The organism is Enterobacter sp. N5-15 (genome assembly GCF_057221635.1).
In genome coordinates this window covers 2,921,076-3,034,664 of record NZ_CM170150.1, presented here as the reverse complement: position 1 = coordinate 3,034,664, position 113,589 = coordinate 2,921,076, and the positions used below count along the sequence as shown (strand labels likewise).

The window sequence follows — 113,589 nt, the reverse complement described above, 5'->3', positions numbered from 1 at the left end:
TCGTCGGTAATGCAGGTGGTGGCAGCCTGACTGTCGACCTGTGGCCGCCAATGCAGTCTAACCAGACGCTCATGGGGGTATTTATGGGGCCCCTTTTTGAAAGGCCCAGCGTTCGGACAGGTGTGGACGACATGTTGCAGGCTGTGGTAGCAGGGCGCATCACGGTTGTCATTGACCGCATTTTCCCCCTGGCTAACGCCGCCGGGGCCCATGAATACGCTGAGACAGCGAAACCGCTTGGCCGCATCGTTATGAAGCCTTGAGAGAGGGGGCCTCAACCTGGCCCCGACACAGCTCCTATCTGGAAACCGCCTCGCATTTCGTTTATTCGATTCGCCATAATCCTTTGAACCGCAAAAACAGTTTTCTATTATCTGCCTTCTTAGTTATGCACTTCGTTCCCACCTGCACTGCCCTTCGATGGATAACGGCTTTCTGCCCACTTAATTACGAAAAGGAAATCACCATGAATCTGATGAATAATTGCGCACCTCCCGCCATGAATGTTATATTAAAATATAATATTTGGAGGTGCGCTATGTATACAACTCGTCTTAAAAAGGTCGGTGGGTCCATCATGCTGGCGGTTCCTCCCGCCGTGCTGAAAACGCTGGAACTCTCGACGGACAGTGAAGTCGGCATGACCATTAATAATGGCTGCCTGATTATCGAACCCCAGAAACGGCCTCATTATTCGCTTGAGGAGCTGCTGGCGCAGTGCGATCCGCACGCTGAAATGAGCGAAGAGGATCGGGAATGGATTGATGCGCCTGCGGTGGGCAAGGAGATCCTGTAAATGGAAAGAGGGGAAATTTGGCTTGTTTCACTGGATCCGGTTGCTGGCCACGAGCAAAGTGGAAAACGTCCGGTACTCATCGTGTCGAAGGCATCGTTTAACAAGCTGACCCGGCTACCGGTGGTGGTACCCGTCACCAGCGGCGGAAACTTTGCACGTACAGCAGGTTTCACCGTTTCACTGGAAGGGGCGGGGACAAAAACAACGGGCGTTATTCGCTGCGACCAGCCCAGAACTATTGATATGGCTGCCCGGAACGGCATGCGGCTGGAACGCATACCTGACGTCGTCGTAAATGAGGTGCTTGCCAGGCTGGATGCGATTCTGAGTTAACTTCAGAGAAGCAGAAAAGCAAAAAGCCTGCTTTAAAAGCAGGCTTTTCAAATTTGGCTCCTCTGACTGGGATCGCCTTTGCCATTAACTGGCTGATTGGTAAGCTAAACCTAAAAGGTTGGGTTGTCAAGACCACAAGAATGACCACCTTTAAGCGGCTTACCTACAATAACATATCAGAAGCATCTACCTATTCCAGGCGGAGATATGATTAATGACGAATTCAATCATCTTCGATAGATTCGAGCCTGAGTTATAGCTTCCCTTAAACTCAGAGACGGTATTTTCAAAATAGGCCGCAACATCCATTTTCGTTTTACCGTTTTTCAAGCTGGTCTTATCCGTTGTTACATCGAAAAACGTACTAAGCACTGGTTCGGGTAAGTAGTTTTCTATTGTGTAACCCTGCGTAATCCATGTGGGTAGGTTTTGCCGGATTGCTTCTTTTGCCGTTTTAGCACTTAGTAAAATGGGATTCGCAGGCGTGGTCATATCATAATCATTATCACGGTCAGCGATAAAAATGCAGTTCTTGTTGATCATCAGCGCTTGAATGGTGTTAGCACTTTCCGCCGAGTAGTGTTTTAACATTGCGCCGCCATAGGGAATGAACGCATAGTGAACGTTCTCAATAGGGGTATCAAGGCCGTTTTCCTCACAATACAGTTTCAGCCAGTGCCGGATATAAATGCGATCGCTAACGCCCTCTACCCAGATTACTCCATTGGCTTGAAAAATCTCACTTGGCCGCATCCCCATAGCAGAAAGAAAAGCTGCGGACCGGGTGAAGTCTTTGACTCCATACCCATCAGCCTCGTACAGACTGACTGGAATGTTGTCCCAAATTCCATACTCAAGAAAAACGGTTGAGTGCGTGCTAATAAATAGCTGGAGGCATTTTTTGGCTGTGATTTCTTTTATTCTTTTAACCAGAATACGCTGAAGGTGGGGATGAATATGTACTTCTGGCTCTTCTATAACACAGATTGTGAGTGGGGCCTGCTGAGAAAGCCAGGTCAGAAGCCCGGCGAATGCTTTCCAGCCCGCAGGTATATCCTCGATGGTTATGATATTAGACTGAAGCTCATCATCGTGCAGCCAGACGCTGAGTGCATTCGGGCCGCTATCTGAAACAGAGAAGCAGTGTTCAAGGATATACTCTGAAAAGCTTTGCTGCCCGGGGGGACGTTTGTAGCGAAAGGCGGTCTCTTTTAATCCTGATGCAGCAGTGCCCGGAAGATAGCGTGCATCTTTATTGAGATACATAACGACTTTTTCCAGCGAGAGGCCGGTAATATTATGACCAGAGCGGTAAGCTACATTCTGCTGTAGCGCTTTCATGCATTGCGCATAACCAGAAGGAAATGGCTGTGATGAATGAGAGCTGATGATGTCCTCATGTATCAATTCCCCGGTAGAATGCTTCGCCATCACACCCACATGCGATTTACCGATACCCTGAGAAGTGAATAGGGCAACAAGAATGGTATTATTGTCAAACTCTAACCGAAAAAATCCTGTGGTATCACTTCGCATGTTCTCTCTGCCTAGAGAAACCAATTTGGCGGGATCAGAAATGGTACGTAGGATATCAAGAACCGTTGATTTACCACTTCCGTTGGGGCCTGAAATAATATTGATTTGAGCTGGCTGAAGGATATTCCCATCTGGCAGAGGGGTACGATGCGAGTTGGTGAAGGCTACTTTTCTGAGATTTGCGAATGATAAATAGGTCACCGGCATAGTATTCTTCCTTGAAGGGCAAGTAGTTAATGTGTATGAGGTTTATAATACCTCACTTGAAGTCCTACTGGTCTCTTCTGCTTGTTATGGGCCACGTCGTGTATCAAGAGTCGCGACATGATGGGCATCATGGCAATAATGATTAGCTTTTCAGCGCCTGGGATAGGCTATGTGGTCGTACCTCAACCGCAGATTTGATGCACATGCCAGAATGTGATGCAGTCCTAATAGAAAAACAGATACGCAGGAAATTATAACATGTTGAACAGACGAGTTAGGCAGATTCAGCCCCAAGAGGATAAGGAGAGCCAAACGAAGACGTTTGGTGATTATTCGGAATTTCCTAATATTGTACTGCTTGGCGATCCGGGCGCCGGGAAAACCCATCTTTTCAAACAGTTTGCAGCAAAGAACGGAGCGACCTATTTAAAGGTTCGTCAATTTATCAACGGCGTTCCGTTAGATGGATTTCAAACGCTATTCATCGACGCCTTGGATGAAAAAAGGAGTGGACACAACAGTGATGATGTGGTTGATGACATTGTTCGCAGTCTATTTTCCCTACGACCGCAAAAGGTCAGAATCTCCTGTCGCTCTCAGGACTGGTTGGGTGAGTCAGATCTCTCAGCATTTTTGCCCTATTTTGAGCGGACAGGGGGATATGTCGTTTTACATTTGCAGCAGTTATCAAGGGAAGAGCAGACAGCGATTCTGCATGCTCATGGCATAGAGCATCCCGAAAAGTTTTTGGAGGAAGCAGAAAAACACTCTGCCTATGAGTTTCTTCACAACCCACAGAATTTGCTTATGCTGGCCGAGGTCGTCAAAGAGGGAAACTGGCCTCAGACGAGGTCAGAACTTTTCCACTCAGCGACACAGCTTCTTTTAACTGAACATAGTAAAGAGCATACGCGGCAAAATTCGGGAATTTATACCAGCGACGAGTTAGAGCACCCTGCTGGGTCTATTTGTGCGTTGCGTATACTGAGTGATGTTTCCGGAATTTCTCTGCTTCCGAATGATATCCGACCAGAATATTGTAGCTATAGAACCATACCGTTTTTCTCACATGAAATAATAAGAGCGACGTTATCTCGACGCGTTTTTGCCGCTGGGGATGAACTCGAAACAGTTGATTACAGCCATAGGACAATTGCCGAGTATTTGGCAGCGAAATGGTTAGCGAGTATCGTTGAAAAGGGCTTACCCTTGGGTCGTTTGAGAAGCCTGCTGGGGTTTGAGGGCTATCCGTCTTCAGAATTAAGAGGATTACACGCATGGTTGGCGGTCTTTTTACCACAATACGCCAATGTCTTCATTCAAGCTGATCCTTATGGTGTACTGACTTATGGCGATGCAGCTTCGTTATCCACTGTAGATAAACAAAGTTTACTTGTGGCACTGTCCAAACTTTCGGAAAGCGATCCTTGGTTTAGAAATCACGGCTTTTCTTCTAATTTGAATGGCTTCGTGAGCGAGGAGATGGAAGCACATTTGCGCCTGATTATCCATGATCCAAAATCGCGATTTTCTTTGCGTATGCTTATTCTCGAATCTCTATCTGTTACAACCCCAATATTGTCATTGAATCAGGATTTAATTGATGTTGTTAGATCTGAACGTCATTCATATGCCGAAAAAGAAGAGGCGATAACGGCATTAATACACTCGGGCCTATCAGGTATTAAAGAAGTCGTCGGAATTTATCCTGAATTGAAAGAGATAAATCACGACAATATTCGATTGCGTAACCACATTATTCAGTTGCTTTATAAAGATTATTTTTCCGCGCTAGATGTAGCACAACTCCTGATTGACACTTTAAGTGTTACTGAGGAACGTTTACCGGTAGGGTCTCTATGGGGAATTATAGATATTGTTCCTGCCGTGGATATAATGACAATATTTGAACACCTCTATCAATATCAAAATGAAAATATAGATAACTGGTATTCATCACCAATAAATCGTCATGAAGTTTTGTATTATATTGAAAGTGGTCTGGTGATTATTCTTAATACGAAAGATCAGTATACTGCTGAGCAAATATGGATATGCCTGAGCGTTCATTACTGGTATAAAGAACATTATAGTCGTTTTGACAGTAAAACAGATCGGATTGTCCAGTTGCTAAAAGAACGTGAATGGCAGTATGAAGATATTATAGATGCCGCGGTAGCATCATTCAGTCGTTATAATACAAGGTTTCTTTTTTTACATGAATTCGATCAAAGTACATTTTGGGTCATTCCTCGTGAACTTTTACTGTCCCGATTTATTCATTATTTATCGAGTGATGAAAAGGTTCAGGATAAGATAAGATTTATTTACCGCTTAGCATTTCCTGTTCTTTGGAGCTGTGATGTACCTTCACAAAAGGTTTTTGATTTTCTTATTTCCTATGGCCTTTTTAACAACAAATTATCTTCAGTTTTAGAAGATGCGCTGATCTGTGAAATTGATGATTGGCAGGTAAAAAACAACGTCAACAGACTCGAAAGTGAGAAAGAGAAGAGGGATACAATTAACGCGGATAAATTGGACTTTGAGCTTCATAGAGAACAGATCGTTTCAGGAGTGCATACAGGGTGGCTTAAACATATAGCATATATATACTATGCACGATATACCGATGTAGATAAAAAACAATCTTACTCTGAGCGCCTTTCATCAGCGCTGGGTGATGAAAATGTGATGGATTCTATCTCTGGACTTATGGCGACACTGCAACGACAGGATCTTCCAACGCTTGATGATGTTAATGCCTTTATAATTGAAGGTCATTATTATAAATGGTGGTTTTCCATTCTGGCTGGTGCTGAAGAACTATGGAAGCGTAAGCCTGATATTACTCAATGGCATGAAGGGTTATTAAAAATATTGCTAGCACTGGAGCTTGGGCTAGGAAAGTATATTCAAAATGGTAAAAAAAATGATACTCATATATTTGAGTGGAAAAAACATGTCATAATATATAGAACGGATATTTTTATAGAAACATATCATTATATAATAGATGCCTGTTTTAAAAATAAGTTGCAATGCATTAGCGCACTAAATTATTTAATACGTGATAATTCCCTGTCGGATTCACATATAATCCCTTTATTCATGCATTTTGCTGAAAAATATCCTGATGATGTTAATCATACCGAAAGATTAGTTGAATGGCTGCTGGCACGTCCACAGATACATAGAGAGCTGCTGAAACTATCTCAACTTATGGTTAATCGACGGGGGGTGTTAAAGAAGGTTAACTATCATATTTGGTTAGTATGCTGTTATTTGCTAGAGCCCGAACAGGCTAATGATTTATTTATATCTGAAGCTAAATCAGATCCTGAGATCATTTGGCTTGTGCGTGAGTTAACGGGTAATGCCAGAAGACAGAGAGAAAATAATAGTCAAGAGCTTTCTTTAATTCAATTAGAAACTATCATTAAAGTTTCAGCAACACATTTTCCTAATGCTTATCATCCAGCAGATGGAAGCCATGGTTCAAGAAATAGCTGGGATTATGCAGAATTTATCAGAGCGTTGATTAATGAAATTTCTTCTATTTCTTCCTATACTGCCAGTGAAGTACTTGCGCGTTTATTATTGCTACCTGAATGTGAAAGCTATCGGGACCATCTTTTACATGCCCAAAGCAATCAGAGAATTCGATATAGAGAGTCACAGTTTCATCATGCTGACTGGAAGCTGGCTGTAAGTACATTAGTGAATGAAACGCCTGCCAACGTAATGGATCTTTACTCATTGCTGCTCGATCATATACGGGATATTTCAAACCGAATTGCTTATGAAAATACCGATATTTTCAAACAATTCTGGAATGAAGACAGTTATGGTCGTACCCTAACGCCTAAACCTGAAGAGAGTTGCCGTAATATTTTTCTGGATTTACTCCGTGCCCGGCTTAATCCATTAAAAATAAGCTGTGAACCAGAAGGACATATGGTTTCCGATAAAAGGGCGGATATCATTGTTTCACTACCCGGTATAAAAGTACCTATTGAGATCAAGCGTGATTATCATCGTGATGTCTGGACTGCACTTAACGGACAATTGGATAAGCTTTATACTAAAAACCCCGATGCTGCTGGTTACGGTATCTATCTGGTTTTTTGGTTTGGTTCTGCTCGACCGAATCCTCTGCCACGTTTGACGAAAAACATACCTCAACCTGAAAACGCCAGTGCAATGGAAAATATGCTTAATGAAACTGTGCTGGTTGAAAAAAGAGACCGCTTATCAGCGATAGTGATTGATGTTTCCGGTGAGGTCATACTTCCTGTTGAAGCGCCAAATTCTTCTATATAAGGAAAATTTATTTTGATAACAAAAGAGCTTGTCGATGAAAGCAATTTTATTCGCAAACTGGTTGATATCGGAAGATTTGACGAATCTTATCAACAATCAGTTGCGTTCCTGAACAAACTGGAAGGAATAACAATCAGGAGCGATAATTACTTTATAGTATTGGCGAATATTGCGGGTACTCTTGTTGACATCGGGCAGATGCAAAATAATAAAAGTGCATCAGAGCTTGGTTGCAACCTGATGGAAGATAACAAAGAAGCATTTATCTCAGTGCTGGGAGAGTGCCTTTACTATTATAATTATGGAAATGCGCTATCTAATCTGGTGAGCATTACTAACCCCAATGACCATACATTCAAATCGATAGAAGAATTGGTTTCTTTAAAAAATATCTACTGGCGTTCTTTTAAGCTATCTTCTGAGGAGTTGGAGGAATTTCAGGCTGAACTTTCCGTTAATTTGGCGAATTCGTTAAGAAGTCAATTTAGGCTCAGTGAGTCACTGAGATATTATGATCTTACTAATCTTAAGGGATTAGATATACCACAGGCTTGGGTCAATCGTTCGATGTCACTAATGGTACTCAATCTTATTTCATCTTCATTCTCAATCAAATTATTAAAAGAAGTAAGAGCAGGATATATTAAAGCCTCTGTATCAAAAAATATCCCACCACAATGGGAATCATTTTATTTAGGTCGCATAGCACAGACTAACGATAAGATCGCAGAATATGCAGTTGATGATGAAACGGATGAGCACGATGAAGCACTTACACAACAAGAGTTCGAAGCGTTAAGCCCATACCGACAGTTTTGTCTTAGAAATCATCTGACTTTATCAGAACATGGCCTGTATTGCCCATGTGTGGGAAGTGCTACAGATGACCTTGTTATTTCTTCGGGAGGGGGCGTAACAGGTGATTTTATCATTCCCATGGAGATGATATTAAATCGCCTTAAATCGGAGTTTTCACTCGGACGTCATCTTTATTTTGATTATCTTCATCCACAAAATACGGATTACATAAAGTACGAAAGTCATTTTCTGGAATTGTATAATGACGAAGTTTTAGGTATTGAAATTGAAAAGATCAGGACGGCATTTCGTCTTTGCTTTGGTATTCTCGATAAAATTGCGGTGGCCATATGTGAACTTTATAATCTTTACCCAACAACAAAAAAAGGTACACTTCAGAAGAATATCTATTTCCAGAGTTTCTGGCAGTTAGATGTTGATAACAGAAGACAATTATTTGAAAAGGTGAAATCACCAGGGCTTCTGGCTCTGTACAGTATTGCTACCGATTTGAATAAAGATAAGGGCGGGGAGTTGGCTTTCTATAAAAAATGGCGCAATGGTTTAGAGCATAAGTTTTTAGTTGTACACAAAAGTGATAAGCCTGAGGATATTTACGAATCTTATCAACTAATCGAAGATGTTCTTTTCATAAAAGAAAGTGATTTTATCCGCCATTTCGAACATTTGCTTCAGATAACGCGTTCAGCAATTTTTTCGTTTACTTTTATGGTGAGGCATGAGGGGATGAAAGAGAAGAAAGAGGGTATCCACTATATGACCAGAGAATTACATGCGAAAAAATATTCAGAAGATTGGGAGTAAAGTTACTATATGTGCCGCCTTCGTCGACAGTAACTATTGTGCATATTTATAACAATCTGCGATCTGTATTCCACCACTTCCTATTGCTGTTTTTGACCGAAAGCGGTATCTTTTACCCGTACCTGCAAATTCAGGTGCCGGGATTGGTCTCCCGAATATCATACCTGCGACATATGACGCGTTAGCGTCTTTTTTATGTCGCGCGTTCGGCTATACCTCTATGGTGGGCTGGGCGGGGGCACCGCAAGGTGCGCCGGTGTAGGTATGGCCGGTAAGACCAACTCCGTTCAGTCCACCACCCGGAAGATTGGTCTCTTCGGTGGTGGAATTTAAATTCACATACCGGAGGTTGCCTTATGGCTACTACCCCAATCCAGACACACCCGTTACTTTCCGTTCCCTTCAGCGCCGCCACGGATTTCACCGTACTTGCCGATCACTGCGAAACCTTCGCCGAAACCCTGATTGAAAGCAACGATCCCATACTGAAAATGGCGCTCTGCGGCAGACTCAACGCCTGTCTATCGCTGTTGCAGCCCACGTTGTTGGAGCCTGTTCCTCCCCATCTTATTGAAAGCCTGACCGTTGACACCCTCCCTGCAAATTCCCCCCGTTTCGAGCCTGAATGCACAGAGCTTTGCCGCTATTGCCTCGCCCTGACGCAGATGCTGTCATGGCAAGGCTTTTACTCTGAAATGGAGAAACACCTTAGCGGCCTGCTGTATGAACTGATCAACTATTTCGCTGCGGAAATGAAAGCCCCGCGCTGGCTCCGCACTGCCGACGGCGTGAAGTTTATCGACGAGGTGGCCGCATGATGCTCCAGGACTGGCATCCTGCCGACATTATCGCCGGACTGAAAAAACGTGGCACTTCTCTGTCAGCACTTTCACGTCAGGCAGGACTGGCGTCTTCCACGCTGGCTAATGCGCTTACCCGCCGCTGGCCCAAAGGTGAAAGGTTAATTGCTGAAGCGTTAGGCATCGCGCCTGAGCAAATCTGGCCTTCGCGCTATCGCAAATCAGAATATCGATAAGGCAAACAGCTCCTCCCGATCTTCTGCCTGCCTTTGCAGGCGGGAGATCGAGAAAACGCCAGTGACGTGCGACAACTCAGCATTTTATCAAATCAACGGGAAATGTTTTTCAGACAAAAACAGTTTCCTCTTTTTGCGCCAGTTACATTCGTATAATTTTCCTCACGCAACGAATGGCCCTCCGGGCTGCCCTTACGCTTCACGACCTGCAAGAAGCGGCCTGATTTCAGGCTGGTCGTCCCGTTACCGACAATACCTTTGAAAATGTCGGGCTGCGTTGCAGCTAAGGTCACTCTTCACACTGCGTCAATGCCTGAACCGGTTTTTCGGTACAGGTCGTAAAAAGGTGATTGCCATGCATGTTATTCACCGAAAAAACCGAATGCGTCTTCAGCTTTGCAGTAATGACGCATGAATCCCTCGTTCCATCGCTTCATTATTACCCTTATAGCTTTACATCTATATAGCATTTAACCTATATTAATTTGGAGGTCCCGTGTGGACGATTAAAACAACGGATACGTTTGATCGCTGGTTTGCCTCGCTCAACGATACCTACAGGGTCAGCGTGCTTGCAGCGCTGCTGGTCCTGCGGGAAAAGGGGCCGAGTTTGTCCAGACCTTATGCCGATACGGTCAGAGGTTCCCGTTACAGCAACATGAAGGAGTTGCGTATTCAGAGTCGGGGCGATCCGATAAGGGCGTTTTTCGCTTTTGATCCGACCCGTACTGGCATTGTGCTTTGTGCTGGAAATAAGGTTGGCAATGAAAAACGTTTTTACGATGAGATGCTCCCGGTCGCAGACCGGGAATTCACGAACTGGCTGAACACATTAAAAGAGAAGGAGTAACGCGATGGGCAGAACGCTGGAACAGCTTATTGCGGATGAAAAACCTGAAGTTGTGGCCGAAGCTCAGGCGATGGCGACGGATATCCTGCTCAACATTCACCTTGCCGAACTGCGTGAGAAAGTACAGAAAACGCAGGTAGAAATGGCTCAGGCGCTGGGTATCAGACAGCCTACCGTTGCAGGCATGGAAAAACCGGGCCGCGACCTGAAACTTTCCACACTTAAACGTTATGTTGAAGCAACCGGTGGCAAGCTACGCCTTGATGTTGAACTGCCGGATGGTTCTCACTACGGATTTGTACTGTAAACACTGACGCTCCCTAACTGGAGCGTCAGTCCCCCTGCGGCCTGCAAAGACGTCCGGCTTTGCTGCCGCGTGACCGTAAAACTGCACCAGCCTGCGATTTTAAAAATACTGCACCAGTCCAGTGCGTCACTTTAACCGCGCAGAGCGGGAAAGTGACGCACGCGGCCTTTTCGACCTGCACCAGAAAACTCAACTGCGCCAGCTCACGGCTGGATCCTGACACCGCCTTTTCAGGCCATTTGACCAATAAGGAGAGCATGAACCGATACCGGACGGGGATCAGGACGATCCGGGGGATGACCCGCTAAGGCGGGCGGCTGCTCAGAGAGCACAACCGAAGCCCCACCACACCTCAACGGCGACCGCCCCGGCGCTCAGGTATCGTTCGCAGCCCCGACAATAAAACAGGGGCTATCGGCCTACGCGCCGGGGAAAGCTGTATCAGTGTTGGGTTTCTGGGATGAGTTTGCGGCAATCATGAAAAGGGGAAAATATGGGAATACTGGAGCAGGAAATGAAGCGTCTTGCACAGCAGGCTGGCGGCAGCCATAAAACCGTTCACGACCGCATTAAGCTGGCGCAGCGGTTTTGTGAGCGTCTGGTGCTGGCGCAGAATGTGCAGATCCGCCGGGTGGAGCAGCTTAAGGCGCGGCATATTGAAGGCTATGTCCGTGAACGGCTGGCGCAGGGCATCATAAAGCGTTCCCTGCAAAACGAGATGGCGGCGGTGCGCTGCATTCTGAAACAGGCCGGGCGTGACAGGCTGGCGCAGAGTGAGCGGCTGAACAACCGTTCTCTGGGATTGTCCGGCGCATCCCGTAACGGTACGAAGCTGGCTATCACGCCGGAGCACTATCGTGACGTGCTGGAGACGGCCCGCGTAAAAGATCCGGGGCTGGCGGCAGCACTGGAACTCTCAAGGCTGATGGGATTACGTTCGCAGGAGGCGGTGCAGAGCGTACAGTCTCTGAAAACGTGGCGGCAGGCGCTGGAGCGTGGCGATACCCGGTTAACCGTAGTTTTCGGCACCAAAGGCGGACGGCCTCGCGAGACGATTATTCTTGATGCTGGCGCAATCAAAAAAGCGCTGGATAATGCGCTGGCTGTGGCAGAAGATCGCCACGGCAGGCTGATAGATAAGCCGGATCTGAAAACCGCCATGAAATACTGGCACAGTCAGGCGTTACGTCTCGGGTTAACGGGCGCATACTCTCCGCACTCGTTGCGCTATGCGTGGGCGCAGGATGCGATCCGTCATTATCTGGCGCAGGGATTCAGTGAAAAAGAAGCGCTGGCGATGACGGCGATGGATTTGGGGCATGGCGATGGGCGCGGACGGTACGTGGCGCAGGTGTACGGGCGAAAGGATGATGCCGATTGATAGCGTCAGACTTGCAATATGGTGTTATTCATCGGTTTTCACCCCAAATTATTTGTCCCCAAATAATTTGGGGTAGTTTCCTATTAATCTCGGGGTATTAATCGGTTTTCATACAAAAAATTTTGGGGGCAAAATTTTTTGTATGCTTTCCTCTTAATAACAATCCTTCTGAACGGTATGGCCTATTAATATGCTTCTGGTGCAGCATTACGGTATTTTTGCTGGTGATTGTGCCAGCAAAAGGAAAAGGGCCTGATAAAGGTAAAGGGCGACTAAGAGTAACAGCGCCAGACCGTAAAAGGCCAAAGGGCTTAAAAGGCTAAAGCTGGCGCAGATCGATATTTACGGAGATATCTGGTGCAGTCCTGCCGTATACAGGCGACGACAGGCTGGTGCAGATAAACCGTGACATTGAACTGGTGCAGTTATGACGTATCGGCAAATCAGTCTCTGGCGCTAATTGTCTGGCAGCTTTCGCCTGAAATTATTCACTGTGAATAATGTCCATTTTTTGCCTATTGATTCATAATATATTGATAGGTTTTCGTACAAAATTATTCTACGTCGAATAATTTTGTACGCTTTCCGATTAATAACCCAAAAATTGAAGATAAATCCTTTCAATGCAAAAAGCAGATCCGAATTCAATCAGGATCTGCTTTTTCATTTTTAACACATTATACTGCTACTGGCTCAGGCTGCCTTATGCCGCCGCGCATAAATATACGGGGCAACGTATCCTTCACGGCTCACGTCCAAGTAATCCGACCACCATTGCATCATAGCTTTACGGGCGTCGAGATGTTCAGCCCGGTGGATATATGCCGCACGCACGCTGTTGCGCTCCTGATGGCTCATCTGCCGTTCCACTGCATCCCGCGACCAGAGTTCAGATTCAACCAGTGTGCTACAGGCCATTGCTCGGAAGCCATGTCCGCAGACATCGGTTTTGGTATCATAGCCCATCAGACGTAACGCCCGGTTGATGGTGTTTTCACTCATCGGCTTATACGGGTTATGGTCGCCGGGAAACACCAGATCCAGATGACCGGAGATTTCCTTTATCTGCTTTAGAATGGCGATCGCCTGATGAGATAGCGGGACAATATGCGGGGTACGCATTTTCGCGCCACGACCAGAGAAACGGATTTTCTCAATCGTTTCCCGTGTGGCGGGGATGGTCCAGATTTTGTTTCTGAAATCAATCTCGCTCCAGCGGGCGAAGCGCAATTCACTGGAGCGAATAAACAGATGGAGTGTCAGCACCACCGCCAGCCTTGTAAGCTGCCGTCCCTGCTGATAATCGCCAATGCGTTCAAACAATTCGGGCAACCGCTCCAGCGGCAGGGCGGGATAGTGATTTTTAACCGGCGGTGTTGTGACGCCTTCCAGATGCTGCGCCGGGTTGCTTTCGGTCAGTCCCTGCTGAACGGCGTAACGCATGATGTTGCAGAGTTGCTGCCGGGTACGAGACGCGACTTCCAGAAAGCCTTTATCCTCAATAACTCTCAGCAGCGCCGTGAAATGCTGCGTTTTTAGCGTGGTGACGGGCAGATGACCGATTGCCGGAAAGATATGATTTTTCATGCTGGCAAGGATGCGCTCTGCATAGTCAGCCGACCACTTTTTATTGGTTTTGTGCCATGCCACCGCAACGGCCTCAAAGCATTTTTCCGGTGACGCGGCGGCTTTTTCAGTCATGCGTTGTTGCGCGGGATTGATATTCTGCGCCAGCAGTTTACGTATGCCGTCGCGCTGCTGACGGGCGTCGGAAAGCGAGACCTGCGGATATGCGCCTAAGGCAATTCGGGATTCTTTTCGGTTGAAGCGATATTTGAGATACCAGAGGCGTGAACCGCCCGGATTGACAAGCAGATACAGACCCTGAGAATCGGTCAGTTTAAAGGGTTTATCAGAAGGCTTGATACTACGGATTTTCGCGTCGGACAGGGACATATGGTGGTCACTCCATTATCGAACTGAAATGACCCCAAATCAGACCACCAATTTCGCCGGATGCACAGGGAAAACCAGATACGCATCGGGAAAGATTTTCATGCTAACTTATTGAAACCTAATTGAATAGGGACTTATAAGCACGCCTAAAAACAGGGATTTGGCTCCTCTGACTGGACTCGAACCAGTGACATACGGATTAACAGTCCGCCGTTCTACCGACTGAACTACAGAGGAATCGTGTGAACGGGGCGAATATTATCGACCTGCGTTCACCTTGTCAAAGGGGGAAATTAAACTTTTCGTTCGTTTGCCGACAATTTCAGCAAATCGCTGATTTTATGGCAAATTTGCGTTGAAATTACACAGCAAAAAGCGCCGCCCGCAGGCGGCGCGCAGGATCAGAACAGTACGGAGTAGTTCAGACCAAAGGTACGTCCACGGCCTTTATAGGTATACAGGCCCGGTGCACCGTAGGTTGGGCTATACAGCCCCGGCGCGCGCTGGCCCCAGGCGGTGGTGTAGTCTTTGTCCAGCAGGTTTTCCACGCTGAAGCTGACCTTACCCACCGGCAGGGCGTAGCTGCCCAGGAAGTCGACCGTGTTATAGCCATCGATCTTCTTGCCGTCGGAGTCTGACACGTCAAAGGTCTGCGTGCTCTGCACGCGCAGGGTCCAGTCGCCCGGCGCCCAGTTGACCCATGCGCTGGCTTTCGACGGGCTGGCGCTGTCGACCGTCAGCTTCTCCCATTTCCCGTTTTCGCGGGTTTCAGACTTGATTGCGTTGAAGTTCGCACCGGTGCTCCAGTCGCTGTCGGTGAAGAAATAGTCCACCTGACCTTCCACCCCGTAGATACGACGCTTGTCGTCTTCCAGGTTGATGGTCATATCCGTCTTGTTAATGGTGATGGTTTTATCCGAGAGCGAGTAATACGCCGCGACCTGCGTGCGCAGGTTATCGCCGGTGTAGCGCCAGCCCAGCTCATAAGCGTTGACCTTGATGCCGTCCAGCGTCGAGTCGTTCACGTTGACGCTGTTCAGCAGGCGGTAGTGACCGTTGCTGAGCTGATAGGTGCCCGAGCCGTAGTACTTCGCCAGGTCCGGAATTTCGAAGCCCTGGGAGAAGTTAAACCACACCTGCTGCTGTTCGGTCAGGCGCCCGAGGATCCCGGCGTTAAACAGGAAGTTGTTGTAATCGGTTTTCCCGCCCGGCACCGCGTCTGCGGAGGTGGCTTTCCCGGTGGCGATGGCCTGCTGCTGGGTGTAACCGACAAAGTCGTCCACCTTGTTTTCGGTGTACTGATAACGCACGCCGCCGCTCAGGGTGATGGCGTCAATGTCGTAGCTGGCCTGCAGGAACGGGGCGAGGTTGGTGATGCTGTAGCCCGGGTAACGGCCCACGTTGTAGGCGTTATCCAGCTCCATGCCGCCGCTCGCCGCGGCCTTGCTCAGGTTGAAGAACTGCTGGTTGGCATCAAAGGTTTCGTGGTCGGCATCCACACCCCAGGTCAGCGTTAAATCGTCCACCGGCTTGCTGTTCAGCGTCAGCTTGCCGCCGTAAAAATCGGTTTTCTGCTGGGACGCGCCGATGCTGCTCACCACGCCTTTGGTCAGGGTAGGGAACGGATAATAGGTCAGGCTCTCGTCGCGATAGTAAATCTGTGCGACCAGATCCTGGCCCCAGAAGTCGGTATTGGAGTACTGCAGGTTAATCAGATGGCGCTCTGTACCCGGTACGCGGTCAGAATCAAGATTACCTTTGTTGTAGGCGGTCGCATCCCCCGTTACCGCCGAGAAGTTCTTCCCGAGATACAGCCCATGCTTGCCGTCGGACTCGCTCTTGTAGTACTGCGTCGTCAGCTGCAGCTGCTGACGATCGTCGATGTTGATGGTGCCCGTGCCCATCACATCAATACGGTCGGAATACTGGAGGCCGGTCTGGGTGTTATCGATAATCACCTCGTCGCCGTTGCCGTCATACCAGCCGCCGTAGCGCTGATACGACACCGACAGACGACCGGAGGCCTTGTCATTGCCGCCGCTTACGGCTGCCGACACGTTCTCATCGTGATCGTTGTGGCTGTTAAATCCGCTCTTTGTCCCTGTCTGGAACTCAACTTCGGTTTCCGGCTGGCCTTTTTTGGTGACGATGTTCACCAGGCCGCCGGTGCTGCCGCCGCCGTAGAGTGAGGTGGCGCCGGAGATGACTTCGATACGGTCAATGTTGAACGGATCGATAGAGTCCAGCTGGCGGCTGTCGCTGCGGGACGAGTTCAGGCGAACGCCGTCCACCATCACCATCATGGAGCGGCCGCGCAGGTTCATGCCGTAGTTGGTACGCCCCTGGCTGCTGACGTCCATGCCCGGGATCAGCTGCGCCAGCACTTCTTTAATCTCTTTTCCGCCCTGAACCTGCTGCTCAATTTCAGCCCGCTCAATGACCCAGGTGGTCTGCGCCATCTCCGCCACGCTGCGGTGCGCGCGGCTGGCGGAGACAACGATATTTTCTTCCTTTTGTTCTTCCGCCCACGCAGAGGTAGAAAGCATTGCAAGCAAGCAAGGATTTAAAACCCAAAGATGAGAACGTTTCATTGTTATGTTGATCCTGATTGTGTGTGTCAGTACTCGGTGGTTTTTGCTAACGATTTAAAAACCGGGTTGCTGTCCGGGCTGGCGGTGGTGCGCCAGTGGATAACGCCGGGGGTGGTGGCCAGCTCAAACGGCTCGTCGGCATGCGCGCGATTCAAGATCCGCGCCGCGCGCCAGGCCATCAGGCTGAGCTGGGGTTCGGCAATGCCGAGACGGTGCATCCCGGCATTAACGGCGAACAGGCGGTTGCTCTGCGGGCCGTCCCATTCGAGAGTGAAATCGTTGTTGATGCAGAAGGCTTCGTCCGTATCCAGATGCAGGCGGTGAGACAGCGGCGCGAGGAACGCGGGCTGAACGGCGCGGTAGCCGGTGGCGAAGATCGTCACGTCGCTCTCCAGTTGCTCGCGGCCGCCGTCGAGGTGATGCTGAATGCTCAGACGATGTCCGTTTTCCTGGCGCGTCAGGGACGTCACCGAGCGGGACGGCAGGAGATGCGCCCAGGGTTTTTCACGCAGCACTTCGAAGCGGTGGTACATGGCGCGGTAAATCGCCAGCAGAGACTCGGTGGTGATACCGTCGGACGTCATCTTCTGCTCGTGCAGCATCTGACGACGGGCCTCTTCACCCAGCGTGGAGAAGCTGTCCACGTACTCCGGCGTGAAATACTCGTTGGCAAAGGCGGCTTCATCCAGCGCGTTGTAGTTATTGCGGCGCGATACCCAGTTCAGGCTCAGCGGCTGGCCCCATTCGCCGCGGAAGATATTCAAAAACAGGTCGGCCCCGCTCTGGCCGCCGCCGACGACGGTGACGCGCTTGCCCGCAAGATCCGGCGTGCGCAGCATCATCTCGCTAGCGTGGAAGCAGGTATCGTCCTGAACGGTGACGCAGTCAGGCAGGTTGATCTGTTTGCCAATCCCCACGCAGACGTGGCGCGCCAGGAAGCGGTCGCGCTGGGTCACCACTTCAAACAGGCCGCTTTTCTCATCAAAGCTCACCTGCTGCACCTGCTGGCTGAAGGCGAGGTTGGTGAGGTTTTCCGCCGCCCAGCACAGGTAGTCCGCAAACTCCTCGCGGGAGACGGTGCGCTGCTCGGTGGTCAGGAAGCGGTAGAACTTTTTGCGCTGCACCAGGTAGTTCAGGAAGCTGTGGCGGTTGGTCGGCTCCACGGCGCTGACCAGGTCTTTCAGGAAACTGGTCTGCATGTGGCAGTCCGGCACCATCATTCCCGGGTGCCAGGAAAAGTGCGGCTTGCGCTCAAGGAACAGCGAGCTAAAGCCGTCCAGCCCTTCGGCCAGAGCGGCGATGCTGAGGTTAAACGGGCCAATACCAATGCCGATGAAATCATAGGTTTTCATTGCGCTGACTCCCGGGAGGCGAGAAAAAGAGGGTTATCGAGGTCGGTAACGTAGTTCGGCAGCATGCGGCTGCCGCCGTCGTGTTCGGAGAAGGTCAGTTTGACCGGGTTGAGGATCACGCGAATAATTTGCGGCTTGAACAGGTCGAACGTCGCGAAGCGCTCCGCAAGCTCCGGGTGCGCGGCCATATAGCGATGTAAAACCTGCGCCAGGATCTGGTAGAAACGGGGTTCGCTCACGCCGCATTGCAGGGTGAGGCGCGAGATAAAGCGCAGCACCGTCACAAAGTTGCCGGTTTGCAGGTCGTGAATGATGTAATCCGCGCTGAGGCGCGCCGTGACGGCCTTCACCTGCTCCGGCAGGCTCTGCGCCTGCGGGAAATCCTCATCCACCAGGCGCATATCGCCCTGGAAATCCTTCAGCAGGATGCGCTGCGGGACGTAATCCTTCATCACCAGCGTTACGTTCTGGCCGTGGGCAATCAGCGCCATGCCGTAGCGGCAGAGCAGGTGGTAGAACGGGATCACCGTTGCCTCAAACAGCTTTTCCAGCCACGCGTCGGCGCTTAGCCCCGAGCGTTTAATCCACGCGTCGATCAGCGGGCGCCCGGCGTTATCGGTTTCCATCAGCGCCGCCATCAGCACCGCCTGTTCACCGTCTTCTAAATAACAGGATGGGTTCTCGCGCCAGATCACCCCCAGCATCTCCTGATAGCGGTAGGGCGCTTTCGGCAACGCGGCGTAACCCGGATGCGACAGATAGCCGGCGGCGGGTTCGCCAAGCACCTGAGCGCCAGAGCGGGCAAGCGTAGCGTCGGTGGCAAACTGCTGCTGTAGCCAGCGCGAGGCCAGCGGCCCGGCGGCAATGTACTTGCCCGGAATGCCGCGATAGCAGGAAGTGTTATAGATAGTCAGCGGAAGCTTGATGTCGTAAGGCGCGCGACGGCTGGCGTTGGTGAGCGTGCGCAGAGACTGCTGCGCCAGATACTCATCGCCAAACTCGCCCAGCTCAACCATCTCTCCGCGCGCCAGCTGCGCCAGGAAATGAATGGCAATTTTCTGCTGCCACTGCCACGGGTGCAGCGGCACCGGCAGCCAGCCGTCGTCAAGACCCAGCGCCTGCCAGCGGGCGTCAAAGCGGACGCGCTCGGTGTTGTCCATGGCGCTTGCCAGCAGCGCGTTGATATCGCAATCGACGTCGCTGCTCCAGACCAGATGATCCCTCTGAACGGCAACCCAGTGCAGACGAAAACGTCCGCGATACTCCGGCGCGTACTGACGCAGCGCGTCCAGCCCCCAGCCGCGGCGGCCTTTGTTGAAAATAAACTTCGGGTGACCGCTCATCAGACACTGTAATTCATCCGGGTCGAGGTGGATCAGCGCGTCCGCGTCCAGCGCTTCACGCGCCTGCAGCAGCTGCATGTCGCCGCGCAGCGTGGCGTAGAGATCTTCCATGTGCTCTGCCGTTTGCGCGTCGCTCATCTCCAGCACCGTCGCCAGCTGCAGCAGCGCGCTTTCCGCTTCGACGGCTTCTCCGCTGGCGGCGATCAGGCTATTCGGGTCGATATGCAGCCAGCCCCAGATCCCGCGCGTGGCGCGAAACTGCCAGGACTCGTTGCCCATAGTGATGCGCCAGCCGTCCGACGAAACCGGCTCAGCGCGCAGGGTGCGTTCGTATTCCAGCTCGGCGAGGATCTTCGCCACCATCTCGCGGTTCACTTTCTGCCAGAGCGCGTTCACAGTTCCACCTCGCTGAAGAAGCGGTGACGCTGGCTCATGATGAGGCGCGAGCGCTTGTGCGGGAAGTCGAACTCTTTCGTCGTCTCAAAACCGGCGGAGGCCAGATGGCGGAACAGGCGCTGGTTGTCGAAGCGCGGCTCGGCGACGATGCGCGCGGTGCGCGGTTCATCGAGATACAGATAGTGGCTCAGGCCGCGCAGCCAGCTGCGGATGTACTGCTCGCCGCGCCAGTTCTCTTCGCCCACCAGCATGTGCAGGCCACGGTCAAACGGCTGCCAGCGGTAGTGGCGGCCAATGCGGTCTTCCGCCGCCCAGTAGAGCTCAAAATAGCCGAACGGCTGGTCGTCGAAGCAGCCGATAACCGGGTAGCAGTACGTCGAGTCAAGCTGGCGGCGCAGGTAGCTTTCCTGTTCGGCCTGCGGGCCCGCCATCTCCCAGAAGGCGTTCACGCGCGGGTTGTTCATCCATTGGGTAAAGCGCTCGCCGTCCAGCGCCACGTCGGCCACGCGGAAGCTGAGTGTGCGCTTAATTTGCGGATCGTAACGACGGTACACTTCGCCCTGCGGGCGGTGAGGACGCAGCGGGAAATACAGCTGACGGCTCTCATCAAACTGCATCCCGCCGCTGGCCCGTGATTGTTCCCCTTTCAGCCACAGCGGCAGCTGCCAGAAGGTTTCGCGTGCCAGATAGTCCCCGTGGGCCAGGCTAAATAGCGCCTGCGCCTGGGGTTCATCCTGCCAGGTCGCCCAGGGCAGGGTAATGCCGGTCAGCGCGGGTGCGGCAACAAACAGCTGATCCAGGGCTTCGACCAGCCAGCCGTCCGGGATCCCATTCAGACGCTCCAGCACCGCGCTGCCGTCGAGACCCAACGTCAGCGGCAGCGCGCGATCCGTTGCGGTGCAGCGAAAGCCATAGCCGGAATGGACGATATTCGCGATTGCCATTACGCCTTCTCCTTGTAAAACGGGTTGCTAAAGTCGAAATAGATCACCGCCGGATCGGCGATGGTGTTTTCATTGCGATCGTGCAGGTAGCAGAAGAAGTTGCCTTTGCAGTTCCAGGTCGGGCTGTCGAGCACGTAGTCGAGGCAGCGGGTCTGCTTTGCCGTGCGGCGCAGTTCGGCCAGTGCGTCGCGCACGCGAGACATCAGGCTCTCCTCGCTGTCGAAACCGGCGGCGGCGAGGGCGGCGGTGACGGCAAGGGTAGAGTTCAGCAGCAGGTAATAAGGGAAGTAGCGCAGCAGCTGGCTCTCACCGAAGCGGTTTTCCACCTCCGTTTCGCCCGCCTCTTTCAGCCACGCATCGGCTCCTTCGGTCCACGCGCTGCCCTGGCAGTCGCGGTAGATCAGCCCGACGGGGAAATCCTGCTGCATCTCAACGAGGATATTTTGCTGGTGCGCCAGCAGGACCAGACCGTAGTCCGCCTCGGCGCTGAACAGCGGAAGTAATACGCGGTCGCAATAGGCGTCGAGCCAGCAGCGGGCGGCCTGGGCGAGCGGTAATTCCAGACGCTCGCTCAGACGGCGCACCGCGGAGGCCAGCAGGCTATCACCGCCGTCCGGCGCGGCCTGGGTCAGGCTCACCAGCACGTTGGTTTGTGTTTCGGGGGTATCGAACAGCAGGTTGACGCGCAGGGCCATCAGGCTCTCTTCCTGAACGATGCCGTTTTCGTCACGCAGCCCCGCCCAGCCGTCTTCCTGCATTACGCGCATGGTCGGGTAGCGTGACTGTAATTCTTTCCAACGTTCTGTTTTCGCCAGGCGCGCCAGGCGCATTCCGCGCTTAACCTCTTTGACCGACAGCGTGCGCACGGAGTTGGTCAGGCGCACGCTGAGGGAGAACTTAATCATGTCGCCGTTGGTTTCGCTGTACAGCGAGCGGGACGAGCTGGTGGGCAGCCACTGCGCGCCCGCTTCACCCAGGTCCTGCAATGAACCGTTTTTCGCCAGGCGCTGGCACCAGTCCTGCTCCAGCAGATAGTCGGCCTGCCACGGATGCATCGGCAGCAGCCAGCGGGTGTCGGTGAAGTGGCCGAGCAGCTCAGGCGCGCTCTGGGCCGCGAAGCGCAGCAGACGCTCGCGCAGGGAGACGTTCAGGCTGTCGCCAGCAACGAGCGTGCTCTCAACGGCAAACCAGCGCAGCGGGAAGCGGGAGGCAAAATCGGGCAGATAGCGACGCGCCTCGGTTTCGTTGAACGGCTCGTGCGACTTCGGTGCTGGGTGGAACGCGTGGCCGACCAGCAGCGCCTGTTCCGCCTCGGCAAACGTCAGCGGCTTATCGCGCAGGTTTGCCCAGCCGTGGCGCAGATCGATCGCCTGCCAGGTGTGCGCATGGCTTTCGAGAACGCGCTGCTTAAAACGCGCCAGCGTATCGGCATCCAGCGAGCCTTTTACTGACGGTTTTTCAAGAATTAAATCAACCAGTTGATCAAATGTGACGGCGTCACCGTCATCACTGTTGCTTTGAATAAGCGTTGCCGGGAAACGGTACTGATGATGCTGGGTGGGAGAGAAATAGCGTACCGGAACCCGAAGAGCCTGGGTTTGTGACAGCGGGATATGAATGTCCGGTAACGCATCCGCAGCGGTAGCGGGGAGATAGCGCCAGTCCTTCGTTTCGCGCAACAGGGCGTTTAAAAAACACTGGGCTGCAACGTCTGTACCGGCAGAGCGGGGCAGAGCACGCATAGATGTACCTCATTCCATGATTGATAATAATTCTCGTTATGATATTCATTCTGTTTACAGTCGCAACCATTTTTGCAATATTTGTTTTCATAAACTTCATGATTTCCACACATTTATTGACACTATGTTCACATTCTCATGCGCACAGACTCAGAAATATTGACCGAAAACGTCACCTCTAAAGCCAACTGGCCCCTGGCGCTCTGTGCGGGTTTATTAGGTATCGGGCAAAACGGCCTGCTGGTGATGCTCCCGCAGCTGGTGACCCTGACCGGGCTGTCGCTCTCGGTCTGGGCCGGGCTGCTGATGTTCGGATCCATGCTCTTTTTACCGGCATCGCCCTGGTGGGGACGCCAGAGCGAGCGGCGGGGGTGTAAGGCCGTGATGGTGGCCTCGCTGAGCGGCTATCTGGCCAGTTTCGTCGTCATGGCGCTGGTGGTCTGGGCGATGGCGGCCGGAAGGCTGGATACTTACTGGGGACTGGCGGGGCTGATCCTCTCGCGTCTGCTCTACGGACTGACGGTCTCGGGGCTGGTGCCTGCGGCCCAGACGTGGGCTATTCAGCGTGCGGGGCTGGAGAAGAGAATGGCGGCGCTGGCGACGATAAGCTCCGGCCTCAGCCTCGGACGTCTGCTCGGCCCGCCGCTGGCGGCGCTGATGCTCAGCGTCAATCCGGTGGCGCCACTCTGGCTGATGGCGATCGCGCCGTTAATCGCCCTGCTGCTGGTGCTTCGCGAAGTCGCGGACCCGCCGCTGCCGCCTGTGGCGCACCAGGCGACCCGCCTGCAGGCCTCCATGCTGCCGTTCCTGCTGCTGGCGCTGCTGCTGGCGGCGCTGGTCAGCCTGATGCAGCTTGGGCTGTCACCGCATCTTAGCCCCCTGCTGGAGGGCAATGCCCGGGACATCAGCCATCACGTTGCGCTTCTGCTGAGCCTGGCCGCGCTGGCCACGCTTGCGGCGCAGTTTCTGGTGGTCCGCCCGCAGCATTTCTCCCCGGTGACGTTACTCTGCATCGCGGCGGTGTTAATGGTGGCAGGGCTTGGGCTGATGACCGTCGCGGGTTTAACGCTGTTCTACGTGGGGATTGTTATCACTTCACTCGGGGCGGCGATGGCCACGCCGGGCTACCAGCTGCTGCTGAACGACAGGCTGACCACCGGAAAAGGGGCGGGCGTCATCGCCACCAGCCACACGTTAGGCTACGGCGTCAGCGCGCTGCTGGTGCCCGTGGTGACGCGTTTTTACGGCGAGCAGTCTTTAACGGTGGCCGCATGGGGAATGGCATTGCTGTTTTTAGCGTTGAGCATAGGGGTACGGTCAACCGAGCGTACCCCTGCTGAAAAACCTTAGTGGATCTGGCGGGAGGAATGGCCGCCAGACTCCTCATTTTGCCGCAGACGCTGCAGGGGATCCTGCTGATAAAACTGGCAGAAGCGCTGCCACAGCGCCGGGAAACGGGGCGCGAAGAGCTCGGGGGCGCTGAAGAAATACTCCGAGAGCACCGCAAAGCACTCGGCCGGGTCGGTTGCCGCATAGGCGTCAATGCTGGCCGCGCTTTCGCCGACCAGGTCTATCTCATCCTGGATGTTATCCATCGCCGCGTGCAGATCGTGCTCCCAGCCCGCCACCTCGCGAAGCGGGATCAGCGGTACTCCGCTGGCGCGATCGCCGTTGCGGGTATCCAGCTTGTGCGCCACTTCATGAATAATCAGATTAAAACCGGACGCATCGAACGAGTCCTGAATGTCGAGCCAGTTCAGGATGATCGGCCCCTGCTGCCAGCTTTGTCCGGACTGCACCACGCGCTGGTTGTGCACCAGCCCGATATCGTCCTGCCATTCGTCATCCACCACGAACGGCGCGGGATAGATAAGCACTTCGTGGAAACCGTCCAGCCACTCAATGCCGAGCTCAAGCACCGGCAGACAGAATAGTAGGGCGATGCGCGCGTTTTTCAGGGGATCGAGTTCGAAACCCTGCAGTGGAACCAGGCGTTTTTGCTGTAAAAAACGATCCGCCAGCTGAACCAGTTTCGCTTGTTCATCCGGCTTAAGATTTGCCAGAACAGGGATCGTCAGCGCGTCATCCCATGGCAGCGCCATATCCCGGCCAGCCTCATTCGTTTTCCAGGGCCACTTTATCATCGCTTTGCTCGCAAACTCGTCACATGAACAAAAATGGGAAAGTCAGGTTCGGTTAAGATGCCAGAAAATCGCTCGCTGCGACAATTCCAGCCTGAATAAACTATCATTCGTACGTAGCGGTGGGTAGCGGTTTGCGGGTATCACCTTCATTTTGTGAAGTCTGTCGTAGCCTTAACCCACAGGTTCAGTGAAGAAATCAGTACGGTATTGAAAAATGAGCGATTTCAAAGGTAACAAGCAGGACCTGCCCAGCCGAGCGTGCGCGCACTGCCAGCGGCCCATGACGTGGCGCAAGAAATGGGCGAAATGCTGGGATGAGGTCAAATACTGTTCCGAGCGCTGTCGCAGGAGCCACCGTTGACCGAGCTGCGCCTGATCCTGGGCGATCAGCTTAATCCGCACCACGGCTGGTTTGATGACTGCAATCCGAATGTCATTTACGTGATGCTGGAGCTGCGGGCGGAAACCGCATACGTGCTTCATCACGCCCAGAAAGTGATCGCCATCTTCGCGGCCATGCGCGCGTTTGCCTCTGCGTTAAAGGAAAAGGGGCATCGGGTGAGGTACGTTCGGCTCTCTGACAGCTCAAACCGCGGCGCGCTGGAAGACAATCTAAACGCGCTTGTCGCGCATTACGGCGCGGACAGGGTGCTGTGGCAGGAGCCCGACGAATGGCGTCTTGATGCGCAGCTGCAGGCGTGGGCGAAAACGGCCTCCGTCGAAACGGCCTGCGTCAGCAGCGAGCATTTCTTCACCACCCGTGAACAGGTGAGCACGTTTTTTGCGACGCGTAAAAGCTGGCGAATGGAGTACTTTTACCGGGAAATGCGTCGTCAACACGGCATACTGTTGACCTCAGAAGGCGAGCCGGAAGGGGGAAAATGGAATTTTGATGCTGAAAACCGCAGGCGCTGGTCAGGCGAGCCGCCCGCGCCGGGGGACTCGCGTCCGCTCCATGATAATTCAGCCCTATGGGAGGAGATCCAACGCTGCGGCGTAAACACCTTCGGCGAACCGCAGGCCGGGAAGTTTCGCTGGCCGCTCAACCGTTCGGAAGCCAAAGCCGGGCTGGATGAATTTGTCACTCACGTGCTCCCGCTGTTTGGCGCCTGGCAGGACGCGATGCACGCGGAGGAGCCTTTTCTTTTCCACTCGTTAATTTCATTCGCGCTGAACACCAAAATGCTTAATCCGCGGGAAGTGGTGGCTGCCGCCCAGCAGGCATGGCGTTCGGGCCATGCGCCGCTGCCTGCCGTTGAAGGGTTTATCCGACAAATTCTCGGCTGGCGGGAGTACGTGCGTGGGATTTACTGGTCGCAGATGCCGGGCTATCGGGAGCTGAATGCCTTAGACCAGCACGCCCCGCTGCCGGATTGGTTCTGGACGGGCAAGACGCAGATGCGCTGCCTGGCGCATGCCGTTGGACAGTCGCTCACCGAGGCTTACGCCCACCATATCCAGCGCCTGATGGTCATCGGGAACTTTAGCCTGCTCAGCGGCCTGTCGCCGCAGGCGGTTCATGAATGGTATCTGGGGGTCTACATTGATGCCTTTGAATGGGTGGAGCTGCCCAATACCCTCGGCATGAGCCAGTTTGGCGATGGTGGGTTACTGGCGAGCAAGCCCTACGTCTCGAGCGCGTCATATATTCATAAGATGAGTAATTACTGTCAGGGGTGCCGGTATCAGCACAACCAGCGTACCGGAGAGCTGGCGTGTCCCTTCAATGCTCTTTACTGGGATTTCTTTGCGCGCAATCAGGCGCGTCTGGGTAACAATCCCCGCCTGGGCATCGTCTTTAAACAGCTTGCGGACATGAAGGAAGAGGAGCGACAGGCCATTGCCGATCGCGCCGGGTATGTTCGCCTGCATCTCAACGACCTCTGACGTATTTCAACACCGCGCCGGTTGCGGTGGGTCAATAAGACGCTATTATTTTTGACTTTGCTGCGTATTCCCTGACAGGACATCCAGACGCTATGCCCGTGAATTTTGACCTTAACGATCTTTATGCTTTCAGAGCGTTAGTGGAATACGGTAACTTCCGTGTCGCTGCTGAATCTATCTGCTTATCCCAGTCGGCGCTGAGCCGCAGGATTGAAAAGCTGGAAGCCGCGCTGGGAAACCGGCTTTTTGACCGTACCACCCGCCGCGTGGCCTTAACCTTATACGGGCAAAACTTTGCTGAACGCTCCGCGCAGCTGCTCGACAACGTTGAGTCAATGCTGGCGGATGTTGATAAAGTCAGTGAAGAGCGGACGGGGCTGATCGCGGTTGCCGCGGTGCCGTCCGCCGCCTGTTACTTTATGCCTGATGTGATCCGTCGTTTTCAGTCTCGCTATCCGCGCGTTCGCATTAAGCTCATCGACAGCAGCGCGGGGAACGTGATTGACGCCGTGGCCCGAAGCCAGGCGGATTTTGGCATCTCCTTCGCAGGAAACTTGCCGTCTGACATCGAATTTTTCCCGCTGGTGGAGGATGTCTATGTTGCGGCGTGCCGAAAGGATCACCCGCTGGCGCAGAAGAGTCACCTGACGTGGCAGGCATTTTACCAGCAGGATTACATCTCCCTCGATAAAACGTCAGGTAACCGTAACCTGCTCGATCGGATGCTGGGGGATATCATTCCCGAACGCCCCAGCGTCTGCGAAACGCGCCACGTTACCACGATGCTCGGCATGGTAGAGGCGGGGATCGGCATCGCTGCCGTTCCCGCCATGTCGATGCCGACGTCAGAGCACACGCTGCTGACGCATCTGCCGCTGGTGGCGCCGGAAGTGAAACGCACCGTGGGGCTTATCCGGCGCCGGGGGCGCATCCAGTCCTACATTGCGGCTGAACTGGAAAAGCAGATTACCGAGCAGTATCGCCGGACGTAACGGGGATCATCCCCGTCTCCTGGATGACGGCCCTTGAGGGCGGTGAGGCGAGATAGGTCAGCAGCGCTTTCCCCTCCGCGGGATGTTCGGCATGGCGGGTGACCGCACCCGCGAAGCGCGTGATGTACTGCAGATTATCCGGGATTTTCCCGATAAAGGTGACGCCCTGAACCGGCAGCAGCTCGCTGACCTGCTGGAAGCCCACGGCGTATTTTCCTTTCGCCACTTCTGAGGCGACCGGAATACGCTCGACCATTGTCGCTTTGCCCGCCACGTCCTTTTCAATCCCCAGCTTTTTGAACAACGCCTGGCTGACATACCTGCCGCTGGCGCTGTCAGAGTAGGCGATGGAGCTGGCCTGCAGCAGCGTGTTACGCAAACTCGCCTCGCTGCTGATATCAGGGACATCCGCACCTTTTTTCACCACCATGCCAACGGGAGAGTCCGCGAGTTCAGTTCGCGAACCCGGCTGGGTCTGGCTGGCTTTTTCGAGCTTCTCCAGCGCATCCCCGACCATAATCACCACGTCGGCTTTTTCGCCGCGCGCCAGTCGGTTTGGGATCGCCTGCGGCGTCGCGCCCATTGAGGGGCCGGGGATGATCACGATTTTATCCCCGGTCCGGCGTTCATATTCCGGGGCCAGCTTTTCAAGGGCGGCTTTGAAGCCGCCTGAGATCATGACCTTCACGTCCTGGGCACAGGCATTGACGCTCAGGAGCGTCAGCACCAGCGCGCTGGCGGTATAGCGATAAGTGCGTTTCATACTGCCCCCTGTGACTTGACGGTGTTTTGCAGCGATACCGCGCGGCGGCGGTAGAGGTAGAGCGTGGCCAGCAGGGCACACACGGCAGCGAAGCTCATCCAGTAGCCAGGCGACGCTTTGTCACCGGTGTATTCAATCAGCGCGGTGGACATTACCGGGGTAAAGCCGCCAAAGACCGCCGTTGCCAGGCTGTAAGCCAGAGAGAACCCCGCCACGCGCACTTCAGCAGGCATAATCTCCGTCAGGGCCGGGATCATCGCGCCGTTATACAGGCCGTAGAGGAAGGAGAGCCACAGCAGCACGCTCAGCATCATGGAGAAGCTGGGGGCGCTCGCCAGCAGCGTCAGGGCAGGGTAGCTGGTCGCCAGCGCCAGCAGGGCCATGGCAATCAGCACCGGCTTGCGCCCGAAGCGATCCGACAGCGCGCCGCCCACCGGCAGCCAGATGAAGTTAGAAATCGCCACCAGCAGCGTGACCAGCAGGCTGTCCGAGGCGCTGAGCATCAGCACCTTTTTGCCAAAGGTAGGGGCGTAAACGGTGATCAGGTAGAACGCGGTGGTGGTCATCGCCACCATCAGCATGCCCGCGACCACCACCTGCCAGTTGCCGAGCAGCGTTTTAAAGACCTGACGCATCTCCAGATGATGGCGGCGCGCGCTGAACTCTTCCGTCTCCTCCAGCTTGCGGCGCAGGAAGAAGATAAACGGCACGATTAAGCAGCCGAACAGGAACGGGATGCGCCAGCCCCATTCGCGAATGGCGCTCTCCTCCATCAGGGCATTCAGGGCAAAGCCCATCGCCGCGGCGACCATAATGGCGACCTGCTGGCTGCCGGACTGCCAGCTGGTGTAAAACCCCTTGCGGCCCGGCGTGGCGATTTCAGCCAGGTAGACCGAGACGCCTCCAAGCTCTGCACCGGCGGAAAAGCCCTGCAGCAGACGGCCCGTCAGCACCAGCAGCGGCGCCCACAGACCGATGCTTTGATAAGAGGGGATAAGCACAATCAGGAACGTCCCCGCCGCCATGATGGAAAGCGTGACGATCAGCCCCTTTCTGCGCCCAACCTTGTCGATATACGCGCCAAGCACGATGGCCCCGATGGGCCGCATCAAAAAGCCCGCGCCGAAGACGGCGAAGGTCATCATTAGCGACGCGAATTCACTGCTCGCCGGAAAGAACGTGTGGGCGATGTAGGTGGCATAGAAGCCGAAAAGAAAGAAATCGAACTGTTCGAGAAAGTTGCCGGACGTCACGCGAAGTATCGCGCCCGCCTTAGATCGTACGGTTGCAGGTGAGGTTGAGGAAAACATGGTTATCTCCAGTTTATTGTTGACGTTTTACGCGTCTGTTTCTGAAAACTGGATCAGGACGAGGAAATAGATAAGCGCAAATGCCGCATCGGCTGATGCATTTTTTGCATGAATACCATTCACGGTGTAAATACAATTAATGGCAACAATAACTTAACAAGTCGTTGTCTTTTTATTCACCAATATTCTGTAAGTCTCTGATATTACGATTTTGTGATGTGGCGCAGGGGGGCGCTTCCGAAAGCGCCGGGTAACCGCTTCATTACCCGACGGGTGCAATTTAGCGCAGCGCCCTGGCAATAGCGCTGAACATCAGAGAGGCCTCCAGCGGCTGGGCGCTAAAGGACGGCTCCGCCTGCGGCCAGGTAGACCACTGGACGATAACCAGCTTTTCCTTCTGGTTCACCACGATCATTTGCCCAAAAATGCCCAGCGCCCAGAGTGAACCTTTCAGCGAATCCTGCGCTGCTGGCTCAACGCCGGTGGCGTTGACGGGCACAGCGTTGTTCCACCACTGATAGCCGTACAGCCCGTCTGGATGGGCGTCTGATACCGAGCCTTTTGCCTTTGTCCAGTCTGACGACTGCGGGATCCAGTTATCCGGCAGGATCGTCTTACCGTTCGGCAGCGTACCGTTGTTCAGGATAAATTGCCCGAAGCGACCCCAGTCCTCCAGCGTGGCGTTAAAGCCGTGCGCGCCGACGTCGTGCTGGCCTTTGCTGTAGGCATGCCACACGCCGTCGCTCGCCATGCCGTACGGCTGCCAGATGCTTTTCTCCAGATAGGCTGCGAGCGTCATGCCGGTGGCGCGCTCCAGCACGTCACCCAGCAGCCAGGCGCCGCCCGATGAGTAAGACCAGCTCTCTCCGGCCGGGTGAACCCTGCGTAGTCCCTTCACCAGCTTGCGCACGCAGTCGTAGGTACCCGGCTTCGCCTCGCACTCGGTGAGCTGCGCGAAATCGGAGTTCGGGTTGGTGTAGTCCTCGTTCCACGCCACGCCCGAGGTGTGGGTGATAAGCTGTTTGAGCGTCACGTCGTCCCACGCGGTGCCTTTCAGATCGGGTTCATACTGTGTGACCAGGTCGTTGAGCGAGTGAAGTTTTCCCTCTTTGAGGGCAACGCCCACCAGCGCCGAAACGACCGATTTACCTACCGAGCGCGAGGTCCAGAGCGTGGAGTCGGTATTGCCCTGTGCAAGATACTTCCAGGCGATTTTGCCGTCTTTCAGCACCAGCATACCGCTGACGTTCTGGCGTTTAAGGTACTCCTCCAGGCCGTAGCGCCTGCCGTTGACCTGATAGTAGGCGTCCTTGAGCGGCTTATCCGACACCCGCAGCGGCACGGCGCTACCGTGGCGGAAAATATCCCCGGCGTAGTTGCGGTAGTCATTGCGAAAGCCCACCACTCGGTCAGCCTGGCTCCAGGTGAGCATCTTATGGGTGTCCGGCAGCGCGGCGTCAAAGGGGGCAGGGCAGGCGCTGAGGTCGGTGCCTTCGCAGGCGGCAAATGCCGCAGGGGACAGCAGGCTACTGAAGACAAGACCCGCCAGCAGAGCCTGGTTTACTTTTTTGTTTTTCATATCCGTCTCGTATGGGTTAAGAACGGCTTCAGTTTAAAAAGCCCGGCGCTATAATAAAAAACGCATAATGGGGGAAAATCCCCCCTAATAACGGAGGAAACGTGGCGGGTCTACTCTATTCATTTGCACAGCTTGAGGCATTCACCGCCGTGGCTGAGAACGGCAGCCTGAGTAAAGCGGCGGTGGTGCTGAAAAAAGACCGAACGACGCTTCGCGATCTGATTGATTTTCTTGAGGACGGGTTGGGCTATGCGCTGTTTATTCGCGACGGGCGTACCCTGCGCCTCACGGCGGAAGGAGAGCAGCTTCAGCGCCAGGCGCATCTGCTGATGCGGCAGGTAAAAGCCTTTGAGGCCTTTGCCAGAGAAGTGCCCCACGGTGCCACGCAGGATCTGACGCTGGTCTACGATCCTTTTACGCCCAGAGCCTTTCTGCACGAGGTCATCGCTGAAATGGTAGCGCGAAAAGTCCGGCTGAGCCTCATCTGCGCCTCGCGCGATGAATCTGAACGCCTGCTGACGAGCGGCCGCGCGGATCTGGCCATCTGCCAGGCGCGCAACCGCAGCGTGGGCAACGACATGGAGTGGCGGGCCCTGGGGGCAATCGATATGGATTTTTACGCCTCAAGCACGCTGTTTTCGGATATTTCATCCCCCCTGTCGCTGCTTGACCTCTCCCTGGTTCCCCAGGTCGTTATGCACCCTGCATCGGACGAGCCGGTCGCGCGTCGCCTGCAGATTTCCGGGCATACCCTTTTTACTAACGAGCAGGAAATGCTGCGCGGCCTGCTGGAGCGCGGATGCGGCTGGGGATTCTTACCGACCCATTTTCATGCCGCGCGGTGGCAAAACGTAAAAAGGCTGCGCACCGAAGTGGGCAGCCAGGGGATTAGTCAGACGATGGTCACCATCTGGAAGCCGGGGAGCGACAAGCGCGCCATCATTGCTGACGCGCTGGCGCTACTGCCGGACGTGTGGAAGCACTCAGCGCTGTGAACAGCCTTTGCACTGCTGGTTCTGGATCTGCTGGAAGAAATCGTTGCCTTTGTCATCCACCAGGATAAACGCCGGGAAGTTCTCGACTTCGATTTTCCAGATGGCTTCCATTCCCAGCTCCGGATACGCGACGCATTCCAGGCTCTTAATGCTGTTTTGCGCCAGCACCGCCGCCGGGCCGCCAATGCTGCCCAGGTAGAAGCCGCCGTGCTTATGACAGGCGTCGGTTACCTGCTGGCTGCGGTTGCCTTTCGCCAGCATGATCATGCTCGCGCCGTGGGATTGCAGTAAGTCCACATACGAGTCCATACGTCCCGCCGTGGTCGGGCCGAGTGAGCCAGACGCGTAGCCTTCCGGCGTTTTGGCCGGGCCCGCGTAGTAAATCGGGTGATCTTTGACGTACTGCGGCAGTTCTTCACCGTTGTCGAGCAGCTCTTTCAGCTTCGCGTGGGCGATATCGCGCGCTACGATGATGGTCCCGTTCAGCGACAGACGGGTAGAGACCGGGTGCGCGGAAAGCTGCGCCAGGATCTCATTCATCGGCTTATCGAGATTGATGCTCACCACGTCGCCTTCGCCCTGCTGGCGCAGTGACTCCGGAATGTACTGACCCGGGTTGTGCTCCAGTTTCTCAATCCAGATGCCGTCGCGGTTGATTTTCGCTTTGATGTTGCGGTCCGCGGAGCAGGAGACGCCCATGCCGATCGGGCAGGAGGCACCGTGGCGCGGCAGACGGATCACGCGGATATCGTGGGCGAAGTATTTACCGCCGAACTGCGCGCCGAGGCCGAGGTTCTGCGCTTCCTGGAGCAGTTCCTGTTCGAGCTGAACGTCGCGGAACGCCTGGCCGTGTTCGTTGCCTTCGGTTGGCAGCGCGTCGTAGTAGCGCGTGGAGGCCAGCTTCACGGTTTTCAGCGTGCTTTCGGCAGAGGTACCGCCAATCACAAACGCGATATGGTAAGGCGGGCAGGCCGCAGTGCCCAGGGTGCGCATCTTCTCAACCAGGTAGTTTTTTAGCTTCGCCGGGGTGATCAGCGCTTTGGTTTCCTGGTAGAGATAGGTTTTGTTGGCAGAACCGCCGCCTTTTGCCATGCACAGGAATTTGTATTCGTCCCCGTCCACGCTGTAGAGATCGATCTGCGCGGGCAGGTTGGTGCCGGTATTCACCTCTTTATACATGTCCAGCGCCGCATTCTGCGAGTAGCGCAGGTTATCTTCAATGTAGGTGTTATACACGCCCTGGCTCAGGGCCGCTTCGTCACCGCCGCCGGTCCAGACGCGCTGGCCTTTTTTACCCATGATGATCGCGGTGCCGGTATCCTGGCAGGTTGGCAGCACGCCTTTTGCGGCAATTTCAGAGTTACGCAGGAACTGCAGGGCAACGTATTTGTCGTTCTGGCTGGCTTCCGGGTCGTTGAGAATGGCGGCAACCTGCTTCTGATGGGAAGGACGCAGCATAAACGCGGCATCGTGGAAGGCCTGCTGCGCCAGCAGGGTCAGGGCTTCTGGCTCCACCTTCAGGACTTCCTGACCGTCGAATTCGGCAACGGAAACGTGCTCTTTGGTCAGCAGGTAGTATTCGGTGTCGTCATGGGAAAGAGGGAAAGGGTTCTGATAAAAAAACGGTTTATTCGACATAGTATTGCTCCACAAAAATAAAACCGCCGGAGGAGAAGTCCGGCGGTCAGGAATCAGAACATCATGGACATCCACGGATAACCAATCAGCAGCAGGGCCGCCAGGAAGATGGCACCGAAGATGGTGCCGAGGCGCCAGTAGTCTTTGGTTGGCAGGTAGCCGCTACCGTAGTAAATCGGGCTTGGGCCAGTACCGTACGGGGTGATGATCCCCATGACGCCCAGCGAGGTCACCATCAGCAGGACAAACACTTCCATATTCATGCCCGGAATGGTAGAGGCGATGGTCAGCATCGCTGGCAGCAGCGCCGTCGTGTGCGCGGTGGTGCTGGCAAACAGGTAGTGCAGCAGGTAGAACGCCAGCAGCAGGACGATGGTCGCCACGCCCGGGGAGATACCGCTCATTAACAGACCGCCTTCTTTACCTAACCAGCTGATAAAGCCGGTAGAAGAGAGGCCATCCGCCAGTGCCACCAGGGTGGCGAACCAGACGAAGGTGTTCCATGCGGCTTTGTTACCGGTGATATCGTTCCACTCCAGCACGCCGGTCCACAGCATCAGACCAACGATGAGCAGGGCCGCCATGGCAGGCTCAATCCACGCGGCAGCGAAGATCCACATCAGCAGCGCACAGCATACGAACACCAGCAGCAGAATTTCATTGCGGGACAGTTTGCCGAGTTTTTCCAGCTCGCGGGTCGCCCACAGCGGCACTTCGTTATTCACTTTAACTTCGGGTGGGTAGAACCAGTAGGCCAGCAGCGGCATGGCCAGAATCAGCAGGATACCCAGCGGCAGGAAGGCGAGGAACCAGGTGCCCCAGGAGATATCAATCCCAACCGTACTTTTCACCAGCGCCAGGGCCAGCAGGTTTGGCGCGAGGGCGGAGAGGAACATTGAGCTGGTGATACAGGCCGCGGTGATCGCCACCCACATCAGGTACGAACCAATCTTACGCGCGCTTGGGTCGTTGGGTTTTGAACCGTACAGCGGCGGCAGGTTAGCAATGATTGGGTAGATGGTCCCGCCGCTGCGCGCGGTGTTGGACGGGGTGAACGGTGCCAGCAGCAGGTCCGCAAACGTAATGGCGTAACCGAGCGTCAGGCTGCGACGGCCGAGGTACTTCACCAGAATCAGCGCCAGACGGCGGCCGAAGCGGGTTTTGTCATAGCCTGCGGCGAACATAAAGGCACCGAAAATCAGCCAGACGGTAGAGTTACCAAACCCGCTCACCGCCCATTTAAAGGAGGCGCCCGCCAGCTTGAATTTCGGGTCAGCCAGCTGTTCAGGGCTGAACAGCACCCACTGGCTGCACAGGGCAATGGCGACGACGCCGGTCAGGCCGATCACCGCGCCCGGCAGGGGTTCGAAGATCAGACCGACGATCACGCCGACAAAGATGGCGAAGTAGTGCCATGCGTAAGGCGGCAAGCCTTCAGGAACGGGAACAAACAGCAGCAGTACGGCGACGACGATGGGTAACGCCATCATCAGCAGTCGTTTTGCGTTTCCATTTGATGCCTGGTTCGCCACTGGGGGCGTTACAGCAGTTTTTGTATTCATAGTTTCACGTCTTAAGTTGTCAAAAATTCGGTCGCACTGAAAAACGAAATCACTTTTTTAAGTTTCTTTGCTTTTTTTAGTTATTAAAGGTGCTTTCTTGTGTTTTCAGTAATAGCGATTTAACGCGTTTTTGTGTGCGCTAAATTAAAAAATGATGATGTTTTTATATTGCGCTTTTGAATGCCATAACTATTGATCGCGATCAAAAAAATAGAATTGCAGCGTTATTTTTATGCTTTTATTAATAACCACTCTGGCGTATGTGGGTATTGCGTATTTTTTGCGTTTTATTTATCATTTTATTAACAATATTGATTTCGGTGTAATCATATATTGTTGTTTTTATAGGGTTTAGTTGTGTTGTGGTGAATTGGTTTTACCATTAATAATTTAACGAATTTTAAATTATTGTGAATGGCTGAATTACAATCGCTAACACCAATGTGTTATTTGTGTTATCTCAGGGATTAAATAGTTTTTTAACTAACGTAATAACTTTAGAAACTAAAAAAATCATTATATTAATATCATGACATCGGCAAATAACGACGAAATAAAAAATCAATCCGATAACGAATTCTTAATTTTTAAAAGTTTGGAGTTTCAATTATGAGCACTAACGAACGCATTCTAAGCCCCTTCACATTACCGAATGGTACTGAACTGAAAAACCGTTTGTTAATGGCCCCTATGACAACCTGTACCGGCTATTTTGACGGCACCGTCACCAGCGAGCTGGTGGAGTACTATCGGGCCCGTTCCGGCAGCATTGGTACCATCATCGTGGAGTGTTGCTTCGTCGACGATCTCGGTCTCGCCTTCCCGGGCGCCATCGGTATTGATAATGACGAGAAAATTGCCGGGCTGGCGAAAATCGCAGAGGCCATTAAGTCTAAAGGGTCTAAGGCGCTGCTGCAGATCTACCACGGCGGCCGCATGGTCGACCCAAAACTGATTGGTGGCCGTACCCCGGTTGGCCCGAGCGCCGTAGCCGCGCCGCGTGAAGGTGCCGCAACGCCGGTTGCGCTGACCGCTGAAGAAGTGGAAGGCATGATCGGCAAGTTTGGTGAGGCCGTGCGCCGCGCCATCCAGGCCGGTTTCGACGGCGTGGAGATCCACGGGGCGAACACCTATCTGATTCAACAGTTCTACTCACCGAATTCAAACCAGCGCGATGACGAGTGGGGCGGCAGCCGCGATAACCGCGCGAAGTTCCCGCTGGCGGTGCTGGACATTACCCATAAAATGGTGCGCCAGTACGCGGACGACGCGTTTATTATTGGCTACCGCTTCTCCCCTGAAGAGATGGAAGTCCCGGGCATTCGCTTTGACGACACCATGTACCTGCTGGAAAAACTGGCGGCGCGCGGCGTGGACTATCTGCACTTCTCCGTCGGCGCGACCCTGCGCCCTTCCATTGTCGACACCCAGGACCCAACTCCGCTTATCGAAAAATACTGCGCGATGCGTTCTGAAACGCTGGCGCAGGTTCCGGTCATGGGCGTGGGCGGCGTGGTAAATGCTTCAGATGTGAATGAAGCGCTGGACCACGGTTACGATCTGATCGCCGTGGGCCGCGCCACCATCGCTTATCCGGACTGGACAGACCGCATCGCGGCCGGCGAAAGCCTTGAGCTGTTTATGGGCAGCACCCAACGCGAGGCGCTGAGCATTCCTGAACCGCTGTGGCGCTTCTCGCTGGTAGAAGCGATGATCCGCGACATGAGCATGGGCGAATCCAAATTCAAACCGGGTACCTTTGCTGAGAAAGTGCAGGATGACGCTAACGAACTGGTGATTAACGTCAGCCTGGAAACCGACCGCATTGCGGACATCGAGCTGGCCTCCGGCCCGAGTGAAGACGTTGAGTTTGTGACCAGCTTTGAAGAGATCCGTACCCGCATTCTGGACGCCAATACCCCGCACGTGGATGCCATCACCGGCGCAACCAGCCAGAGTGAAGCGGTGAAGAAAGCGGTCTCGAAAGCGATGCTGAAGTCCAGCAAGGCGCTGGCCGCGGAAGAGGGCGTTGACCCGAACGAAACCCGCAGCGTGGACGTGGTCGTTGTCGGCAGCGGCGGCGCCGGTCTGGCGGCGGCGATTCAGGCTCACGACGAAGGCGCGAGCGTGCTGATTGTCGAGAAAATGCCAACCATCGGCGGGAACACCATTAAAGCCTCTGCCGGTATGAACGCCGCCGAAACCCGCTTCCAGCGCGTGAAGGGCATTCAGGACAGCAAAGAGCTGTTCTATCAGGAAAGCCTGAAAGGCGGCGGCAACAAGAACAACCCGGAACTGCTGCGTCGCTTTGTCGAGAACGCGCCGCAGGCGATTGAGTGGCTTGCAACGCGCGGCATCATGCTGAACGACATCACCACCACCGGCGGGATGAGCATCGACCGTACTCACCGTCCAAAAGACGGTTCTGCGGTGGGGGGCTACCTGATCAGCGGCCTGGTGCGTAACGTCAACAAACGCAACATCGAGGTGATGCTGGATACCTCCGTCAGCGACATCATCTTCGAGAACGGCGAAGTGACCGGCGTACGTCTGACCACCGAAGAGAACGAAACCGTCACCGTGGCAACCAAAAGCGTGATTGTCGCCACCGGTGGTTTCAGCGCCAACAGCCAGATGGTAGTGAAATACCGTCCGGATCTGGAAGGGTTCGTCACCACCAACCACAAAGGGGCAACCGGCGGCGGTATCGCGCTGCTGGAGCGCATCGGGGCGGGTACCGTGGATATGGGCGAAATCCAAATCCACCCAACCGTTGAGCAGAACACCTCGTACCTGATTTCCGAATCCATTCGCGGCGGCGGGGCGATTCTGGTCAATCAGAAAGGGGAACGCTTCTACAACGAAATGTCGACCCGCGATAAGGTCTCGGCCTCAATCATCGCGCTGCCGGAGAAATACGCATACATCGTCTTTGACGAGCACGTGCGTGCCAAAAACAAAGCCGCGGATGAGTACATCGCGAAAGGTTTCGTGACCAGCGCCAGCTCGCCAAAAGCCCTGGCTGAAGCGCTGGGGATGGATTACCACGCTTTCCTCGCGACGCTGGAACGTTACAACGGTTTCGTTGAGAAACAGCACGATGACGATTTTGGTCGTACCACCGCGCTGCGTGCGCCTATCAACGAAGGGCCGTTCTACGCCATTCAGATTGCGCCAGGCGTGCACCACACCATGGGCGGCGTGACCATCAACACCGAAACCTGCGTGCTGGACAGCAACCACAACGTTCTGCCAGGGGCATTTGCGGCCGGTGAAGTGGTCGGCGGGATCCACGGCGGTAACCGTATCGGCGGTAACGCAGTGGCAGATATCATTATTTTTGGTACGCTTGCAGGACATCAGGCGGCTATGCGTTCGAAAAAGCAGTAAGACCCCTGTGTAGTAGGCCGGATACGCGCAGCGTTATCCGGCATTTTCCCCGGCGGCGCGGTGCCTGCCGGGGCTACATCTGAGGACTCTTGCTATGCCTGATAGCCATCGCGTTTACAGCTACTCCGCCGTCCTGATGGGCTCACCCATTCTCCTGAAACTCTTCTCCCACGATGAAGCCCTCGCGTCCCGCGTGTTTCGCCTGATCAAACAGTACGAAGATCTGCTCACCGTTAATCGCGCGCACTCTCAGGTGATGGACATCAACCATGCCGCTGGGCAGCATCCGGTTACCGTCAGCCGGCCGGTCTTTGAGCTGATCCGCTGTGCAAAAGCGGCAAGCCTGCTGAAGGACAGCGCTTTTAACCTGGCGATAGGTCCTCTGGTGAAGCGCTGGAAAATTGGTTTTCAGGGGGACAGCGTTCCGCCTGCCGATGAAATCGCGTCGCTGCTGGCGATTACCCGTCCTGAAGATGTCCTCCTTGATGAGGCCAGCAGCAGCGTGTTTCTGACCAGGGCGGGGATGGAGATCGATCTGGGGGCCATCGCCAAAGGCTATATCGCCGACAGGGTGCGTGATCACCTTCGTAAAGAGGGCGCTGAGCTGGGGCTGATCAACCTCGGCGGGAACATCCAGACGTTAGGCTCGCCGGAAGGGGGCTGGGGTGTAGGGCTGAAAAAACCGTTCGCCGGTGACGCGCTGATCGGCACGATGACCGTAGAGAACCTGTCCGTCGTGACGTCGGGAACCTACGAGCGCTACTTCGAACAAAACGGCAGGCGCTATCACCATATTCTCGACCCGCGCACCGGGTATCCGCTGGACAACGAGCTGGACAGCGTGACGATTGTTTCGAAAGACTCCATCGACGGCGATATCTGGACCACGCTGATGTACGGCATGGGTGTCGAAAAGGGCTGCGCTGCGCTGCGTTCTCGTCCTGATATCGAAGCGATTTTTGTGACCAAAACAAAAGAAGTGGTGATCTCCTCGATGCACCACTTCCGCTTTACCCTGCTGGATAACGACTACCGCGTTACTGACAGTATTGCTTGAGCAAGCCGGTCTGCTCCGGCTGGAGACGGTAGCGATACACCGGACGGCCGGTGGCACCGTAGTGAATGCTGGTGAACAGAATGTTGATTTGCGCGAGCCAAATCAGGTATTTACGGCAGGACACGCGGGAGATATTGACCGCGTTTGCCAGGTCATCGGTAGAAAACTCCGTCTCCGGGTGAGCGTCAATCCACTGGCAAATCGTGCGCAGCGTTTGCGGCGTTAACCCCTTCGGCAGCTTTTTACTGTCCGCCAGTTCCGGCGCCCCGCCGTGGATCAGCCGGTCGACGTCGGCCTGCTCATAGTACTGGTGCGAACCCATCAGGTTGTGCTTTGCCTTCCAGCCGTTCAGCGCCTCTTCAAAGCGCGGGAACTGGAAAGGTTTTATCAGATAATCCACCACGCCGTAGTGGATGGAGGTCTGGATCGTGGCGGCGTCGGCAGCCGACGAGATCATAATCACATCGATTGGGCGGCCGGATGCGCGAATAACGGGAAGCAGATCCAGCCCGTTATCCTGCTGCATATAGACATCCAGCAGCACCAGATCGACAGGCTGCCCGGGGTTATTAATGATGGCCTCGGCCTGGTTTAGCGTGGAGGCGACGCCGCAGCAGCTAAAACCCTCAACACGGTTGACATACAGACGGTTGAGGTCGGCTACCATGGCGTCATCATCGACAATTAATACATTTATCACGCGATATTCCTCTCGCTATCCCAGGGGATGTGAACAAAAAATTGGGTAAATACGCCTGGCTCAGACTCGACGCTGATATCGCCGCCGAGGTTCTGAATTTGCTGGCGAGCAAGGAACAGCCCAACGCCGCGGTTTTCACCTTTTGTTGAGAAGCCCTTTGTAAAAATAGCTTCCAGCTGGGCGGGATCAATGCCGGGGCCATCGTCGCTGACTTCGCAGCTGAGCCAGCCGTTCTGATAATGCAGCAGCAGGCCAATCTCACCTTCCTGCTGTCCTTCCATCGCGTCGAGCGCGTTTTCAATAAGGTTACCCAGCGCGGTGATCAGCACCGCGACCTGCTCTTCACTCGCGGTATCCGGTATCTGGCATTCATCCGCCAGCGTCAGGGTGACGCCCGCTTCTTTCGCCCGGTTGATTTTACCCAGCAGGAACCCGGCGATAACCGGGGATTTTACCTTGCTCTGTATCGTACCGATATCCGTCTGGTAATTTTGTGCCGTCTGAATGATGTACTCTTCCAGCTTGTCGTAGCGCTTCATGTGCAGCAGGCCCAGGATCACATGCAGTTTATTCATAAACTCGTGGGTATGGCTGCGCAGGGCGTCGACGTAGTTGACCATGCCGTCAATCCGCTGCATCAGCTGGCTGATTTCGGTTTTATCACGGAAGGTGGTGATGGCGCCGATCACCCGATCCTGACTTTTAACGGGCACCATATTGCACAGCAACAAACGCCCGTTACAGCTAATCTCCTGATCCTGGCGCGCAACGCCCGTCTTTGAGACTTCACGCAGGCTGGCCAGCAGGGGCGCGCTGGCGTTTTCGGTCTGCTTGCCGGAGGGGAGAAGCAATATTTCTCTGGCGGTCTGGTTGATCATCGTCACGCGCCCGTGAATATCGACGGCCAGCACCCCCTCACGAAGCGACTGCAGCATCGCCTGACGCTGTTCGAACAAGGCGGAAATTTCGTAAGGTTCGAGCCCGAACAGGATGCGTTTCAGGACCCGCACCAGACCCCAAATCGCCATCGAACTCATAAAAATACTGAATAAAATGGTCCAGACGGCGTTTAGCCGCCCGCGGGCAATCTGCTCTTCAACCTTATTCAGCGAGATACCGACCACTACCACGCCGATCTGTTCGTGCTGGCCGTCGTAGACGGGCGTGAAAACGCGCAGCGCTTCGGCGAGCGCGCCCCGGTTAACCGATACGTTCTCTTTGCCTTCCAGCGCGGGGGTTAAATCATCACCGATAAAATGCAGCCCCAGCAGCGCCTCGTTCGGGTGTGAATAGCGGATCCCGCGCATATCGGTGACCACGGTGAACAGCAGATCGTTTCGTTTCGTCACCGCCTGGGCAATGGGCTGAATAATATTCTCCTGCGGTGCATGCATCAGGCCGCGCTGTATCTCGGGGCTGTCGGCGAGGGTGCGGGCAATGCCGAGCGCGGTGTCTTTCACATCATCGCGGGTCGCCCGGGTGATTTGTACGGAGTAGAGCGCAAAGACCACCAGCAGCACAGAGGCAATAATCGCGCCCACCATCAACGTGACCAGCGTATTCAGTTTCATGGGGCGCTTGCGCGTCGGAAGGAAAGGCTGCAAATCGCTCATCAACACTCCGCGAGGATTAAGAAAGGGGTAATTATCGCCGATGACGGGCTTTTCTTAAAGCCATGTAAAGGCGTGTATTTGGTCCTCTTTTCGTGACCCTCCTCGCAGGTCATCTATATAAAACACTTTATAGTGTGTGGGTACTCATAATAAGGAGGCTGTTTATGAGCATTATGCTTACCGGTTCGGTCAAGGAAAGACGGCACGCCAGCACGATGAATATTGATAGATTGTCCACGCTGGACATGCTGAAAGTCATTCACCAGGATGATGCACTCATTTCTGCTGCGATCGCCCCCTGTTTACCTACTCTCGCCCGCGTGGTGGATAACGCCGCCGCAACGCTCAGCCACGGCGGTCGCCTGGTCATCGTTGGCGCGGGGCCGTCGGGGCGCGTTGCGCAACAGGTTGCCGATGAATATGCGCCGGGCAAAACCCCTGTGGTGGCCGTTACGGCACAAGAAGGGGAAGGGAGCTACGAGCGCGGCGTTGCCGATCTGCAGGCCATCAAGTTTGGTGAACACGATATGATGCTGGCCGTGACCGTCAGCGGAAAAACGCCGTGGGTCTGGGGAGCTATGCGGCACGCGTGGTCGCTGGGTTCACCGGTCGCCATTATTACCGGTGATGCGCAAAGTGAAGCCGCGCAGCTGGCGAGCATGGTTATCGCGCCGGAGCTGGGAGCCGACGTCGTCGCAGGCTACATCAACACCAAAGCGGGGATTGCGCAGAAAATGATCCTCTCGATGATCGCCACCGGGCTGGCCGTCCGAACCGGACGGGTTTACAGCAATCTGCGCGTGGATCTCGAGGCAGGCACGACCAAATGGGCTGAACGGCAAATCGCCATTGTGATGGAAGCGGGGGGATGCAGCCGGACGGAGGCAAAAGCCGCGCTGGAGAGCTGTAACCATAACTGTAAAACGGCGGTATTGATGGTGCTGACAGGGCTGGATGCGTGGAAAGCCCATGAGCTGCTGGCGCAGAATAACGGGTTTATCCGCGTGGCGCTGCAGGAAGCGCCGTAATACACACCGTTAAGACGTAAAAAAGGCCGCAATTGCGGCCTTTGGTATTTTGGGGATTAGAACTGGTAGGTCATGCCGATGCCAACGATGTCATCGGTGGAAATACCGTATGCGTCATACAGCGCTTCGTCCTGATCCAGCATGTTGATTTTGTAATCAACATAGGTGGAGAAGTTTTTGTTGAAGCTGTAGGTCATGCCCAGGTCGATGTAGTTAACCAGGTCCTGATCGAATCCTTTACCGTCCAGGTCTTTACCTTTTGAGTAAACCCATGCCAGGGAAGGACGCAGACCGAAGTCGAACTGGTACTGGGCAACCGCTTCAAAGTTCTGAGTCTGGTTGGCAATACCAACGTTGCCGATTGGCGTCATGTTGCGGGTTTCCGCATACATCATCGCCAGGTAGACGCTGTGAGCATCGTATTTCGCGCCAACGGTCCAGGCTTCCGCTTTATCGCCAGCCGCAAAGCCGAAACCTTCATAGTTTTTACCGTATGCCACCTGCTCGTTGGTACGGTCAGATGAAGAGTATGCCGCACCCAGGCTCAGGCCGGAGAGATCGCCAGAGAAGTCATAGGTGGTAGACATACCGAAACCGTCGCCGTTCTGGAAACGAACATCTTTATGACCGTTTTTGGTGCCTTCCTGATTTTCATCTGCGTTGGCACCTTCATTCGCGCCCTGATACTGCAGAGCGAAATTCAGACCCTCAACCAGACCAAAGAAATCCTGGTTACGATAAGTTGCCAGACCGTTCGCACGACCGTTCATGAAGTTATCGGTCCAGGTGTAAGAGTCACCGCCAAATACAGGCAGCATATCGGTCCAGGCTTCTACGTCATACACGACGCCGTAATTACGGCCATAATCAAATGAACCGTATTCGCCATATTTCAGGCCAGCGTATGCCAGACGGTTAAACGATTTGTCACCCGCGCCTTCGGTATCGTTAGCGTAGGTTTTGTATTCCCACTGGCCGTAACCGATCAGGTCGTTAGCGATCTGAGTTTCGCCTTTGAAACCAATCTGCACATAGGTTTCGTCGCCGTCATCGCCAGCGTTGTCAGAGAAGGTGTGACGCGCATCGACTTTGCCGTACAGGTCAACCTTGTTGCCGTTCTTGTTGTACATCTCAGCCGCATTTGCTGCGCCTGCCATTAATAACGCGGGTACCAGAATTGCCAGAACTTTTCTTTTCATTATATATTCCCTTGAAAGATAATTTATATGAATATATGTAATCACCCTCCGTAATTACAGGGTCGATACTATTCCAGGAGATGTCATTTAGTTTCAAAAATAAATGTAATTAAATTCGATGAAATATTGCTAAATATTTCTATTAATCTCTTTATTTTTCTAATGAATTAATTAGTTGAATTTATATGATGTAATTATTATTAAGTATTTCGCAATTCTATTTTTTAATTGGTTTAATTTGGCTGTGTTATAATTCACGCTCTTTTAAACAACAGGATATGACGATGGATCTTGCCCAGTGGCAGCACAGATTTGAGCGCTGGCTCGAGGAAAACCACAGCACCGACGATACCGCTCATGATATTTCGCATTTCCGTCGGGTCTGGATGACGGCGCAAAAAATCATGGTTAATGAAACGGTGGAGCCGCTGGTGATCCTGACCGCATGCTATTTCCACGATATTGTCAGCCTGCCGAAAAACCATCCCGAACGCAGCCGTTCATCACAGCTGGCGGCGCGCAAGACGGGTGATATTTTGCACCGCGACTTCCCTGACTTTCCGCCAGAGCACGCTGCCGCCGTTGCGCACGCGATCGAGGCGCACAGCTTCAGCGCTGGGATTGCGCCGCAGAGCATGGAGGCAAAAATTGTGCAGGACGCAGACCGGCTGGAAGCGTTAGGCGCCATCGGCCTGGCGCGCGTCTTTGCCGTCTCGGGCGCGCTGGGCGTGCCGCTTTTTGATGCCGACGATCCCTTTGCCGATGCGCGTACCCTTAATGACCGTGCGTTTGCCCTCGACCATTTTCAGACCAAGCTGCTGCGATTGCCTGATACAATGCAAACGGAAATGGGCCGCGAGCTGGCACGTCACAATGCCGATTTCCTGATCCAGTTTATGGCGAAACTCAGTGCCGAATTACGCGGCGACTGCATCGGGCTGGATAGCCAGGTGTTGAACCGCTTCCGTCGCAGTTTGCGCAACTGAACTGTGGTAATCTGTTTCCAGTCTTTATTCTCCGGTTAAAAGAATGCAGGAAAATCGATCAGTGACAGAGCCCGCGCCTGAGCAGGCTGAGAAATCAACGGCAACGGTGCAGGCGTTACTGCGCCAGCTGTTGGATATCTATGATGCTAAAACGCTGGCCAATCTGCTGGTGGCGCGCGGCGAGAGCCACTGGAGCCCGGCGATCCTTAAACGTCTGCTGACCAGCGAGCGCGCAGGGCGTCGCCTGAGTGAAGGCGAGTTTCGTTATCTGCAAAACCTGCTTCCGCGTCCTTCTGCCGCGCACCCAAACTATGCCTTCCGCTTTATCGATCTGTTTGCCGGTATCGGCGGCATCCGGCACGGTTTTGAAGCTATCGGCGGGCAGTGCGTGTTTACCAGCGAGTGGAACAAACATGCCGTAAGGACCTACAAGGCCAACTGGTACTGCGATCCGCGCGAGCATCATTTCAACGCGGATATCCGCGATGTGACCCTGAGCCATAAAAGCGGCGTAACGGATGAACACGCCGCCGAGCACATTCGCCAGACGATCCCGGCGCATGACGTGCTGCTGGCAGGCTTCCCGTGTCAGCCCTTCTCGCTGGCCGGTGTCTCCAAAAAGAATGCCCTCGGACGCGCCCACGGCTTTGCCTGCGATACCCAGGGAACGCTGTTTTTTGATGTGGCGCGCATCATCGACGCCTGCCGTCCGGCCATCTTTGTGCTGGAAAACGTCAAAAATCTAAAGAGCCACGACGGTGGAAAAACCTTCCGCATTATCATGCAAACGCTGGATGAGCTGGGTTATGACGTGGCCGATTCCCAGGACATGGGCGCGGACGATCCCAAAATCATTGATGGGAAACATTTTCTGCCCCAGCATCGTGAACGTATCGTGCTGGTGGGTTTCCGCCGCGATCTCAATCTCAAGGGAGATTTCACCCTTCGGGACATTCCGTCTCTGTATCCCGAGCGGCGTCCAACCGTGGCCGACCTGCTGGAGCCGGTCGTTGACGCGAAATTTATCCTGACCCCGGTGCTGTGGAAATACCTCTACCGCTACGCCAAGAAACATCAGGCGAAGGGCAACGGCTTCGGTTTTGGGATGGTAAACCCCAACGATCCGCACAGCGTGACCCGCACGCTGTCTGCTCGCTACTACAAAGACGGCGCGGAAATCCTGATCGACAGGGGCTGGGACAAGGCGCTGGGTGAAAAAGATTTCGACGATCCGCATAACCAGCGTCACCGTCCGCGACGCTTAACGCCGCGGGAATGCGCCCGGCTGATGGGATTTGAGACCCCGCAGGGCTACCGCTTCCGCATTCCGGTGTCGGACACCCAGGCGTACCGCCAGTTCGGTAATTCGGTGGTGGTTCCCGCGTTCGCGGCGGTGGCCAAGCTGCTGGCCTCGCGCATCAGACAGGCGGTGGCACTCCGTCAGGGTGAGGCCGTCAATGACGGATGTTCACGATAAGGCGACGCGCAGCAAAAACATGCGTGCCATCGGCACGCGTGACACCGCCATCGAAAAGCGCCTGGCCGGGCTGCTGACGCAGGCGGGCTTTGATTTCCGCGTGCAGGATCCCGCGCTTGCGGGCCGGCCGGATTTCGTCATCGACGCCTGGCAGTGCATCATCTTTACCCACGGCTGTTTCTGGCACCACCACGACTGCTACCTGTTTAAAGTCCCCGCGACGCGCACCGATTTCTGGCTGGATAAAATTGGCAAAAACGTCGAGCGCGACAGCCGGGACCTGAGCGCGCTGATTGCGCAGGGCTGGCGGGTGCTGATCGTCTGGGAGTGCGCGCTGAGAGGCAGATTAAAACTGAACGATGCCGATCTGACCGAACGGCTGGAAGAGTGGATCTGCGGCGGCGGCCAGACAGCGCAGATCGACACGCAGGGAATTCACCAGCTTAAGGTTTCTCCACCTCGCAAGGCGTGACCACCGGTTTTGCGGGCAGTAAATATTTGCCCAGGGTGACCAGCACGACGGCAAAAACAATCACCCCTAATGCCAGCCATTCAACGGAAGAGAGCGTTTCTCCCCCCAATCCCGTTCCGAGCAGCACGGCCACGACCGGATTGACGTAGGCATAGCTGGTGGCGACAGCCGGGGAGACGTTGCGGATCAGGAACATGTAGGCGTTAATGGCGATGATAGAGCCGAACAGCGCCAGGTAGCCTACCGCCAGAAAGCCCGACAATGGCGGAAGGGTCGTCAGCTTTTCTCCCGTCAGCGTGGAGGCGAGCAGCAGCACGATCCCGGCGGCAAGCATCTCAATCGCCCCCGCCATCATGCCGGCCGGCAGTTCGATACGCGAACCGTAGACGGAACCAAACGCCCAGCTCATCGAGCCAATCAGGATGATGACGGCGCCCCACGGATTCCCGCTCAGGTTACCGCCGCTATTTAGCAGAATGATCCCGGCCAGGCCAATACCAATCCCCAGCCATTCCAGTTTGCGGGTACGGATACCGAAAAGACGGCTAAAGCAGAGGGTAAACAGCGGTACGGTGGCAACGACCACGGCGGCGATCCCGGACGGTACGTCCTGGTGCTCGGCAATCGTGACAAAGCCATTTCCCACCGCCAGCAGCAGCAGGCCGATCAGGGCGGCATTCAGCATCGGGCGCAGTGGGGGAAGCTTGTGCCCGCGCAGCAGCAGGAAGGCCAGCAGCAGCACGCCAGCCGAGAGGAAGCGGATGCCCGCCATCATCAGTGGGGGCCAGCTTTCCACGCCGATGCGAATGACAAAGTAGGTTGAACCCCAGATGATGTACAGCGAAAAGAGTGCCCCAATGAGCGGTAGCAATTGCCGGAAACGCATAATCCCTCACGACGAAATAAAAAGGTCGCTGATAGTAAACGCGAAAACTATCGTGCTGGCGAGCCCTTTAATTGTGTAGCTGATGTGAATTTTTTGTTGACGTGAGGTGCCTGTTTCCGGGTTTGCGCTTTTGCTCCATACTATTCACCTAATTACCAAAAAATGAAGGATTAAGATTTTGGCAGGAAGTAGCTTATTAACATTGCTGGATGATATTGCCACCTTACTGGATGACATTTCAGTGATGGGTAAACTGGCGGCGAAAAAAACCGCAGGCGTGCTGGGAGATGATTTATCGCTTAACGCCCAACAGGTGAGTGGGGTAAGGGCTAACCGTGAACTGCCGGTGGTATGGGGGGTAGCAAAAGGCTCCTTCCTGAATAAGGTGATTCTGGTGCCGCTGGCGCTGCTGATCAGCGCCTTTATTCCCTGGGCCATCACGCCGCTGCTGATGATTGGCGGGGCATTCCTCTGCTTCGAGGGCGTGGAGAAGGTTCTGCACTCCTTCAGCGCGCGCAAGGAGAGCGATACGCCGGAGATGCGCCAGCAGCGTCTTGAAGCGCTGGCCGCGCAGGATCCGAAAACCTTCGAGCGCGATAAGGTCAAAGGCGCCATTCGGACCGACTTTATCCTGTCCGCAGAGATTGTCGCCATTACGCTGGGCATCGTGTCTGACGCGCCGCTCCTGAACCAGGTCCTGATCCTCTCCGGCATCGCCATTCTGGTCACCGTCGGCGTCTACGGCCTGGTGGGACTGATCGTGAAGCTAGATGATATCGGCTACTGGCTGGAGGAGAAATCGAGCGCGGTGGCAAGAGGCATCGGCAAAAGCCTGCTGGTGCTGGCCCCGTGGCTGATGAAGAGTTTGTCGGTGGTGGGCACGCTGGCGATGTTCCTGGTGGGCGGCGGGATCGTGGTTCACGGTATCGCTCCGCTGCACCATGCTATCGAACATTTCTCCTCGGCGCAGGGAGCCGTTGTCGCGGCGATTCTGCCGACGCTGCTGAATCTGGTGCTGGGCTTTATTATTGGCGCTATCGTGGTCGCGGCGGTGAAGCTGGTTGAAAAAGTACGCGGCGCGTCGCACTAATTGTTACCCGCTGTGGGATGCAAAAAGACCATTCCTCGTCTAAATTGAAACAGTTTCACCCTGATACAGGAGGCAGGTATGGTCTTTTTGGTCAGTGATGAAGTTAAGCCTAAGAAGGGCGGCCCACGTATGATTGTCACCGGGTATTCCAGCGGAATGGTGGAATGTCGTTGGCACGATGGCTATAGCATCAAGCGGGAAGCATTTCGTGAAGATGAGCTTCAGCCGGGGGACGGGCAGCACAAGCGGGACAAGGCTTAATCACATAACGCCCGGCTTTGCCGGGCGTTTTTATCTCAAGTACCGGGTGTAAGGCAGTGATCATGGAGAGTGTGTGCAGCGCGATACCTTTGTTGTAAGACAATCATTTTTGCAATGGCTGCATAAGCGTAGCAATCCGGGGTTGATTGTTAATGTCTGTTTTCTGGTCGTTCTGGTGTTTTCCACTCTCCTGACCTGGCGTGAGGTGGTGGTCCTCGAAGAGGCGTATATCTCCAGCCAGCGTAACCATCTGGATACGGTGGCCAGTTCGCTGGACAGGCAGTTACAGAACAGCGTGGACAGGATGCTGCTGTTCCGTCAGGGCATGGGTGATGCGATCCAGACGCCGCTGGCCTTTGATGTCTTAAAGGATGCGGTGTCACGCTTTAACACCGTCCGCATGCTCCCCACCTGGCAGCTTGCCGTTGATAAAAAACGCACCCTTCCCATTAACGGGGTTTCGGATGCGTTCGTTGAAAAAACCACGCTTCTGAATCGTGACGCTGAACGCCTCAGCCACGAAATTTCTGCCACGCTCGAAGTGGGGTATTTGCTCAGGCTGGCGTCGTCGAGAGCGCAAACGGAAGCGCGCGTGATCTACGTGTCCCGCGCCGGATTTTTCATTTCCACGGATACGCCTGACCAGGCGGGTGATATTACCTCCCGCTATTATCATCTGGTCACGCAGTCCTGGTTTACCCAGCAGTCAGAACGGAACAATCGCGCTCGCGCGGTGCGCTGGTTTATCTCTACCCCTTCATCCTGGACCAATGATGAACGGACGATCACCGCCAGCGTCCCCATCTATTTCGATCATTACTGGTATGGCGTCGTGGCGATGGATTTTACGCTGAGCACGATGCAGCGACTGCTGGCCGATGCGACGGAAGACCGAACGGAAGGGGAGTATCAGCTGTACGATACCCGGCTCAATATGATTGCCACCTCAGTCCACGCGGGAAACGCGGTTAACCATTTTGACGAACGCGAAACGGCGCAGATTGCGCAGGCGATTGAGCACGCGACCGGCGGCGGGATCCGCCTCGGAAGCCGTTTTGTTAGCTGGGAGCGGCTCGATCACTTCGATGGCGTTGTCCTGCGGATCCACACCCTGCATGAAGGGGTACAGGACGACTTCGGCAGCATCAGCATCGTGCTGGCGCTGCTGTGGGCGCTCTTTACCGCCATGCTATTGATCTCGTGGCTGGTGATCCGTCGGATGGTGAGTAACATGTACACGCTTCAGCACTCGCTCCAGTGGCAGGCCTGGCATGACCCGCTTACCCGGCTGAATAACCGCGGCGCGCTGTTCGACCGCGCAAAATTGCTGGCGGAAACCTGTCGCCAGCAGTCGCTGCCGTTCTCGGTGATTCAGATCGACCTCGACCATTTTAAAAACATCAACGACCGTTTCGGCCATCAGGCCGGTGATAAAGTCCTCTCCCACACGGCAGGGCTGATTGCCAGCGCGCTACGCAAGAATGACGTGGCAGGGCGCGTAGGCGGGGAAGAGTTTTGCGTTGTCCTGCCGGGGATTGGTCTGGAGGAGGCGAGAAGCGTCGCGGACCGCATTCGCTGCCGGATCGACAGCAAGGAGATCCTGGTGAAGAAGAGCACGACTCTGCGCATCAGCGCCTCGCTGGGGGTCAGCAGCGCGGATGAAGCGGGTAACTATGAGTTTGAGCAGCTGCAGTCCGTGGCGGACGCCCGGCTGTACCAGGCCAAACAGTGCGGCCGTAACCGGGTCGTCTGGCGGGATTAGGACAGGAAGTGATCCAGCCCCTCCTGCCAGCCCGCGGGGCCGGGCTGCCGGGTGTGATAAACCCGGGCGGGGTTATCATCCCGTAGCGTGATGCCCTGGCGGTTAATGCCCTTAATCACCACCGCGAAGTCAACGCTGTCGAGCAGCGGCGCATCGTTAGGGCCGTCGCCGAGCCCCAGCGTGGTGGGTTCGATCTCTTCCTGCTCGCGGTACTGCGCAATCAGCCAGTTAACCGCAACGTCCTTGCCACAGCGGGCGTCCAGAATGTGCCAGAAGCGCGCCCCCTGCAGACACTTCAGGCCGCTGTGCGCCAGCTCCTCTTCAAACTGGACCATTTTCTCGTCGGTATCGCGCCAGATGAGCGTGACGGACGCTTCATGCTTGCGGGCAAGCGCCGAACGGTAGCGCGTCAGTCCGGTCCACTCGCTGATGACATGCTCATCCACGTCGTCAAAGGTGGTGAATTTAAAGCCCGTCTGCAGGCGAATTTGCTCGAGCCGCGGGCGAATATCCCGGTGCGTCATCCCCCTGATCTGGCGCTGAACCTTGTCCCAACGCACGTCGGGCTGAATCACCGCGCCGTTCTCGGCAATAAAAGGCAAGCCTTCCAGCCCCAGATCCTGCTGGATATCCAGCATCTCTGCCGCGGTTTTGCTGCTGCAGAGAATGACCGGTATCTGGTTATCCAGCAGCCTGTCCAGCCATGGCATGGCGGGTTGCCACTCATAGGTATGAATATCCAGCAACGAGCCATCCAGGTCCGAAAAAATCAGCAATTTATCCCGCAGTGAAGGCATAGTGACTCCTGGTAACGGCTTCGCCTCAATCTAAGAAAATTCCTAAAAAATAACCGAATTGTTAACAGGAGAAATGAGAGTATTCCCTGGCAAACCCGCATTCGGCGTGTGTTATTGCTCATAACAAAAAGCATTATGTTAAAAATATTATATTCATCATAAGAATATATGCTTGTCAGACAAATTCGTTGGGGATAGTGTGGCGTGTACATCAGATTTCCTGGTGTAACGAATTTTCAAGTGCTTCTTGCATAAGCAAGTTTTGATCCCGGCCATCCCCATGACCGGGATTTTTTTCGGCCTACCGATTGGCTTCAGACACGCTAAAGTCGTGAATATCAAGCTCGAAGGCCTCGGCCAGCTCACGATAGGTGTGATAATCCCTTCCGTTGACAATGACGCGGTCCGAATTGTCGTCCGTCCGGCGGACTTCCGACTCACTGATCTCATTGATGGCGGCCAGCAGGGCATCGACATCCACCTCGACTTCGCGCTTGATGGTGTCGCTGTACTCTTTATCGGTCTTCATTACGGGGTTCCTCATTCAACCGTGTCCAACGGTAAGTATAGACTGTGCATAAAAACGCCATTCACACCGGGCGGCGATGTGCGTTTTTGCGTTTTGTTCTACACTGGCTCAAAACCAGAGGAGGAATGTATGAAGGTCAACGATCGGGTAACGGTTAAAACGGACGGTGGGCCGCGCCGCCCGGGTGTGGTGCTGGCAATTGAAGAGTTTAGCGAAGGCACAATGTATCTGGTATCACTCGAAGACTACCCGCTCGGCATCTGGTTTTTTAACGAACTGGGGCATCCGGACGGCATTTTTGTAGAGAAGGCAGACTAGCACGGCGTCGGGTAGCACAGCGCGTGCCCGACAACCTCACAGAAGCAAAAATCTCTGGCCAGGCCAGAGATCAAAGGTAGGGTGCACAGGGTCTTAAGGGACTAACGCATGTTGACGAAAATCCCGTTCGTCACATTATCGGTCAGGCGTACCACGTGGTAGATCACTTGCTTATTATGCGTTTTAATTTTCCTTTTAATATTTCCTTTGTGAGATGAAACGGTTTTCGCTTTAATATTCATCTGGTCCGAGATCTGAATAGTTCCTTGTCCCGCCATCCACATTCGCAGCATACTTGATTCAGTCCTGCTTAATGATAGGGTGGGTAAGTTAACCGCTCCTACATTCTTAACTTCTTTATTCAAATAATCACCCAGAATGTCATCCAGCGACTCGGGTTTAATCGATTTAGAACTAATCAATAAATTTTTACGGACCAACAAATACTCATCGAAATGGATATTCGCGATCGCCATAAAAACAATAAACAGGGTTTTTGGATGCTGATTAATGATTTGCTTAATGTGCTGACTGTTGGCTGGATCGTGAATGAAACAGTCCTCATTAATAAACACCACGCCTGGTTTTAGTTCGTCACAAGCGGCTGCGAGTTCGTCAACGGTGTGTGCATCGTTGATGTCTCTCTTTCTTACCCCTCTGCTTGCCAGGTACCCGGTTAACCCTAGCCGGGTGTAGCTGCATAAATCCATAATGATCGTTGACATGGCATACCCTCACTCAATGCGTAACGATAATTCACCATCTGCCTGAGAGCTCAAAACAGCCATACGGGATGGAAAAAAATAATAAACCTGTGAGCATGACAAAGACTTTCAGGCGGACTCACTATCCCGTAAAGTTACGTATAATTTGCCAGGAATCTTCTTAAAGTAAAGTAAATATTAAGTATTGTGAGATGGTTAGAAACAATTAAACCGCGTCAGATATATCCTGGAAGATGTTTTTCGCGTTTTATTTTAGGAATATCCTCAGAAAGACAGTAGCAACAGTGCGGGCTATTATTTACGTGGCAGTTCGCTGACAATATCCGCTAACAGGTTGAATATCTCGCCGAATAAATGTTCACAGAAGGGAGCGATAAGTGGCATCAGCAATGACATTAATAAAATTCCCACCGTCAGCGTCAGCGGAAAACCGATGACAAACACCGAAAGCTGCGGTGCCATTCGGTTGAGTAAACCTAATGCCAGGTTGACGGTCAGCAGCAGGGTGATGATTGGCAGCGCCAGCATCAGCCCGTTCAGGAATATCAGCCCCGCAGCGCGAGTGAGCGCCAGAAAGGCGTTGCTGTTCACCGGATTTTCGCCAATCGGCAGCGTATGGAACGTATCCACCAGCATGGAGATAAGCCACAGATGGCCGTTGAGCGACAGGAACAGCAGCATGGCGAGCAGATCGATAATGCGCGCCAGCACGGGCATGTTGAGATGACTGCCGGGATCAACAAACGTGGCGAACGATAGCCCCATCTGCAGGCCGATCAGCTCCCCTGCGGTACGCACCGCGGCAAAGGCGAGCTGCATGGTAAAGCCGACGGCGACGCCAATCATCACCTGCTGCAGGGCCACCCACACCGCGTTCGCCGAGAAGATCGGAATATCCACGGGGGGAAGAGAGGGCGCAACGATAATGGAGATGATAATACCCAGCCCCACCTTGACGCGCTTGGGTATCGATTTCTCACTGAGAATAGGGGCGGTGGAGATCAGCGCCATGATGCGCAGCATCGGCCAGAGATAGACGCCGAGCCACTGAACCCACTGGTCGCTGGTGAAGTGCAGCATCGTCAGGTCAGCCGATGATGTACGGCAGATTGGTAAACAGGTTGCGCATATAGTCCAGCAACAGGTTCAGCATCCACGGCCCGGCGACGATAATCGCCACGAACACGGCGATGATTTTCGGGATGAACGACAGCGTCATTTCGTTAATCTGCGTGGCGGCCTGCAGAATACTGATAATCAGACCGGTAACCAGCGCGACAAGCAGCAGCGGCGCGGCAACGGCAATCGCGATTTTCATCGCTTCCGTGCCCATCATCATGACCGATTCGGGTGTCATTACCGTTCCTTAACTGTAGAAACTCTGCGCCAGCGAACTGACCAGCAGCTGCCAGCCGTCGACCAGAACAAAGAGCATGATCTTAAAGGGCAGGGCAATGGTCGCGGGCGGCACCATCATCATCCCGAGCGCCATCAGGACGCTGGCGATCACCAGGTCGATAATCAGGAAGGGAATAAAGATGGTAAAGCCAATCTGGAACGCGGTTTTCAGCTCGCTGGTGACATAGGCAGGCAGAAGAATACGCATTGGCACTGATTCCGGTCCCTGCAGCTCGCCGGTGTTGGACAGGCGGGCAAAGAGGGCCAGGTCGGCTTCGCGCGTCTGGCGCAGCATAAATTCTCGCAGCGGCTGGGCGCCTTTATCCAGCGCCTCCTGCATGGAGATTTTGTCTTCGCTGAACGGCTGGTAGGCGTCGGTATAAATCTTATCGATCACCGGCGACATAATGAAAAAGGTCAAAAACAGCGCCAGCCCAAGCAGAACCTGGTTTGGCGGTGCGGAAGGGGTTCCCAGCGCGTTTCGCAGCAGACCAAAGACGATGATGATGCGGGTGAAGCTGGTCATCATCAGCAGGATGGCCGGAATAAACGTCAGCGAGGTGATGAAAACCAGCGTCTGGACCGGAAGGGACCAGCTTTGTCCGCCGCCCGCGAGAGGGGTTGAGACCAGACCGGGCAGCTGTGCATAAACCGCGGGAGCAAACAGGCCAACGCCCGCGAGCGTCAGGGATAACAAACGGCGCATCAGGATCTCCCGGAACGCTTAAGCAAACTCTTCATGACGGACTGAAAATCCGCAGGGGCGTCTGCGCGCTCGTCCACCACAGCAGGGGCGGGCGGCAGCTTATGTAATACGCTGATGTTTGAGGCCGTGACGCCCAGGACCAGGCGCGCGTCGTCCACCTCGACGATGACCACGCGTTCGCGTGGCCCCAGCGTGGTGCTGGCGCTGACCTTCAGGCCGCGGGCACCGGCGGTTTTACCCGCCAGGCCAAAGCGCTTCGCCAGCCAGGCGGCGATAAGGATAAAGGCAATAATACCGAACAATGCCCCGCTCACCTGGAGCAGCGGCGAGCCGGGAACGGCAGAAGGCTGTGATATTGTTGCCTGGGTTTTCATGCTTAACGGCTCAGACGACGCATACGTTCAGACGGGGTAATGATGTCGGTGATACGTACGCCGTATTTATCGGCAACCACCACCACTTCACCCTGGGCAATCAGATAGCCGTTGATCAGAATATCCAGCGGCTCGCCGGCCAGACCGTCAAGGGCCACCACGGAACCCTGCGTCAGGCGCAGCAGCTCCTTAATGGTCATACGGGTGCGTCCCAGCTCAACGGTCAGCTTAACCGGGATATCCATAATCAGGTCGATGTCCTGCAGCGTGCCGCTGACATCACCGCCGCCGAGCTGCTGGAATACGGCATCCGCAGCACTTTTGGCCGGGGGTGCTTTTTGCTCGTTTAACGCGTCAGCCCACAGATCGTCCAGTGCTCCGCTGTTTTCATCGGACGGATTGTTCATGTCACTCATTTGGGCTGTTCCTCATTCAGCGAATTCAAAATCGGGTTGATCAAGTGCTCAACGCGTAACGCATACTGACCGTTAATCGTGCCGTACTGGCTTGTCAGCACGGGGACACCATCCACATGGGCAATAATGCGGTCGGGTTTTTCTATCGGCAAAACATCGCCGGGTTGTAATTTCAGGATCTGAGATAACCGCAGCGGGATATCGGCGAAGCTCGCCACCAGCTCAAGCTGCGAATGCTGGACCTGGCGGACCAGGTTTTCACGCCAGTTCTGGTCTTCGTTGCGGGAGTTCTCCAGCGGCGGGTTAACCAGCAGCTCGCGCAGCGGTTCGATCATGCTGAACGGCAGGCAGATGTTGAACTCGCCGGTCAGGTTACCGATCTCCACGTGGAACGGGGTGTTAACGACGATATCGTTCGGGGAGGTGGTGATATTGGTAAATTTCACCTGCATCTCAGAACGGACGTACTCCACTTCCAGCGGGTTAATCGCTTTCCACGCGTCGCTGTATGACTCCAGCGCCAGCTTCAGCATGCGGTTAATGACGCGCTGTTCGGTATGGGTGAATTCACGACCTTCTACTTTGGTCGGGAAACGCCCGTCGCCGCCGAACAGGTTATCCACCGCGATGAACACCAGGCTTGGCGAAAACACCACCAGACCGGTGCCGCGCAGCGGCTTCAGATGAATCAGGTTAAGGTTGGTTGGCACCGGCAGGTTGCGGGCAAACTCATGATACGGCTGAATGCGGATCGCACCGACCGTGATATCCGGGCTACGACGCAGCAGGTTAAACAGCCCCATACGGAACTGACGTGCAAAACGTTCGTTAATGATCTCCAGCGCCTGCAGACGTTCACGTACCACGCGACGCTGGGTATTCGGGTCATAGGGACGAATATCGCTATCGCCGCCAATACCCGGTTTAGGATCATCATTGTTATCGCTGTCGCCGTTGAGCAGCGCATCGATTTCTGCCTGAGAAAGAATACTGTCGCCCATGTCGTTACCGCAGAATGAATGCTGTATACAGAACGTCAGTGACTTCCTGCTTAGGTTGGCCGTTTACCAGCGGGGTCGCCAGCGTTTGTTTAATAGCGTCGACCAGCTTTTGCTTACCCACATCGGTGGCCAGCGCCGAAGCGTCCTGACGAGAGAACAGCAGCAGAAGTCTGCTGCGCACTTCTGGAAGGTAATCGTTCAGACGTGAACGGGTGGCTTCATCTTTCAGGCGCAGCGTAATGCCAACATAAAGCACGCGATCCGCATCACCCAGGTTGACGGTGAAGGTATCCAGCGGGAAAAACACGGGTGCCGGCGGAGGTGGCGCTTCAGCTTTGGCTGCAGCGGTGGTAGGTTCCTGCTGCATACGCCAGTAACTATAGCCCGCGGTAGCGCAGGCGGCGAGCGTGATCAACACCAGCAGCGGGATCCAGATGGAACGCTTACTTTTTTTGGTGATAGCGGAGTCAGTCATCTGATACGAGCTTCCTGTTTCGGTACAGCTTAATAAGGTGATTATCCCGTGTCCTGCTGTCGTCAAAGCGTGGAAAAGACGGGGATAATCACGCTACCTCTGGCGTTTAGGCGAAGATGTCTACGGCACTGTTACCGCGCGCTGCGGATTGCAGGGCGGCAGGGACAGGCAGTAGTTCATCGCTCTCTTCATTAAAACCGCCGGTGTTGCCGGAACGCGAAGCCTGGTGCTGCTGCTGGGATGAAGACTGCTGCTGCCCGGCGAAGCTCTCGCTGCTGACGCTGCTCTGTGAAAGCTGAATGCCGTTCTCCGCCAGCGAGGTCCGCAGTACCGGCAGCGCGGCTTCCAGTGCCGCGCGGACGTGGCTGTGCGCAGAGACCATCTGCAGCTGCGCCTGGTTATCATCCAGCTTGAGCGAAATTTGCACCTGACCCAGATCTTCCGGGTGCAGACGCAGCTCTGCCGTCTGCTGGCCCTGCTTAGTGAACAGAGTGATGTGCTGGCTCAGGGATTGCTGCCATTCGTGGGTTCCCAGAGGCTGGCTTAACACCGGCGCGGTGGCGACGGTGGCGGCCGTCTGACTGGTCGCATGGCTGGACATAATCGGTGCCAGGGTGGCCGTTGGGGAGGCTGAAGAGGAAGAGCTGGCGAGCTCCTGCTTCTCTGCCGCCGCGGCCACGGCCGGGGTTGCCAGCGCGTTGCCCGACAGGGCCGGGTCGTTATTTTTCACCTGGCTCTGATAAGGCACAGAACTCTGCGCTTTATCATGGCTTCCCGGAAGCGCGTTCAGGGACGGTTGGCCCGCGCCATTGTGCGAAAGCGCCGCGGAATTCAGCGTTGAGGTGGCGGATACGCCGTCACTGCCTGCCGCGCGAGAGGCGGTAGTTTGCTGGTGCGGCAGCATCGCCATCAGCGCGCTTAATCCGGCCAGCTCTTCTTCGCTCAGCTCGCTTTTACCGTCATCCTTGCTTGCCGCATTGAGGGTCTTCAGCGCGTCGCCCTTAGACAGCGGCACCAGCCCGGAAACCAGCGTATCAAGCGGCGTGACGGGCGAGGTTTCATCGCCATTCAGCGCGGTTTGGCGCGAAAGCAGGTCGGCAATTTTGGCCTGCAGGGTGGTATCCCCTTTGGCGTCCTGAGCCACCTTTGACAGTTTACTGCCAGCGGCTTTCAGATCGGCCAGGGTCAGCGGCGCATCTTTGCCCTTGCCCGTTGCGTCCGACAGGGCGCCCGCCAGCAGAGAGAGAAAGTCCTGTGCACCGTCGGTGCCTTTCCCCGTTAGCGTGCCGCCTGACAGGTCGCTGTCGCTCATCAGCAGTTGTTGCAGTGTGATCATTCCGGTTTCCTCATTGATGCGCGCTGGGCAAACTCATCCATTTTCTTCTGATCCAGACGGTTTTCCGCCAGGGTCGTTGCCGCGATCTGTCGGTCCTGTAAAGCCTGCCAGGCCTGCAGCCGCTGCTTCTTCTCACGCCAGAAATTCAGCGCGGTATCGACTTTCTGGGTCCACTGGTTAAGCTGCTGGCGATGCTGATCTATCGCCTTCTCCAGCGTCTGGATAAACTGTTGATAGTTAATCCAGCGCTGGCTTCCAATGCCCTGTGTCATATCGGTATTGAGGTTGGTGCGATATTCATGCTGATAGTCGATCAACATCTTCAACTGTTCTTCAGCCTGCTGGCACCCGCGTCGCATTGCGCCAAGCTGCAATGCGGCATCATCAACTTCTTTTTCAGCCAGATCTTTCAGCGTTGATAACGCGCTGTTTTGCGCCATGACCTTCGCCCTCCACCTGTGTTACACCTGCGGGAAAATCAGCTCCAGTGCCTGAATTGAATCTTCCCAGTCGGCGCGTTCAAAAATGCCTTGTTGCAAAAATGCCTCCAGCTGCGGCCACAGGCTAATCGCTTTGTCGAGCATCGGGTCGCTGCCTTTGGCATACGCCCCCACGCTGACCAGATCGCGGTTGCGCTGGAAGCTGGAGAGGAGTTGTTTGAAGTTACGCACGCGGGCGTAGTGCTTCTCGGTTATCAGCGCCGTCATTGCGCGGCTGATAGAGGCTTCAATATCAATGGCCGGATAGTGCCCGGCTTCGGCCAGACGACGCGACAGAACAATATGACCGTCAAGGATCGCGCGCGCGGAGTCGGCAATCGGGTCCTGCTGGTCATCGCCTTCCGTCAGTACCGTATAGAACGCGGTGATGGAGCCGCCGCCGGTGATGCCGTTCCCCGCGCGCTCAACCAGGGCAGGGAGCTTGGCGAATACCGAAGGCGGGTAGCCTTTGGTCGCCGGTGGTTCACCGATGGCCAGCGCGATTTCACGCTGCGCCATCGCGTAACGGGTCAGGGAATCCATGATCAGCAGCACGTGCTTGCCGCGGTCCCTGAAATCTTCGGCAATACGGGTGGCATACGCTGCACCCTGCATGCGCAGCAGCGGCGACACGTCCGCCGGCGCGGCGATAACCACCGAACGGGCGCGGCCTTCCGCACCCAGAATGTTTTCAATAAAGTCTTTTACTTCACGACCACGTTCGCCGATCAGCCCCACGACGATCACATCGGCCTGGGTATAGCGCGCCATCATGCCGAGCAGGACGGATTTACCCACGCCTGACCCGGCGAACAGGCCCATACGCTGCCCACGTCCCACGGTCAGCAGGGCGTTAATCGGGCGCACGCCGGTGTCCAGCACATGTTCGATAGGGGTACGCTGCAGGGGGTTGAACGGCTGGGTGATCAGCGCGCCGGTTTCGGTGGTGTCCGGAGAGGGAAGCCCGTCGAGCGGTTTACCGCTGCCGTCCAGCACGCGGCCCAGCAGGGCAGGGCCAAGCGGCAGCTGCTTCCCGCTTTGCAGCCCGTCGCCAGAAATGTTTTTGGCATACACGCGCGCGCCGGGCAGAATGCCTTCCACCTCTTCAAGCGGCATCAGGAACAGACGCTGGCCGTTAAACCCGACCACTTCGCTTTCAACTTCACGCGTTTCCAGACCATCCTGACGCTCAATGACGCAGGTCGCGCCCAGCGGAAGCTGCAGGCCGGTGGCCTCCAGAACCAGACCGGTGGCGCGAGTCAGTCGCCCATAACGACGAACGGACGGCAGTTGCGCCATCTTCGTTTCAAAGTTGTCGAGCGTGGTGAGCCAGCGGGTGAGGCGCGCAGTCATCAGACGACTCCCGGTGCCGCCAGGCGGCACAGTTCCTGCCAGCGGGTGGCGACGCTGGCATCCAGGTCACCTTCGTCGGCAGAGACTTTGCAGCCGCCGTGATGTAGCGACGGGTCGCCGCGCAGACGCCAGCCGTGCAGGTTTAGCGTCGCCCCCAGGCTTTCTTCAACGCGCTGCAGATCGTCCGGATGGACGCGCAGCTGAGGCTTCCCGCTGAACAGCGGCTCCTGCTGAAGCAGACCCTGAATTTGTTTTATCAGCGCAGTGTTATCCACCACGGGCGTCTGGCCGATAACCTGACGCGCGGCTTCCAGCGCCATCTGCATCAGTCGCGAGGCAATCACGCTGTCCAGCGCGTCCAGCGTGTGCTGGAACTCGCTGACCAGCTGCTGCATGCGGGCATGGATCGGCGCCTGCTGCTGGCGCGCCTGATCGATGCCGTGCTCTAATCCTTTCGCCAGACCTTCCTGATAGCCAAGGTCGTGGCCTTTCTGCCGGCCTTCGTTCAGACCGGCATTATAGCCCTGCTCGTGCGCCTGCATTTGCAGCTGAGCCAGCATCTGTGCCTGCTGCTCCTCTTCGCTCAGCTCGGGCTGCTCGACGCCCGGATCACGCTCCTCGGTCGGTATCACGGCTGGCGTGAACTCGGAGAGGGGAGGGGCCAGATCGTCCGGCGTCCAGCGCTTCCACGGCAGCTCATTAGACATAAGTGTCGTCTCCGCTGCCAATCACCATCTCGCCGGTTTCCGCCAGACGACGAACAATAAGCAGAATGGCTTTCTGTTCGTTTTCCACCTGAGACAGACGAACCGGGCCGCGGTTGGCAAGGTCGTCGCGCAGGATATCGGCCGCACGCTGAGACATGTTGCGCAGGAACTTCTCGCGCAGCGGCTGCTCGGCACCTTTGAGGGCGATAAGCAGCGACTCGGAATCCACTTCCTGGAGCAGTCGCTGGATGCTGCGGTCGTCCACTTCCACGAGGTTTTCGAACAGGAACATCTCGTCGATGATTTTCTGTGCCAGCTCGCCGTCGAATTCGCGAACCGCCGTAATGACGGCCTCTTCCTGCTGCGTTTTCATCAGGTTGATAATTTCCGCCGCCGTTCTCACGCCGCCCATTTTGCTGCGCTTGAGGTTCTGACCGTCGAGCAGGTTGTTCAGCACTTCGGTCAGCTCCGCCAGCGCGGCCGGCTGGACGCCGCCGAAGGTGGCGATACGCAGCATCACATCGTGGCGCAGGCGTTCTTCGAACAGCGCCAGAATATCGGCCGCCTGGCCACGTTTGAGGTGGACAAGGATGGTGGCGATAATCTGCGGGTGCTCGTCGCGAATAAGGTCGGCGGCACTCTGCGGTTCCATAAAGTTGAGCGTTTCGATACCGCTGGCGGTATCGCGCGTTTCCAGAATATCTTCCAGCAGGCTGGCGGCACGCTCTTCGCCGAGCGCCTTGACCAGCACGGAACGCAGGTAGTCGTTGGCGTTGACGTTCAGCGCGGCAAACTGTTCGGCTTCCTGTTCAAATTCCGACAGCACTTCGGTCAGCTGTTTATTGGAGATTTGACGCACGCTGGCCATCGCCGCACTGAGAATTTGCACTTCACGCTGGGAGAGGTGTTTAAACACCTCTGCCGCGCGATCTTCGCCAATGGTCATCAACAGGATGACGCTTTTATCGGTGCCCGTAAGCGTATTACTCATGTTCGTTACCCATCCACTGGCGGATGACCAGCGCCACGACGCGCGGATCGTTATCTGACATTTCGCGAATGCGCTGGCTCATGACCTCAGCGCCCATGCGCTGGTTAGCACGACGCTGCTGCATCTGTTCATCTTTACTGAGGCGAACTTCAACCGCTTCTTCCGTTTCCTGACGCGTAGACATCTGTTCGCGAGCCGCTTTTTCGGCTTCAGCACGACGCTGAAGCTGCGGACGAACGGCCTTACGCCACAGCAGCCACGCGACAATCAGCACCAGCAGCCAGCGTCCTGCGGACATCAGCTGATCGATAAACGCCTGCTGTTGCCAGAACGGCAGTTCACCGCCGGTCTCTTCAACCGAGTTGAACGGTGAGTTCACCACGTTGAGGGTATCGCCGCGCTTCTCGGAGTAACCCATCGCTTCACGGGTCAGGTTTTCAATCTGCTTCATCTGCTCGGCGGTCAGCGGCAGCGGTTTGCCATCCGCCAGCGTTTTGTAGTTCACCACTACCGCAACGGAAAGACGCTGAATATCGCCCACGTTCAGTTTAGTGTGGCGAATCGTCCGATCCACTTCGTAGTTCGTGGTTTCGTTACGGCTGCTGGTACGCGGACCGGCGTTGCTGGTCGTTGAGGTGGTCTGCTGATTTTGCTGACCGTTCTGCTGATTGGCCGGAGGCGTAGAAATCGGCGCCGCGTTAGCCGGGGCAGGCTGATTAGAGAGTGCGCCCGGCACGCCGCCTGGGTATGCACCGCCGACCTGCTCGTTCGAATTGATCTGGCGTGAACGCATCACCGCCTGAGCCGCATCGCCGTTCGGGCTGTATTGCTCTTCAGTTTGTTCTTTATTCGCGAAGTCGATCTGCGCGGTAACCTGCGCGTGCACGTTGCTGTTACCCACGACCGGGCCGAGGATGGCTTCAATACGGCGCTGGAGGCGGTTTTCGACATCGGAGGCATACTTCAGCTGCGCATCATTCAGATCGCGACCGGCGGTATTGGATTGCGTCAGCAGGTGACCACTTTGGTCTACCAGCGTCACGTTACCCGGCGGCAGACCGGCGACGGCGCTGGAGACGAGATGCGTCACAGCGCTGATTTGCCCTTCGTCCAGCGCGCGGCCAGCCTGGAGGTTCACGGTAACGGAAGCCGAAGGTGATTTCTGTTCACGGACAAATAAAGAAGGTTTAGGCATCGCAAGGTGCACGCGGGCACTCTTCACCGGGCCTAATGTTTCAATGGTGCGGGCCAGTTCACCTTCCAGCGCACGCTGGTAGTTCACCTGCTCGCTGAACTGGCTGATACCGAATTTTTCCTGATCCAGCAGCTCAAAGCCAACGGCACCGCCCTTCGGCAGCCCCTGCTGAGCCAGACGCAGACGCAGTTCGTGCACCTTATCTGCCGGTACCTCAAGCGCACCGCCATTATCGGCAAAGCGATAAGGGATGTTCATCTGGGTAAGCTGGGTGACGATGGCGCCGCCATCCTGATCGGAAAGGTTGCTGTAGAGCGTCCGGTAATCAGGGCTTTTCGCCCACAGGACCATCGCTACAAGGATCGCAATTGCGGCAGCGCCTGCCACGATCAACGGGATTTTAGGATTCGCGCGAAGGCGGTTCATCCACTCGAGTGATTTATTCTGCGGCGCTGTCGATGCTGTTGCACTCATTGCGCACCTCTTAAATCCTGGTGGTTTACGTTATTCGTGTAGAGAAACAAAACTGACTCCCGGGTCGGCAAACACGACAAAAGTTCCATATTGATGGCCCTGCCATTATTTGATGATTCGTGATTTTCTATGCGTCAAATAACCTGGTTTTTTCACGCTATTTACCGCCATTATCTTATTGACAAGCTGTTAGTCTTGACCGCGTAAAAAACCATCCAGGGGAAAGTCATGGCTATACAGGGTATTGAAGGGGTAATCAGTCAGTTGCAGGCAACGGCGATGACGGCCCGTAATCAGAATGTGGCAGATCAGCAGCCGAGCATCAGCTTCGCAGGGCAACTGCATGCCGCTCTTGACCGTATCAGTGATACCCAGACTGCAGCACGCACTCAGGCAGAAAAGTTCACCCTCGGTGAGCCTGGCGTGGCGCTGAATGATGTGATGACCGATTTGCAAAAAGCCTCGGTTTCCCTGCAGATGGGGATCCAGGTGCGTAACAAGCTGGTGTCGGCGTATCAGGAAGTGATGGGGATGCAGGTTTAAGACCTGTCGATCTTCGCTGGCAGCCGCAGCGCTTTAATGCCACAATATTTTTTTCTTCGAATGCAGGAAAGATGATGAAAAAAATAGCAATTGCTGGCGCGCTGCTGGCACTGACCGGGTGCGTTCAGGTCGATAACTATAACGACGTGATCAAGCATCCTGTCCCGGCGCATCTGGCGGGATACTGGCAGTCGAAAGGGCCGCAGAGCAAAATGGTCAGCCCGAAGGCGATTGCCACGCTGGTGGTGACGGAGGAGGGCGACACGCTGGACTGCCGTCAGTGGCTGCGCGTAATTGCCGTGCCGGGGAAAATCATGCTGCGTTCAGACAGCTATTACAACGTGACCCGCAAGCTGGATATCTATCCGCTGGAGCGCGATGGCTCGACGCTTGAGTACGACGGGCTGGAGCTGCAGAAGGTCGACCGCCCAACGGTTGAGTGTGCGGATTACCTGAGCAAGCATCCGCTGGAGAGTAAACTACCCTAAGGGTAAACGCAAAACGGCAACCTCGTTGCCGTTTTTGGTGTTTGCGCCCTCTCCCTGTGGGAGAGGGACGGGGTGAGGGCATCAGGCCGCACGTTTCCCGTTCTACAGCGCATCCTCTATTACCCAAATGCTGACGCTCCCCCCATTACAGGTAAACGTCCCTTCGCCATCCGCCGCCGTAGTGATGGTTTCTTCGCGATTGCCGAGAAAATCCCGCCACGTTTTGTTGCCGTAGTTTTCACCCAGGCAAATCACTTTTTCACCGTCGTCGCCGTTAGAAAGTACCACCACGCAGCCGGGATCGTCTTCCGTGCCGCTGCGGCTGAAGGCAATGCAGTTAGGATGGTCGAAAAACAGCGTTTGCACGCCGTGGGCAAAACGCTGGCGGGCGAGGATCAGCTCGTGAAGCTGCTCAATGACCGGCATATCAATATGGTAGGTTTCACCGTCGCCTCCCGTGTCGTCATAGCTGGCGCCGAAGAGATCCGGATAAAAGACGCTCGGCACGCCATTTTCACGCAGCAGGATCAGCGCGTAGGCCAGCGGCTTGAACCAGGCCTCGACCGGCGCTTCGAGCGCCTGCAGAGGCTGAGTGTCATGGTTCGCGACGAGGGTGACCGCATGAAAGGGGTCGGCTTCCACCAGGGTACCGGTGAAGATTTGGCTCATGTCGTAATCCCGGCCCTGACGTGACGCCTCGTGGAATTTCATCTGCAGGGGGGCATCAAACAGCATGGTTTTGCCTTCGACCTGGTCAATATAGGCCTGCAGTTTATCCACCTCATGGGACCAGTATTCCGCCACGATAAACAGCGGCTGGTCGGCGACTTCCTGGACGTGCTCAATCCACTCTTTGTAAAACCAGGCGGGAATATGCTTGACGGCGTCCAGACGAAAACCGTCGCAGCGCGTCTGTTCCATGACCCAACGGGCCCAGTATTTGATCTCCTCGGTCACGGCGTGATTGCGAAAGTCGATATTTTCGCCCATCAGGTAATCGAAGTTGCCCATCTCATCATCAACCTGATCGTTCCAGCCTTCGCCGGTGTAGTCGTTGACGATTTTAAAGATGCCGTCTTCATCGGGGTTTTCAATGTGGTCGACGCCGCTGAAGCATTTGTAATCCCAGATGAACTGCGAATACTGTCCGGCCCGTACGGGGAAGGTGTAGCGAGTCCAGGCTTCGCACTGAATGACCTCGTCATCGATTTGCGTGCGGTCCTGTTCGTTCACGCGCTGAACGCGCACACACTCCTTCTCATCGGCGCCCATTTTGTGGTTGACCACCACGTCCAGCAGCACGGCTATGTCGTTGCTTTTGAGAGCGTCGATGGCCTCCAGCAGCTGCGCTTTGTCGCCGTATTTCGTGGCAACACTGCCTTTCTGGTCAAACTCGCCGAGATCGAACAGGTCGTAAGAGTCATAGCCAACAGAATACCCGCCGGACGCACCTTTATAGGCGGGCGGCAGCCAGATCATGTTGATGCCGATTTCATTAAGATTGGGAGCTAACGCCGTGACCTCTCGCCACAATTCACCGCCAGCAGGGTAATACCAGTGAAAACATTGTAACAGGGTGGGGTTTTTCATCATCCTTGCTCCAGAAGCCGGTTGGCAGACTTCTGGAGTATGGATGAAGAAATCATAGTTGTGTGTCGCGGGTAAAACTTTCTGGATAAAGAATATTCCCTGACAGCTTTCCATAGGTAGACGTGATGGATTGCTGTTTACCGGTTTGATCAATCAGATTGCGCAGTTCGTCCATGCGGACCTTCAGCAGTGCCTTTAGCGCATTCTCATTTTCAAGGATCATTTCCAGCAGCGCACGCGCTTGCTCAACCTGAGCCGGAGGGCATGACATGATGGGCGTTTGAGAAATCCTTTCCACCAGTTGTACGTAATGCATTTCCTGCTCGATAAGCGCATCCCATTGACCAGAATGTGCGAGATTTAGCATAGCAATGCTCTGAGCATGTAACGCCTGCCAGTGGCTAAGCGCTGCGCTGGGATTATTCATCAAAAATTATCCTGAAATAGAGGACGCATTGGGGCCGATTTGCTTCCACGCATCCGCAATGTTGTTTAATAAACCCTCGACTTCAACAATTGCGTCTACGTCGTTACTGACATTCGCCAGCAACAAACGTCGAACCATATATTCGTACAAGGAGGCAAGATTATCGGACAAGTCGCTCTCAACCTCCATGTTCAGTCCTGCTTTTAAACCGTTGTCGATGATGTTGATGGCTTTGGACAGGGCTTCGCCTTTCTCACGAATTTGTCCGGCTTCCATGAACAAACGCGCGCGAACAAGGGCGCTATGCGCCCCGTCGAACAACATGACAATCAGCTGGTGTGGACTGGCATTCATGACTGCGCTTTCTACTCCTATCTGCTGATAGGATTGAACACCAGAGGTCTTATACATATCCACTCCTGAAGGCTACGACTATTTTTGTGAGAACTGTTGGGTCAGGTAGTTGGCTGTACTGGTCATTTTGGTGACTAATACGTCCAGACTGGTGAACTGGGTTTTGTAACGCGCCATGGTGGCTTCAATTTGAGCATCCATGGCATCGTAACGTTCGCCCAGAGTCTTCAGCGTTTTGTTGATCCCGTCTTTCGCGTTCTGGATCACCCCGGCGCTGCCGGTACTGGTGCTGAGCATGTTGGTCAGCGTGTTGTTCATCTGGGTCGCCATACCGGTTTTCTTTCCGTCACCGACAAAATACTGCTGTACGGCGTTCGGGTTGTCGGTCAGCGCTTTTTTCAGCTTATCGGTATCGACTTTCAGGTTACCGACGGTACCGTCCGAGCCTTTCACCGGGTCCTGGGTAATCCCCAACTGGGCCATGATCTGAATGGAGCCGGTCTGCACTTCGGTCAGCAGGCCGCGCAACTGAGACTGAACTCCGCGCACGTTCGCATCACCGACCAGCGCGCCGTTGCTGGTAGACTGGCTGCCAGAGCCGGCATCGACCGGAACATACTTGGTCAGGCTGTTAATGGTGGACTGCAGCGAGTTGTACGCTGTAACCCAGTCCGTGATCGCCTTCTGGTTCGCATCCGTTGCGCGTGAAACCTCAAGGGTTTCATCGGCTTTGCTTTCGGCCTTCACCGAGAAGGTTACCCCAGGCAGCGCATCGGTAATGGTATTAGACTGACGCTCGATGGAGATGTTGTTCACCACCACAATCGCGTTCTGCGCGTCGGTGTTCACCGTCAGCGCGCCCGTTTTGGTGGTTGAGTCGTAGCCAATGGCGCTTTGCAGCTTGGCGTCGCCGGTAACGCTTACCGTCATCGCACCATCCGTACCGGTGGTTTTTGATGACAGCATCAGGCGGTAATCACCGTCTTTCGCTTTAATGACGCTGGCGGTGACGTTGCCGTTCGCTTTATTAATGGCGCTGGCGATCCCGGCCAGCGACGTATCGCCATCTGCCAGGGTGACCTCTAAAGGCGTTTTTGTGCCCGGCTGGGTGATGGTGATTTTACGCGTTGTACCTGTCGTATCGCCCAGCAGGTCCGTGTTGTTAGCATAGGAACCGGTAGTGAGGGCCTGCGCCTTTGCGACCTGGTTGACGTTGACAACAAAGGAACCCACGGACGCGTCAGCCGTTGTCGTGGCGGTAAAGGCCGTGTTGGTGCTGCTAACGGACGTTGAGTTCCAGGTGGTAGCTTTACCCAGTGCAGCGGTCGCAGTCTGCAGCGATGTCATGGCGCTCTGCAGCTTGCCGTAAGCGCTTAACTGTGCGTTATACGTTGATTGCTGGGAAGTAATCGTCGTCAGCTTGGTTTTCTCTGCCGCTTCCAACTGATTATATAAATCCCCGAGTCCTGCAGAACCTATCCCGAGGTTACTGATAGTAGCCATGCATATTTTCCTTAAAATACGAAAGTAGTTCAGGACTCTTATCGGCCTCTCAACGTAAAAGTTTACGATGGTGAGAAAAAAATAATCCGAAGAATAGACGCGTCCTGGCGGGGTAAATGAAAGGATTGCACTTTAGTGTCATTATCAGTGCATTAAAAACACGGATAAGTGTGTGCCTTTTTTGTCATCTCTTTGTGCGTTAAAAAAGCGTAAATAATAAACCTCTGACGGGCCTTAATTGATTTTTTAAAAATAAAATCATTAATAATCAGTGCGTTGTAATTTTTTCAAAATTGATTCTAAAGTCTTTTGGGGACCCGTCGATAACCTTGTTGACGGTGAGAGACGCTGTGAGTGTTAGGCACCGGACCTAAAACCCAATTTTTGAAGGAAACAAAATTATGGCAGTTATCAATACTAACCTGTTGTCCCTGACCACTCAGAACAACCTGAACAAATCTCAGTCTTCTCTGGGCACTGCTATCGAGCGTCTGTCTTCCGGTCTGCGTATTAACAGCGCGAAAGACGATGCTGCTGGCCAGGCGATTGCAAACCGCATGACCGCTCAGATCAAAGGGATGACTCAGGCAGCACGTAACGCCAACGACGGTATCTCCATGGCGCAGACTGCTGAAGGTTCTCTGAACGAAATCAACAACAACTTGCAGCGTGTTCGTGAACTGGCTGTTCAGGCAAGCAACGGCACCAACAGCGCATCTGACCTGGCTTCTCTGCAGGATGAAGTTACCGCTCGTCTGGCTGAAATCGACCGCGTTGCGGGCAAAACTGACTTCAACGGCATCAAACTGCTGGACGGCACTGCAGGTACTGCTGGTGTGGTTAAAATTCAGGTTGGCGTTAACGACGGCGACACCATCAACCTGGATCTGAGCGGCGCTAAAGCTGACTCTACTACTCTGGGCGTGAACGCTATCGACCTGAAAGCAATGACCGCTACCGACCTGAACACCATCGACAAAGCTATCGCTACCGTTGATAAAGCACGTTCTGGTCTGGGTGCTGTGCAGAACCGTTTCACTTCTGCAATCAACAACCTGAACAACACCTCTAACAACCTGTCTGCTGCTCAGTCCCGTATCCAGGACGCTGACTACGCAACTGAAGTTTCCAACATGTCCCGCGCGCAGATCCTGCAGCAGGCTGGTACTTCTGTTCTGTCTCAGGCAAACCAGGTTCCACAGACCGTTCTGTCTCTGCTGCGTTAATTTTACGCGTGAAACCCCGCTTCGGCGGGGTTTTTTTATCTCTGCTATTTGAGAATCCGCCTGTGAAACAAATCAGTGTCACTCAACCAAAGCTGGTCGCAGATTTTTCATGTGTCGGTGGGGAATGCCGTGAACATTGTTGTCAGGGCTGGACCATCGCGTTTGATAAATCCTCCGTTAATCGCTATCTGAACAGTAAAAATGCCGCCATTCGTCATACGGCGAAAACGGCGATAAAAGTCACCAAAAAACAGTATGGCAACTGGGGCGAAGTGATTTTCCATACGGAAAGTAAAAACTGCCCGTTTATGGATACGGAAAAACTCTGTTCTATTCATAGCGCCATGGGTGCCCAGGCCTTAAGCCCAACCTGTTCGTCGTTTCCACGGACAAACCGGGTCTATAAAAATGAAATCGAAAAATCGCTGAACCTCTCGTGTCCGGAAGTGACCCGACTTCTGTTGAACGATCGGGAGTCTATGTCGATGATGGAATCCATCAGCGTCCAGCAGGACGTCAATAATGCGCCGATGATTGATTTGAAGGCAAAGGTCATCAATCTCTTCTGCCAGAATATTTTCAGCGTTGAGGCGGTCAGCGTTGAAGAACAGGTTTACGCCGTGGTGAAATTCCTCATGGTGGCTGAAAAGCTCGAAAACCTCGAAGAGAATATCGGCACGCTCGAAACGGTCTATTTCTCGCTGGTTAACGAACTGGTGAGCGGTAAAATCAAAACGGAATTAGGCGGATTTAATCAGAACTACAGCCTGAAATTCGCGTTAATTTCGCTCATCCAGAGCTACTTTACGAAGAAAGCGACAGCCCGCGGCGGTGCGGTATTAAACCGTTATTTTACTCAGCTTTATCAACACTTTGAGTCTGCTGGTGACACCGTGCCGGCAGAGAAGGTCATGGAGAATATCGAGTCCGTCTGGCGCGATGTGGCGGGCAGTTACCTGGCGACCAATGACCATTTATTTAAGAACTTTTTTAAATACAAACTGTGGGAGCAGGGCTTCCCGCAGAACAATGGCCGCAGCATGTTGAATAATCTTTATTTAATCGTCGCGGAGTTTTATTTCCTTAAAACGTTACTTGCCGGTCAGGCACTCGTGGCGGGAAAAATTGAACAAGATAATATCATTGATGTTATTTACAGCTTCCACTCCCTTAGCCAGCATAATCAGGAAGCGGGAAAGCTCTTTCATCAACATATAGATAGCGTCAAACTCGGCGACGATCTTTCATTGTTACAACTGTTAATTTAGGCAGAAAAGTTGCCCCTGTTGTGGGCAACCTCAGAATAACCTCACTTTATCCCCCTTTTTCATCCAATTGAACGCCCTGCAGAATCGGATAATCATGCCGATAACTCAACTAACGCAGGGCTGTTTATCGTGAATTCACTCTATACCGCTGAAGGTGTAATGGATAAACACTCGCTGTGGCAGCGTTATGTCCCGCTGGTGCGTCACGAAGCATTGCGCCTCCAGGTGCGCTTGCCGGCGAGCGTGGAACTCGACGATCTGCTACAGGCGGGCGGTATCGGGTTATTGAATGCAGTTGACCGATACGACGCTCTGCAAGGAACGGCATTTACGACTTACGCAGTTCAGCGTATTCGTGGTGCGATGCTGGACGAGCTGCGCAGCCGTGACTGGGTGCCGCGCAGTGTTCGCCGCAACGCGCGCGAAGTGGCGCATGCGATGGGGCAGCTGGAACAGGAACTGGGACGTAACGCAACGGAAACCGAAGTGGCGGAACGTCTTGGCATTGCTGTTGAAGAGTATCGTCAGATGTTGCTCGATACCAATAATAGCCAACTCTTCTCTTATGACGAGTGGCGCGAAGAGCATGGCGATAGCATCGAGCTGGTGACGGATGAGCACCAGCAAGAAAACCCGTTACACCATTTAATGGAAGGGAATTTACGCCAGCGCGTCATGGAGGCTATTGAAGCTCTGCCTGAACGCGAACAGCTGGTATTGACCCTTTATTACCAGGAAGAGCTTAACCTCAAAGAGATTGGCGCTGTTCTGGAGGTGGGAGAGTCGCGGGTGAGCCAGCTGCACAGCCAGGCCATTAAACGCTTACGAACCAAACTGGGTAAGTTATAGGTGATTGATTCACCTGAAAAATGCCGCACAACGTATTGACAACCAGGAGTTATCATGACGGTGCAGCAATCTAAAAGACGGCCTTTAAGCCGCTACCTGAAAGACTTTAAACACAGCCAGACGCATTGCGCCCACTGTAACAAGTTACTCGATCGTATCACGCTGGTTCGCCGGGGCGAAATCGTCAATAAGATTGCGATTTCGCGTCTCGACACGTTGATGGACGAATCAGCATGGCTCGAAGAGCAAAAAGAGTGGGTGGCGCTTTGCCGTTTCTGTGGGGATCTCCACTGCAAAGAGCAAAGCGACTTCTTCGACATTATCGGCTTCAAGCAATTCCTGTTTGAACAAACGGAGATGAGCCACGGCACCGTTCGCGAATATGTGGTTCGCCTGCGTCGCCTTGGGCAACATCTGACCGTAAACAATATTTCTCGCGATCTGCTGACAACCGGTTATCTGGATGAAAATCTGGAGCCGTGGCTGCCTGCGACCAGCACCAACAACTACCGAATTGCGCTGCGCAAATATGCGCAATACAAGGTACAAATGCCGGGAGCCATAAAGCAGAAAGCCCACGCCGGAACAACTTCTGATATATATTAAAAAAGAATAAGATGTAGCGCAGTCGCCTTTGACGTTGCAGGCGATTTCTCTACACTACGTAAAAATTCCACTATATCGGGGTATTTATGAAATTTGCACTTCTGGGTCGTCAGGCGCTGATGGGTGTTATGGCCGTTGCGCTGGTTGCGGGCATGAGCGTGAAAACGTTCGCCGCAGAAAACCTGCTGAATAAAGTAAAAGAGCGCGGTACGCTGCTGGTCGGGCTGGAAGGAACCTATCCTCCGTTCAGCTTCCAGGGCGACGACGGTAAGCTGACCGGTTTTGAAGTGGAGTTTGCTGAAGAGCTGGCGAAGCACCTCGGCGTTAAAGCGTCGCTGAAACCGACCAAATGGGACGGTATGCTGGCGTCGCTGGATTCCAAACGTATTGATGTGGTGATTAATCAGGTGACCATTTCTGACGAGCGTAAGAAGAAGTATGACTTCTCTACGCCGTACACCGTGTCCGGTATTCAGGCGCTGGTGAAGAAAGGCAACGAAGGCGGGATTAAAACTGCCGCGGACCTGAAAGGGAAGAAAGTCGGTGTCGGTCTGGGGACCAACTACGAAGAGTGGCTGCGCCAGAACGTGCAGGGTGTGGATATCCGCACCTATGATGATGACCCGACGAAATATCAGGATCTGCGCGTGGGCCGTATCGACGCCATTCTGGTTGACCGTCTGGCAGCGCTGGATCTGGTGAAGAAAACCAACAATACCCTGGCCGTAGCGGGTGATGCGTTCTCTCGTCAGGAATCCGGCGTGGCCGTTCGTAAAGGTAACGAAGACCTGGTCAAAGCGATTGATTCCGCGATTGCTGACATGCAAAAAGACGGAAGCCTGAAAGCGCTCTCCGAGAAGTGGTTCGGTGCAGACGTCACGAAATAAGTTTCTGACGTAAAAAAAGGCGCTTTTAAAAGCGCCTTTTTTATTTCTTTCGCGTCTGCGTGCATAATGAAAAATATCACTTTTTGTCAGAGTTACCGGAGAACCCATGTCACTACAGAATTTAACGCGCTTTCCCCGCCTGGAGTTTATCGGCGCGCCGACGCCGCTGGAGTACCTGCCGCGATTTTCTGATTATTTAGGGCGCGATATTTTTATTAAGCGTGATGACGTGACGCCGATGGCGATGGGGGGCAATAAGCTGCGCAAGCTGGAGTTTCTGGCGGCGGACGCCCTGCGCGAAGGCGCGGATACGCTCATTACTGCCGGGGCTATCCAGTCCAACCACGTCCGTCAGACGGCGGCAGTGGCGGCAAAGCTCGGACTCCACTGCGTGGCATTGCTGGAAAACCCGATTGGCACGCGGGCAGAAAACTATCTGACCAACGGTAACCGCCTGCTGCTGGACCTGTTTAATGTGCAGGTCGAAATGGTGGATGCGTTGACCGACCCGACCGCCCAGCTCGACGAGCTGGCGACGCGCCTGGAAGCACAGGGCTTCCGCCCATACGTTATCCCCGTCGGCGGTTCGAACGCGCTGGGCGCGCTGGGGTATGTGGAAAGTGCGCTGGAAATCGTGCAGCAGTGCGAGGGCGCGGTGAGTCTCTCCTCGGTGGTTGTCGCGTCCGGGAGTGCGGGCACGCATGCCGGGCTGGCGGTGGGGCTAGAGCAGCTGCTGCCGGACGTCGAGCTGATTGGCGTGACGGTATCCCGCAGCGTCGCGGATCAGAAGCCAAAAGTGGTGACCTTACAGCAGGCGGTAGCCGAGCAGCTGGAGCTGAAGGCAAAGGCCGATATTCTGCTCTGGGATGACTATTTTGCGCCGGGTTACGGCACGCCTAACGAAGAGGGGATGGAAGCGGTGAAGCTGCTGGCTCGCCTCGAGGGGATACTGCTCGATCCGGTGTATACCGGCAAAGCGATGGCCGGACTGATTGACGGCATTGCGCAGAAACGCTTTAAGGATGAAGGGCCGATTTTATTTGTCCATACCGGCGGGGCGCCTGCGCTGTTTGCCTACCATCCTCATGTCTAAAAATCAGGTCGAAAAATAATAATGCAAGAAAGTATTCAACTGGTTATTGATTCTCTGCCCTTTCTGCTGAAAGGTGCGGTATTTACGTTACAGCTCAGTATCGGCGGGATGTTCTTCGGGCTGGTGCTGGGATTTGTGCTGGCCTTAATGCGCATGTCACCCGTCCTGCCGGTACGCTGGCTGGCGCGTTTTTATATCTCCGTGTTTCGCGGTACGCCGCTTATCGCCCAGCTCTTTATGATCTACTACGGCTTACCGCAGTTTGGTATCGAGCTGGATCCGATCCCAGCAGCGATGATTGGTCTGTCGCTCAATACCGCGGCGTACACCTCAGAAACCCTGCGCGCGGCCATCTCCTCCATTGATAAAGGGCAGTGGGAGGCGGCGGCCAGTATCGGTATGACCCCCTGGCAGACGCTGCGCCGGGCCATTCTTCCGCAGGCGGCGCGCGTGGCGCTTCCACCGCTGAGCAATAGCTTCATTAGCCTGGTGAAAGATACTTCCCTGGCGGCAACGATTCAGGTGCCGGAGCTGTTCCGTCAGGCGCAGCTCATTACTTCGCGCACGCTTGAAGTCTTTACCATGTATCTGGCCGCCTCGCTGATTTACTGGGTGATGGCGACGGTGCTGTCTGCCCTGCAAAACTACTTCGAAAACCAGCTTAACCGCCAGGAGCGTGATCCAAAATGAGTGCTATCGACGTCAAAAACCTGGTGAAAAAATTCCACGGTCAAACGGTGCTCCACGGGATCGATCTTGAAGTCGAGCAGGGTGAAGTCGTGGCGATTATCGGACCGAGCGGTTCGGGAAAGACGACGCTGCTGCGCAGTATTAACCTGCTTGAACAGCCTGAAGGCGGCACTATTCGGGTAGGAGATATAACGATTGATACCGGAAAATCCATCAGCCAGCAGAAAGGGTTGATTCGCCGCCTGCGCCAGCATGTCGGCTTCGTTTTCCAGAACTTCAATCTCTTCCCACACCGTACGGTGCTGGAGAACATTATTGAAGGGCCGGTCATTGTAAAAGGTGAATCGAAAGAGGACGCAACGGCGCGGGCGCGCGAACTGCTCGCCAAAGTTGGGCTGGCGGGGAAAGAGACCAGCTATCCGCGGCGTCTGTCGGGAGGGCAACAGCAGCGCGTGGCGATAGCGCGCGCGCTGGCGATGCGCCCGGACGTGATCCTTTTTGATGAACCGACCTCTGCGCTCGATCCGGAACTGGTGGGTGAGGTGCTGAACACCATTCGCCAGCTGGCACAGGAAAAACGGACGATGGTGATCGTAACGCATGAGATGAGCTTTGCACGCGATGTTGCTGACAGAGCCATCTTCATGGATCAGGGGCGGATTGTGGAGCAGGGGCCGGCGAAAAGCCTGTTCGCTAACCCTCAACAGCCGCGAACCCGTCAGTTCCTTGAAAAATTCCTGATGCAGTAGAATTTTTGCACTAATTTGCTCCAGAAATTTAGCCTGGAGCAAATTATTCTCCCCCCGCACGCCGCCCTGCGTTTTTTTATTCCATCCAGCTCGGATAAACCTTATCAATAGTAAAGTTAATTGTGCTATTGCCGATATTTTGTAGTTAGAAAAAAGTTTTATGTGTTAGGTTATATTCACCATAATAATGATTATCTTTTCAGAGGCTTCATTTAGTAAGTATGAAGGATTCAGACTTTTTCACCTGGCGACGGGATTGCTCCCTCCGGTTTCAGGAATTGACCTGTGCCGACGAGGTATATCAGGAACTTCAGCGACAAACTCAGACGCTTGAATTTGATTATTTCGCGCTCTGCGTGCGCCATCCCGTGCCATTTACCCGGCCAAAGATCGCCGTGCATACCACTTATCCAAAGCAGTGGATGGCGCAATATCAATCCGCGAACTATTTCGCTATTGATCCCGTCTTAAAACCGGAGAATTTCATTCAGGGTCATTTACCCTGGACCGACGCATTATTCGCTGACGCGCAGGAATTATGGCATAGCGCGCAGGACCACGGTTTACGTGCGGGAATAACGCAGTGCCTGATGCTGCCTAATCACGCGCTCGGCTTCCTGTCGGTTTCCCGTACTAGTGTACTGGAAGGGGCATTTGCCCGTGAGGAAATAGAACTGCGGCTGCAGATGCTGGTGCAAATGGCCTTAACTTCTCTGATACGCTTTGAAGATGAGATGGTCATGCCACCCGAAATGAAATTCAGCAAACGCGAACGCGAAATTCTGAAATGGACTGCGGAAGGGAAGACGTCTGCGGAAATAGCGATCATTCTCTCCATCTCCGAGAATACCGTTAACTTCCATCAGAAAAATATGCAGAAGAAATTCAACGCGCCTAACAAAACCCAGATCGCGTGCTACGCGGCGGCAACGGGACTGATCTGACGAGATAATACGTTCTGCGTGACAGACGAGCGAACGGCTGAATGCACTGCATCCAGCCGTTTTTTGTTACTGGCGGTAGGCTTGTTTGATTTGCTTAACGGTGTTAGCAAATACCGCAGATTCAGCCTGGTCTTCCATCTCCGCGATTTGTTTTTCCATTTTAATGATCACACGACCGGCGTCCGCCTGGCCCATCGCCTGCAGCATCAGCGTTAGCAGCGCTTTCAGGCAGTTTACTTCCTGTGCCAGTTCCTGGTTATTCTCAGCAGTGGCAAATTCAGGTGTGCTCATTTATTTTCCTCATTATTAAACGGCGCTAAAGTGCGACGACGAAAGTCAAGGCGGCGGAGTATACCACAAGCTGACGCAAAAAATGCAGCGGTTGTTTTTCGTACTTTTACGCGGATGTTTAATTGCGTAAACAGAACCTACCGGTAAACTGAACCGCTTTTAAAGGCTATTAATTGTTTATGCCCGGTTCGCTTGCCGTTAATTATTGTTACAAAAATTTGAGATCTGTTTTTTTGCAGGGAAACCCTGCAGGTTTTTTGTAACTTTTTGAATACAGATGCTTAAAAAAAGCTGCAAAAGCCCTGTGTACACGGTCTTTCTTTCCACGGACTGTACAGCCTAATTTCCAAAAACGAGAGCGAAATCGAATAGCCGGTTTTTTAACGTTTTAATCTTGTGAGGAAAACCGTTAATATAAACCAAATTATCACTCAGTAGCGTTATCCCTATTCTGGAGACATTTCCTTTGATCAACGTCCTTCTTGTTGATGACCACGAACTGGTGCGCGCAGGGATACGACGCATTCTTGAAGATATTAAAGGTATTAAAGTTGCCGGTGAGGCGTGCTGTGGCGAAGATGCGGTAAAATGGTGCCGCACAAACTCGGCCGATGTGGTACTGATGGATATGAACATGCCCGGTATCGGCGGTCTTGAAGCAACACGCAAAATCGCGCGTACCTTTGTTGATACAAAAGTCATCATGCTGACCGTGCATACCGAAAACCCACTGCCCGCGAAAGTGATGCAGGCGGGCGCAGCGGGCTACCTGAGTAAAGGTGCTGCGCCGCAGGAAGTCGTCAATGCAATCCGTTCCGTGTTTGCCGGACAGCGTTACATTGCTTCCGACATCGCTCAGCAGATGGCGCTGAGTCAGATCGAGCCCGAGAAAACCGAATCACCGTTTGCGAGTTTGTCCGAGCGTGAATTGCAGATTATGCTGATGATCACCAAAGGTCAGAAGGTGAATGAGATTTCGGAACAGCTGAATCTCAGCCCGAAAACGGTGAACAGCTATCGTTACCGGATGTTCAGTAAACTGAACATTCATGGCGACGTCGAACTGACGCACCTGGCCATCCGGCACGGTTTGTGTAATGCGGAGACGTTGTTAAGTCAGTGAGTGATGTGTTCGATTCAAAAGCATTTCTGAAAACCGTAACCAGCCAGCCTGGCGTCTATCGCATGTATGACGCTGGCGGTACGGTTATCTATGTGGGGAAGGCAAAAGATCTTAAAAAACGTCTCTCCAGCTATTTTCGCAGCAATCTGGCCTCCCGTAAGACCGAAGCGCTGGTCTCTCTCATTCAGAATATTGATGTCACCGTCACGCACACAGAAACAGAAGCGCTGCTGCTTGAGCACAACTATATAAAGCTCTACCAGCCGCGCTATAACGTTCTGTTGCGTGATGATAAATCCTACCCGTTTATTTTTCTGAGCGGCGACACCCATCCGCGCCTCGCCATGCACCGCGGTGCAAAACATGCGAAGGGCGAATATTTCGGGCCGTTCCCTAACGGCTATGCCGTGCGTGAAACGCTGGCGCTGCTGCAAAAAATCTTCCCGATCCGCCAGTGTGAGAACAGCGTTTACCGTAACCGCTCGCGCCCGTGCCTGCAGTACCAGATTGGACGCTGCCTGGGCCCCTGCGTGGCCGGGCTGGTGAGTGAAGAAGAGTATGCGCAGCAGGTGGATTATGTGCGCCTGTTCCTGGCCGGAAAAGACGATCAGGTCTTGACGCAGCTGATCGCGCGGATGGAAAAAGCCAGCGCCGCACTCCAGTTCGAAGAGGCCGCGCGGATCCGCGACCAAATCCAGGCGGTGCGCAGAGTCACTGAGAAACAGTTTGTCTCGAATACCGGTGACGATCTTGACGTCATCGGCGTAGCCTTTGACGCCGGGATGGCCTGCGTGCACGTGCTGTTTATTCGCCAGGGCAAAGTGCTCGGCAGCCGCAGCTATTTCCCGAAAGTGCCCGGCGGTACCGAACTGGGTGAAGTGGTGGAAACCTTTGTCGGCCAGTTCTATCTGCAGGGGAGCCAGATGCGCACGCTGCCTTCTGAGATCCTGCTCGATTTTAATCTTGACGATAAAACCCTGCTGGCCGATTCGCTCTCCGAACTGGCGGGCCGTCGGGTCAATGTTCAAACCAAACCGCGCGGCGATCGCGCGCGTTATCTGAAGCTGGCGCGAACCAACGCGGCGACGGCGCTCACCACTAAGCTGTCGCAACAGTCGACGGTGCACCAGCGTTTAACGGCCCTGGCGACGCTGCTGAAGCTTCCGGAAGTGAAACGGATGGAGTGTTTCGACATCAGTCATACGATGGGGGAACAGACGGTAGCGTCCTGCGTGGTGTTTGATGCGAATGGTCCACTCCGCGCCGAGTATCGCCGCTATAACATCACCGGGATCACGCCGGGTGATGACTATGCGGCCATGAATCAGGTGCTGCGTCGTCGCTATGGTAAAGCCATAGAAGAGAGCAAAATCCCGGATGTGATCCTGATTGACGGCGGGAAAGGGCAGCTCGGCCAGGCGAAAGCGGTATTTGAATCGCTTGATGTCAGCTGGGATAAAAACCATCCGCTGCTGCTGGGCGTCGCAAAAGGGGCCGATCGTAAGGCTGGTCTGGAGACATTGTTCTTCGAGCCGGAAGGTGAGGGCTTCAGCCTGCCGCCGGATTCCCCGGCGCTGCACGTCATCCAGCATATTCGCGATGAATCGCACGATCACGCCATCAGCGGTCACCGCAAAAAGCGGGCGAAGGTGAAAAATACCAGTAGCCTGGAAACGATTGAAGGCGTGGGACCAAAACGTCGCCAGATGCTGCTGAAATATATGGGCGGATTGCAAGGATTACTCAACGCCAGCATGGAAGAAATTGCAAAAGTGCCGGGTATTTCGCAAGGGCTGGCAGAAAAGATCTACTACTCGTTGAAACATTGAGGGCTCTGTAGCAACATAGAGCTAAATTTTACTGACAACAAACAGTTACCGTCATTATGCAATTTAATATCCCTACGTTGCTCACTCTCTTTCGTGTTGTACTCATCCCGTTCTTTGTACTGGCGTTTTACCTGCCGGTCGTCTGGGCACCTTTCGCCTGCGCATTGCTCTTTCTGATCGCGGCGGTCACCGACTGGTTTGATGGCTATCTGGCCCGTCGCTGGAATCAAAGTACCCGTTTCGGTGCCTTCCTCGATCCGGTGGCAGACAAAGTGATGGTCGCTATCGCCATGGTGCTGGTGGCCGAGCACTATCATACCTGGTGGGTAACGCTGCCCGCGGCTACCATGATCGGCCGTGAGATTATCATCTCCGCGCTGCGCGAGTGGATGGCGGAGCTGGGGAAACGCAGCAGCGTGGCGGTCTCGTGGATTGGCAAAGTCAAAACGACGGCGCAGATGGCAGCGCTGGTCTGGATGCTCTGGCGTCCAAACGCCTGGGTTGAATGGGCGGGAATTGGTCTGCTGTGGGTGGCGGCAGTGCTGACGCTGTGGTCTATGCTGCAATATTTGAACGCTGCGCGCGGGGATTTGCTTGATCAGTGATCGTTTCGCCGTAATTTTCAGCAAACGATCCGGGGATGCAAAAAATAACGTTGACTCATAACGTCATATCAGTAGAATGCAACGCATCGAACGGCGGCACACTAAGCCGGACGATAGTGAAATCAAGTGGTTAGACGTTTACTTGATGACATGCGGGAATAGCTCAGTTGGTAGAGCACGACCTTGCCAAGGTCGGGGTCGCGAGTTCGAGTCTCGTTTCCCGCTCCAGATTAAAGACATGCGCAGTTGCGGGTGTCAGTTTGAAAAGTTTTACGGCGCGTTAGCAAAGCGGTTATGTAGCGGATTGCAAATCCGTCTAGTCCGGTTCGACTCCGGAACGCGCCTCCACTTTCTTCCCTGGCCGGATGGTGGAATCGGTAGACACAAGGGATTTAAAATCCCTCGGCGTTCGCGCTGTGTGGGTTCAAGTCCCACTCCGGCTACCATGGGAAACAAAGAATAAAATCAATGATAAGCAGTGTCGTGTAAACCACCGAAAGGTGGTTTTTTATTTTCTGAATTTCACTCTTCCATCATTCCAGCTTTTCACAAGTACACCTTGCCGATTACATCATTGCATCTACACATTGGTATCTTGCCCCGATAATGCAACGCAATTGGTGTGTGGAGTGAGGGGATTATATAAGCCTATCTGGTATCGATTAGGATCATGATGGGGAGAATGGAATGGAATGGAATGGAATGGAATGGGAGGGAATGGGAGGGAAACCCTCCCGATTCGTTATTTTGCGAATAAACAATCTCGTCCAGAAGGTGCACCCATTACGCGGATCATTTTTTTACAAATCACAGTGACCTGCTGTCCTTTTTTCAATGCTACAGCGGTAGCCTTTTCTGAGTTTTCCATCTCCATTCGTGCAGGCATGAACTGGTTGTCTGTTTGTAAGCCGATGATAATTGAGTCTGTAAAATCTTTATCAATGGACTGAACAACACCCTTGACTGCGATGAGCTTACCCTTCATGTTTTCATCGGTTGCGACTTCATTCTCTTCATAAGCTTTAAAAAGCTGTCTTGCGGAGGTCGTAAACACTTCTTTTTGCGGTACTGACTTCTGCGTATCCGTAACTGATGCAGAAGACGAAGTCGCGCCTGCTTCCGTTTTGTCGTTTTTACCGACGATATATCCCAGAACCATCAAAGCAATAAAGATATAGAAAATCCATTTAATAAATTTCTTCATGTAATTACCTGTAAGCTAATAGTTTTACTGTGTAAAGAATGTGAGAATATCACTTTATTACTTTATCGCATAAAGATGCTTATTGCCTATAAAAAGGATTTACGCGAGTAAATTATTTTATCCTTTTTCAAGGAAGGCATTATTGTGATATCACAAAAGGGTGGCTTCACACTAAAGGTGGTTTGTTGGTGCATGGACATTGTGTAATCACACCCCGCCTAAATACGCCTTCCTCACCTCCTGATTCCCCAGCAGCTCCTCGCCGCTGCCGCTCAGTCGGATCTGCCCGTTAACCATCACATACCCGCGATCGGAAAGCTTCAGCGCGTGATGCGCATTCTGCTCCACCAGAAAGATGGTCATGCCGTTGCGGGCCAGCTCGTGCAGCGTCTGGAAGATCTGTTTCACCACTATCGGCGCTAAGCCCAGGCTCGGTTCATCCAGCAGCAGCAGCTTCGGACGGCTCATCAACGCCCGGGCGATCGCCAGCATCTGCTGTTCCCCGCCGGACATGGTCATTGCGCGCTGCTTGCGTCGCTCCTTGAGGCGAGGGAACAGGTCGAACATGGTTTGCATATCCTCAGCGGCAAACTGGCTGCCGATGGGGATGGTCCCCATCAGCAGGTTCTCTTCAACGGTCATATCCGGGAAGATTCGTCTGCCTTCCGGCGCCTGCGCAATGCCGCCGGACGCGACGTAGTGGGTGGATTTATGGCTGATATCTTCACCACCGAAAAGGATCTGCCCGTTGCGGATGCGGGGCTGGCCAAAGATGGACATCAGCAGTGTCGATTTACCCGCGCCGTTTGCGCCAATCAGCGCCACGGTTTCACCCTTATTGACCTCGAGGGAGACCTGCTTCAGCGCCTGAATGACGCCGTAAAACACGTCCACCTCGCGAAATGCCAGCAGCGGTTCGCTCATAGGGTGACCTCGCTTTCATCCGTACCCAGGTAGGCGGCAATGACCTTTTCATCATGCTGGATCTGCTCGGGTTTTCCCCTGGCAATAACATCCCCGTGGTCGAGCACGATAATATCGTCCGAAATCTCCATCACCATCCCCATATCATGCTCAATCAGTAATACCGTGATGTCATGGTGATCCCGCAGAAAGCGAATAATGCTGCTCAGCTTGTGCGTTTCAACCGGGTTCAGCCCGGCGGCGGGTTCATCCAGACAGATCATTTCCGGCCCGGTGCACATTGCCCGCGCGATTTCCAGACGCCGCTGCTGGCCGTACGACATCTCTCCAGCGAGGCGATTGGCGCAGTCCACCAGATCCACTACTTCCAGCCAGTAGAAGGCTCTGTCCAGGGCATCGCTTTCCGCCCGCCGGTATGCCGGCGTATTTACGATCCCGGCGAGCAGATTGCGGTTAACGCGCATATGCTGCGCGACCAGCAGGTTTTCCACGACCGACATCTCGCGAAAAAGACGGATATTTTGAAACGTGCGGGCCAGCCCTGCGCGGTTGACCAGATGCGTTCCGCCAAACATTTTGTAGAACAGACGCTGCCCGAACTGCGCGGGGTTAATCCAGTCACCCGGCTGGAATTTTTGTCCGAGAACCTGAATGACGTTGGTCGTTTTAGTGCGGGTATTAAATAAAATGTTGCCGCCGGAGGCCCTGTAGAAGCCCGTCAGGCAGTTAAACACGGTTGTTTTTCCCGCTCCGTTTGGCCCGATCAGGGCGGTAATAGAGCCACGCTGCACGTCCAGGTTGACGTCGTTAAGCGCCTTAATCCCGCCAAAGTGCATCATCAGATGTTCAACGCGTAATATCGTTCCGTTCATGGCGCGACGCCCTTACGCACGGCAAACCCGCTGCGGTTAATGCGGATCAAACCGCGTGGACGCCAGATCATCATCACCACCATGAGCATGCCAAACAGCAGGACGCGGTACTCGGCAAAACTGCGCAGCAGTTCCGGCGTTACCGTGAGCACAAAGGCGGCCAGCACCACGCCAAGCGTAGAGCCCATACCGCCCAGCACCACAATGGCGAGGATCAGCGCCGATTCAAAAAAGGTAAAGGAGGTTGGATTCACGAACCCCTGGTAGGTGGCGAAGAACACTCCGGCAATGCCTGCGGTGGACGCGCCCAGCGTAAAGGCCGACAGCTTAACCAGAACATGATTCAACCCCATTGAACGGCACGCAATTTCGTCTTCACGCAGCGCTTCCCACGCCCGACCAATCGGCATCCGCGTCAGGCGGTGCTTGATATAGAGCACCAGCATCACCACCAGGAACAGCACCGCGTAGATAAAAATAAACTTCATGTTCGGGTTGTAGGTCAGGTGGAAAAATTCGTGGAAGGGCACGCCGCCTTCTTTCGCGCGTCGCCCAAATTCCAGGCCGAAAAAGGTGGGAGGAGGGGCCGACACGCCGTTTGGTCCGCCGGTGAAGGTTAGCCAGTTGTTCAGTATCAGGCGAATGATCTCCCCGAACCCGAGGGTGACGATGGCGAGATAGTCACCGTGCATGCGCAGTACCGGGAAACCGAGCAGAGCGCCTGCGGCGGCGGCCATGATTGCCGCCAGCGGCAGCATGCTCCAGAAGCCTAAGCCGAGATACTGGTATCCCAGCGCCAGACCGTACGCCCCAATCGCGTAGAACGCGACATATCCCAGATCCAGCAGGCCGGCCAGACCCACGACGATATTCAGCCCCAGGCCGAGAAGCACGTAGATCAGCCCGAGAATGGCGACGGTCAGCACATATTTCGTGGCGACAAACGGAAAGCAAATCGCAAGGGTAATCACCAGAGGAATAATCCAGCGCATGCGGCTTTTGTATTCCGGTGGCCGGACATATACGCCCGCGCTATCGGCTTCGAAGCGCGCCTGGAAACGAGCGCCCGCGGCGGTACCTAAAAAGGCGCTCAGCAGAAAACGCCCGAGTATGACGATGCCAACCATCCAGGCCAGCCGCTGCCCGGCGAAGTTAAAGCTGTACCCGTCCAGCACTACGCCCGCTATGGGGCCGAAGATTATCAGCGCAATCAGCCCGGAAAAAATCGCGTCCAGAATGCAGCGTTTAAGTGAAAAACCGTGTGATGTCATCATTCTCTCCCTCACACTTTGGCCACAATCGGGCGCCCAAGCAGTCCCTGGGGACGGAAAATAAGGATCATGACCAGCAGGCCGAACGAGAAGACGTCTTTATAGTCCGAGTTCACCATGCCCGAGAACTGGGCTTCCGCCACGCCGAGGATAAGGCCACCGAGCATGGCACCGGGGAGGGAGCCGATGCCGCCGAGTACCGCCGCCGTAAAGGCTTTAATGCCGATCACGAACCCGACGTAGAAATCAAAGGTGCCGTAATTCATGGTGATCAACACCCCCGCCAGACCGGCCATCGCCGCGCCGATGACAAAGACCATCGAAATAATCCGATCGGTGTTAATGCCCAGAATGGAGGCCATCTTACGATCCTGCTGTACCGCGCGGCACATCCGGCCCAGCCGGGTATGGTTGATTATCCAGGTAAGCACCAGCATGCCGACAAACGAGGCAATCAGAATAAACACTTTGGTGTAGGTTATCTGCACGAACCCGTCGCCCAGATGCAGGCGAATAACGCCGTCCAGCATGGTCGGCACCCCTTGCTGGCGCGGCCCTTGGCTCAACTGTGCGTAGTTTTGCAGGATAAGCGACATCCCAATGGCGGAGATCAGCGGCGCCAGGCGCGTGGAGTTGCGCAGCGGCTTGTAGGCGATACGCTCGATGGTCCAGCCGTACACCCCGGTTACCACAATGGTAAACACCAGCGTCCCGAGGATCAGCAGCGGAAACGACTGCAGACCGAAGAAAGAGAGCAGCGCCAGGCCAATGGCGCAGAGATAGGCGGAAATCATATACACTTCGCCGTGGGCGAAGTTGATCATGCCGATAATGCCGTACACCATGGTGTAGCCGATGGCGATCAGGCCGTAGACGGAGCCCAGCGTTAAGCCATTAATTAACTGTTGCAGGAAGAATGTACTCATCTTAGCGCGCTCGTTTTATAGGCCGCGCGAGCCGCGCAGCCTGATGTTTATTACGCGCCGACGGGAAAGCCCGCCGACGTTGAGCGTGACTCCGTCCCGTTACTGCACTTCCTTATATTTTCCTTTGTCGTCCCACTGGTAAACCACGTAGTCAGACACTTTCAGATCGCCTTTGCTGTCCCAGGCTTTTTTGCCCATCACCGTGTCGACGGAATTGGCTTTCAGCCACTCGCTGGCTTTGGCGGAGTCCTTGCCACCGGTGGCCTTGAAGGCCGCGGCAATGGCCTGGACGGAGGCATAGGAGTAGAGGGTGTAACCTTCCGGCTCGAATTTACCGGCGCGGAATTTCTCGATAACCGCTTTACCGTCCGGGATAAGGCGCGGATCTTTACCGAAGGTCATGTAAATGCCGTTGGTGTATTGCGGGCCACCCGCGGCGGTCACCATCTCTTCGTTGACAATGCAGTCGCCGGAGAAGAATTTCGCCTGCACGCCCTGTTCACGCATCTGGCGAACCAGCGGACCGGCTTCCGGGTGACAGCCACCGAAGAACACGACGTCCGGTTTTTGCGCGCCGATCTTCGTCACCAGCGCGTTAAAGTCTTTTTCACCGCGGGATAACCCCTCATACATCACATCCTGAACCCCACGTTTCGCCAGCGCCGCTTTGGTGGCGTCAGCCAGACCCTGACCATAGGTGTCTTTATCGTGAATAATCACCACGCGCTTGGCTTTCAGCTTGTCGATGATGAAGTCGCTGGCAACCTGGCCCTGCTGATCGTCGCGACCGCACATGCGGAACATATCGCTCATGCCGCGTTCGGTGATCAGCGGGTTAGTTGAGCCGGGGGTAATCGCAATAATGCCTGCGTCGCTATACACCTCAGAGGCGGGCATTGTGGAAGAGGAGCAGAAATGGCCGACCACGGCGTTGACTTTATCCTGGTCAACTAAACGGTTGGCGACGGCCACGGCCTGCTTAGGTTCGCAGGCATCATCCCCCTGAACCAGTTTGATCTTCTCGCCGTTAATGCCGCCTGCGGCATTGATGTCTTCAGCGGCCTGCGTTGCGCCGTGCCAGTACTGATCGCCATAGGTGGCATTCGGACCCGTAAACGGCCCGGCCACGCCAATCACAATATCTGCCCGGGCGGAAAACGCCGTCACCAGGCAACCGGCCAACACAAGAGAAAGAGGAGTTCTGATAAATTTCAGCGACATTATTATGTTCCTTAGCAAAGAGGTTTTTGCACCACGGCGTAAACCCGAACGCCCGACGGCGCAGCCAATCCGAAACACGAGCAAGAACAAAATGCACTAAACGAACAAGATACAGACGGCATCCTGCATATTACGGCGAGATTTCCCTGCGCAGGGACGCGCGAAGAACGTTAAGCAAAAACGTTGCCAGAATGGTTAACCCATTGACCAGCATGCGACATGTTTGAGTATAGAGCGCCGCGTTATGCCGCCTTGCGGGAGGAGAAGAAATTACAGCGGAGATCACATATCGTTAACAATAAAGCCCATAAGTTGTGCAAAGGTCACGATTTGCACGTTTTTGCAGCAATAAAGACCTAAACTTCAGCCCGGAGAGGGGTGAGATATGTGTTAGGATCGTTTCCTTTTTTGCAGGAGTATCAGCGATGACTGAAGGCCCATTGAATGAAAGCGAAATGGCGTGGCTTGAAGAGACGTTAATGTCTTACGGTCATGATGACGCGTCCGTGATTGACGTGTCCGAACTGGACGGCATGCTTACCGCAGTGCTTTCCGGTCCTGTTGTCGTTGAGCCAGATGCCTGGCTGGTGGCGGTGTGGGGTGGCGAGAAGTACATTCCGCGCTGGAAAAACGATCGTGAGATGAACCGTTTTATCGATCTCTGCTTTAAGCATATGAACGATATTGCCGAACGCCTGAGCGAGTACCCGGATCAGTTTGAACCGATGTTCGGTTATAACGACGTTGACGGTGAGAGCTATACCGTGGTGGAAGAGTGGTGCTATGGCTATATGCGCGGCGTGGCGCTGACGGACTGGTCAGCCTTGCCGGAAGCACTGAAGGCCGATCTTGAGGTGATTGCCCTGCACGGGACGGAAGAGAACAGCGAAAAGCTGGATGAACTGTCCGAAGAGGAGTATATCGCCAGCATCGAGAGCATCCAGCCTGCGGCGCTGCGTCTATATCAATACTGGGTAAACAACCCGCAGCAGCCGGAAGTGAAGAAACCGACGGTGAACGGCACGAAGGTCGGGCGTAACGATCCGTGTCCTTGCGGCAGCGGGAAGAAGTTTAAGAGCTGCTGTTTGCACTGATAAAAAAGGGGCTGATGACAGCCCCTTTTTTATTTAACCCACTTCCGGCAGCATCCCGGCTGCAATCAACACCTGCACCAGAATAATCACCACCCCACAGCCAAACACAACGCACAGCAGCGGTTTTCCGCCCGCCACGCGATATCCCTGCTGAGGATGCTGCTGACGGCTTTTCCATGCCAGCAGGGAAGGGAGGAGGAGGGCAAGGATCGACAGCGCCACCCCTGCGTACCCCAGCGCCATCACAAATCCACGTGGGTAAAACAGCGCGAACGCCAGCGGCGGCAGGAAGGTAATTGCGCCCGTCTGTAGCCGTCCGGCCGCGGTATTACGACGCTGGAACAGGTCGGCCAGGTAATCAAACAGGCCGAGCGCCACGCCCAGGAACGAGGTTGCCAGCGCCAGGTCGGAAAACAGGTGTACCGCCAGCTCCACGTGCGGGGAGGTGACGACCTCGCGCAGTGCCAGCAGAAAACCGTTCAGGCCAGCGTGTTGCGCCATCAGCCCAAGAAAGGTTGAAGAGTCAATGCTGCCCAGCGTCACCAGCTGCCAGAAAATATAGGCAATCAGCGGGATCGCGCTGCCGATAACAAAGACGCGGCGCAGCTTGCGGATATCGCCGTTCATATAGCTGACGATGCTCGGCACGCTGCCGTGGAAGCCAAACGAGGTGAAAATAACCGGGATCGCGGAGAGCGCCAGCCCTTTTTCCAGCGGCAGCGTCAGCAGGTTGACCTTGTGCACGTGCGGCGCCAGCAGCACCAGCATGACGATCAGGAAGAGAATTTTGGCGCTGAACAGAAAACGGTTAAACAGATCGACCAGCGATGTGCCCACGCAGACCACGCCGCCGCCGATGAGCGCAAAGAAGATAGCCCCCGTCGCAGGGGTAATGTCAGAGCCAAACCAGTCGTTGACGCTGGAGGCGATAAGCTCCCCGGCGCCGCTGATATAGGCGGCGGTCAGGGCGTACATCAGGAACATCATGCTGAAGCCGGTTATCCACTGGCCGTAGCGTCCCAGATAGCGCGCCGCAAGCGAACCCAGACCGGTGTCGGCGGGCACGTGTTGGTAAACCTCAAGCAGCAACAGTGCGGTGTAACACATCAGCGCCCAGAGCGTGCCCAGCAGCAGCAGGGTTATGCCAAATCCCACGCCCGCGGCTGCCAGGGGCATTGCCAGCATTCCTGCGCCAATTGTCGTTCCGGCGACGATAAAAATACTTCCCAGGGTTCTGTTTCTCACGCTTTCCTCTACAACGATGCTTAACCGCGACAAAATCTGCGGCGCAGAGTAAGGGAAAAGCCGTAATTCGTCAAATCACCGTTACAAGTAGTGTAATGAATACTTTACGAATTACTGACCCTCTGATCCTTTATAGGCTTATGCCTACTTCATAAGGGCAATGTTGCTGCGCGACATTCCGGCGTAACGTAAACAATAAATATAAATTATCAAATTAAGTGAGGGTTTTATGGCAGGGGAGAATCCCTTTACCGCGGCATGGAGCCGGGGAGGTAACCTGTTGTGCCATGGTCACTGGATAATCAGCTGGCAGAACCAACCCCTGATACTTCCCGAGCCCCGTCGCGAAAAGGATATGGGCACCTGGGCAATCTATTCGGTTATTGATCCTGAAGACGAAACCTTTGCACAAGGCTTACAGGAAGATGAGTGGGTTATTGAGAATGTCGAGTGGTTAACGGATATGTTCTTCGAAGTGGGTATTCCGCTGGAGACCTCCAGCTACCGCTATTTTTACCAAGCCGTGAATCCCCATGACTGGCGCTGCACCAGCTGTGCGGGGTGTATGTAAATTAACGCGGTGCCGGAAACCGGCACCGCGCTGAAATTAATTCTGCGTATCAAGAGTGGAAAGTTCTTTATCAATAAAGTAAAGACCTTCGCCGGATTTCCCCACCAGAGATAATTTATCCAGCACGGATTTAAACAGCTTCTCTTCTTCATGTTGCTCAGCGACGTACCACTGCAGGAAATTAAATGTTGGATAATCCTGGCTGGTCATCGCCGCATGAACCAGTTCGTTAATTTTCTGCGTGATCAGCTGCTCGTGCTCGTAGGTGGCGCGGAACAGTTCATCGAGAGAATTATACTCGGCAAAGGGTGACGTCACGGTTTCAATGCGCGGCAGGCTGCCCGTATCCGTCAGATAATCAAACAGACGCTGCATGTGGGTCATCTCTTCCTGAGCGTGACGACGCAGAAACGCGGCAGCGCCCTCGAAGCTGTGGTAGCTGCACCAGGCGCTCATCTGCTGGTAGAGCAGGGATGAAAAAAGCTCAAGGTTCATTTGTGCGTTGAGCTTGTCGATCATTTCAGTTTTCAGCATGGTGACGCTCCGGATTATTATTTCTGGTTCACAATGAGCGACACTATAATTTGTTATTTAATTATTTGCAAAACGTAAAATTTTTATTTTATTTATTTAAAATACGAATGGGAATAAAACGCATTGGCAATTTTTAAAACTTATTAATGAGAATTATTTTTGTTCGTAATGAAATAAACTGCCAGCACGCGCTGGCAGCTTCGATTAATACCACGGATTATTTGACTTAGGATTAACGGCGTAACCCATACATTTATACTGGATAGTCACGCTCTCGTTCAGGCACAAAGAGCCGCTCGTCAGGGTGCAGGTTTTAATGGGCTGACCATAGGCTGAGGCAGTGGCATACCCCATGCTCTGACACGCTTTTGCCGCCGTGCCGTTGTTCACATACGCATCGGAATACGCATTTTGCAGCGGTGCCTGGCCGTAGTCGAGACGAACGATGCCGTTCGGCGCGTCGAGGCTGCTGACTTCAGCCTGGCGATTAATGCTACAACCCGCGAGCAGCAGGATTGTGCCGGCTACAATGACTCTTTTCATGGTTCGCTCTGAGTGGATGGAAATACGTTATCGTACCCGCAGATGCCCGCTGCAATGCCTGGAATAGCCGGACAATCTGCCCTCACTCTTCGCAACGGGTCAGCGGTGAGCGCTTTCAGTCCATACCGCAAGAAAAGTGTGATGAGAGTCACAAAAATGTTGATTTTTGTGATGGTGGTCATATTATAGGCACGTTGATAATAAAGTTGTATAACAAGTTAATGGAGCATCATCGTGAAACTGCGCAAAATCCTGAAAAGTATGTGGGCCAATTACTGCCGCACGTTCAAAGACGTGCCGCCGGGCGCCATGTTCTGATAAAAAAAACCTGCTTCGGCGGGTTTTTTTGTACCTGCTGACGATGAAGGGAAGGTGTCAGGGGGCGTGTTTTGATACTATGGCGGCCTTTAAATAAGGAGAAAGCCCCCATGTCAAAAAACCTGAGCGCCGATCAGGAACTGGTCTCTGACGTTGTCGCCTGTCAGCTGGTTATCAAACAAATCCTCGATGTTCTGGACGTGATTGCGCCGGTTGAAGTGCGCGAGAAGATGTCTACTCAGCTGAAAAATATCGATTTCGCCAGCCATCCTGCTGCCGCTGACCCGGTTACGCTTCGTGCGATCCAGAAGGCCATCGCGCTGATTGAGCTGCGATTCACGCCGCAGGGTGAGTCCCACTAAAGCAGGGAAATGGGCGATGGCATGTGTCGCCCTTTGATGCGGTCAGAAGAACGTCTGGACCAGCAGATAGCTCGCCGCGCACGCGCAGCTTACCCCAATCAGCCCCGGCAGAATAAAGCTGTGGTTGATGATAAATTTGCCGATGCGGGTCGTGCCTGAACGGTCAAAGCCGATGCAGGCCAAATCGCTTGGATAGGTCGGCAGGACAAAATAGCCGTATGACGCCGGGAAAAAGGCGATCAGCATTTTCGGGTCGATGCCGAGCATCAGGCCCATAGGCGCAACGGCCGTCAGCGCAGCCGCCTGGCTGTTCACCAGTTTTGACACCAGAAACAGCACGATGGCATACGTCCACGGGTGGCTTTTCACCACGCCTTCCAGCGCCAGCTTCAACTCGTCGAGATGCGCCTGGAAAAAGGTATCGCTCATCCACGCCACGCCGAACACCGAGAAGATCGCCACCATACCGGCCTTGAACACCGCGCCGTTGGAAATCGCCGACGCGTTGACCTTACAGGCCATCAGCATCACGGCGCCCGCAATTAACATCATCATCTGAATGACAAGGTTCATCGACAGCGCCGTCATTTTGCCTTTCAGCTCAAAGGCGGGACGCAGGTCAGGGAACGCCCCCAGCAAAACGACCACGGCAATACCGGCAAAGAAAATCCACGTGGACCAGTAGGCCTGTTTAGGGAAACGCTGATTCATTAACGTCTCCGTTCCGCCGTAGATAAACTCGCGCTGCTTAGGATCTTTCAGCTTTTCCTGAAACTCCATGTCGTCAGCCAAATCTTTTCCGCGGCGTAAACTCCACAGGGCCGCAATGGCTACGCCGAAAAGCGAAGCGGGAACCGACACGGCGAGAATTTCCAGGATCCCCCACGCGTGGCCGATCCCATGCTGAGCCGCAAGGATGGATACCAGCGATACCACGGCAACGGAAACGGGGGAGGCCGTAATCGCCATCTGCGACGCGACCGATGCCACGGCCATGGGGCGCTCGGGGCGGATCCCCTTTTTCAGGGCGATATCCGCAATGATGGGAAACATGGTGTAGACCACGTGCCCGGTGCCGCACAGAAAGGTCAGCATCCAGGTGGTGAAAGGCGCGAGCAGGGTGATGTGCTGCGGGTGTTTGCGCAGCAGACGTTCAGCAAACTGCATCATGACGTTGAGGCCGCCCGCAGTCTGTAGCGTAGCCGCACAACCAATCACCGCGAGGATGGTCAGCATAACGTCTACCGGCGGCTTACCCGGTTGCAGACCAAAGACAAAACATAAAATAAAAAGACCAATACCGCTGATTAACCCAAGCCCCATACCGCCAAAACGCGTACCCGTCAGCAGGCAGAGGAGAATAACAACAAACTCAATGGTGATCATGATGCTCCCTCGTCAATGATTATGTAACTAAATAAATCATCACACGTTGTGTGGTTAATCATTGGGAGCCAGATCTGATTTGTTAAATTTCAGCAAAAGCAGAAGGTTGGAGATAGGAAGGAGACTTTATTTCGTATGGGACGTAAATCCACATTCAACAGCGATTCAAAGTGTTTTAATAATATTAAAAACTAACAGCGACGCCCTGGTCCGGCTGTAAATCGCCGAAGCGTTTCCGTAAGGCCGGGTCGAGGCGCAGGGATGCGCCGAGAGGGCGTGGCCTGCAGGGATGCAGGCTCATGCCCGACCCGATAGCCTGAAGGAATAAGCTGAGGGTACCGCGAAGCGGCGATTTACCGCCGGGAGCCCGGGTTGCCAGGGTGGTGGCGATTGCACTGAACCCCGGATCCTGGACACCAGATTCCAAATCTGGAGGTTCAGAACAATGAAATATCCTTTCCATATTAGGCTTGCAGCTGTACTGCATTACATGGCCGGACAGTCGAGTATCAAAGAAACAGCCCATCTGTTCAGTGTGGGCAGAACCCCACTGACCCGCTGGCTGCGGGCTTACCGTCGTCAGGGTAAAGCCGGTCTGGAGGACCGTCCTGCGCGGACCTATACTGCAGAATTCAGGCTCCGCGTTGTCCGCTACGTCGCTGAAAACAGGTGCAGCTATGCGGAGGCTTCATCGCGCTTCGCCATCCCCAATGAGTCCCTTATTCTCGACTGGACGCAGCGTTACCGGAGGGGAGGTGAAAAAGCGCTTCACACTGCCAGACCCGGACCCGCTATGTCACAGAAAAAATATGTTCCCGGCGCCAAGCCCTTCAGTGAAATGACACCCAAAGAACTGCAGAGGGAGCTGGAATATCTGCGCGCGGAAAATGCTTACTTAAAAAAGCTGAAAGCCCTGAGAGAAGAAAATGCACTCAGGGAGCAGCAGAAAAAACCAGATTAGTGCAGTCGTTGCTGACGGCACACAGGCTACCCTGCCTGCTGTATGCCGCGCGGTTGTCACGCAGCACATATTATTATCATGTCTCGCACCCTGAGCACGGGACTGAGCGTTATGCGGATGCAGTCGGTGCAATGAAGGCCATCAGCCAGCGGCATGCGCAGCGCTATGGCTACCGGAGAATGACGAGAGCACTACGGGATAAGGGCTTCGTGCTTAATCACAAAACCGTGCGCAGGCTGATGAAGGAGCATGGACTCACCTGTCAGCTACGCCGGAAAAGATATCGCTCATATATGCCTGATGCGGGTCTGTCATCCGCCAATCTGCTGGCCCGGGACTTTAGCGCTGAACGAAGCGGGATCAAGTGGTGTACGGATGTGACGGAGTTCCGGGCCGGGGGACAGAAACTTTACCTGTCAGCCCTGCAGGATCTGTTCAATAACGAAATCGTGGCCTGGAATATGTCGACCAGTGCTTCACAGCCTCTGGTCTGCAGGATGCTGCATAAGGCCCTGAAAGCACACAGACATAGTGAAGGTCTGGTCTTACACAGCGATCAGGGCTGGGCTTACAGGACACCGGCATGGCGGTTAATGCTGGAAAAAGCCGGTATAGTCCAGAGTATGTCGCGAAAGGGAAACTGCCTGGATAATGCAGTGATGGAAAACTTCTTCAGCCATCTGAAAGTGGAGATGTACTACCGCAAGAGGTATGGTTGCGTGAAAGAGCTGGAGCGGGATATTAAGGCTTATATTCGTTACTTCAACACTGAACGAATCAGCCTGAAAACTGGCGGCCTGAGCCCGGTGGCGTACCGGACTCAGGCAGAAAAAACAAAAGAATAAAGGTGTCCAGGAAACGGGGTTCAGTGCAGATTGAGCCACCCTGGCACGTTCACCGGTCATGTCGTTACAGAGTAGCAAGGAACATAAAGTGAACGGAATGACCACTACAGCCGTATGTTCCCCTCACCCTAACCCTCTCCCCAGAGGGGCGAGGGGATTATTTCGTGCCTTAACCCGTGCAGGAGCAAATTAAAAAACTCAGTGGTGCTGCACCGCCACAATGTCGAGCAGGTGACGGTCGGTTTGCTCAGGGCATAAACCCGCCTGCTGCGCATTATGGATCTCATCCGCCAGCGTCTTCAGCAGCATGCCATCCTGCTGCTGCTCTTTGTCCATATCACGTAAGAATTTGAGCGTCGTAATGTCCTGCTGCGCCCTGGCTTCATCGGCCAGCTTGCTGAGGGTGCTGCAGCGCTGTTCATACTCTTCAAGCGTTTTCTGAAACAGTTCTTCCAGGCAAGAGTAGTTTTCATTGATCCCATCAAGGGCTTTAACGACAGGATTTGCCCCTGCGGCTTTCAGGAAGTTAAAGACACGCATCATATGGGTGACGTTACTTTGCGCCTGAGAGCGAAAGAATGTCGCAGATCCCGTGAGGCTATTCTCGGCACACCACGCGCTTAAGTGAAGGTGCAGATTCGAGGCGTAGAACTCAAGGTTCATCTGCGCGTTAAGTTTTTGCATCATCGTTTGGGTAGCCATACTCATATCCTTATTGACTGTGGGACGTGATGTCCGTTGCTTAACCTGACCGTCAGGCAAATACGAAGAAAAGAGCAGAAATACACATTCTGCCGTGACCGAAATTCACTTCCTGTGTTCGATATAAATAAGCATACCCTTGTCTTTGGTCTAAGAAAACTCTTAATTAGGCTGTGTTTACCATACATTACAAAGTTTAATATAGTACAGAAATGCAATTAGCTCGCCATGAATTGAGCCTTGGTTAATGCTCTAATAATTAACAATTTTTATTGCAGTGATACACTGTTACTCTTTCGAAAATATTAAGTTGGAATAATGCTCCGTGAAAAAGAGAAATACGGATTAATCGTTTCGAATATATGATGTGCCAATAAAATTGCGTTAAATCAAATTCTGCTGAATAACGGTTTTCCAGGTGCGCCGTTCATTTTTGATGAAAAACATGTTGGACCTCTTTCACGCCAGGTGGCGTTTTGCCCGCTGAGGGGTATCAGGGATATCTTAGCTAATCTTATGGATAATTCTGCTTAACCCACTTTCATTTGTCTGACAAATCCTGCCTTTTTTATGTCATTTTTCGCTGAATTTATGTACGCAATTACTGTAATTCTGCGGTGTGATGGGGCTCTCTTATGGATGATTAATTTCCCGCTAAAACTATCACCAGCAATAACGCTTATGACGAGGTAAGCGCTAATGCCTTGTTTTAAGTCCGATTAAATAAGAAGCACGCACTTATTCCCTACAGAAAAGAATGCTAAAGCTGGAGTTTACCATGCACAAATTTACTAAAGCGCTGGCGGCCATCGGTCTGGCTGCCGTTATGTCACAATCCGCTATCGCTGAGAATTTAAAACTCGGATTTCTGGTAAAACAGCCCGAAGAGCCCTGGTTCCAGACTGAGTGGAAATTCGCCGATAAAGCCGGGAAAGATTTAGGTTTTGAAGTGATTAAAATCGCCGTGCCTGACGGTGAAAAAACCCTGAACGCCATCGACAGCCTGGCGGCCAGCGGTGCAAAAGGCTTTGTTATCTGCACCCCGGATCCAAAGCTGGGATCGGCAATAGCGGCGAAAGCGCGCGGTTACGACATGAAGGTCATCGCGGTTGACGATCAGTTCGTGAATGCGAAAGGCAAGCCGATGGACACCGTCCCGCTGGTCATGATGGCGGCGACCAAAATCGGCGAACGCCAGGGCCAGGAACTCTATAAAGAGATGCAAAAGCGCGGCTGGGATGTCAAAGAGACCGCGGTGATGGCCATCACGGCTGACGAGCTGGACACCGCGCGTCGGCGTACTTCCGGTTCAATGGACGCGCTGAAGGCGGCCGGTTTCCCGGAAAAACAGATCTACAAAGTCCCAACCAAATCTAACGATATCCCGGGCGCTTTCGACGCCGCGAACTCTATGCTGGTCCAGCATCCGGAGGTCAAACACTGGCTGGTGGTCGGCATGAACGACAACACCGTGCTGGGTGGGGTACGCGCGACGGAAGGCCAGGGCTTCAAAGCGCCTGACGTGATCGGGATTGGCATCAACGGCGTTGACGCCGTCAGCGAGCTGTCCAAAGCGCAGGCTACCGGCTTCTACGGCTCTCTGCTGCCAAGCCCGGACGTTCACGGCTACAAATCCAGTGAGATGCTCTACAACTGGGTAACCAAAGGGGCTGAGCCGCCGAAATTTACCGAAGTGACCGACGTGGTGCTGATTACCCGCGACAACTTCAAAGAGGAGCTGGCGAAAAAAGGACTGGGCGGTAAGTAATACGCTGTGATTGTGCCCCTCACGCACCGTGAGGGGCCAGACGTACACACTACAGGAATCACGGAGACGTTATGCGACAGTCTGATCCGTATCTCTCTTTTCGCGGCATCGGGAAAACCTTCCCCGGTGTTAACGCGCTGACCGATATCAGCTTCGACTGCTATGCCGGCCAGGTTCACGCCCTGATGGGGGAAAACGGCGCGGGAAAATCCACGCTGTTGAAGATCCTCAGCGGCAACTACGCGCCCACTACCGGCACGCTGGCCATTCGCGGCGAAGAGGTGGCGTTTGCCGATACCACGGCGGCGCTCAATGCCGGGGTGGCGATCATCTACCAGGAGCTGCACCTCATTCCTGAGATGACCGTGGCAGAAAACATCTATTTAGGACAGCTCCCGCACAAAGGCGGCATGGTAAATCGTTCGCTACTTAATTATGAAGCGGGGCTGCAGCTTAAACACCTGGGTCTGGACGTCGATCCCCAGACGCCGCTGAAATACCTCTCCATCGGCCAGTGGCAGATGGTGGAAATTGCCAAAGCGCTGGCGCGTAACGCCAGGATTATTGCCTTCGATGAGCCCACCAGTTCGCTCTCCGCGCGCGAAATCGACAATCTATTCCGCGTAATCCGCGAATTGCGTCAGGAAGGCCGTACGATTTTGTATGTCTCGCACCGCATGGAAGAGATATTTGCCCTGAGCGACGCCATCACCGTCTTTAAAGATGGGCGCTATGTGCGCACCTTTACCGACATGGCGAAGGTTAACCATGACCAGCTTGTTCAGGCGATGGTCGGCCGCGACCTGGGTGATATCTATCACTGGAAACCCCGGGAGTACGGCCCTGAGCGCCTGCGTCTGGACAACGTCAAAGCGCCGGGCGTGCGTACGCCCGTTTCGTTATCCGTACGCAGCGGCGAAATTGTCGGCCTGTTTGGTCTGGTAGGGGCAGGGCGCAGCGAATTGATGAAAGGCCTGTTCGGCGGTACCCGTATTACCGATGGGCAGGTCTCCATTGACGGCGAGCGGGTCGATATCCAGAAACCGGCCCACGCAATCCGGGCGGGGATGATGCTCTGCCCGGAAGACCGTAAAGCCGAGGGGATTATTCCGGTGCATTCGGTACGCGACAACATCAATATTTCCGCCCGCCGCAAGTTTATTCGCGCAGGCTGTCTGATAAACGATGGCTGGGAGTCGAGCAACGCCGACCACCATATTCGCTCGCTGAATATCAAAACGCCGGGTCCGGAACAGCTGATCATGAATCTTTCAGGCGGAAACCAGCAGAAGGCGATTTTAGGCCGCTGGCTGTCAGAAGATATGAAGGTCATTTTACTGGACGAACCGACGCGCGGTATCGATGTGGGGGCAAAACACGAGATTTATAACGTGATCTATGAGCTGGCAAAACGCGGCGTGGCGGTGCTCTTCGCCTCCAGCGACCTGCCGGAGGTGCTTGGCGTGGCCGACCGCATTGTGGTGATGCGTGAAGGCGAAATTGCCGGTGAATTACTTCATGAACAGGCGAATGAACAACAGGCGTTGAACCTCGCCATGCCTAAAGTCAGCCAGGCTGTCGCCTGAGTAAGGAGTTAACGATGTCCTCTGTTACTACATCCGGAGTGCCGAAGTCGAAGTCGGCGCTGAGTTTTGGACGTATCTGGGATCAGTACGGCATGCTGGTGGTCTTTGCCGCACTGTTCCTCGCCTGCGCGATCTTTGTTCCTAATTTTGCCACCTTCATTAATATGAAGGGGCTGGGGCTGGCCATTTCCATGTCCGGGATGGTGGCCTGCGGGATGCTGTTCTGTCTGGCTTCCGGCGATTTTGACCTGTCGGTAGCGTCGGTGATTGCCTGTGCGGGCGTCACGACGGCAGTGGTGATCAACATGACGGAGAGCCTGTGGATTGGCGTTCTGGCCGGTCTACTGCTCGGCGTCATCAGCGGTCTGGTGAACGGTTTTGTTATCGCCCGTCTGAAGATTAACGCCCTGATCACGACGCTCGCGACGATGCAAATTGTCCGCGGGCTGGCCTATATCATCTCCGACGGTAAAGCGGTGGGGATTGAAGACGAGCGCTTCTTTACGCTGGGTTACGCCAACTGGCTGGGTCTGCCCGCGCCAATCTGGCTGACCGTGGCCTGCCTGATCCTGTTCGGCTTCCTGCTCAACCGGACCACCTTCGGCCGCAATACGCTGGCGATTGGCGGTAACGAAGAGGCCGCTCGCCTGGCCGGGGTGCCGGTGGTGCGAACCAAGATTATTATCTTTGTGCTCTCAGGGCTGGTTTCTGCCGCCGCGGGAATTATTCTGGCCTCGCGTATGACCAGCGGCCAGCCGATGACCTCTATCGGTTACGAGCTGATCGTCATTTCGGCCTGCGTGTTAGGGGGCGTTTCCCTCAAGGGCGGCATCGGAAAAATCTCATATGTGGTGGCCGGTATCCTGATTTTGGGCACCGTCGAGAACGCCATGAACCTGCTGAATATTTCGCCGTTCTCGCAGTACGTCGTGCGTGGTCTGATCCTGCTGGCAGCCGTGATTTTCGACCGTTACAAGCAAAAAGCGAAGCGTACCGTTTAACCCCAGCGCTGCGTTTTTATTGCACAACTTATAACCTTAGTTGACCCCTGAACCGCCCCGCCAGTTTTGCTGGCGGGGCGGTTGTCAAATGGCGAGCCCCGTCACACTGTCTATACTTACATGGCTATGAAAGAGGTAAAGGCGTTTACCTCTCGTAAACCGTAAGGAGGATTAGGGTGGCTGACATGTTAACCGCACCGCCTGTACTGCCCGGAAAATATGCTTTCTTTTTTGATCTCGACGGCACGCTCGCCGGGATCCAGCCGCATCCTGACGACGTGGTCGTACCGGATACGGTGCTAGAGAATTTGCAGCAGCTCTCCAGACTGAACGAGGGCGCATTGGCATTGATTTCAGGGCGCTCAATGGCCGAGCTGGACGTGCTCGCCAGTCCTTACCACTTTCCGCTAGCCGGTGTACACGGAGCGGAGCGCCGCGATATCCATGATCAACTGCACGTTGTATCACTTCCTGAGACCTTAATTCAGGCGTTACACGCTCAACTCTCCTCGGCGCTGGCGTCGCTTCCGGGCACTGAACTGGAAGCGAAGGGCATGGCTTTCGCCTTGCACTATCGGCAGGCACCGCATCACGAGGCGGCAATCTTTGCGATTGCCCGCAGCGTGGCCGATGCACACCCGCAGCTCGCGCTGCAGCCGGGGAAGTGCGTCGTTGAGATAAAACCGGAAGGGATTAATAAAGGTGCTGCTATTGCGGCGTTTATGGCGGAACCGCCATTTAAGGGACGTACACCCGTATTTTTTGGCGATGACCTGACCGACGAGGCCGGGTTTCGCGTGGTGAATCAGGCCGGAGGGATCGCCGTCAAGGTGGGGCCTGGTGACACCGTTGCCGAATGGCGACTGGCGGATGTCGCCAGCGTCTGGCAGTGGATATCTGACATCGCTAACCAGCAACAACAACAAATAGCGCAAAGCAAAGGGGGAAACCATTATGGGTCGCTTAGTCGTCGTCTCTAACCGAATCGCACCGCCTGACGATAAAAAAGCCAGTGCGGGTGGCCTGGCGGTAGGGGTGTTAGGTGCCTTAAAAGCCGCTGGCGGGCTGTGGTTTGGCTGGAGTGGGGAAATCAGTGAAGAAGAGAAACCGCTCAAAAAGGTGACGCGCGGAAACATTACGTGGGCTTCATTTGCATTGAAAGAGAAAGACTACGACGAGTATTACTCGCAGTTCTCGAATGCCGTCCTGTGGCCCGCGTTTCACTATCGTCTTGACCTGGTCAAATTCCAGCGTGAATCCTTCGAAGGCTACTCGCGCGTGAATGCGCTGCTGGCGGATAAACTGCTGCCATTAATAGAAGAAGACGATATTTTATGGATCCACGATTATCACCTGTTGCCCTTCGCGCGCGAGCTGAGAAAAAGAGGGGTAAATAATCGCATTGGCTTCTTCCTGCACATCCCGTTCCCGACGCCGGAAATTTTTACCGCGCTGCCGCCGCATGAAGAATTGCTGGAGGCGCTGTGTGATTACGATTTGCTGGGCTTCCAGACCGAAAATGACCGCCTCGCGTTCCTTGACTCCGTGTCAGGTAAAGCGCGGCTGGTGACCAAAGGCGGGAAAACCCATACGGCGTGGGGGAAAACCTTCCACACCGAAGTGTATCCAATAGGGATTGAACCTGACGAAATCGCGGAGCAGGCTTCCGGCCCGCTGCCGCCTAAGCTGGCGCAGCTTAAGAATGAACTTAAGCACGTGAAAAATATCTTCTCGGTAGAGCGTCTTGATTATTCCAAAGGGCTGCCGGAACGCTTCCTGGCGTATGAAACGCTGCTGGATAAATATCCGCAGCATCACGGTAAAATCCGCTATACCCAGATCGCGCCGACATCGCGCGGTGAGGTTCAGGCCTATCAGGATATTCGCCACCAGCTGGAGACGGAAGCAGGGCGCATTAATGGCCGCTACGGGCAGCTGGGCTGGACGCCGCTCTTTTACCTGAACCAGCACTTTGACCGTAAGATCCTGATGAAGGTCTTCCGCTATGCGGACGTTGGCCTGGTCACGCCGCTGCGCGACGGGATGAACCTCGTCGCGAAAGAGTATGTGGCGGCCCAGGATCCTGCCGACCCGGGGGTTCTGGTGCTCTCCCAGTTTGCCGGCGCCGCAAATGAGCTCACGTCGGCGCTTATCGTGAACCCTTATGACAGGGATGACGTGGCGAACGCGCTGAATCGCGCCCTGACAATGCCGCTCACGGAACGTCTTTCCCGCCATGCTGACATGATGGAGACAATCCGTAAGAACGACATTAACCACTGGCAGGCACGTTTTATTCAGGATCTCCGGGACATCGCCCCGCAAAGTCATGAAGGCGATCTGCAAAAAAAGATCGCGACCTTCCCTAAACTCGCCTGATTTTCCGCTGGGGGGTTAATTCCCCCCAAGCGGTACTAACAGCACATCGACCTGGCTCGACGCGACAATGGATTTCGCCGCGCAGGCTGCCCGCGATATAAAGCTGTGGTTATGATTCCCGCAAATCACTAAATCAATATCCTGTTTACGACACATGTCGAGAATATGGGCGTTAAGCTCCCCGGTCGCAATAATTGTCTCATAAACCGGATATTGTGCCTTTTCCACCAATTCGCGCAGAAATTGCTGCGTTTCTTCCTGAAGGACCTCTCGAATATCCTCCAGCATGGGCGCGGCCAGCTGATTATACATCTCTGGCTCCGCGGCGAGCGTGATGAGGCTGATGCGGGCATTGTGGGGTCTGGCAATGGAAACTGCCCGGGCGACGAGCTGATGACTTTCGGGGGAAACTGCAACAGAAACAAGAAGATGGGAGTAACTCATGGCGCACTCCTTAGGTGTCTGAAAGACAGCGTATGATCACCTTTACCGCGATTTCCCTGGTTCTGCAAGAGCTGATTACGACATTAGTGTGAAGCTTATCATAATTATTCATTAATTATTCTTATAAGAAGAATAACTGAAAAATGCGCCTAAATGAAAAAAATTAACAACTTAACGTAAATCACACAAATTCACGCTTTCACTGTTAAATCGTTTTGACGCGTTACAAACTCATTTCGAATGATCACGTCCTGAAACATCTTTTTTGTGCTACCTGCATAACTATATGTTTTTTCACGGTAAGAAAAATGTTTCCCGGAGAGGGGTTTGTTGTAAATGTTTCCGCACGGCGCTTGCGGCGGCAAAAGCACGATGCATGCCAGTTCTAATCACACGTCTGCATGAGTATTCGTCGATTAAGAATACAAAACAGTACTGATTGGTTAAAAAATGAACAAATTACAAGTCATACTGATGGATTTATGGGTCATATTCACTTAAATTGTGTGACGTGGATCACATTTTTTTTAAATTTGAGGGTGGCTGGATTGTATGTGGCAAAACTGACGAGTAGAGTTTGCGTCGAATTAGGAAAAATCTTAGTTATTTGTAAGAAATGATAAATCTTGTAAGAGACGCATTCGCGGTTTCTCTCTTACGGTTTCAGTGAATACAAACCTAAATTCAACTATGCATTTAGCCTTTTCTTTTTTATACCGGGTGATTTCCCGGCGACATCACGGGGTGCGGTCTTTCCGCATAAAAATAATAGTTGGTTATTCGGGATGGGAACAATGCATACATCCGAGTTGCTAAAACATATCTATGACATCAATTTGTCGTATTTACTGCTCGCGCAGCGTTTGATTAGTCAGGACAAGGCGTCCGCGATGTTTCGTCTGGGTATTAACGAAGAGATGGCAACCATGCTGGGCGGCTTAACCCTCCCGCAGATGGTTAAACTGGCTGAAACGAATCAACTGGTTTGCCAGTTCCGTTTCGATGATTCGCAGACAATAACGCGTCTGACGCAGGATTCCCGTGTGGACGATCTTCAACAGATCCATACCGGTATTCTTCTTTCCACTCGCTTGCTTAACGAAATCAGCCAGCCTGATGACGCAGCCCGTAAGAAAAGGGCCTAGCAATGAGCGAGAAAAGCATTGTTCAGGAAGCGCGTGACATACAGTTGGCCATGGAGCTGATTACACTGGGTGCTCGTTTACAAATGCTGGAAAGCGAGACTCAGTTGAGCCGTGGCCGTCTCATCAAACTGTACAAAGAGTTACGTGGTAGTCCCCCGCCGAAAGGCATGCTGCCGTTTTCTACCGACTGGTTTATGACGTGGGAGCAGAATATTCACGCTTCCATGTTCTGTAATGCCTGGCAGTATCTTCTCAAAACCGGTTTGTGTAGCGGCGTTGACGCCGTGATCAAAGCGTACAAACTTTACCTTGAACAATGCCCACAGCAGGAAGAAGGCCCTCTGCTGGCGCTGACCCGCGCATGGACGCTGGTGCGTTTTGTTGAGAGCGGAATGCTTGAACTGTCGCGCTGCAACTGCTGCGACGGCAATTTTATTACCCATGCTCATCAGCCTGCAGGCAGCTTCGCCTGTAGTTTATGTCAGCCTCCATCCCGCGCAGTAAAAAGACGTAAACTTTCCCGGGATGCTGCCGATATTATTCCACAACTGCTGGATGAACAGATCGAACAAGCTGTTTAACCCGAACGTGTGGGAAAGATTCCAGCAGCGGTAAGCAATTACCGCTGCTTTTTTTTACCCCGCAAACGGTAAACGCTGCGAGCTGGACGTCCTTGCCATAGTCACTAGCGGAAGGATGATGTCGTGCTTATCTTATTAGGTTACCTGGTAGTTCTCGGTACAGTTTTCGGCGGTTACATGATGACCGGCGGGCACCTTGGAGCACTCTATCAACCGGCTGAACTTATTATCATCGGCGGTGCAGGGGTAGGGGCTTTTATCGTTGGCAACAACGGTAAATCGATCAAGGGCACGCTGAAAGCGATTCCGTTGCTGTTCCGTCGCTCGAAATACACCAAAAGTATGTATATGGATCTGCTGGCACTGCTCTATCGCCTGATGGCGAAGTCGCGTCAGCAGGGCATGTTCTCGCTTGAACGGGATATTGAAAACCCGAAAGAGAGCGAAATTTTTGCCAGCTATCCGCGAATTCTTGCTGACGCCATGATGCTGGATTTCATCGTCGACTATCTGCGACTCATCATCAGCGGCAACATGAATACCTTCGAAATCGAAGCGCTGATGGACGAAGAGATCGAAACCCACGAAAGCGAATCTGAAGTGCCGGCCAACAGCCTGGCGCTGGTCGGCGACTCGCTTCCGGCATTCGGTATCGTTGCTGCGGTAATGGGGGTGGTTCACGCCCTGGCCTCGGCAGACCGTCCGGCAGCCGAGCTCGGTGCGCTGATTGCCCACGCGATGGTGGGGACTTTCCTCGGTATTTTGCTGGCGTACGGCTTCATCTCTCCGCTGGCAAGCGTACTGCGCCAGAAGAGCGCGGAAACTACCAAAATGATGCAGTGCGTGAAGATCACGCTGCTCTCTAACCTCAACGGTTACGCGCCACCGATCGCGGTTGAGTTTGGCCGTAAAACGCTTTACTCCAGCGAGCGTCCGTCGTTTATCGAGCTTGAAGAACACGTGCGTGCGGTGAAAAACCCAAACCAACAGACGACAACTGAGGACGCATGAAAAACCAGTCCCATCCGATCGTCATCGTAAAAAAACGCAAGCACAAGGGCGGCGGGCATGGCGCACACGGCTCGTGGAAAATTGCGTACGCCGACTTTATGACTGCAATGATGGCGTTCTTTCTGGTGATGTGGCTGATCTCCATCTCCAGCCCAAAAGAACTGATCCAGATTGCCGAATATTTCCGAACGCCGCTGGCAACGGCGGTGGCCGGTGGGCCGCGTATCTCTAACAGCGAAAGCCCGATCCCGGGCGGCGGCGATGATTACACCCAGCAGAAGGGTGAGGTGAAAAAAGAGCCGAACATCGACGAGCTGAAAAGAAAGATGGAGCAGGCGCGTCTGAAGAAACTGCGTGGCGATCTCGATCAGCTGATTGAGGCGGATCCGAAGCTTCGCGCGCTGCGCCCGCATCTGAAGATCGACCTGGTGCAGGAAGGGCTGCGTATTCAGATTATCGACAGCCAGAACCGCCCAATGTTTAAAACCGGGAGTGCGGAAGTCGAACCGTACATGCGCGACATTCTGCGCGGTATTGCACCGGTGCTGAACGGCATTCCTAACCGAATCAGCCTGTCAGGACACACGGATGATTTCCCGTACGCCAGTGGGGAGAAGGGATACAGCAACTGGGAGCTTTCTGCCGATCGTGCCAACGCCTCGCGTCGCGAGCTGGTGGTAGGTGGGCTTGATGATGGCAAGGTACTGCGCGTAGTCGGCATGGCCGCAACCATGCGCGTTTCCGACCGCGGGCCGGATGATGCCATCAACCGTCGTATCAGTCTTTTAGTGCTGAACCAGCAGGCGGAGCAGGCCATCCTGCATGAAAACGCCGAAAGTCAGAATGAGTCACTGGACGATTTAAAACAGCCTGGGGCCGTTCCTTCGGCTGCCGTTCCAACATCGCCACCAGCCAATCCGAGGTGATAGCGTGAGCATGGATATTAGCGATTTTTACCAGACATTCTTTGATGAAGCCGACGAATTGTTGGCCGATATGGAGCAACACTTGCTCGATTTGGTGCCCGAAGCACCGGACTCCGAGCAGCTCAATGCCATCTTCCGTGCGGCGCACTCTATTAAAGGCGGAGCCGGAACGTTTGGATTTACCATCCTGCAGGAAACGACCCATTTAATGGAAAACCTGCTTGATGAAGCACGACGCGGTGAGATGCAGCTCAATACCGACATTATCAACCTGTTTTTGGAAACCAAAGATATTATGCAGGAACAGCTCGACGCCTATAAAAGTTCGGCAGAGCCTGATGCCGCCAGCTTTGAATACATCTGCAATGCGCTGCGCCAGCTCGCGCTGGAAGCAAAAGGTGAGGTTGCCGCCGCGGTTGTTCCGGCTGCAAAACTGAGCGTTGTTGATGCGGTTGCCGGTCAGGAGTCTGCCTCAGCCGACGCACAGGCGGGCAAACTGCGCGTTGTGCTGTCACGCCTGAAAGAGAGTGAAGTTAACCTGCTGGAAGAAGAGCTGGGTAACCTGGCGAAATTAAGCAACGTGGTAAAAGGCAAAGACAGCCTTGCCGCGACGCTTGATGACGGTATTGGCCAGGACGATATCGTCGCGGTGCTGTGTTTTGTGATTGAAGCTGACCAGATCGCCTTCGAAACCGAAACGGCTGCGGTTGACGCCCCTGCGGCAGTGGAAGAGGTGGCCGTTGTCGCTCAGGCCGCCGCACCGGCCGTGACGCCTGCGGCCCCGGCGCTGAAGGCGGTGCCAAAAGAGGCCGCTGCGCCTGGCCGTGGTGAAAAACCTGCCGCGCGCTCCAGCGAATCAACCAGCATCCGCGTTGCGGTTGAGAAGGTTGACCAGCTGATTAACCTGGTTGGCGAACTGGTGATCACCCAGTCGATGCTGGCACAACGTTCTAACGAACTGGACCCGGTCACGCACGGCGATCTGATTACCAGCATGGGGCAGCTGCAGCGTAACGCCCGCGACCTGCAGGAGTCGGTGATGTCCATCCGTATGATGCCGATGGAATATGTCTTCAGCCGCTTCCCGCGTCTGGTCCGCGACCTTGCCAGCAAGCTGAATAAACAGATTGAGCTGACCCTGATGGGCAGCTCAACCGAACTGGATAAGAGCCTGATCGAGCGCATCATCGACCCGTTAACGCACCTGGTGCGTAACAGTCTCGACCACGGTATCGAACTGCCGGAAAACCGCATTGCCGCCGGAAAATCCCCGGTCGGGAACCTGATCCTGTCTGCGGAACATCAGGGCGGGAACATCTGCATCGAAGTGACCGACGACGGCGCCGGTCTTAACCGCGAGCGCATCCTGGCAAAAGCGATTTCGCAGGGGATGGCGGTCAATGAAAACATGACCGACGAAGAAGTGGGCATGCTGATCTTCGCGCCGGGCTTCTCTACCGCAGAGCAGGTGACCGACGTGTCCGGGCGCGGCGTAGGCATGGACGTGGTGAAACGTAACATCCAGGAGATGGGCGGCCACGTTGAGATCCAGTCTAAACAGGGTTCCGGCACCACCATTCGCATTCTGCTGCCGCTGACGCTGGCGATCCTCGACGGCATGTCCGTCAAAGTGGCGGACGAAGTCTTTATCCTGCCGCTGAACGCCGTGATGGAATCCCTGCAGCCGCGTGAAGAAGATCTGCATCCGCTGGCGGGCGGCGAGCGCGTCCTCGAAGTGCGCGGTGAGTACCTGCCGCTGGTGGAACTGTGGAAAGTATTCGAAGTGGACGGGGCGAAGACAGAGGCCACGCAGGGTATCGTTGTGATCCTGCAAAGCGCGGGCCGCCGCTACGCGCTGCTGGTCGATCAGCTGATTGGTCAGCACCAGGTGGTGGTGAAGAACCTCGAAAGCAACTACCGCAAAGTGCCGGGTATTTCTGCCGCCACCATTCTGGGTGATGGTAGCGTGGCGCTGATCGTCGATGTCTCGGCGCTTCAGGGATTAAATCGTGAACAACGTGTGGCGTACACAGCCGCCTGATTAAGTAGAAGGTAATAACATGACCGGTATGAGTAATGTAACGAAGCTGGCGGGCGAGCCATCAGGGCAGGAATTCCTGGTATTCACTTTAGGCGATGAGGAGTACGGCATCGATATCCTGAAAGTGCAGGAAATCCGTGGTTACGACCAGGTTACCCGCATCGCTAACACGCCTGCTTTTATTAAAGGTGTCACCAACCTGCGTGGCGTTATTGTGCCAATCGTGGACCTGCGCGTGAAGTTCAGCCAGGGCGACGTTGACTACAACGACAACACCGTGGTGATCGTCCTCAACCTGGGGCAGCGCGTGGTCGGCATCGTGGTGGACGGCGTATCTGATGTGCTTTCTCTGACCTCTGACCAAATTCGTCCGGCGCCGGAGTTTGCGGTCACGCTCTCGACCGAATACCTGACCGGTCTGGGCGCGCTCGGCGAGCGTATGCTGATTCTGGTGAACATTGAGAAGCTGTTGAACAGCGATGAGATGGCGCTGCTGGATATCGCCGCGAGTCATGTAGCGTAGGTAAAAGCAAAACGGCAACCCAGGTTGCCGTTTTTTGTGTTTGCTCCCTCTCCCACAGGGAGAGGGCTGGGGTGAGGGCAGCAGGCCTCACCCTTTTTTCATGCCTTTACGCTTCCTGCTTGACCAGCTCAGCTTCCGCTTCCCGCGCACCTTCATTCTGCGACAGCATCGCGGTCGCAATACCATTCCCCAGAACGTTAATTGCGGAACGTCCCATATCCAGGAAGTGGTCGATCCCCATCAGCAGCAGAATACCCGCCACCGGAATGTTAAAGCTTGGGATCGTCGCTGCCAGCACCACCAGGGATGAACGCGGTACGCCCGCAATCCCTTTTGAGGCCAGCATCAGGGTCAGCATCAGCACCGTCACTTCCGAGAAGCTCAGGTGAATGTTGTACGCCTGAGCGATAAACATTGAGGCGAAAGAGCAGTACACCATCGAACCCACCAGGTTGAAGGAGTAGCCGATCGGCAGAACGAAAGAGGCGATGTTGCGCGAGCAGCCAAAACGCTCCAGCTGCTCCAGCGTTTTGGGATAGGCGGCTTCAGAGCTGCTGGTGGTAAACGCCACCAGGACCGGATCTTTCAGCATGCTGACCAGGCGAAACACCTCTTTTTTCAGCACCATATAGCCCACGGCCAGCAGCACCATGCAGGTGAGAAGAATGGCAACATAGTAGCCGCCAATAAAGGAGGCGTAATTAAGCAGAATGCCCAGACCCTGCGTGGCAATGACGGAGGAGATCGCCGCAAAAATAGCCAGCGGAGCAACGTACATCACGTAACCCGTTACCTTCAGCATGATATGGGAAACCACATCCAGCGCGGCCACCAGCGGCGCGTTGAATTTCTGGCCCAGCGACGCGCCGCCGATGCCGAAGAACATCGAGAACACCACAATCTGCAGGATCTCATTGTTCGACATCGCCCCCGCGATGCTGGTCGGAATGGTGTGTGACAGGAACGCTTTCAGCGTCATGCCGCCAACGGCCAGACCGGTATCCACCGCTTCGGTTGGAACCGTCAGGTTCAGACCGCTTCCCGGATGCTCCAGCGTGACGATAAACAGGCCGACCAGAATAGAGAGCACGGATGAGCTGATAAACCACACCATCGCTTTGCCGCCAACGCGGCCAATGGTGGAGGTTTCGCCCAGCTTCATAATGCCGACGGTGAGCGTGCTGAAGACCAAGGGTGCAATGACCATTTTGATCAGACGGAGGAAAATGTCGGTCAGAAGGGTAATATTATCCGACCAGGCGGTGATGGCATCCGCAGATGCATATTCATGAATTGCTGCCCCTGAAAGAATACCCGCCAGCATGAATATCACGATGAAGAGTGTGAGTTTGTTTGCACTTGCCACGAAAAAAGACCCTCTATGCGCTTCAGATGTAGCCCGCATCGATACATATAAATTTTTTATTACGATGCGGGAAATTATTCGGCACATAAATTGACGCAAAGTGTAGGGGGATACAACTCCTTTTTAAGTTTTATTAATTTTGTTGTTATTGCCTTGACGATATATTGTGATCTGCGTCACACATTAGTGGATATATTCTCTCTGGAAAAAATAAAATAGCGGATTAAATGTATTTAACCCTCTGTTATTAATATGAAAATTAAGTCAATAAGACATATGGCTTATGCGTGGAGGGGCGGGTGGTCGAAGCGATATCCGTAAACTAAATTCACATTAACCCCCTCAGAGGAACCTTAAGCGGGGCTAACATCTTGAACGACAAAAATAAAATGTGGCAAGGGAACGGAGACGTCTTCTGGAGGGTGGTAAATGAAAAGAAAACTTCTTTTGATCTGCGCAGGCACCTTACTGACTGCAACAACGGCCCATCAAGCGCTGGCCGTCACCAGCAGCGGCACCATTGGGGCGACGCTGACGCTGACAAACGGCTGTCTGATAAACGGATCGCCCGCGCAAAGCGGCATTAACTTCGGTACGCTCGATTTCGGTACCCATCCGGCAACCTTTTCCACGCTTACGACGCAGCTGAGCGGTGCCAGCGGCGGAAACACCTTCACCATTCAATGTACGACCGCAAGCTATACGGTCGCGATCACCGGTAATACCCACTCTACCGCGCCCGGCTCCGTTGTCGGTTCGCCGGGTACACCTGAACGCTATCTGGTTAATACGGCCAACGCGGCACAGGGCGTGGCTTACAGCCTGTACAGCGACAGCGGGTTTAACACCGTCATTGCCAATAACGCCGCGTTGCCGATCGCCTCTACGACCGGAGGCGTGGATAGTTACACCCTCTACGGGCGTATTACCGGCGGTGGTAACAGCGTGACGGTCGTCCCGGGAACCTACACCGACACGATTAACGTCAGCGTCACCTACTAGTCCCGAACCGCCATGAAGGCAACTCTTACAGGTCTGCGCAAACGCGCAGAGGGACGCGTGCAGCCTTTTTTCGCGCTGATCGTCGGATTGCTCATGATGCCCACGGCGGACGCGGTGACTTCACAGTCCTTTAAGGTCAGCGCGACGATTGTACCGGGATGCGCGGTGGCCACCGGTAGCGGAGGGCTTCTCGGTACGCTGGATTTTGGCAGCCATAACGGCGTCGAAAGCGCGCCGGTCAGCACCAGCTTTGTGCCAAACGGGGCGTTGTCTATCGCCTGTACGCCGGGCGTGGCGCTGAGCATGAGCATTAATGGCGGTCAAAATTATTCATCCGTTCGTCGGATGAAGCGGTCCGGTGGAGCAGAACTGGTGCCGTACCGGCTCTACAGCAGCAGCTCGCTGGCTGCGAACAGCGAAATTGGCGTTAACCAGGCGATACCGGTGACCTATACCAACAGCAATAACATCGCGCTGCCGCTTTTTGGCGTGGCGCTACTGACCGGCTTTAGCCCGGCGGGAACCTATTCCGATCAGCTCACCGTGACCTTGTCATGGTAATAAAGGGAGAGTGTTGATGAAGCCATTTTTCAGACCCGTTTGTCTGGCGGGCGCGTTGGGAATGGCGGTTGCCGGCCAGGCGCAGGCGGCAGCCACCATCCTGCTGTGGCCGATCGATCCGTGGCTCGCTGCGGACGCCAACGCCACGGAGCTGTGGATCCAGAACCAGGGAAACAGCGCCACGACGATGCAGGTCCGCATCGTGCGCTGGAAGCAGGAGGAAGGACACGAGCGTTATACCGCGCAGCAGGACGTGGTCGCCAGCCCGCCGATCGTCACGATTGGCACGGGCAGCAAGCAGCTTATTCGCCTTATCAAACAGGCTTCAGTTCCCGCAGGCGTCGAACAGGCCTACCGCATTATCGTCGATGAAATCCCCCAGCCGGATGCCAAAGCCGAACCCACCATCGGCCTCAAACTGCAGATGCGT

At 54.3% G+C, this 113,589-nt stretch carries 109 protein-coding genes, 4 tRNA genes and 2 pseudogenes (2 of these 115 running past the window's edge); 61 read left to right on the top strand and 54 right to left on the bottom strand.

Going from position 1 to position 113,589, the window contains the following annotated elements; translation table 11 throughout:
- From AC2TE5_RS14455 to AC2TE5_RS14445, 3 genes are all read left to right on the top strand, one after another.
- A protein-coding gene (locus AC2TE5_RS14455; RefSeq protein ID WP_484611881.1) for a quinone oxidoreductase family protein crosses the window boundary here: on the top strand, nucleotides 1–263 show its end. 697 nt of this gene lie to the left of the window's left edge; the window shows 263 of its 960 coding nt (coding positions 698–960); its start codon lies beyond the left edge, outside the window; its stop codon occupies nucleotides 261–263.
- 275 nt (nucleotides 264–538) lie between these two features.
- Complete coding sequence (locus AC2TE5_RS14450) at nucleotides 539–796, top strand: AbrB/MazE/SpoVT family DNA-binding domain-containing protein (RefSeq protein ID WP_004852307.1); 258 nt, start codon at nucleotides 539–541, stop codon at nucleotides 794–796.
- Complete coding sequence (locus AC2TE5_RS14445) at nucleotides 797–1,129, top strand: type II toxin-antitoxin system PemK/MazF family toxin (RefSeq protein WP_484611880.1); 333 nt, start codon at nucleotides 797–799, stop codon at nucleotides 1,127–1,129.
- Between the two features lie 186 nt (nucleotides 1,130–1,315).
- Here AC2TE5_RS14445 and AC2TE5_RS14440 read toward each other — a convergent pair whose 3' ends face one another.
- A complete protein-coding gene (locus AC2TE5_RS14440; RefSeq protein ID WP_484611879.1) occupies nucleotides 1,316–2,872 on the bottom strand; it encodes an ATP-dependent nuclease in 1,557 nt (518 codons plus the stop codon).
- Between the two features lie 258 nt (nucleotides 2,873–3,130).
- Between AC2TE5_RS14440 and AC2TE5_RS14435 the strand changes: the two genes are divergently transcribed.
- The 7 genes from AC2TE5_RS14435 to AC2TE5_RS14405 all read left to right on the top strand — a co-directional run bounded on the left by AC2TE5_RS14435 (nucleotide 3,131) and on the right by AC2TE5_RS14405 (nucleotide 12,392).
- The gene (locus tag AC2TE5_RS14435; RefSeq protein ID WP_484611878.1) at nucleotides 3,131–7,195 is read left to right on the top strand and encodes an NACHT domain-containing protein; all 4,065 of its coding nucleotides are present in this window, start codon (nucleotides 3,131–3,133) and stop codon (nucleotides 7,193–7,195) included.
- 12 nt (nucleotides 7,196–7,207) lie between these two features.
- Complete coding sequence (locus AC2TE5_RS14430; RefSeq protein ID WP_484611877.1) at nucleotides 7,208–8,818, top strand: LA2681 family HEPN domain-containing protein; 1,611 nt, start codon at nucleotides 7,208–7,210, stop codon at nucleotides 8,816–8,818.
- Between the two features lie 356 nt (nucleotides 8,819–9,174).
- Complete coding sequence (locus tag AC2TE5_RS14425; protein ID WP_484611876.1) at nucleotides 9,175–9,636, top strand: hypothetical protein; 462 nt, start codon at nucleotides 9,175–9,177, stop codon at nucleotides 9,634–9,636.
- Nucleotides 9,633–9,854, top strand: coding sequence for a helix-turn-helix domain-containing protein (locus AC2TE5_RS14420; RefSeq protein ID WP_484611875.1), 222 nt, complete (start codon nucleotides 9,633–9,635; stop codon nucleotides 9,852–9,854). The genes AC2TE5_RS14425 and AC2TE5_RS14420 overlap by 4 nt, the downstream gene beginning before the upstream one ends.
- A gap of 496 nt (nucleotides 9,855–10,350) precedes the next feature.
- Nucleotides 10,351–10,704 carry a type II toxin-antitoxin system RelE/ParE family toxin gene (locus AC2TE5_RS14415; RefSeq protein WP_484611874.1) on the top strand — a complete coding sequence of 118 codons (354 nt, stop codon included), beginning with the start codon at nucleotides 10,351–10,353 and terminating at the stop codon, nucleotides 10,702–10,704.
- 4 nt (nucleotides 10,705–10,708) lie between these two features.
- Complete coding sequence (locus AC2TE5_RS14410) at nucleotides 10,709–11,011, top strand: helix-turn-helix domain-containing protein (protein WP_000533827.1); 303 nt, start codon at nucleotides 10,709–10,711, stop codon at nucleotides 11,009–11,011.
- Between the two features lie 493 nt (nucleotides 11,012–11,504).
- Nucleotides 11,505–12,392, top strand: a complete 888-nt coding sequence (locus tag AC2TE5_RS14405) for an integrase domain-containing protein (RefSeq protein WP_484611873.1) — start codon at nucleotides 11,505–11,507, stop codon at nucleotides 12,390–12,392.
- A gap of 693 nt (nucleotides 12,393–13,085) precedes the next feature.
- Here AC2TE5_RS14405 and AC2TE5_RS14400 read toward each other — a convergent pair.
- The 7 genes from AC2TE5_RS14400 to AC2TE5_RS14370 all read right to left on the bottom strand — a co-directional run bounded on the left by AC2TE5_RS14400 (nucleotide 13,086) and on the right by AC2TE5_RS14370 (nucleotide 22,716).
- On the bottom strand, nucleotides 13,086–14,348 hold the full coding sequence (locus AC2TE5_RS14400) for a tyrosine-type recombinase/integrase (RefSeq protein WP_484611872.1): 1,263 nt from the start codon (nucleotides 14,346–14,348) through the stop codon (nucleotides 13,086–13,088).
- 161 nt (nucleotides 14,349–14,509) lie between these two features.
- Nucleotides 14,510–14,585, bottom strand: a tRNA-Asn gene (locus tag AC2TE5_RS14395).
- A gap of 164 nt (nucleotides 14,586–14,749) precedes the next feature.
- Nucleotides 14,750–16,939 carry a TonB-dependent siderophore receptor gene (locus AC2TE5_RS14390; RefSeq protein ID WP_484611871.1) on the bottom strand — a complete coding sequence of 730 codons (2,190 nt, stop codon included), beginning with the start codon at nucleotides 16,937–16,939 and terminating at the stop codon, nucleotides 14,750–14,752.
- A 26-nt stretch (nucleotides 16,940–16,965) separates the two neighbouring features.
- The gene (locus AC2TE5_RS14385) at nucleotides 16,966–18,291 is read right to left on the bottom strand and encodes a lysine N(6)-hydroxylase/L-ornithine N(5)-oxygenase family protein (protein ID WP_484611870.1); all 1,326 of its coding nucleotides are present in this window, start codon (nucleotides 18,289–18,291) and stop codon (nucleotides 16,966–16,968) included.
- Nucleotides 18,288–20,030 (bottom strand): aerobactin synthase IucC, encoded by a 1,743-nt coding sequence (gene iucC / locus AC2TE5_RS14380; RefSeq protein ID WP_484611869.1) that lies wholly within the window; start codon nucleotides 20,028–20,030, stop codon nucleotides 18,288–18,290. The genes AC2TE5_RS14385 and iucC overlap by 4 nt, the downstream gene beginning before the upstream one ends.
- Complete coding sequence (locus AC2TE5_RS14375) at nucleotides 20,027–20,974, bottom strand: GNAT family N-acetyltransferase (protein WP_484611868.1); 948 nt, start codon at nucleotides 20,972–20,974, stop codon at nucleotides 20,027–20,029. The genes iucC and AC2TE5_RS14375 overlap by 4 nt, the downstream gene beginning before the upstream one ends.
- The gene (locus AC2TE5_RS14370) at nucleotides 20,974–22,716 is read right to left on the bottom strand and encodes an IucA/IucC family protein (RefSeq protein WP_484611867.1); all 1,743 of its coding nucleotides are present in this window, start codon (nucleotides 22,714–22,716) and stop codon (nucleotides 20,974–20,976) included. The genes AC2TE5_RS14375 and AC2TE5_RS14370 overlap by 1 nt, the downstream gene beginning before the upstream one ends.
- 138 nt (nucleotides 22,717–22,854) lie before the next feature.
- Between AC2TE5_RS14370 and AC2TE5_RS14365 the strand changes: the two genes are divergently transcribed.
- Entirely contained in the window at nucleotides 22,855–24,066 is a 1,212-nt protein-coding gene (locus AC2TE5_RS14365) for an MFS transporter (RefSeq protein WP_484611866.1), read from the top strand.
- On the opposite strand, the gene mtfA is transcribed toward AC2TE5_RS14365, so the two are convergent.
- The gene (gene mtfA, locus AC2TE5_RS14360; RefSeq protein ID WP_032658707.1) at nucleotides 24,063–24,860 is read right to left on the bottom strand and encodes a DgsA anti-repressor MtfA; all 798 of its coding nucleotides are present in this window, start codon (nucleotides 24,858–24,860) and stop codon (nucleotides 24,063–24,065) included. The genes AC2TE5_RS14365 and mtfA overlap by 4 nt on opposite strands.
- Before the next feature lie 214 nt (nucleotides 24,861–25,074).
- On the opposite strand from mtfA, the gene AC2TE5_RS14355 reads away from it, so the two are divergent.
- From AC2TE5_RS14355 to psrA, 3 genes are all read left to right on the top strand, one after another.
- Complete coding sequence (locus AC2TE5_RS14355) at nucleotides 25,075–25,221, top strand: DUF2256 domain-containing protein (RefSeq protein ID WP_071891562.1); 147 nt, start codon at nucleotides 25,075–25,077, stop codon at nucleotides 25,219–25,221.
- Complete coding sequence (locus AC2TE5_RS14350; protein WP_484611865.1) at nucleotides 25,218–26,747, top strand: cryptochrome/photolyase family protein; 1,530 nt, start codon at nucleotides 25,218–25,220, stop codon at nucleotides 26,745–26,747. The genes AC2TE5_RS14355 and AC2TE5_RS14350 overlap by 4 nt, the downstream gene beginning before the upstream one ends.
- Nucleotides 26,748–26,839: 92 nt before the next feature.
- The gene (gene psrA, locus AC2TE5_RS14345) at nucleotides 26,840–27,739 is read left to right on the top strand and encodes an L-proline-binding transcription factor PsrA (RefSeq protein ID WP_213327920.1); all 900 of its coding nucleotides are present in this window, start codon (nucleotides 26,840–26,842) and stop codon (nucleotides 27,737–27,739) included.
- Here psrA and AC2TE5_RS14340 read toward each other — a convergent pair.
- The 3 genes from AC2TE5_RS14340 to AC2TE5_RS14330 form a co-directional block, all read right to left on the bottom strand.
- Entirely contained in the window at nucleotides 27,714–28,502 is a 789-nt protein-coding gene (locus AC2TE5_RS14340) for a substrate-binding domain-containing protein (protein WP_339274564.1), read from the bottom strand. The two genes, psrA and AC2TE5_RS14340, sit on opposite strands and share 26 nt — an antisense overlap.
- The gene (gene tcuC / locus AC2TE5_RS14335; RefSeq protein WP_023336204.1) at nucleotides 28,499–29,812 is read right to left on the bottom strand and encodes an MFS transporter; all 1,314 of its coding nucleotides are present in this window, start codon (nucleotides 29,810–29,812) and stop codon (nucleotides 28,499–28,501) included. The genes AC2TE5_RS14340 and tcuC overlap by 4 nt, the downstream gene beginning before the upstream one ends.
- 280 nt (nucleotides 29,813–30,092) lie before the next feature.
- Nucleotides 30,093–31,391: a serine hydrolase domain-containing protein gene (locus AC2TE5_RS14330; protein ID WP_484611864.1), complete on the bottom strand. Its 1,299-nt coding sequence runs from the start codon at nucleotides 31,389–31,391 to the stop codon at nucleotides 30,093–30,095.
- A gap of 101 nt (nucleotides 31,392–31,492) precedes the next feature.
- Between AC2TE5_RS14330 and AC2TE5_RS14325 the strand changes: the two genes are divergently transcribed.
- Nucleotides 31,493–32,386: a LysR family transcriptional regulator gene (locus tag AC2TE5_RS14325; protein WP_484611863.1), complete on the top strand. Its 894-nt coding sequence runs from the start codon at nucleotides 31,493–31,495 to the stop codon at nucleotides 32,384–32,386.
- Here the strand turns inward: AC2TE5_RS14325 and fumA are convergent.
- Together fumA and AC2TE5_RS14315 are read right to left on the bottom strand one after the other, a co-directional pair.
- Entirely contained in the window at nucleotides 32,375–34,024 is a 1,650-nt protein-coding gene (fumA, locus tag AC2TE5_RS14320) for a class I fumarate hydratase FumA (RefSeq protein WP_213327916.1), read from the bottom strand. The two genes, AC2TE5_RS14325 and fumA, sit on opposite strands and share 12 nt — an antisense overlap.
- Nucleotides 34,025–34,077: 53 nt before the next feature.
- Nucleotides 34,078–35,586 (bottom strand): anion permease, encoded by a 1,509-nt coding sequence (locus AC2TE5_RS14315; RefSeq protein WP_073961501.1) that lies wholly within the window; start codon nucleotides 35,584–35,586, stop codon nucleotides 34,078–34,080.
- 609 nt (nucleotides 35,587–36,195) lie between these two features.
- Here AC2TE5_RS14315 and AC2TE5_RS14310 point away from each other — a divergent pair.
- Together AC2TE5_RS14310 and AC2TE5_RS14305 are read left to right on the top strand one after the other, a co-directional pair.
- Nucleotides 36,196–38,976 carry a flavocytochrome c gene (locus AC2TE5_RS14310; RefSeq protein ID WP_484611862.1) on the top strand — a complete coding sequence of 927 codons (2,781 nt, stop codon included), beginning with the start codon at nucleotides 36,196–36,198 and terminating at the stop codon, nucleotides 38,974–38,976.
- Nucleotides 38,977–39,070: 94 nt separating this feature from the next.
- On the top strand, nucleotides 39,071–40,033 hold the full coding sequence (locus AC2TE5_RS14305; RefSeq protein ID WP_484611861.1) for an FAD:protein FMN transferase: 963 nt from the start codon (nucleotides 39,071–39,073) through the stop codon (nucleotides 40,031–40,033).
- On the opposite strand, the gene dcuR is transcribed toward AC2TE5_RS14305, so the two are convergent.
- Complete coding sequence (gene dcuR, locus AC2TE5_RS14300; protein WP_023336197.1) at nucleotides 40,014–40,733, bottom strand: two-component system response regulator DcuR; 720 nt, start codon at nucleotides 40,731–40,733, stop codon at nucleotides 40,014–40,016. The two genes, AC2TE5_RS14305 and dcuR, sit on opposite strands and share 20 nt — an antisense overlap.
- A complete protein-coding gene (locus AC2TE5_RS14295; protein WP_484611860.1) occupies nucleotides 40,730–42,346 on the bottom strand; it encodes a sensor histidine kinase in 1,617 nt (538 codons plus the stop codon). Before AC2TE5_RS14295 ends, dcuR begins: the two co-directional genes overlap by 4 nt.
- Nucleotides 42,347–42,510: 164 nt before the next feature.
- On the opposite strand from AC2TE5_RS14295, the gene AC2TE5_RS14290 reads away from it, so the two are divergent.
- Nucleotides 42,511–43,374, top strand: a complete 864-nt coding sequence (locus AC2TE5_RS14290) for an N-acetylmuramic acid 6-phosphate etherase (RefSeq protein ID WP_484611859.1) — start codon at nucleotides 42,511–42,513, stop codon at nucleotides 43,372–43,374.
- A gap of 56 nt (nucleotides 43,375–43,430) precedes the next feature.
- On the opposite strand, the gene ompC is transcribed toward AC2TE5_RS14290, so the two are convergent.
- Entirely contained in the window at nucleotides 43,431–44,573 is a 1,143-nt protein-coding gene (ompC, locus tag AC2TE5_RS14285) for a porin OmpC (RefSeq protein WP_484611858.1), read from the bottom strand.
- A gap of 284 nt (nucleotides 44,574–44,857) precedes the next feature.
- On the opposite strand from ompC, the gene AC2TE5_RS14280 reads away from it, so the two are divergent.
- The 3 genes from AC2TE5_RS14280 to AC2TE5_RS14270 all read left to right on the top strand — a co-directional run bounded on the left by AC2TE5_RS14280 (nucleotide 44,858) and on the right by AC2TE5_RS14270 (nucleotide 47,508).
- Entirely contained in the window at nucleotides 44,858–45,559 is a 702-nt protein-coding gene (locus AC2TE5_RS14280; RefSeq protein ID WP_484611857.1) for a phosphohydrolase, read from the top strand.
- Between the two features lie 61 nt (nucleotides 45,560–45,620).
- Complete coding sequence (locus tag AC2TE5_RS14275; RefSeq protein ID WP_484611856.1) at nucleotides 45,621–47,036, top strand: DNA cytosine methyltransferase; 1,416 nt, start codon at nucleotides 45,621–45,623, stop codon at nucleotides 47,034–47,036.
- Nucleotides 47,017–47,508 carry a very short patch repair endonuclease gene (locus tag AC2TE5_RS14270; RefSeq protein WP_484611855.1) on the top strand — a complete coding sequence of 164 codons (492 nt, stop codon included), beginning with the start codon at nucleotides 47,017–47,019 and terminating at the stop codon, nucleotides 47,506–47,508. The genes AC2TE5_RS14275 and AC2TE5_RS14270 overlap by 20 nt, the downstream gene beginning before the upstream one ends.
- Here the strand turns inward: AC2TE5_RS14270 and yedA are convergent.
- Nucleotides 47,480–48,394, bottom strand: a complete 915-nt coding sequence (gene yedA / locus AC2TE5_RS14265) for a drug/metabolite exporter YedA (RefSeq protein ID WP_484611854.1) — start codon at nucleotides 48,392–48,394, stop codon at nucleotides 47,480–47,482. The two genes, AC2TE5_RS14270 and yedA, sit on opposite strands and share 29 nt — an antisense overlap.
- A gap of 178 nt (nucleotides 48,395–48,572) precedes the next feature.
- On the opposite strand from yedA, the gene AC2TE5_RS14260 reads away from it, so the two are divergent.
- From AC2TE5_RS14260 to dgcQ, 3 genes are all read left to right on the top strand, one after another.
- Nucleotides 48,573–49,484 (top strand): DUF808 domain-containing protein, encoded by a 912-nt coding sequence (locus AC2TE5_RS14260; RefSeq protein ID WP_484611853.1) that lies wholly within the window; start codon nucleotides 48,573–48,575, stop codon nucleotides 49,482–49,484.
- 78 nt (nucleotides 49,485–49,562) lie between these two features.
- On the top strand, nucleotides 49,563–49,745 hold the full coding sequence (locus tag AC2TE5_RS14255; RefSeq protein ID WP_008500307.1) for a YodC family protein: 183 nt from the start codon (nucleotides 49,563–49,565) through the stop codon (nucleotides 49,743–49,745).
- A gap of 73 nt (nucleotides 49,746–49,818) precedes the next feature.
- Nucleotides 49,819–51,507, top strand: a complete 1,689-nt coding sequence (gene dgcQ, locus AC2TE5_RS14250) for a cellulose biosynthesis regulator diguanylate cyclase DgcQ (RefSeq protein WP_484611852.1) — start codon at nucleotides 49,819–49,821, stop codon at nucleotides 51,505–51,507.
- Here the strand turns inward: dgcQ and AC2TE5_RS14245 are convergent.
- A complete protein-coding gene (locus tag AC2TE5_RS14245; protein WP_484611851.1) occupies nucleotides 51,504–52,304 on the bottom strand; it encodes a mannosyl-3-phosphoglycerate phosphatase-related protein in 801 nt (266 codons plus the stop codon). The two genes, dgcQ and AC2TE5_RS14245, sit on opposite strands and share 4 nt — an antisense overlap.
- 301 nt (nucleotides 52,305–52,605) lie before the next feature.
- Nucleotides 52,606–52,833, bottom strand: a complete 228-nt coding sequence (gene yodD, locus AC2TE5_RS14240; RefSeq protein WP_013097742.1) for a YodD family peroxide/acid resistance protein — start codon at nucleotides 52,831–52,833, stop codon at nucleotides 52,606–52,608.
- Nucleotides 52,834–52,962: 129 nt separating this feature from the next.
- Here yodD and dsrB point away from each other — a divergent pair, with 129 nt between their 5' ends.
- Nucleotides 52,963–53,151 (top strand): protein DsrB, encoded by a 189-nt coding sequence (dsrB, locus tag AC2TE5_RS14235; RefSeq protein ID WP_008500312.1) that lies wholly within the window; start codon nucleotides 52,963–52,965, stop codon nucleotides 53,149–53,151.
- A gap of 101 nt (nucleotides 53,152–53,252) precedes the next feature.
- Here dsrB and rcsA read toward each other — a convergent pair whose 3' ends face one another.
- The 14 genes and pseudogenes from rcsA to fliF form a co-directional block, all read right to left on the bottom strand.
- Entirely contained in the window at nucleotides 53,253–53,876 is a 624-nt protein-coding gene (rcsA, locus tag AC2TE5_RS14230; RefSeq protein WP_008500313.1) for a transcriptional regulator RcsA, read from the bottom strand.
- A 287-nt stretch (nucleotides 53,877–54,163) separates the two neighbouring features.
- A pseudogene (gene fliR, locus AC2TE5_RS14225) lies at nucleotides 54,164–54,956 on the bottom strand (flagellar biosynthetic protein FliR); the annotation flags it as partial.
- 7 nt (nucleotides 54,957–54,963) lie between these two features.
- Complete coding sequence (gene fliQ, locus AC2TE5_RS14220; protein WP_008500315.1) at nucleotides 54,964–55,233, bottom strand: flagellar biosynthesis protein FliQ; 270 nt, start codon at nucleotides 55,231–55,233, stop codon at nucleotides 54,964–54,966.
- Nucleotides 55,234–55,242: 9 nt separating this feature from the next.
- Nucleotides 55,243–55,980 carry a flagellar type III secretion system pore protein FliP gene (gene fliP / locus AC2TE5_RS14215; protein ID WP_024909733.1) on the bottom strand — a complete coding sequence of 246 codons (738 nt, stop codon included), beginning with the start codon at nucleotides 55,978–55,980 and terminating at the stop codon, nucleotides 55,243–55,245.
- Nucleotides 55,980–56,354 carry a flagellar biosynthetic protein FliO gene (fliO, locus tag AC2TE5_RS14210; RefSeq protein ID WP_121424285.1) on the bottom strand — a complete coding sequence of 125 codons (375 nt, stop codon included), beginning with the start codon at nucleotides 56,352–56,354 and terminating at the stop codon, nucleotides 55,980–55,982. Before fliO ends, fliP begins: the two co-directional genes overlap by 1 nt.
- 2 nt (nucleotides 56,355–56,356) lie before the next feature.
- Nucleotides 56,357–56,770, bottom strand: a complete 414-nt coding sequence (gene fliN / locus AC2TE5_RS14205; RefSeq protein ID WP_023312308.1) for a flagellar motor switch protein FliN — start codon at nucleotides 56,768–56,770, stop codon at nucleotides 56,357–56,359.
- Complete coding sequence (gene fliM, locus AC2TE5_RS14200) at nucleotides 56,767–57,771, bottom strand: flagellar motor switch protein FliM (RefSeq protein ID WP_023336184.1); 1,005 nt, start codon at nucleotides 57,769–57,771, stop codon at nucleotides 56,767–56,769. Before fliM ends, fliN begins: the two co-directional genes overlap by 4 nt.
- Before the next feature lie 4 nt (nucleotides 57,772–57,775).
- Entirely contained in the window at nucleotides 57,776–58,246 is a 471-nt protein-coding gene (gene fliL / locus AC2TE5_RS14195; protein WP_023312306.1) for a flagellar basal body-associated protein FliL, read from the bottom strand.
- 106 nt (nucleotides 58,247–58,352) lie between these two features.
- Nucleotides 58,353–59,582: a flagellar hook length control protein FliK gene (gene fliK / locus AC2TE5_RS14190; RefSeq protein ID WP_484611850.1), complete on the bottom strand. Its 1,230-nt coding sequence runs from the start codon at nucleotides 59,580–59,582 to the stop codon at nucleotides 58,353–58,355.
- Nucleotides 59,579–60,022 carry a flagellar export protein FliJ gene (gene fliJ, locus AC2TE5_RS14185; RefSeq protein WP_048990612.1) on the bottom strand — a complete coding sequence of 148 codons (444 nt, stop codon included), beginning with the start codon at nucleotides 60,020–60,022 and terminating at the stop codon, nucleotides 59,579–59,581. The genes fliK and fliJ overlap by 4 nt, the downstream gene beginning before the upstream one ends.
- A gap of 21 nt (nucleotides 60,023–60,043) precedes the next feature.
- Nucleotides 60,044–61,414 carry a flagellar protein export ATPase FliI gene (gene fliI, locus AC2TE5_RS14180; protein ID WP_121424279.1) on the bottom strand — a complete coding sequence of 457 codons (1,371 nt, stop codon included), beginning with the start codon at nucleotides 61,412–61,414 and terminating at the stop codon, nucleotides 60,044–60,046.
- The gene (gene fliH / locus AC2TE5_RS14175; RefSeq protein WP_484611849.1) at nucleotides 61,414–62,121 is read right to left on the bottom strand and encodes a flagellar assembly protein FliH; all 708 of its coding nucleotides are present in this window, start codon (nucleotides 62,119–62,121) and stop codon (nucleotides 61,414–61,416) included. Before fliH ends, fliI begins: the two co-directional genes overlap by 1 nt.
- Entirely contained in the window at nucleotides 62,114–63,112 is a 999-nt protein-coding gene (gene fliG / locus AC2TE5_RS14170; RefSeq protein WP_063143657.1) for a flagellar motor switch protein FliG, read from the bottom strand. The genes fliH and fliG overlap by 8 nt, the downstream gene beginning before the upstream one ends.
- Nucleotides 63,105–64,781, bottom strand: a complete 1,677-nt coding sequence (gene fliF / locus AC2TE5_RS14165; protein ID WP_213327901.1) for a flagellar basal-body MS-ring/collar protein FliF — start codon at nucleotides 64,779–64,781, stop codon at nucleotides 63,105–63,107. The genes fliG and fliF overlap by 8 nt, the downstream gene beginning before the upstream one ends.
- Nucleotides 64,782–65,009: 228 nt before the next feature.
- On the opposite strand from fliF, the gene fliE reads away from it, so the two are divergent.
- Nucleotides 65,010–65,324 (top strand): flagellar hook-basal body complex protein FliE, encoded by a 315-nt coding sequence (fliE, locus tag AC2TE5_RS14160; protein WP_008500329.1) that lies wholly within the window; start codon nucleotides 65,010–65,012, stop codon nucleotides 65,322–65,324.
- Nucleotides 65,325–65,398: 74 nt separating this feature from the next.
- Nucleotides 65,399–65,812 (top strand): lipoprotein YedD, encoded by a 414-nt coding sequence (gene yedD, locus AC2TE5_RS14155; protein ID WP_484613346.1) that lies wholly within the window; start codon nucleotides 65,399–65,401, stop codon nucleotides 65,810–65,812.
- 102 nt (nucleotides 65,813–65,914) lie between these two features.
- On the opposite strand, the gene amyA is transcribed toward yedD, so the two are convergent.
- From amyA to fliD, 4 genes are read right to left on the bottom strand one after another with little or no spacing between them, the layout of a single operon-like run.
- Entirely contained in the window at nucleotides 65,915–67,402 is a 1,488-nt protein-coding gene (gene amyA / locus AC2TE5_RS14150; protein ID WP_484613345.1) for an alpha-amylase, read from the bottom strand.
- A gap of 52 nt (nucleotides 67,403–67,454) precedes the next feature.
- Nucleotides 67,455–67,829, bottom strand: coding sequence for a flagella biosynthesis regulatory protein FliT (gene fliT / locus AC2TE5_RS14145; RefSeq protein ID WP_008500332.1), 375 nt, complete (start codon nucleotides 67,827–67,829; stop codon nucleotides 67,455–67,457).
- A gap of 6 nt (nucleotides 67,830–67,835) precedes the next feature.
- Nucleotides 67,836–68,240, bottom strand: a complete 405-nt coding sequence (gene fliS, locus AC2TE5_RS14140; protein ID WP_121424269.1) for a flagellar export chaperone FliS — start codon at nucleotides 68,238–68,240, stop codon at nucleotides 67,836–67,838.
- Nucleotides 68,241–68,261: 21 nt separating this feature from the next.
- Entirely contained in the window at nucleotides 68,262–69,686 is a 1,425-nt protein-coding gene (gene fliD, locus AC2TE5_RS14135) for a flagellar filament capping protein FliD (RefSeq protein ID WP_484611848.1), read from the bottom strand.
- Nucleotides 69,687–70,087: 401 nt separating this feature from the next.
- On the opposite strand from fliD, the gene AC2TE5_RS14130 reads away from it, so the two are divergent.
- From AC2TE5_RS14130 to sdiA, 9 genes are all read left to right on the top strand, one after another.
- A complete protein-coding gene (locus AC2TE5_RS14130) occupies nucleotides 70,088–70,912 on the top strand; it encodes a flagellin N-terminal helical domain-containing protein (RefSeq protein WP_023312294.1) in 825 nt (274 codons plus the stop codon).
- A 62-nt stretch (nucleotides 70,913–70,974) separates the two neighbouring features.
- Complete coding sequence (gene fliB / locus AC2TE5_RS14125) at nucleotides 70,975–72,180, top strand: flagellin lysine-N-methylase (protein WP_484611847.1); 1,206 nt, start codon at nucleotides 70,975–70,977, stop codon at nucleotides 72,178–72,180.
- Between the two features lie 129 nt (nucleotides 72,181–72,309).
- Nucleotides 72,310–73,029 carry an RNA polymerase sigma factor FliA gene (locus AC2TE5_RS14120; RefSeq protein ID WP_014170714.1) on the top strand — a complete coding sequence of 240 codons (720 nt, stop codon included), beginning with the start codon at nucleotides 72,310–72,312 and terminating at the stop codon, nucleotides 73,027–73,029.
- Between the two features lie 54 nt (nucleotides 73,030–73,083).
- The gene (gene fliZ, locus AC2TE5_RS14115; RefSeq protein ID WP_213327897.1) at nucleotides 73,084–73,635 is read left to right on the top strand and encodes a flagella biosynthesis regulatory protein FliZ; all 552 of its coding nucleotides are present in this window, start codon (nucleotides 73,084–73,086) and stop codon (nucleotides 73,633–73,635) included.
- Nucleotides 73,636–73,721: 86 nt separating this feature from the next.
- Nucleotides 73,722–74,522, top strand: coding sequence for a cystine ABC transporter substrate-binding protein (tcyJ, locus tag AC2TE5_RS14110; RefSeq protein ID WP_023336163.1), 801 nt, complete (start codon nucleotides 73,722–73,724; stop codon nucleotides 74,520–74,522).
- Between the two features lie 106 nt (nucleotides 74,523–74,628).
- Entirely contained in the window at nucleotides 74,629–75,615 is a 987-nt protein-coding gene (dcyD, locus tag AC2TE5_RS14105) for a D-cysteine desulfhydrase (RefSeq protein ID WP_484611846.1), read from the top strand.
- 21 nt (nucleotides 75,616–75,636) lie between these two features.
- Nucleotides 75,637–76,305 (top strand): cystine ABC transporter permease, encoded by a 669-nt coding sequence (gene tcyL, locus AC2TE5_RS14100; RefSeq protein ID WP_063143665.1) that lies wholly within the window; start codon nucleotides 75,637–75,639, stop codon nucleotides 76,303–76,305.
- Entirely contained in the window at nucleotides 76,302–77,054 is a 753-nt protein-coding gene (tcyN, locus tag AC2TE5_RS14095) for an L-cystine ABC transporter ATP-binding protein TcyN (RefSeq protein WP_032658641.1), read from the top strand. Before tcyL ends, tcyN begins: the two co-directional genes overlap by 4 nt.
- A gap of 221 nt (nucleotides 77,055–77,275) precedes the next feature.
- A complete protein-coding gene (gene sdiA / locus AC2TE5_RS14090) occupies nucleotides 77,276–77,998 on the top strand; it encodes a quorum-sensing transcriptional regulator SdiA (RefSeq protein ID WP_213327895.1) in 723 nt (240 codons plus the stop codon).
- A gap of 66 nt (nucleotides 77,999–78,064) precedes the next feature.
- On the opposite strand, the gene AC2TE5_RS14085 is transcribed toward sdiA, so the two are convergent.
- A complete protein-coding gene (locus AC2TE5_RS14085; protein ID WP_008500345.1) occupies nucleotides 78,065–78,289 on the bottom strand; it encodes a DUF2594 family protein in 225 nt (74 codons plus the stop codon).
- 25 nt (nucleotides 78,290–78,314) lie between these two features.
- Nucleotides 78,315–78,383: pseudogene (locus AC2TE5_RS14080) on the bottom strand (hypothetical protein); the annotation flags it as partial.
- A 372-nt stretch (nucleotides 78,384–78,755) separates the two neighbouring features.
- Here AC2TE5_RS14080 and uvrY point away from each other — a divergent pair.
- The 6 genes from uvrY to AC2TE5_RS14050 all read left to right on the top strand — a co-directional run bounded on the left by uvrY (nucleotide 78,756) and on the right by AC2TE5_RS14050 (nucleotide 82,292).
- Nucleotides 78,756–79,412 carry a UvrY/SirA/GacA family response regulator transcription factor gene (uvrY, locus tag AC2TE5_RS14075; protein WP_013096026.1) on the top strand — a complete coding sequence of 219 codons (657 nt, stop codon included), beginning with the start codon at nucleotides 78,756–78,758 and terminating at the stop codon, nucleotides 79,410–79,412.
- On the top strand, nucleotides 79,409–81,241 hold the full coding sequence (gene uvrC, locus AC2TE5_RS14070; protein ID WP_484611845.1) for an excinuclease ABC subunit UvrC: 1,833 nt from the start codon (nucleotides 79,409–79,411) through the stop codon (nucleotides 81,239–81,241). The genes uvrY and uvrC overlap by 4 nt, the downstream gene beginning before the upstream one ends.
- Before the next feature lie 56 nt (nucleotides 81,242–81,297).
- On the top strand, nucleotides 81,298–81,846 hold the full coding sequence (gene pgsA, locus AC2TE5_RS14065) for a CDP-diacylglycerol--glycerol-3-phosphate 3-phosphatidyltransferase (RefSeq protein ID WP_023312285.1): 549 nt from the start codon (nucleotides 81,298–81,300) through the stop codon (nucleotides 81,844–81,846).
- Between the two features lie 152 nt (nucleotides 81,847–81,998).
- Nucleotides 81,999–82,074, top strand: a tRNA-Gly gene (locus tag AC2TE5_RS14060).
- Nucleotides 82,075–82,120: 46 nt separating this feature from the next.
- A tRNA-Cys gene (locus AC2TE5_RS14055) sits at nucleotides 82,121–82,194 on the top strand.
- Nucleotides 82,195–82,205: 11 nt separating this feature from the next.
- Nucleotides 82,206–82,292 (top strand) — tRNA-Leu (locus tag AC2TE5_RS14050).
- Nucleotides 82,293–82,588: 296 nt separating this feature from the next.
- On the opposite strand, the gene AC2TE5_RS14045 is transcribed toward AC2TE5_RS14050, so the two are convergent.
- The 6 genes from AC2TE5_RS14045 to AC2TE5_RS14020 all read right to left on the bottom strand — a co-directional run bounded on the left by AC2TE5_RS14045 (nucleotide 82,589) and on the right by AC2TE5_RS14020 (nucleotide 88,264).
- The gene (locus AC2TE5_RS14045; RefSeq protein WP_045143126.1) at nucleotides 82,589–83,050 is read right to left on the bottom strand and encodes an OB-fold protein; all 462 of its coding nucleotides are present in this window, start codon (nucleotides 83,048–83,050) and stop codon (nucleotides 82,589–82,591) included.
- Nucleotides 83,051–83,257: 207 nt separating this feature from the next.
- Entirely contained in the window at nucleotides 83,258–83,974 is a 717-nt protein-coding gene (locus tag AC2TE5_RS14040) for an ABC transporter ATP-binding protein (protein ID WP_484611844.1), read from the bottom strand.
- Nucleotides 83,971–84,846 (bottom strand): ATP-binding cassette domain-containing protein, encoded by an 876-nt coding sequence (locus tag AC2TE5_RS14035; protein ID WP_484611843.1) that lies wholly within the window; start codon nucleotides 84,844–84,846, stop codon nucleotides 83,971–83,973. Before AC2TE5_RS14035 ends, AC2TE5_RS14040 begins: the two co-directional genes overlap by 4 nt.
- Nucleotides 84,843–86,117 carry a high-affinity branched-chain amino acid ABC transporter permease LivM gene (gene livM / locus AC2TE5_RS14030; RefSeq protein WP_484613344.1) on the bottom strand — a complete coding sequence of 425 codons (1,275 nt, stop codon included), beginning with the start codon at nucleotides 86,115–86,117 and terminating at the stop codon, nucleotides 84,843–84,845. Before livM ends, AC2TE5_RS14035 begins: the two co-directional genes overlap by 4 nt.
- Nucleotides 86,118–86,128: 11 nt before the next feature.
- On the bottom strand, nucleotides 86,129–87,043 hold the full coding sequence (locus AC2TE5_RS14025) for an ABC transporter permease subunit (RefSeq protein WP_213327893.1): 915 nt from the start codon (nucleotides 87,041–87,043) through the stop codon (nucleotides 86,129–86,131).
- Nucleotides 87,044–87,142: 99 nt separating this feature from the next.
- Nucleotides 87,143–88,264, bottom strand: a complete 1,122-nt coding sequence (locus AC2TE5_RS14020) for a branched-chain amino acid ABC transporter substrate-binding protein (RefSeq protein ID WP_023312277.1) — start codon at nucleotides 88,262–88,264, stop codon at nucleotides 87,143–87,145.
- Nucleotides 88,265–88,689: 425 nt separating this feature from the next.
- Between AC2TE5_RS14020 and AC2TE5_RS14015 the strand changes: the two genes are divergently transcribed.
- Nucleotides 88,690–89,358 carry a YecA/YgfB family protein gene (locus AC2TE5_RS14015; protein ID WP_023336148.1) on the top strand — a complete coding sequence of 223 codons (669 nt, stop codon included), beginning with the start codon at nucleotides 88,690–88,692 and terminating at the stop codon, nucleotides 89,356–89,358.
- 33 nt (nucleotides 89,359–89,391) lie between these two features.
- Here AC2TE5_RS14015 and tyrP read toward each other — a convergent pair whose 3' ends face one another.
- Nucleotides 89,392–90,603: a tyrosine transporter TyrP gene (gene tyrP / locus AC2TE5_RS14010; protein ID WP_484611842.1), complete on the bottom strand. Its 1,212-nt coding sequence runs from the start codon at nucleotides 90,601–90,603 to the stop codon at nucleotides 89,392–89,394.
- Between the two features lie 229 nt (nucleotides 90,604–90,832).
- On the opposite strand from tyrP, the gene AC2TE5_RS14005 reads away from it, so the two are divergent.
- On the top strand, nucleotides 90,833–91,174 hold the full coding sequence (locus AC2TE5_RS14005) for a hypothetical protein (protein WP_484611841.1): 342 nt from the start codon (nucleotides 90,833–90,835) through the stop codon (nucleotides 91,172–91,174).
- A 36-nt stretch (nucleotides 91,175–91,210) separates the two neighbouring features.
- On the opposite strand, the gene ftnA is transcribed toward AC2TE5_RS14005, so the two are convergent.
- Together ftnA and yecR are read right to left on the bottom strand one after the other, a co-directional pair.
- Nucleotides 91,211–91,708 carry a non-heme ferritin gene (gene ftnA, locus AC2TE5_RS14000; RefSeq protein WP_023336146.1) on the bottom strand — a complete coding sequence of 166 codons (498 nt, stop codon included), beginning with the start codon at nucleotides 91,706–91,708 and terminating at the stop codon, nucleotides 91,211–91,213.
- 204 nt (nucleotides 91,709–91,912) lie between these two features.
- Nucleotides 91,913–92,251 (bottom strand): YecR family lipoprotein, encoded by a 339-nt coding sequence (gene yecR, locus AC2TE5_RS13995; RefSeq protein WP_484611840.1) that lies wholly within the window; start codon nucleotides 92,249–92,251, stop codon nucleotides 91,913–91,915.
- Nucleotides 92,252–92,485: 234 nt separating this feature from the next.
- Between yecR and azuC the strand changes: the two genes are divergently transcribed.
- On the top strand, nucleotides 92,486–92,569 hold the full coding sequence (azuC, locus tag AC2TE5_RS13990; RefSeq protein WP_014884364.1) for a stress response protein AzuC: 84 nt from the start codon (nucleotides 92,486–92,488) through the stop codon (nucleotides 92,567–92,569).
- Nucleotides 92,570–92,679: 110 nt separating this feature from the next.
- A complete protein-coding gene (locus AC2TE5_RS13985; RefSeq protein ID WP_456200093.1) occupies nucleotides 92,680–92,931 on the top strand; it encodes a DUF2766 family protein in 252 nt (83 codons plus the stop codon).
- 42 nt (nucleotides 92,932–92,973) lie between these two features.
- Here the strand turns inward: AC2TE5_RS13985 and AC2TE5_RS13980 are convergent, their stop codons facing one another.
- Complete coding sequence (locus AC2TE5_RS13980) at nucleotides 92,974–94,317, bottom strand: anaerobic C4-dicarboxylate transporter (RefSeq protein ID WP_063143674.1); 1,344 nt, start codon at nucleotides 94,315–94,317, stop codon at nucleotides 92,974–92,976.
- A gap of 184 nt (nucleotides 94,318–94,501) precedes the next feature.
- Nucleotides 94,502–94,744, bottom strand: a complete 243-nt coding sequence (locus AC2TE5_RS13975) for a hypothetical protein (RefSeq protein WP_484611839.1) — start codon at nucleotides 94,742–94,744, stop codon at nucleotides 94,502–94,504.
- Nucleotides 94,745–94,762: 18 nt separating this feature from the next.
- Here AC2TE5_RS13975 and AC2TE5_RS13970 point away from each other — a divergent pair.
- Nucleotides 94,763–96,123 (top strand): IS3 family transposase gene (locus AC2TE5_RS13970; RefSeq protein ID WP_484611838.1). Its coding sequence is split into 2 segments (ribosomal slippage): nucleotides 94,763–95,213 and nucleotides 95,213–96,123, totalling 1,362 coding nucleotides; the frame shifts between segments, so codons are not numbered across the junction.
- Between the two features lie 198 nt (nucleotides 96,124–96,321).
- On the opposite strand, the gene AC2TE5_RS13965 is transcribed toward AC2TE5_RS13970, so the two are convergent.
- Nucleotides 96,322–96,825 carry a non-heme ferritin-like protein gene (locus AC2TE5_RS13965; protein WP_213327888.1) on the bottom strand — a complete coding sequence of 168 codons (504 nt, stop codon included), beginning with the start codon at nucleotides 96,823–96,825 and terminating at the stop codon, nucleotides 96,322–96,324.
- 778 nt (nucleotides 96,826–97,603) lie between these two features.
- On the opposite strand from AC2TE5_RS13965, the gene araF reads away from it, so the two are divergent.
- The 5 genes from araF (at nucleotide 97,604) to otsA (ending at nucleotide 103,559) form a co-directional block, all read left to right on the top strand.
- Nucleotides 97,604–98,593 (top strand): arabinose ABC transporter substrate-binding protein AraF, encoded by a 990-nt coding sequence (gene araF / locus AC2TE5_RS13960; protein WP_063143676.1) that lies wholly within the window; start codon nucleotides 97,604–97,606, stop codon nucleotides 98,591–98,593.
- 71 nt (nucleotides 98,594–98,664) lie between these two features.
- Complete coding sequence (gene araG, locus AC2TE5_RS13955; RefSeq protein ID WP_484611837.1) at nucleotides 98,665–100,179, top strand: L-arabinose ABC transporter ATP-binding protein AraG; 1,515 nt, start codon at nucleotides 98,665–98,667, stop codon at nucleotides 100,177–100,179.
- 14 nt (nucleotides 100,180–100,193) lie between these two features.
- Entirely contained in the window at nucleotides 100,194–101,180 is a 987-nt protein-coding gene (gene araH, locus AC2TE5_RS13950) for an L-arabinose ABC transporter permease AraH (protein WP_023336141.1), read from the top strand.
- 176 nt (nucleotides 101,181–101,356) lie between these two features.
- Complete coding sequence (otsB, locus tag AC2TE5_RS13945; protein ID WP_213327885.1) at nucleotides 101,357–102,160, top strand: trehalose-phosphatase; 804 nt, start codon at nucleotides 101,357–101,359, stop codon at nucleotides 102,158–102,160.
- Nucleotides 102,135–103,559 carry an alpha,alpha-trehalose-phosphate synthase gene (gene otsA / locus AC2TE5_RS13940; RefSeq protein WP_121424238.1) on the top strand — a complete coding sequence of 475 codons (1,425 nt, stop codon included), beginning with the start codon at nucleotides 102,135–102,137 and terminating at the stop codon, nucleotides 103,557–103,559. Before otsB ends, otsA begins: the two co-directional genes overlap by 26 nt.
- A 15-nt stretch (nucleotides 103,560–103,574) precedes the next feature.
- Here otsA and uspC read toward each other — a convergent pair whose 3' ends face one another.
- Entirely contained in the window at nucleotides 103,575–104,003 is a 429-nt protein-coding gene (gene uspC, locus AC2TE5_RS13935) for a universal stress protein UspC (protein WP_159514446.1), read from the bottom strand.
- 794 nt (nucleotides 104,004–104,797) lie between these two features.
- On the opposite strand from uspC, the gene flhD reads away from it, so the two are divergent.
- The 6 genes from flhD (at nucleotide 104,798) to cheW (ending at nucleotide 110,230) form a co-directional block, all read left to right on the top strand.
- Nucleotides 104,798–105,148 carry a flagellar transcriptional regulator FlhD gene (flhD, locus tag AC2TE5_RS13930; protein ID WP_023336137.1) on the top strand — a complete coding sequence of 117 codons (351 nt, stop codon included), beginning with the start codon at nucleotides 104,798–104,800 and terminating at the stop codon, nucleotides 105,146–105,148.
- Nucleotides 105,149–105,150: 2 nt separating this feature from the next.
- Nucleotides 105,151–105,729: a flagellar transcriptional regulator FlhC gene (flhC, locus tag AC2TE5_RS13925; RefSeq protein WP_013096051.1), complete on the top strand. Its 579-nt coding sequence runs from the start codon at nucleotides 105,151–105,153 to the stop codon at nucleotides 105,727–105,729.
- Nucleotides 105,730–105,852: 123 nt separating this feature from the next.
- Nucleotides 105,853–106,740, top strand: a complete 888-nt coding sequence (gene motA, locus AC2TE5_RS13920) for a flagellar motor stator protein MotA (protein ID WP_008500417.1) — start codon at nucleotides 105,853–105,855, stop codon at nucleotides 106,738–106,740.
- Nucleotides 106,737–107,666: a flagellar motor protein MotB gene (gene motB, locus AC2TE5_RS13915; RefSeq protein WP_029741333.1), complete on the top strand. Its 930-nt coding sequence runs from the start codon at nucleotides 106,737–106,739 to the stop codon at nucleotides 107,664–107,666. The genes motA and motB overlap by 4 nt, the downstream gene beginning before the upstream one ends.
- A gap of 4 nt (nucleotides 107,667–107,670) precedes the next feature.
- On the top strand, nucleotides 107,671–109,707 hold the full coding sequence (gene cheA, locus AC2TE5_RS13910) for a chemotaxis protein CheA (RefSeq protein WP_484611836.1): 2,037 nt from the start codon (nucleotides 107,671–107,673) through the stop codon (nucleotides 109,705–109,707).
- A 19-nt stretch (nucleotides 109,708–109,726) separates the two neighbouring features.
- Nucleotides 109,727–110,230, top strand: coding sequence for a chemotaxis protein CheW (cheW, locus tag AC2TE5_RS13905; RefSeq protein ID WP_008500420.1), 504 nt, complete (start codon nucleotides 109,727–109,729; stop codon nucleotides 110,228–110,230).
- Nucleotides 110,231–110,336: 106 nt separating this feature from the next.
- Here the strand turns inward: cheW and AC2TE5_RS13900 are convergent, their stop codons facing one another.
- Nucleotides 110,337–111,596, bottom strand: a complete 1,260-nt coding sequence (locus AC2TE5_RS13900; RefSeq protein WP_023312261.1) for a dicarboxylate/amino acid:cation symporter — start codon at nucleotides 111,594–111,596, stop codon at nucleotides 110,337–110,339.
- A gap of 429 nt (nucleotides 111,597–112,025) precedes the next feature.
- Between AC2TE5_RS13900 and AC2TE5_RS13895 the strand changes: the two genes are divergently transcribed.
- The 3 genes in view from AC2TE5_RS13895 to AC2TE5_RS13885 are tightly spaced (at most 16 nt apart) and all read left to right on the top strand, a layout consistent with a single transcriptional unit that may run on beyond the window.
- Nucleotides 112,026–112,598, top strand: a complete 573-nt coding sequence (locus AC2TE5_RS13895; protein ID WP_121424229.1) for a Csu type fimbrial protein — start codon at nucleotides 112,026–112,028, stop codon at nucleotides 112,596–112,598.
- A 12-nt stretch (nucleotides 112,599–112,610) separates the two neighbouring features.
- Nucleotides 112,611–113,159 carry a Csu type fimbrial protein gene (locus tag AC2TE5_RS13890; RefSeq protein WP_213327883.1) on the top strand — a complete coding sequence of 183 codons (549 nt, stop codon included), beginning with the start codon at nucleotides 112,611–112,613 and terminating at the stop codon, nucleotides 113,157–113,159.
- 16 nt (nucleotides 113,160–113,175) lie between these two features.
- Nucleotides 113,176–113,589: the 5' portion of a fimbrial biogenesis chaperone gene (locus AC2TE5_RS13885; RefSeq protein ID WP_213327882.1), read on the top strand. It continues 342 nt past the right edge of the window; 414 of the gene's 756 nt are visible here — the first part of the coding sequence; its start codon is at nucleotides 113,176–113,178; its stop codon lies off the right edge, out of view.

Excerpts from the sequence above, each read along its gene's own strand:
- AC2TE5_RS14450 (WP_004852307.1), top strand. The coding sequence starts at position 539 with ATGTATACAACTCGTCTTAAAAAGGTCGGTGGGTCCATCATGCTGGCG.
- AC2TE5_RS14445 (WP_484611880.1), top strand. The coding sequence starts at position 797 with ATGGAAAGAGGGGAAATTTGGCTTGTTTCACTGGATCCGGTTGCTGGC.
- AC2TE5_RS14440 (WP_484611879.1), bottom strand. The coding sequence starts at position 2,872 with ATGCCGGTGACCTATTTATCATTCGCAAATCTCAGAAAAGTAGCCTTC.
- AC2TE5_RS14435 (WP_484611878.1), top strand. The coding sequence starts at position 3,131 with ATGTTGAACAGACGAGTTAGGCAGATTCAGCCCCAAGAGGATAAGGAG.
- AC2TE5_RS14425 (WP_484611876.1), top strand. The coding sequence starts at position 9,175 with ATGGCTACTACCCCAATCCAGACACACCCGTTACTTTCCGTTCCCTTC.
- AC2TE5_RS14420 (WP_484611875.1), top strand. The coding sequence starts at position 9,633 with ATGATGCTCCAGGACTGGCATCCTGCCGACATTATCGCCGGACTGAAA.
- AC2TE5_RS14410 (WP_000533827.1), top strand. The coding sequence starts at position 10,709 with ATGGGCAGAACGCTGGAACAGCTTATTGCGGATGAAAAACCTGAAGTT.
- AC2TE5_RS14405 (WP_484611873.1), top strand. The coding sequence starts at position 11,505 with ATGGGAATACTGGAGCAGGAAATGAAGCGTCTTGCACAGCAGGCTGGC.
- AC2TE5_RS14400 (WP_484611872.1), bottom strand. The coding sequence starts at position 14,348 with ATGTCCCTGTCCGACGCGAAAATCCGTAGTATCAAGCCTTCTGATAAA.
- AC2TE5_RS14390 (WP_484611871.1), bottom strand. The coding sequence starts at position 16,939 with ATGAAACGTTCTCATCTTTGGGTTTTAAATCCTTGCTTGCTTGCAATG.
- AC2TE5_RS14385 (WP_484611870.1), bottom strand. The coding sequence starts at position 18,291 with ATGAAAACCTATGATTTCATCGGCATTGGTATTGGCCCGTTTAACCTC.
- AC2TE5_RS14375 (WP_484611868.1), bottom strand. The coding sequence starts at position 20,974 with ATGGCAATCGCGAATATCGTCCATTCCGGCTATGGCTTTCGCTGCACC.
- AC2TE5_RS14370 (WP_484611867.1), bottom strand. The coding sequence starts at position 22,716 with ATGCGTGCTCTGCCCCGCTCTGCCGGTACAGACGTTGCAGCCCAGTGT.
- AC2TE5_RS14365 (WP_484611866.1), top strand. The coding sequence starts at position 22,855 with ATGCGCACAGACTCAGAAATATTGACCGAAAACGTCACCTCTAAAGCC.
- mtfA (WP_032658707.1), bottom strand. The coding sequence starts at position 24,860 with ATGATAAAGTGGCCCTGGAAAACGAATGAGGCTGGCCGGGATATGGCG.
- AC2TE5_RS14355 (WP_071891562.1), top strand. The coding sequence starts at position 25,075 with ATGAGCGATTTCAAAGGTAACAAGCAGGACCTGCCCAGCCGAGCGTGC.
- psrA (WP_213327920.1), top strand. The coding sequence starts at position 26,840 with ATGCCCGTGAATTTTGACCTTAACGATCTTTATGCTTTCAGAGCGTTA.
- AC2TE5_RS14340 (WP_339274564.1), bottom strand. The coding sequence starts at position 28,502 with ATGAAACGCACTTATCGCTATACCGCCAGCGCGCTGGTGCTGACGCTC.
- tcuC (WP_023336204.1), bottom strand. The coding sequence starts at position 29,812 with ATGTTTTCCTCAACCTCACCTGCAACCGTACGATCTAAGGCGGGCGCG.
- AC2TE5_RS14330 (WP_484611864.1), bottom strand. The coding sequence starts at position 31,391 with ATGAAAAACAAAAAAGTAAACCAGGCTCTGCTGGCGGGTCTTGTCTTC.
- fumA (WP_213327916.1), bottom strand. The coding sequence starts at position 34,024 with ATGTCGAATAAACCGTTTTTTTATCAGAACCCTTTCCCTCTTTCCCAT.
- AC2TE5_RS14315 (WP_073961501.1), bottom strand. The coding sequence starts at position 35,586 with ATGAATACAAAAACTGCTGTAACGCCCCCAGTGGCGAACCAGGCATCA.
- AC2TE5_RS14310 (WP_484611862.1), top strand. The coding sequence starts at position 36,196 with ATGAGCACTAACGAACGCATTCTAAGCCCCTTCACATTACCGAATGGT.
- AC2TE5_RS14305 (WP_484611861.1), top strand. The coding sequence starts at position 39,071 with ATGCCTGATAGCCATCGCGTTTACAGCTACTCCGCCGTCCTGATGGGC.
- AC2TE5_RS14295 (WP_484611860.1), bottom strand. The coding sequence starts at position 42,346 with ATGAGCGATTTGCAGCCTTTCCTTCCGACGCGCAAGCGCCCCATGAAA.
- AC2TE5_RS14290 (WP_484611859.1), top strand. The coding sequence starts at position 42,511 with ATGAGCATTATGCTTACCGGTTCGGTCAAGGAAAGACGGCACGCCAGC.
- ompC (WP_484611858.1), bottom strand. The coding sequence starts at position 44,573 with ATGAAAAGAAAAGTTCTGGCAATTCTGGTACCCGCGTTATTAATGGCA.
- AC2TE5_RS14280 (WP_484611857.1), top strand. The coding sequence starts at position 44,858 with ATGGATCTTGCCCAGTGGCAGCACAGATTTGAGCGCTGGCTCGAGGAA.
- AC2TE5_RS14270 (WP_484611855.1), top strand. The coding sequence starts at position 47,017 with ATGACGGATGTTCACGATAAGGCGACGCGCAGCAAAAACATGCGTGCC.
- yedA (WP_484611854.1), bottom strand. The coding sequence starts at position 48,394 with ATGCGTTTCCGGCAATTGCTACCGCTCATTGGGGCACTCTTTTCGCTG.
- AC2TE5_RS14255 (WP_008500307.1), top strand. The coding sequence starts at position 49,563 with ATGGTCTTTTTGGTCAGTGATGAAGTTAAGCCTAAGAAGGGCGGCCCA.
- AC2TE5_RS14245 (WP_484611851.1), bottom strand. The coding sequence starts at position 52,304 with ATGCCTTCACTGCGGGATAAATTGCTGATTTTTTCGGACCTGGATGGC.
- yodD (WP_013097742.1), bottom strand. The coding sequence starts at position 52,833 with ATGAAGACCGATAAAGAGTACAGCGACACCATCAAGCGCGAAGTCGAG.
- dsrB (WP_008500312.1), top strand. The coding sequence starts at position 52,963 with ATGAAGGTCAACGATCGGGTAACGGTTAAAACGGACGGTGGGCCGCGC.
- rcsA (WP_008500313.1), bottom strand. The coding sequence starts at position 53,876 with ATGTCAACGATCATTATGGATTTATGCAGCTACACCCGGCTAGGGTTA.
- fliQ (WP_008500315.1), bottom strand. The coding sequence starts at position 55,233 with ATGACACCCGAATCGGTCATGATGATGGGCACGGAAGCGATGAAAATC.
- fliP (WP_024909733.1), bottom strand. The coding sequence starts at position 55,980 with ATGCGCCGTTTGTTATCCCTGACGCTCGCGGGCGTTGGCCTGTTTGCT.
- fliO (WP_121424285.1), bottom strand. The coding sequence starts at position 56,354 with ATGAAAACCCAGGCAACAATATCACAGCCTTCTGCCGTTCCCGGCTCG.
- fliN (WP_023312308.1), bottom strand. The coding sequence starts at position 56,770 with ATGAGTGACATGAACAATCCGTCCGATGAAAACAGCGGAGCACTGGAC.
- fliM (WP_023336184.1), bottom strand. The coding sequence starts at position 57,771 with ATGGGCGACAGTATTCTTTCTCAGGCAGAAATCGATGCGCTGCTCAAC.
- fliL (WP_023312306.1), bottom strand. The coding sequence starts at position 58,246 with ATGACTGACTCCGCTATCACCAAAAAAAGTAAGCGTTCCATCTGGATC.
- fliK (WP_484611850.1), bottom strand. The coding sequence starts at position 59,582 with ATGATCACACTGCAACAACTGCTGATGAGCGACAGCGACCTGTCAGGC.
- fliJ (WP_048990612.1), bottom strand. The coding sequence starts at position 60,022 with ATGGCGCAAAACAGCGCGTTATCAACGCTGAAAGATCTGGCTGAAAAA.
- fliI (WP_121424279.1), bottom strand. The coding sequence starts at position 61,414 with ATGACTGCGCGCCTCACCCGCTGGCTCACCACGCTCGACAACTTTGAA.
- fliH (WP_484611849.1), bottom strand. The coding sequence starts at position 62,121 with ATGTCTAATGAGCTGCCGTGGAAGCGCTGGACGCCGGACGATCTGGCC.
- fliG (WP_063143657.1), bottom strand. The coding sequence starts at position 63,112 with ATGAGTAATACGCTTACGGGCACCGATAAAAGCGTCATCCTGTTGATG.
- fliF (WP_213327901.1), bottom strand. The coding sequence starts at position 64,781 with ATGAGTGCAACAGCATCGACAGCGCCGCAGAATAAATCACTCGAGTGG.
- fliE (WP_008500329.1), top strand. The coding sequence starts at position 65,010 with ATGGCTATACAGGGTATTGAAGGGGTAATCAGTCAGTTGCAGGCAACG.
- yedD (WP_484613346.1), top strand. The coding sequence starts at position 65,399 with ATGAAAAAAATAGCAATTGCTGGCGCGCTGCTGGCACTGACCGGGTGC.
- amyA (WP_484613345.1), bottom strand. The coding sequence starts at position 67,402 with ATGAAAAACCCCACCCTGTTACAATGTTTTCACTGGTATTACCCTGCT.
- fliT (WP_008500332.1), bottom strand. The coding sequence starts at position 67,829 with ATGAATAATCCCAGCGCAGCGCTTAGCCACTGGCAGGCGTTACATGCT.
- fliS (WP_121424269.1), bottom strand. The coding sequence starts at position 68,240 with ATGTATAAGACCTCTGGTGTTCAATCCTATCAGCAGATAGGAGTAGAA.
- fliD (WP_484611848.1), bottom strand. The coding sequence starts at position 69,686 with ATGGCTACTATCAGTAACCTCGGGATAGGTTCTGCAGGACTCGGGGAT.
- AC2TE5_RS14130 (WP_023312294.1), top strand. The coding sequence starts at position 70,088 with ATGGCAGTTATCAATACTAACCTGTTGTCCCTGACCACTCAGAACAAC.
- fliZ (WP_213327897.1), top strand. The coding sequence starts at position 73,084 with ATGACGGTGCAGCAATCTAAAAGACGGCCTTTAAGCCGCTACCTGAAA.
- tcyJ (WP_023336163.1), top strand. The coding sequence starts at position 73,722 with ATGAAATTTGCACTTCTGGGTCGTCAGGCGCTGATGGGTGTTATGGCC.
- dcyD (WP_484611846.1), top strand. The coding sequence starts at position 74,629 with ATGTCACTACAGAATTTAACGCGCTTTCCCCGCCTGGAGTTTATCGGC.
- tcyL (WP_063143665.1), top strand. The coding sequence starts at position 75,637 with ATGCAAGAAAGTATTCAACTGGTTATTGATTCTCTGCCCTTTCTGCTG.
- tcyN (WP_032658641.1), top strand. The coding sequence starts at position 76,302 with ATGAGTGCTATCGACGTCAAAAACCTGGTGAAAAAATTCCACGGTCAA.
- sdiA (WP_213327895.1), top strand. The coding sequence starts at position 77,276 with ATGAAGGATTCAGACTTTTTCACCTGGCGACGGGATTGCTCCCTCCGG.
- AC2TE5_RS14085 (WP_008500345.1), bottom strand. The coding sequence starts at position 78,289 with ATGAGCACACCTGAATTTGCCACTGCTGAGAATAACCAGGAACTGGCA.
- pgsA (WP_023312285.1), top strand. The coding sequence starts at position 81,298 with ATGCAATTTAATATCCCTACGTTGCTCACTCTCTTTCGTGTTGTACTC.
- AC2TE5_RS14045 (WP_045143126.1), bottom strand. The coding sequence starts at position 83,050 with ATGAAGAAATTTATTAAATGGATTTTCTATATCTTTATTGCTTTGATG.
- AC2TE5_RS14040 (WP_484611844.1), bottom strand. The coding sequence starts at position 83,974 with ATGAGCGAACCGCTGCTGGCATTTCGCGAGGTGGACGTGTTTTACGGC.
- AC2TE5_RS14035 (WP_484611843.1), bottom strand. The coding sequence starts at position 84,846 with ATGAACGGAACGATATTACGCGTTGAACATCTGATGATGCACTTTGGC.
- livM (WP_484613344.1), bottom strand. The coding sequence starts at position 86,117 with ATGACATCACACGGTTTTTCACTTAAACGCTGCATTCTGGACGCGATT.
- AC2TE5_RS14025 (WP_213327893.1), bottom strand. The coding sequence starts at position 87,043 with ATGAGTACATTCTTCCTGCAACAGTTAATTAATGGCTTAACGCTGGGC.
- AC2TE5_RS14020 (WP_023312277.1), bottom strand. The coding sequence starts at position 88,264 with ATGTCGCTGAAATTTATCAGAACTCCTCTTTCTCTTGTGTTGGCCGGT.
- AC2TE5_RS14015 (WP_023336148.1), top strand. The coding sequence starts at position 88,690 with ATGACTGAAGGCCCATTGAATGAAAGCGAAATGGCGTGGCTTGAAGAG.
- AC2TE5_RS14005 (WP_484611841.1), top strand. The coding sequence starts at position 90,833 with ATGGCAGGGGAGAATCCCTTTACCGCGGCATGGAGCCGGGGAGGTAAC.
- ftnA (WP_023336146.1), bottom strand. The coding sequence starts at position 91,708 with ATGCTGAAAACTGAAATGATCGACAAGCTCAACGCACAAATGAACCTT.
- yecR (WP_484611840.1), bottom strand. The coding sequence starts at position 92,251 with ATGAAAAGAGTCATTGTAGCCGGCACAATCCTGCTGCTCGCGGGTTGT.
- AC2TE5_RS13985 (WP_456200093.1), top strand. The coding sequence starts at position 92,680 with ATGTCAAAAAACCTGAGCGCCGATCAGGAACTGGTCTCTGACGTTGTC.
- AC2TE5_RS13980 (WP_063143674.1), bottom strand. The coding sequence starts at position 94,317 with ATGATCACCATTGAGTTTGTTGTTATTCTCCTCTGCCTGCTGACGGGT.
- AC2TE5_RS13965 (WP_213327888.1), bottom strand. The coding sequence starts at position 96,825 with ATGGCTACCCAAACGATGATGCAAAAACTTAACGCGCAGATGAACCTT.
- araF (WP_063143676.1), top strand. The coding sequence starts at position 97,604 with ATGCACAAATTTACTAAAGCGCTGGCGGCCATCGGTCTGGCTGCCGTT.
- araG (WP_484611837.1), top strand. The coding sequence starts at position 98,665 with ATGCGACAGTCTGATCCGTATCTCTCTTTTCGCGGCATCGGGAAAACC.
- araH (WP_023336141.1), top strand. The coding sequence starts at position 100,194 with ATGTCCTCTGTTACTACATCCGGAGTGCCGAAGTCGAAGTCGGCGCTG.
- otsA (WP_121424238.1), top strand. The coding sequence starts at position 102,135 with ATGGGTCGCTTAGTCGTCGTCTCTAACCGAATCGCACCGCCTGACGAT.
- uspC (WP_159514446.1), bottom strand. The coding sequence starts at position 104,003 with ATGAGTTACTCCCATCTTCTTGTTTCTGTTGCAGTTTCCCCCGAAAGT.
- flhD (WP_023336137.1), top strand. The coding sequence starts at position 104,798 with ATGCATACATCCGAGTTGCTAAAACATATCTATGACATCAATTTGTCG.
- flhC (WP_013096051.1), top strand. The coding sequence starts at position 105,151 with ATGAGCGAGAAAAGCATTGTTCAGGAAGCGCGTGACATACAGTTGGCC.
- motB (WP_029741333.1), top strand. The coding sequence starts at position 106,737 with ATGAAAAACCAGTCCCATCCGATCGTCATCGTAAAAAAACGCAAGCAC.
- cheW (WP_008500420.1), top strand. The coding sequence starts at position 109,727 with ATGACCGGTATGAGTAATGTAACGAAGCTGGCGGGCGAGCCATCAGGG.
- AC2TE5_RS13895 (WP_121424229.1), top strand. The coding sequence starts at position 112,026 with ATGAAAAGAAAACTTCTTTTGATCTGCGCAGGCACCTTACTGACTGCA.
- AC2TE5_RS13890 (WP_213327883.1), top strand. The coding sequence starts at position 112,611 with ATGAAGGCAACTCTTACAGGTCTGCGCAAACGCGCAGAGGGACGCGTG.